Source organism: Streptomyces sp. NPDC054783, assembly GCF_053611725.1.
In genome coordinates, this window is record NZ_JBSHAY010000008.1 from 1 (window position 1) to 113343 (window position 113343).

Genomic DNA, 113343 nt, shown 5'->3' on the forward strand with positions numbered 1-113343 from the left:
CGCCCGGTTACATTCCGAACCCGGAAGCTAAGCCTCACAGCGCCGATGGTACTGCAGGGGGGACCCTGTGGGAGAGTAGGACACCGCCGAACAATCTTTGGGGAGGACCCCTGGTCACCAGCGTTCAGCTGGGACCAGGGGTCCTTTCGTTTTTACAATGCTTGCGGTACCGAAGACAGGAGTCACCATGTCCACCAACTCTCCCGACGAGCGACCGGAGCGCGACCAGCGGCGACGGGACAGTGGTGACCGTGGTGACCGCGGTGGCTACCGGGGCGACCGTGGCGGCTTCCGCCGCGACAACGACCGTGGCGGTTACGGCCGGCGGGACGACCACCGGGGTGACCGTGGTGACCGTGGTGACCGCGGCGGCTTCCGCCGCGACGACCGGCGCGACGACCACCGGCGCGACGACCGGGGTGGCGACCACCGGCGCGACGACCGGGGTGGCGACCGCCGCGACGATCGCCGTGATGACCGGGGCGAGCGCGGTGGGTTCCGTGGTCGGGACGACCGTGGCGGTTATGGCCGTAGGGACGATCGGCGTGAGGGTGACCGGGGTTCGCGTCCGGCGTTCCAGCGGGACGACCGGGACCGTGGGCCGCGTCGGGACGACCGCCGTGACGACCGTCGTGATGACCGCCGTGACGACCGTGGGTTCCGCCGTGACGACCGGGGCGGCGACCGTCCGTCCTTCCGCCGCGACGACGACCGTGGCGGCTACGGCCGCCGCGACGACCACCGTGGTGACCGCGGCGACCGCGGCGGCTTCCGCCGCGACGACCACCGGCGCGACGACCGGGGTGGCGACCGCCGCGACGACCGCCGTGACGACCGGGGCGAGCGCGGTGGGTTCCGTGACCGGGACGACCGTGGCGGCCGTGGGCCCCGTCGGGATGACCGCGGTGGCCGCCCCGGTGGTTTCCGGGGCCGTGACGACCGGCGTGACGACCGACGGGACGACCGCCGGGGCGGTGGCCGCTTCCGTGACGAGCGTGACCGCGACCGCGAGCCGATCAAGCGGCTGCCGATCCCCGAGGACGTCACCGGTGACGAGATCGACACGGACGTCCGGCAGGAGCTCCAGAGCCTGCCCAAGACGCTCGCGGAGGACGTCGCCAAGAACCTGGTGATGGTGGCCCGGCTCATCGACGAGGACCCCGAGGGCGCCTACGCCTACTCGAAGGTGGCGCTGCGTCTGGCGTCCCGCGTGGCCGCCGTACGCGAGGCGGGCGGGTTCGCGGCGTACGCCAACCAGAAGTACGGCGAGGCCCTCGCCGAGTTCCGGGCCGCGCGGCGGATGACCGGGAACGTGGACCTGTGGCCGGTGATGGCCGACTGCGAGCGTGGGCTCGGGCGGCCGGAGAAGGCGCTGGACATGGCCGGTGCCCCGGAGGTGCACAAGCTGGACAAGGCCGGTCAGGTCGAGATGCGGCTCGTCGCGGCCGGTGCGCGGCGTGACATGGGTCAGCTGGACGCGGCCATCGTGACCCTGCAGAGCCCGGAGCTGGCGTCCAATTCGCTCCAGCCGTGGACGGCGCGCCTGCGCTACGCGTACGCCGACGCCCTGCTGGCGGCCGGTCGCGAGGGCGAGGCGCGCGAGTGGTTCGCGAAGGCCGTGGAGGCCGACCGGGACGGCAGCACGGACGCCTCCGACCGGCTCGCCGAGCTGGACGGCGTGGAGTTCGTCGACGCTCTGGACGAGAGCGAGGGTGAGCCGGAGAAGCCGTCGCAGGAGGACGGCGACCAGGGCTGACGGCAGTCGCTGAAAGGCAGCCGCCGAAGGACAGTCACTGAAAAGGGGGCAGGTTCCCGTGGAACCTGCCCCCTTTCGCGTTCCGGGTACTCAGATCTCCAGCGCCCGCAGCACCAGCCCTGACGCCGGCTTCGGGCCGAACGACGTCGACTTGCGGGGCATCGTCACACCCTGGCGGGCCAGGTCGCGTACGACCTCCTCGCGGACGGGGTGCATCAGGACGGCCGTACCGCCGTCGCGTTCCGCCTTGGCGACCGTCGCGGCCGTGTCGTGGATGTACGCGATGTGGGCCGGGGAATCCTCGGGGATGTGCCAGACGTGGTCGAGGAGAGTGGCGTGCAGGACCGTGGCGTCCAGCGAGCGCCAGGCCGCCGGGCGGTCGGTCGGGATCGTCCGGGCCAGCAGGTCCGGGTCCGGGCGGTCCAGTAGGTGGAAGGCGCCGTCGCCGGCCAGCAGGAAGGCGTTGCCCGCGCAGGACGCGTCCGCCAGGGTCTCCAGCGCCTCGTCGAGCGGCGTGTCGAGGCGCCGTACCCGGAACAGGCCCTCCACGGCCGCGAGTGCGTCCGCGACCGGCAGGCGGTGCAGCAGGCGGTGGATGGCGCGGACGCGCAACGGGTAGCGGGCGGTGTCGACGAGGAGGACCAGGCCGTGGTCCCAGGGGCTGGGGGAGGGGTGCTCGGCGCGCAGTCGCAGGTAGGTGGCCCAGCGGTGGTGGCCGTCGGCGATCAGGGCCTGCTGGTGTGCGAGGTCGGACTGGATGCGGGCCAGGTCGGCGGGGTCGGTGACGGACCAGAGGCGGTGGTGGAAGCCGTCCTCGGTGGTCGTGTCCAGCAGCGGGGGTTTCTCCGCCGTGCGCTCGACGACCTCGGCCGCCGCCGTGCCGTCGCCGCGGTAGGTCAGCAGCAACGGCTCCAGGTTCGCGCGTGTGGCGCGCATCAGGGCCGCGCGGTCGGCGACCACGGGCGGCATGACGTCCTCGTGCGGCAGCACCACGCCCTCGGCCGGCTCCGAGACGCGCAGCGCGCCGATGACGCCGCGCTGGAGCATGCCGCTCTCGTCCCGCTGCTCGTAGACGTACAGGCCGGGCTCGGGGTCCGCGGTGAGGATGCCCTCGTCCAGCCAGCGGCGCAGGGTGTCGGCCGCCTGTTCGGTGCGGGCGGTCGGGGTGCCTGCCTCGGGCAGGATCAGCCGGACGATGTTGTGCGGGTCGGCGGACTGGAGGTGGTGCACCCCGTCGGGGCGTACGACGACGTCGTACGGCGGGGAGGTGACGGAGGCGAGGCTGCCGACCCGGTCGGGGTCGTAGCGAAGGCCGCGGAACGGGGTGAGTTCCAGGCCCCGGCGCGCCGTTGCTTCCGAGTGACCTGCAGTGTTCATCCCGGCATCGTACGTGTGTCAGCGGGTGCGGGATGATCGGGGAAAGACGGTCGAACGAGGAGCGATGTGGAATGAGCCAGGTGGTCAGGACGAGCCCCGCGGGCAGTGGGCAGCCCCTGAGCGAGGCGTACGACACGGCGCTGCTCGATCTGGACGGGGTGGTGTACGCGGGTGGGAACGCGATCGCGCACGCGGTCGACTCGCTGGCCGTGGCCCGTTCGGGTGGGATGCATCTGGCGTACGTCACCAACAACGCGCTGCGGACCCCGGACACGGTGGCCGAGCATCTGACGGAGCTGGGCATACCGACGGGCGCCGGTGATGTCATCACCTCAGCGCAGGCGGTCGCGCGGCTGATCAGCGAGCAGGTGCCGGCCGGGGCGCGGGTGCTGGTGATCGGCGGCGAGGGACTGCGGGTGGCGCTGCGCGAGCGCGGGCTGACTCCGGTGGAGTCGGCGGACGACGATCCGGCGGCGGTCGTGCAGGGGTACGGCGGGCCGGATCTGACCTGGGGGCGGTTCGCCGAGGCGTCGTACGCGGTGGCGCGCGGGGTGCCGTGGTTCGCGTCCAACACCGACCTGACGATTCCCAGCGGGCGGGGCATCGCGCCGGGCAACGGGGCGGCCGTGGAGGTCGTACGGATCGCGACGGGCAAGGAGCCGCAGGTGGCGGGCAAGCCGCTGCCGCCGATGCACCGGGAGACGATCATCCGGACCGGCGCCAAGCGGCCGCTGGTGGTCGGGGACCGGCTGGACACGGACATCGAGGGCGCGTTCAACGGCGGGGTCGACTCGCTGCTGGTGCTGACCGGTGTCACCGACGGCGCCCGGTTGCTCGCGGCGCCGCCGCAGCACCGGCCGACGTATGTGGACGCCGATCTGCGCGGGCTGCTCACCGGGCAGCCGGTGGTCACCGCGCTCGCGGACGGGTTCCGGTGCGGCGGGTTCACGGCGACGGCCAAGGCGGACCGGCTGGAGCTGGAGGGCGACGGGGAGCCGCTGGACGGGCTGCGGGCGCTGTGTGCGGCGGCCTGGACGGCGGCGGGCGACGGCTCCTGCGAGCTGGACGGGGGGAAGGCGCTGGCGCGTCTCGGACTGTGACGCATCCGCACCCCGGGGATCGAGGTCGGTGGCGAGGGTAGGCTAACCTAACCTCGTGTTGGTCGACAGTCCTCCGGAACAGCGCGCGGAGACCGCCCCCGCGCCCCCAACCCGCCGGGCGGCAAGGGCCCTTGGGCTCCTGCTCTCCGTCCTGATCCTGGTGCTCGTCGCTCTGGCGAGCATTGCGATCGGCGCGAGAGCACTGTCTCCGGACCAGGTCTGGCACGGCCTGTTCCACGACACGGGGACCTACGGCGACGTCGTCGTGCACGAGCGGATCGCGCGCACGCTCCTGGGCCTGCTGGCCGGTGCCGGGCTCGGCCTGGCGGGCGCGGTCCTCCAGGCACTCACCCGCAACCCGCTGGCCGACCCCGGGCTGCTCGGCATCAACGCGGGCGCCTCGGCCGCCGTCGTCACGGCCATCACCTGTTTCGGCGTCACCAGCCTCACCGGCTACGTGTGGTTCGCCTTCCTCGGGGCGGCGGCGGTCGGTGCGCTGGTGTGGTTCCTCGGCGGCAGCCGGGGCGCCACCCCGGTGCGGCTGGCCCTCGCCGGTACGGCGGTCAGCGCCGCCCTGTACGGCTATCTCCAGGCCGCGATGATCCTGGACGACGCGGCGCTGGGCAGGATGCGCTTCTGGACGGTGGGTTCGCTGGCCTCGGCCACCGACTCGACCATCCTGGAGGTGCTGCCGTTCCTCGCGGCCGGCATGGTCCTCGCGCTCGCGCTGGCCCGGCCGCTGAACGCGGTCGCGCTGGGCGACGACACCGCCCGCGCCCTCGGCGCCGACCTGGGCCGCACCCGCGCCCTGGCCATGCTGGCCGCCACCGTCCTGTGCGGTGCCGCGACCGCCGCCTGTGGCCCGATCGTGTTCGTCGGCCTGATGGTGCCGCACGCCGTGCGCTCCTTCGCCGGCCCCGACCTGCGCTGGATCCTGCCGTACGTCACCGTCCTGTCGCCCGTGCTGCTGCTCGGCGCCGACGTCGTCGGCCGGGTCGTGGCCCGCCCCTCGGAACTCCAGGTCGGCATCGTCACCGCGATCATCGGCGGCCCGGTCTTCATCATTCTCGTACGACGGCGGAGGACGGCCCAGCTGTGAAGACCCGATCCACGAACCGGGCCGTACGCACCCCCGGCGGGCTCTCCCTGCGCCTGGACCTGCGGGCCCTGCTCGTCGTCGTCCTGCTGCTGGCCGCCGCCTGTGCCGCGGGCGTCGCGCTGATCGGCACCGGCGACGCGAAGATCCCGGCGGCCGACGTGCTCAGGACCCTCGCCGGGAACGGCAACGCCTACCAGGACTTCATCGTGGGCGAGCTGCGGCTGCCCCGTGTCCTGGTCGGCCTGCTGGTCGGCGGCTCGCTGGGGCTCGGCGGCGCGCTGTTCCAGTCCGTCTCGCGCAACCCGCTCGGCAGCCCGGACGTGCTGGGCCTCTCCCAGGGCTCGACGGCCGGCGCGCTGGTCGTCATCGTGCTGCTGTCCGGCACGACCACGCAGGTCACCGCCGGCGCGCTGATCGGCGGCCTGGTGACCGGACTCGCCATCCATCTGCTCGCCTGGAAGCAGGGCGTGCACGGATACCGGCTCGTCCTGGTCGGCATCGGCGTCTCCGCGATCGCCACCGCGGTCAACGGTTATCTGCTCACCAAGGCCGACCTGGTCGACGCGGCCCGCGCGGTCGTGTGGATGACCGGCTCCCTGGGCGGCCGGGACTGGGACCAGGTCTGGCCGCTGCTCGCCCTGTGCGCCGTGCTCGTCCCGCTGGTCCTCGTCCATGCGCGCGGCCTGCGGATGCTGGAGATGGGCGACGACGTCGCGAACGCCCTCGGAGTGCGCGTGCAGCGCGTCCGGCTGGTACTGATGGTCTCCGCGGTTCTGCTCACCGCCGCCGCCACGGCCGCCGCCGGACCCGTCAGCTTCGTCGCCCTCACCGCGCCCCAGCTGGCCCGGCGCCTGACCCGCTCGCCGGGCCCGAACCTCGTCCCCTCCCTCTGCATGGGCGCCGCCCTGCTGGTCGCCGCCGACTGGGCCTCACAGCGCGCCTTCGGCGCCGACCAGCTGCCCGTCGGCGTCGTCACCGGCGTCCTCGGCGGCGCCTATCTGCTGTGGCTGCTGGTCACCGAGCGCAGGGCGGGCCGGATATGAGCGCCACCCCCGAGTCAGACAGCAAGAGGAGCACCGTGAACCGCCTGTCCGCCGAGAACGTCACCCTCGCCTACGACCAGCGCGTCATCGCCGAACAGCTGTCGGTGAAGATCCCGGACAACTCCTTCACGGTGATCGTCGGCCCGAACGCGTGCGGCAAGTCGACGCTCCTGCGGGCCCTGTCACGGATGCTCAGGCCGAGCGGGGGCCGGGTGCTGCTCGACGGGCAGGTCATCCAGTCGATGCCCGCGAAGACGGTCGCCCGGACGCTCGGTCTGCTGCCGCAGTCGTCCATCGCGCCCGACGGCATCACCGTCGCCGACCTCGTCGGCCGGGGCCGCTACCCCCACCAGGGTCTGCTGCGCCAGTGGTCGGCGCAGGACGAGCGGGTCGTCCAGGAGTCGATGTGGCGGACGGGGGTCGCCGAGCTGGCCGAGAGGTACGTCGACGAGCTGTCCGGCGGGCAGCGGCAGCGGGTGTGGATCGCCATGGCGCTCGCCCAGCAGACCCCGCTGCTGCTCCTGGACGAGCCGACCACCTACCTGGACATCCAGCACCAGATCGACGTCCTCGACCTGTGCGCCGAGCTGCACGAGACCCAGGGCCGGACCCTGGTCGCCGTCCTGCACGACCTCAACCACGCCGCCCGATACGCCACCCACCTCATCGCACTGCGCGACGGCCGGGTGATCGCCGAGGGCGCCCCGAAGGACATCGTCACCGCCGAGCTGGTGGAGCAGGTGTTCGGGCTGCGCTGTCAGGTCATCGACGACCCGGAGACCGGGACGCCCCTGGTGGTACCGGCAGCCCGGAAGGCACGTGCCGAGCGGATCACAGCAGCTTCCTGAGCCGGAACAGATCCAGCAGGCTCGCCTCCAGCCGCACCCGGCCCTTGCCCCAGGCGGTCGCGAAGTTCAGCTCACCGGCCACCAGAGCCACCAGGTCGTCCCCGGCCATGGCGAGCCTGATCTGTGCCTTCTCGCGTGGCGGGCCGGGGTGCGTCTCGTCCACCTCGATCCGCCCGCCGGTCATCCGGCCGGCGAAGGTGACGTCCAGGTCGGTGATGTGACAGCTCACCGAGCGGTCCAGGGCGGCGGCCGCGCGCACGTCGCCCTCGGCGCCCTGCATGTTGTCCGAAAGCTTGCCCAGTGCGGCGCGGCACTCCTCGATCGTGGCCATCGCCCACGACGGTACCCCAGCGGTTCGCGGTAGCGTCGGGGCATGAGCGACTCGGTTCCGGAGACGGAGATCCCGCAGGATTCGGTGCAGGAGGCGGCGGAGGCACTTCAGGCTTACGACCCCGCCGCGCCCGCCCCCCTGAACGTCCCGCGCACCCCCACCGGCAACGCCGAGGTCGACGCCCAACTGGAACGGCTGGCCGACGCCGAGCACCTCGCCACCGACGGCCACATCGAGGTGTACGAGGATGTACACCGAGGGCTGCGCGACGCGCTCACCGCGCTCGACGCCCGCCCGGGACCTCCGGCGCCCTCACCGCCGTACCCGAAGGCGCCTTCACCGGCGTACCGACACAGGAGCTGAACCGAACGTGGCAGGAGTCGCACGCCGCCGTCTGGACGCGGAGCTGGTCCGCCGTAAGCTCGCGCGCTCGCGCGAGCACGCCGGCCAGCTGATCGCCGCCGGGCGGGTCACCGTCGGCAAGACCGTGGCGACCAAGCCGGCCACCCAGGTCGAGACCGCGGCCGCGATCGTCGTCCAGGCCGACGCCGGCGACCCGGACTACGTCTCCCGCGGCGGGCACAAGCTCGCCGGCGCGCTCGAGGTCTTCGTTCCGCAGGGGCTCGTGGCCGAGGGCCGGCGCGCGCTGGACGCCGGCGCGTCCACCGGTGGCTTCACCGACGTCCTGCTGCGCGCGGGCGCCGCGCACGTCGTCGCGGTGGACGTCGGATACGGACAGCTCGCCTGGTCTCTCCAGAACGATGAACGCGTCACCGTCAAGGACCGTACGAACGTACGCGAGTTGACGCTCGAGGCGATCGATGGAGAACCTGTGGATCTTGTCGTGGGCGATCTTTCCTTCATTCCGCTCGGGCTGGTGCTGCCGGCCCTGAAGCGGTGCGTGAAGCCGGACGCCGATCTGGTGATGATGGTCAAGCCGCAGTTCGAGGTCGGCAAGGAGCGGCTCGGCAGCGGGGGTGTCGTACGGAGTCCGCTCTTGCGGGCGGAGGCCGTGCGGGGAGTGGCCGAGAAGGCCTGGGAGCTGGGGCTCGGGGTGCAGGGAGTCACCGCCAGTCCGCTGCCCGGCCCCTCGGGGAACGTCGAGTACTTTCTCTGGCTGCGGGCGGGCGCACCCCAGGTGGACCCGGCCGACGTAGACCGTGCAGTGGCGGAGGGGCCGCGTTGACACAGAACCTGGCGCGTACTGTTTTCCTGCTCGCCCACACCGGGCGGCCCGCGGCGATCCGCAGTGCGGAACTCGTCGTCAAGGGCCTGCTGCGGCATGGCATCGGGGTGCGGGTGCTGGAGGAGGAGGCGTGCGACCTGCCGCTCCCGGGCGAGGTGCAGCTGGTCAAGGAGGCGACTCCGCAGTGCCTCGACGGGTGCGAGCTGCTGATCGTCCTCGGCGGCGACGGCACGCTGCTGCGCGGGGCGGAGTTCGCCCGGGCGTCCGGGGTGCCGATGCTCGGCGTCAACCTGGGGCGTGTCGGATTCCTCGCGGAGGCCGAACGCGACGACCTCGACCGGGTGGTCGACCGGGTGGTGGCGCGGTCGTACGAGGTCGAGGAACGGATGACCGTCGACGTCGTCGTGCACCGCAACGGGGACATCGTGCACACCGACTGGGCGCTGAACGAGGCGGCCGTGCAGAAGGCCGGCGCCGAGAAGCTGCTGGAAGTCGTGCTGGAGATCGACGGGCGCCCGGTGACGGGGTTCGGGTGCGACGGGGTGGTCCTGTCGACGCCCACCGGATCCACCGCGTACGCGTTCTCCGCGGGCGGGCCCGTGGTGTGGCCCGAGGTGGAGGCGCTGCTGATGGTGCCGATCAGCGCGCACGCGCTGTTCGCCAAGCCACTGGTCACGTCTCCGGATTCGGTGCTCGCGGTGGAGGTGCTGCCGCACATTCCGCCGGGCGTGCTGTGGTGCGACGGGCGGCGGACGGTCGAGCTGCCGCCGGGGGCGCGCGTGGAGGTACGGCGGGGGGCGGTGCCGGTGCGGCTTGCTCGCCTCCATCACTCTTCGTTCACGGATCGGCTGGTTGCGAAGTTTGCACTGCCGACGACCGGATGGCGAGGTGCGCCGCACCACTCGGCGGAGTGACAAAGGCGGGCCGTGTGCACTCCGCACCCCAGACCTCGTATGGTCTGTTCCGTGTTGGAGGAGATGCGGATACGGTCGCTCGGGGTCATCGACGATGCCGTCGTCGAGCTGTCACCGGGGTTCACCGCCGTCACCGGTGAGACGGGTGCGGGCAAGACCATGGTGGTCACCAGCCTGGGGCTGCTGCTCGGTGGGCGGGCGGACCCGGCACTCGTGCGGATCGGCGCCGAGAAGGCGGTCGTGGAGGGGCGGCTCACCGTGCCCGCGGACGCCGCCGCCGTCGTACGCGCCGAGGAGGCCGGGGCCGAGCTGGACGACGGGGCCCTGCTGATCAGCCGTACCGTTTCCGCCGAGGGGCGTTCCCGGGCCCATCTGGGCGGGCGCTCGGTGCCGGTCGGGCTGCTCGCCGAGCTGGCCGACGACCTGGTGGCCGTGCACGGGCAGACCGACCAGCAGGGGTTGCTGAAACTGTCCCGGCAGCGGCAGGCGCTGGACCGGTACGCCGGGGGCGCGGTCGCCGTACCGCTCGCCAAGTACACCGAGGCCTACCGGCGGCTGCGGGCCGTCTCCGCCGAGCTGGAGGAGATCACCACGCGCGCGCGTGAGCGGGCGCAGGAAGCCGACATGCTGCGGTACGGCCTGGAGGAGATCGCCGCCGTCGAGCCGCGCGCCGGAGAGGACGCCGAGCTGGCCGAGGAGGCGGAGCGGCTGGGGCACGCCGAGGCGCTGTCGTCCGCCGCGACGGCCGCGCACGCCGCTCTGGCGGGCAATCCCGAGGACCCCGAGGGGATCGACGCCTCCACCTTCGTCGCGGGCGCCCACCGGGCGCTGGAGGCCGTGCGCTCGCACGACCCGGCGCTGGCCTCCCTCGCCGACCGGATCGGGGAGATCGGGATCCTGCTCGGCGATGTCGCCGGGGAACTGGCGGGGTACGCCGACGACCTGGACGCCGACCCGCTGCGGCTGGCGGCCGTGGAGGAGCGGCGGGCCGCGCTGACCGCGCTGACGCGCAAGTACGGCGAGGACGTGAACGCCGTCCTCACCTGGGCCGAGCAGAGCGCCGCCCGGCTCACCGAGCTGGACGGCGACGACGAACGGACCGACGAGCTGACCGCCGAGCGGGACGCGCTGCGTGCCGAACTGGGCGGCCTGGCACAGGCGTTGACGGACGCGCGGACGGAGGCCGCCGAGCGGTTCGCCGCCGCCGTGACGGCCGAGCTGGCCTCGCTGGCGATGCCCCACGCGCGCGTGTCCTTCGCCATCCGGCAGACCGAGGACCCGGAGGGCGTCGAGGTCGGCGGGCGAACGGTCGCGTACGGGCCGTCGGGCGTGGACGAGGTCGAACTGCTGCTCGCCCCGCACCCGGGCGCCCCGCCGCGGCCCATCGCCAAGGGGGCCTCGGGCGGTGAGCTGTCCCGCGTGATGCTCGCCGTGGAGGTCGTGTTCGCGGGCACCGACCCCGTGCCGACGTACCTCTTCGACGAGGTCGACGCCGGTGTCGGCGGCAAGGCCGCGGTCGAGATCGGCCGCCGCCTGGCCAAGCTCGCCAGGACGGCCCAGGTCGTGGTCGTCACCCACCTGCCCCAGGTGGCCGCCTTCGCCGACCGGCAACTGCTGGTGGAGAAGACCAACGACGGCTCGGTCACCCGCTCCGGCGTCAAGGTCCTGGAGGGCGAGGAGCGCATCCGCGAACTCTCCCGCATGCTGGCCGGCCAGGAGGACTCCGAGACGGCCCGCGCCCACGCCGAGGAACTGCTGGCGACGGCCCGGGCGGACCTGTAGACGGGTTCTAGGGTGGCGGGATGATCGCCGAACGAGAGTCCCGCTCCTTCCTGCTGTCCGCCGCGCTCACCCGGGCCGGCCAGGCCCTGCTCCGTACCGGTCCACCCGGCGGGCGGGAGCGCTGGGAACGGAAGAACCACGCAGGGCGCACGGTCGGGCTGTACGCCGGTCCCGCCGCCGCGGCCGGGGTGGCGCTGGCCGCGGGGCGGGTGCGTCCGGCTGCCGGGGCCGCCGTGCTCGCCGCCGGGATCTGCGGGGCGTACGACGATGTCGCCGGGGACGCGCGGCGGGGGTTCCGGGCGCATCTGCGGGCGTTGCGGGACGGCGAAGTCACCAGCGGGGCCGTGAAGTTGTTCGGTATCTCGGCCGCGGGGCTGGTCGCGGGGGCGGTGATGAAGGAGCGGGTGCTGGACAAGGTGCTCGCCGGGGTGGTGATCGCCGGTGCCGCGCACTTCGTGAACCTCGTCGACGTACGGCCGGGGCGGGCCGCCGGTGCGGTGCTCGCGCTCGGGGCGCCGGGGCTGTTGCGGAAGGGGCCGGGGGCCGGGCTGGCGGCCGCCGCGATGGGTGCCGCCGCGGCCGTTCTGCCCGACGACCTCGGGGAGCGCGTGATGATCGGGGACACGGGGGCGCATGCGCTCGGTGCCGCGCTGGGGGCGGCCGTCGTGGCGGGCAACCGGCGCGCGGGAGTGCTCGCGCACGCCGTCGCGGTCGTGGCCGCCGCCGTCCACGGGGACCGGGTGAGCGCGTGGGCGCGGGCGCTGTGAGCGTCTGACCTCTCCGGACGCGGACACACGGCGTTCGGCCGTGCCGCGATTCCCCTCACCCGTGTGGGTGACGTGCTCCGGCGCATTGCCCCGGCCCGCCGCACAGTGCGCCCTCCGGATTTCCCGTAACGGCCGTTCACCCTGGCATGCTTGAGGGCACACGGTCCGCGCGGGAGGCGCGCGGGGTACGTCCTTCCGCCCCTGTGAGCCCGCTACCTTCTGTACGTTTCCTCGTGACCGCCCACGCCGAACTTGGAGCCCCGGCCCCGTGAGCCCCCTGAGCAGCAACGCACCGCACGGCCAGTCGCCGCTGCGCACCGTGCAGGTGCTGGGCGGAGGCAACGCCGGCAGCAGCGCGCATGTGCGCTCGCTGGCCGAGGGGCTCGTGGCGAGGGGCGTACGGGTCACGGTGTGCGCCCCCGTCGAGGCCGACCGCGCCTACGACTTCACCGGCGCCGGTGCCGAGCACGTGCACGTGCCGCGCTGCAGCGACCCGGTCTCGGTGGCCGCGCTGCGGACCGCCTGCGCCAACGCCGACCTGGTGCACGCGCACGGGCTGCACGCCTCCTTCCGGGCCGTCCTCGCGCTCAGCGGCAGGCCCACCCCGCTGGTCGTCACCTGGCACAACCGGGCACAGGCCGAGGGCCCCCGGGCGCATCTGCTGCGGCTGCTGGAGCGGCGTGTGGTGCGGACGGCGGCCGTCGTCCTCGGCACCAGCTCCGACCTGGTGGACCGGGCCCGGCGCACCGGCGCGCGGGACGCCCGGCTGGCCGCCGTGGGCCTGCCGGGGCAGCGGCGGCCCGTCGTCCTCGACGACCCCGACCGGCTGCGCCCCAAGGTACGGGCCGAACTCGGCGCCACCGGCCGCCCGTTGCTCATCGCGGTCGGCTCCCTCGACCGGCACCGCGGCTACGACCTCCTGCTCGACGCGGCCCGCGCCTGGCGGGACGTCGACCCCCTGCCGCTGGTCGTCATCGCCGGGGAGGGACCGCTGCGGGCGGCGCTGCAGCGGCGGATCGAGGACGAGGAACTGCCGGTGCGGCTCATCGGGAGCCGGGAGGACGTGCCCGAGCTGCTCGCCGCCGCCGATCTGGCGCTGCTGACGAGCAGTTGGGAGTCGAGGTCCGTCCTCGCCCAGGAGGCCCTCCACGCGCGCGTACCGCTCGTCGCGACCCGGGTCGGCGGCATCCCCGACCTCGTCGGCGACGCGGCCGAACTCGTCCCGTACGGCGCCCCGGAGACGCTCGCCTCCACCGTCGTACGGCTCCTCGCGGACCCGGAGCGCCGGGAGGAGCTGCGCGAGCGCGGGGTGCGGCAGGCCGCGAGCTGGCCGACCGAGGACGAGACGGTCGCCCAAGTGCTCAGCGTCTACGACGAGTTGACGCAGCCCCGGCCGCTGGCCTAGGGCACGTGTCTGCGGGCCCGCAGGGCCAGGCTCAACGCCAGTACCGTCTGCGGGTCGTCGAGGTCGGTGCCCAGCAACTCCCCGATGCGGGCGAGCCGGTTGTAGAGGGTCTGCCGGTTGAGGTGCAGCTCGCGCGCCGTCTCCGCCTTGCGGCCGGCGTGCGCCAGATAGGTCTGCAGGGTCGGCAGCAGCGGCGGCTTGGACCGGTTGTCGTGGTCGCGCAGCGGACCGATCGCCCGGTCCACGAACGCGGCGAGGTCGGGGTGGTCGCGCAGCCGCCACAGCAGCAGGTCGATGTCGAGGCGGCGGGCGTCGTACCAGGGCCGGTCGGTCAGGCCCTGGGCCGCGGTCGCGGTCTCCGCCGCGTGCCTGAGCCCCGCCGAGGCGGCCGCCCAGCCGCCCGCCACGCCGACCACCACGACCGGCGGCGGCGAGCCCGGCCGGCGCATCCCGGCCCGCTCCACGCCCGCCCTGAGCGCCGCCGCCACCCGGTCGGCGACCGCCGAGCGCTCCGACTCCGAGCGCAGCCCGAGCAGCACCAGCACCCGGCCCTCCACCGGCCGTACGCCCAGCAGCACCGGCACGCCCACGGCGGCCAGCTCCTCGGAGACCGCCCGCGCCAGCACCGCCCAGCCACCGCCGGGGGAGAGGCTGTCCCCGATCCGCATCACCACGGGCAGCAGGGGGCTGTCGCCGGGCTTGAAGCCGAGGACCCGGGCCTGGGCCGGGGCGTCCTCCGCGGTGATGCGGCCCTCGGCGAGATCGGTGAGGAAGTCACCGCGCCCACGGGCCGCCAGTTCCTCCTCCTGCCGGGCCTGCATCAGCACCACGGCCAGGATCCCCGCGGCCCGTTCTGCGGCGATCCGGTGCACCGGGGCCAGCGGTGCGCGGACCGGCAGCAGGACCAGGCGGGCGCGCACCGAGCCCGCCGTACCGGGGCCGCCGCCGGGCACGTCCACCAGCACCGAACCGGCGGGCGGCGGCGCGTCCTTGTGCGGCCCGCGCAGCCCCTCCCACACCTGCAGCGGGTCCGCGCCCTCCGGCCCCTCCCCGGCGGCGTACAGCAGGCGGCCGTCGGCCGTCTCCAGGAACACCGGGTTGCCGCTGAAGTCCGCCAGGATGCCCAGCACCTGCGGCACCCCGCCGCCGCCCAGCAGCGCCTCGGTGCAGCGCCGGTGCACCTCCTCGGCGCGCTGCAGCAGGGCGTAGTGGCCGTTGACGATCTCGGTGTGGATCTCCTCGGTCACCGTCACGAACGGCACCTCGCGGTGCAGCTGGACCAGCGGCAGACCGGCGGCGCGGGCGGTGTCCACCAGGGCCGCGGGCAGCCGGCTGAACCGCGGGCCCAGTTCCACCACCAGGGCGGCGATCCCGCGCTCGGCGAGGGTGCGCACGAACGCCCGCTGCTCGGCCGGGCGGGTGCCGAGGCCGTAGCCGGTGGTGAGCAGCAGTTCGCCGCCCTTGAGCAGCGAGGCGATGTTGGGCACCTCGCCCGCGTGCACCCAGCGCACCGTGCGGCCCAGCCGGTCGGCACCCGCCAGGATCTCCGGCAGCCCGCTGCGCAGCCCCGGCAGTTCCAGCGCCCGCTGAACGGTGATCCCGGCGCCCTGGGTGTCGAATCGGTTGTCCGTACGGCTGTCCATGCACGGGACGCTACCTGCGTAAACGCCCTCGGGACAGCTCCCCGTCAGACGGGCTTGATGTTGTGGTTGAAGCGGAAGACGTTGTCCGGGTCGTAGCGGCGCTTGACCTTCTCCAGCCGCAGCAGGTTCCCGGCGCCGAGGCCCGCCCGTACCCGCTCGGGGCCCTCGTCGCCGACGAGGCCCAGGCAGACGGCACCGGCGCTCCACGGCCGCACGTCGGCGCACGCGTCCCGCACCCAGGCCGTCGCCCGCTCGTCGTCGGCCGGGTCCGCCCAGCAGGCGAAGGGGTGCACCAGCCAGGACGCGTCCCGGTACGGCACCGGGTACTCACGGGGTCCGGCGGCGATCGCGCCGCCCAGCGGGAAGACCACGTGCCGGCTGCCGTTCGATCCGGGCATGCGGTCCGCGCGGGCGTGGAAGAGGTCCACCAGCTCGTCGGGCAGATCCGTCAGGCACTCGGCCGACCAGTCGCCCCGCAGGCCTGACGGGGGGTCCAGCATGCACTGCACGTCCGCGTAGGGCAGCGCGCCGACGATCTCCGTCTCGTGCGGCAGCGCCAGCAGCGGCTCGGCGAGCTTGCGCAGGCCGGCCTCGCCGCCCACGTACGTCAGCAGGGCACCGCACAGGAGCGGGAACTCCCCGGGCGGATCGGCCAGGTACAGCACGGTGCCGCCCAGCTCGTCCGGACCGGTGCGGATGATCTCGCGGAAGGCACGGACCACGTCCGGTCCGGACTCCGGCAGGCCCAGCAGCAGCGCCACCGAGAACTCCGGCAGCTCGTGCAGCTCCAGGGTGAGCGCGGTGGCGATGCCGAAGTTGCCGTCTCCGCCGTGCAGCGCCCAGAACAGCTCGGGGTTCTCGTCGGCGTTGGCGTGCACCCGCTCGGCGTCGGCGGTCACCAGCTCCACGCCGAGGAGGTTGTCCGCGGCCAGCCCGAAGGCGCGGTCCAGCCAGCCGGTGCCGCCGCCCAGGACGTACCCGGCGACCCCGGTGGCCGAGGCCCGGGCGCCGGTGGTCGCGAGGCCGTACGGCTGGGTGGCACGGTCCAGGTCGCTCGTCGTGGTCCCGCCCTCGACCCGGACCGCCTCGCCCGCCGGGTCGACGGTCACCTCGTGCATCCGGCGCAGATCCACGGCCAGCGCGCCGTCGACCCGGGCCCCCGCCAGGCCGTACCCGCCGCCGCGGACGGCGATGTGCAGGTCCAGGTCCCGCGCGAAGCGCACGGCCCGGACGACATCGGTCGCGTCCGAGCACTGGGCGATCACCGCCGGGCGTCGGTCGATCATCGCGTTGAAGACCGTACGGGCGTCGTCGTAGCCCGTGTCCCCCGGGGCGAACACCTCCCCGGCCAGATCCTCCCGCAGCGCGGCGAGAGCCGTGCGCGCCTTCGAAGGGGGAGCCATGGCCGCCCCCTTTCCGGAAAGGGGTTTCGTCCGGTTACAGCTTAGGCGTGCCGGCGAGGCCCCCCGGCCGGAGGTCACCGACCTGCTGAAGGACGTCGACCGCAGCACCGGCTACGCCCAGGTCACCTGTGCGCCCGGCAGCAGACCGCCGACCTCCCGGACATGCGTGGAACGACCCTGCGCGGGGCCCAACTGGCCGCACGTGACGCGGGGTTACGTCAGCTCGCCGCCGAGCATGCCCGAGACGGTGACCGGACGGGCTCAGCCGCCGTACGCCCCCGAAGCCGTCAGCCGCAGCGCCGTGTCGATCAACGGCACGTGGCTGAACGCCTGCGGGAAGTTGCCCACCTGGCGCTGCAGACGCGGGTCCCACTCCTCGGCGAGCAGGCCGAGGTCGTTGCGCAGCGCGAGGAGCCTCTCGAACAGCTTGCGCGCCTCGTCGACGCGGCCGATCATCGCCAGGTCGTCCGCCATCCAGAACGAGCACGCCAGGAAGGCGCCCTCGTCGCCGGGCAGGCCGTCGACGCCCGCGTGGGCGCCCTCCGTCGGGTAGCGCAGGATGAACCCGTCCGGGGTGGACAGCTCGCGCTGGATCGCCTCGATCGTGCCGATCACCCGCTTGTCGTCCGGCGGCAGGAAGCCCATCTGCGGGATCAGCAGCAGCGAGGCGTCCAGCTCCTGGGAGCCGTAGGACTGCGTGAAGGTGTTGCGCTCCTTGTCGTAGCCCTTCTCGCAGACGTCCCGGTGGATGTCGTCGCGCAGTTCCTTCCAGCGCTCCAGCGGGCCGTCCGCGTCACCGGACTCGATCAGCTTGATGGTGCGGTCCACCGCGACCCAGGCCATCACCTTGGAGTGCACGAAGTGCCGGCGCGGGCCGCGCACCTCCCAGATGCCCTCGTCCGGCTCCTGCCAGTGGTCCTCCAGGTAGCGGATCAGCTTGAGCTGGAGCAGGGCCGCGTAGTCGTTGCGGGCCAGGCCCGTCATGTGCGCCAGGTGCAGGGCCTCGGTGACCTCGCCGTACACGTCCAGCTGGAGCTGGTGCGCGGCGCCGTTGCCCACCCGGACCGGGGCCGAGTTCTCGTAGCCCGGCAGCCAGTCCAGCTCGGCCTCGCCCAGCTCGCGCTCACCGGCGATGCCGTACATGATCTGCAGGTTGTCCGGGTCGCCGGCGACCGCGCGCAGCAGCCACTCGCGCCAGGCGCGGGCCTCCTCGCGGTAGCCGGTGCGCAGCAGGGAGGACAGGGTGATCGCGGCGTCGCGCAGCCAGGTGTAGCGGTAGTCCCAGTTGCGGACCCCGCCGATGTCCTCCGGGAGAGAGGTCGTCGGGGCCGCGACGATGCCGCCGGTGGGGGCGTACGTCAGGGCCTTCAGGGTGATCAGGGAGCGGACCACCGCCTCGCGGTACGGCCCGTGGTACGTGCAGTGCTCGACCCACTCGTGCCAGAACTCCTCCGTCGCCTCCAGCGAGGCCTCCGGCTCCGGCAGCGCCGGGGGCTCCTTGTGCGAGGGCTGCCACGAGATGGTGAACGCGATCCGGTCACCCGGGGCGACCGTGAAGTCGGCGTACGTCGTCAGCGACTTCCCGTAGGTCTCGGCCTCGGTGTCGAACCACACCGAGTCCGGCCCGGCGACCGCCACCGTACGGCCCTCGTGCTTGTGCACCCAGGGCACGACACGGCCGTAGGAGAACCGCATCCGCAGTGCCGAGCGCATAGGCACCCGGCCGGTGACGCCCTCCACGATCCGGATCAGCTGGGGCGCGCCCTCACGCGGGGGCATGAAATCGGTCACGCGGACCGTGCCGCGCGGGGTGTCCCACTCCGACTCCAGGATCAGCGAGTCGCCCCGGTAGCTCCGCCGGGCGGCCGTGGGCGGCGGGCAGTCGGCCGCGTGGGCCGGACCGAGCCGCCAGAAGCCGTGCTCCTCGGTGCCCAGCAGGCCGGCGAAGATGGCATGCGAGTCGAAGCGGGGCAGGCACAGCCAGTCCACCGTGCCATCCCGGCAGACCAGGGCTGCGGTCTGCATGTCTCCGATGAGTGCGTAGTCTTCGATGCGCCCGGCCACGTGCAACTCCAGTCGAACGGCCACGTCGCCCCCGCGCAGGGGGGCTGTCGCTAGTGCGGTCAAGGGGTCGTTGTTATGCGTCGTTGAGCGGTGAAGCAAAGCAGCCCGCCGAGCCCTGAGGCAACACGACAGTCTTTGCTCAACGAACTGCCGCGCTCACGTTGTTCCGGGTGATGGTGGCGGGGGTGTGCCGTCGTTCCGGCCGGGCTCGGCAGCGAGTGTCCGAGCAGGATACGACGCACGTAGATGATCTGCGCGCCCCTCGGGGCAACCCGTGTGGGCCGAACGGGTGAGCAGCGGGTGACAACCCTGTGACCTGTGTGTGCCTGTGGTGACAGGTGTGGCGACCTGCGCTGTCCTGGGCCGGGGGAGCCGCCCTGTTCCGGCGTGACGGAGCCGCCCCGTACCCGGGCGAGCGCGGAGCGTGGCCGGAAGCCATCTGCTCCGGGCGCTGATACCCTGGTAGCCCGTGGACCGGTGGGCCTGAAACCCCCGAACCGCAGCGACGGCACCCCCGGAGGCATCCGGGACGGCAGCCGCACCGCATCACAGACAGCGACCACGGGAGCCCCCTCTTGGCCATGCCGCCGAAATCTACGACGACCAAGCACATCTTCGTCACCGGGGGTGTCGCCTCCTCGCTCGGCAAGGGCCTCACCGCCTCCAGCCTGGGCATGCTGCTCAAGGCCCGCGGCCTGCGCGTCGTGATGCAGAAGCTCGACCCGTACCTGAACGTCGACCCGGGCACGATGAACCCCTTCCAGCACGGTGAGGTGTTCGTCACGAACGACGGCGCCGAGACGGACCTGGACATCGGACACTACGAGCGCTTCCTCGACCGTGACCTGGACGGCACCGCCAATGTCACTACAGGCCAGGTGTACTCGACGGTGATCGCCAAGGAGCGGCGCGGCGAGTACCTGGGCGACACGGTGCAGGTCATCCCGCACATCACCAACGAGATCAAGCACCGGATCCGGCGCATGGCCACCGACGAGGTGGACGTCGTCATCACCGAGGTCGGCGGCACCGTCGGTGACATCGAGTCGCTGCCGTTCCTGGAGACCGTCCGCCAGGTCCGCCACGAGGTCGGCCGGGACAACGTCTTCGTGGTTCATATTTCTCTCCTGCCCTACATCGGGCCCTCCGGCGAGCTGAAGACCAAGCCCACCCAGCACTCCGTCGCCGCGCTGCGCAACATCGGTATCCAGCCCGACGCGATCGTGCTGCGCTGCGACCGCGAGGTCCCGACCGCGATCAAGCGCAAGATCTCGCTGATGTGCGACGTCGACGAGGCCGCCGTGGTCGCCTGCCCCGACGCCCGCTCGATCTACGACATCCCCAAGGTCGTGCACGCCGAGGGCCTGGACGCCTACGTCGTGCGCAAGCTCGACCTGCCGTTCCGCGACGTCGACTGGACGACCTGGGACGACCTGCTGGACCGCGTCCACAACCCCGACCACGAGATCACCCTCGCACTGGTCGGCAAGTACATCGACCTGCCCGACGCCTATCTGTCGGTCACCGAGGCGCTGCGCGCCGGCGGCTTCGCCAACCGCGCCCGCGTGAAGATCAAGTGGGTGACCTCGGACGACTGCAAGACCCCGGCCGGCGCCAAGGCCCAGCTGTCCGACGTGGACGGCATCTGCATCCCGGGCGGCTTCGGCGACCGCGGTGTGCAGGGCAAGGTCGGCGCGATCCGCTACGCCCGCGAGAACCGGATCCCGCTGCTGGGCCTCTGCCTGGGCCTGCAGTGCATCGTGATCGAGGCCGCGCGCAACCTGGCCGACATCCCGGACGCCAACTCCACCGAGTTCGACCCGGCCACCGGTCACCCGGTCATCTCCACCATGGCCGAGCAGCTGGACATCGTCGCCGGCGAGGGCGACATGGGCGGCACCATGCGTCTCGGCATGTACCCGGCGAAGCTCGCCGATGGCTCGATCGTGCGCGAGGTGTACGACGGCAAGGAGTACGTCGAGGAGCGGCACCGTCACCGCTACGAGGTCAACAACGCCTACCGCGCGGAGCTGGAGAAGAAGGCCGGCATCCTCTTCCCGGGCACCTCGCCGGACGGCAAGCTCGTGGAGTACGTGGAGTACCCGCGTGACGTCCACCCCTACCTCGTCGCCACGCAGGCCCACCCCGAGCTGCGCTCGCGGCCGACGCGTCCGCACCCGCTGTTCGCCGGCCTGGTGAAGGCGGCCGTGGAGCGTCAGCAGGCGGCCGACGCTCAGAAGATCTCGAAGTAACACAAGGGTTGTACGGTGGCCGGGGCGCGCGCATTCAGAACGATCGCGTCCCGGCCGCTCGGCGCTGTGGGGAAGGACAGGGCATGACGATCAAGGACACCCCCGAGGAGTGGGAGATCCGGGCGACGGAGACCCCCTTCACGGGCAACAAGACCTCTGTCCGCACGGACGACGTGGTCATGCCCGACGGTTCGGTGGCCCGCCGCGACTACCAGGTCCACCCCGGTTCGGTCGCCGTCCTCGCCCTGGACGAGGAGGACCGGGTGCTGCTGATCAACCAGTACCGCCACCCGGTGCGGCACAAGCTGTGGGAGATCCCGGCCGGCCTGCTCGACGTGCCCGGCGAGAACCCGCTGCACGCCGCCCAGCGCGAGCTGTACGAGGAGGCGCACGTCAAGGCCGAGGACTGGCGGGTGCTGACCGACGTCTACACCACGCCCGGCGGCTGCGACGAGGCCGTACGGATCTTCCTCGCCCGCGATCTGTCCGAGGCCGAGGGCGAGCGCTTCGAGGCGGAGCACGAGGAGACCGACATGGAGCACGCGCGCGTGTCGGTCGAGGAGCTGGTGCGCCGCGTCCTGGCCGGCGATGTGCACAACAACTGCCTGGTCGTCGGCGTCCTCTCCCTGGTGGCCGCGCGCGGCGGGGACGGCCTCGACGCACTCCGCCCGGCCGACGCACCCTGGCCGGCCCGGCCCTTCCAGTCCTGAGCCGCACGCGCCGCCCCGAACCGGACCCGTTCGTCGTACTGGTGTGACGATCGCCTGATCCGATCAGGGGATCTGTCCGTCGCGCTCCGCACGGCGCCTCGCAGAGCGTGAACTAGGCTCTTGCACGCCCGCAGCGGAAGATCCGGCGGGCTTGCGCGTGCGGTGGGACGGGAGTGTGGCCCGTGACGGATCAGGTGGTGCACCCAGGCGGCGTGCGACTGTCGGCGCACGAGGGCACACAAGACCATTTCCTGGGCCGTACAAGGGAGTTGAAGGAGCTGCGCGCCGACATCGAGCGCGCCGGCCTGGACACCCTCTCCGGCCGCAAGGCGCCACGCGCGCGCGTGCTGCTGATCGCGGGCCGCCCCGGCTCCGGCCGGACCGCGCTGGCCGAGGAACTCGTACGACAGGTCGAAGGCCGTTACCCGGACGGGGTGCTGCGGGCCCGGCTCAGCGAGCCCGACGGCACCCCCGTCCCCATCGGGCACGCCGCCCGCGAACTGCTCGCCGCGCTGGAGCTGCCCGCCCCGGCAGGCGCCGCCGAGGACGACCTCACCCAGGCGCTGCGCACCGCCCTCGCCGACCGGCGCGCCCTGCTGCTCCTGGACGACGCGGCCGGCGCCGAGCAGGTCGACGCGCTGCTCCCGGAGGCCCCGGACTGCCTGGTGGTGGCCGTCTCCTCGGGCCCGCTCACCGGCATCGCGGACGTCCGCCCCTGCACGCTCGGCGGCCTGGACACCAAGTCGGCGGTGGAACTCCTCACCCGCTACACCGGCACCGTCCGCATCACGGTCGACCCGCGCTCCGCCGAGAGCCTGGTGGAGGCCTGCCAGGGCTATCCCGCCGCGCTCGTCCTGGCGGGCGGCTGGCTCGCCGCCCGCCCCAAGGCCGCCGTCTCCGACCTCGCCAAACGGCTGCACACGGCCGCCGAGGACGGCCCGGACGGCACCTCGCTGGCCCGCGTCTTCCGGCACGTCCACAGCGAGCTGCCCGGCCCGGCCGCCCGGATGCTGCCGCTGTTCTCCCTCGCCCCGGCCGGCCTGATCGACCCCCACACCGCCTCATCCCTCGCCGGCTGCTCGGTGAGCGCCGCCCGCGCCATCCTGGACGACCTCGTCGCCCTCAGCCTGCTGCGCGCGGTGGACTCCCCGCTGCCCCAGTACGACGTCCCCGGCTGCCTGCACCCGCTGCTGCGCGCCTACGCCCACACCCAGGAGCGCCCCGCGGAGCTGCAACTGGCCCGGGCCCGGATGCTGGAGCGGACCGTACGGCTGCTGCAGGCCTGCCGGGCGATCACCGAGACGGACAGTCCGCAGGCCCGGGAGAAGCTGAACGCGATGCCCCACGAGGTGCGCTTCCCCACCCCGCGGGCGGCCGCCGACTGGCTGCGCATCCGGCGCCCCGCCCTGCTGGCGTCCGCACGTCTGGCAGTGGCCGACGGCGAGCTGGACACCCTCGCCCGGCGGCTGATGTCCCAGCTGGTCAGGGCCATGGTGGCGCACGTCGGCACGCAGTCCGCCGCCCACGACCTGTACGAGGTGCACAGCCTGGTCCTCGACGTCGCCGAGCGGCGCGGGCTGCCCCGTGAGCAGGCCGCGGCCCTGCTGAACCTCGGCGACGTGGACGCGCAGACCGGCCGTACGCAGGATGCGCTGGCACGATATCGGTCGGCCTTGGACGCCGGACGCAGAGCAAATGACCCGTACGCCATCGGTCGCGCAATGGAATCCGTAGGTGGCGCCTACCAGGAGCTCGCGGATCACGACCGGGCCGCGGACTGGTTCGGCCGGGCCCTCGCCGAGCGGCTGGCCCGCGGCGAGCGCGATCAGGCCGCCCGGCTGTACGGCCGGATCGCCACCGCCCACACCTACGCGGGCCGCTACGGCGAGGCCCTCAGGAACTGGCGGGCCGCCGTCGCCGGCTACCGCAGGAGCGGCGATGTCGCCGCCCATGCGCGGGCGTTGAGCGAGCTGGCCCGGGTCCAGGAGTACGCGGGAAGGTTCGAGGAGTCCCTGCGTACCTGCCACGAGGCGGTGGAGTGGGCGCGGCGCGCCGACGACGTCCGGTTGCAGGCCGCGCTGCAGCTCCGGCTCGCCGACACGCTGGAGCACCTGGGTGACCCGACCGCGGCCCGTCTGCACCGCGCGGCGGCCGGGCGCATGCTGGACCAGGAGGCCCCGAACGACGAGACAAGCCCCAAACAGGACGTTGAGGCCTGCGAAATCCGTAGTGCATCCAGTGAAGATTGATGCAATGAAAGGCTAGACACGCGGAACACCTTCATTAAACTGGCTCTGCCGCACGTTCTCCTGCGGTGTCTCCCGGTATGCCCCCGCATGTCTGGGTACGTCTTTAAAGCACCCCCATACCCTCTGAGCCAAGGACCGTGATCTACGTGAAGGTCGGCATCCCCCGCGAGGTCAAGAACAACGAGTTCCGGGTGGCCATCACCCCCGCCGGTGTGCACGAGCTGGTGCGCAACGGGCACCAGGTCGTCATCGAGCGGGGCGCCGGCCTCGGCTCCTCGATCACGGACGAGGAGTACGTCTCCGCCGGTGCCGCGATCCTCGACACCGCCGACGAGGTGTGGGCCACCGCCGACCTGCTGCTGAAGGTCAAGGAGCCCATCGCGGAGGAGTACCACCGTCTCCGCAAGGACCAGATCCTCTTCACCTACCTGCACCTGGCCGCCTCCAAGGAGTGCACGGACGCGCTCATCGAGTCCGGCACCACGGCCATCGCCTACGAGACCGTCGAGCTGCCGAACCGCGCGCTGCCGCTGCTCGCCCCGATGTCCGAGGTCGCGGGCCGTCTCGCCCCGCAGGTCGGCGCCTACCACCTGATGCGCGCGGCCGGCGGCCGTGGCGTGCTGCCGGGCGGCGTCCCGGGCGTGACCCCGGCCAAGTGCGTCGTCATCGGCGGCGGCGTCTCCGGCTGGAACGCCACCCAGGTCGCCGTGGGCATGGGCTTCGACGTGACCCTGCTCGACCGCGACATCAACAAGCTGCGCGAGGCCGACAAGATCTTCGGTACGAAGGTCAAGGCGATCATGTCCAACTCCTTCGAGCTGGAGAAGGCCGTTCTCGACGCCGACCTCGTCATCGGCGCGGTCCTCATCCCGGGCGCCAAGGCCCCGAAGCTGGTCACCAACGAGCTGGTGGCCCGCATGAAGCCCGGAAGTGTCCTTGTCGACATCGCGATCGACCAGGGCGGCTGCTTCGAGGACTCCCACCCGACCACGCACGCCGAGCCGACCTTCCAGGTGCACAACTCGGTCTTCTACTGCGTCGCCAACATGCCCGGCGCGGTGCCCAACACCTCCACCAACGCCCTCACCAACGCGACGCTTCCCTACATCGTCTCCCTCGCCAACAACGGCTGGGCCGAGGCGCTGCGCCGCGACGCCGCGCTCGCCAAGGGTCTCAACACCCATGAGGGCAAGGTCGTTTACAAGGAGGTCGCCGAGGCCCACGGCCTGGAGCACGTGGAGCTGGAGACCCTGCTCGGCTGATGTAAAAGGCGATTCGTCAACACGACTCGTCAACAGCACGCACCCGGCCGGACCTTGCCCGACAAGGTCCGGCCGGATGTGTGTATGGTCACTTGGCGACTCTTGGTCAACTCGCCTCGAACGCAACCCTTCGACCGATTCGTACACCGGTGAAACCTGCTGTGCGACGGCCGTACGCCCTTGACAGCGAGATGTTTCATTGCCGACACATCCTGCCGGGTCCGGCGGATTGTGTTGCTGCGGACCGCCGACACGCCATAGAGTCGCCAACCGTCGGCATGGTGCCACGCTGACCTTGTCTAGAAGTTTCCTGGTCACCAAGGAGGTAAGACGACTTGTGAATGAGTCGACATTTTCTCCCGGGGGTGGTCAACCAGGAATGCCGATCCGGGGCCAGGGCCCCGCGGGATTCGAGGCTGTCGGCTCCGTAGCTGTGCGCACCTTCGCAGCCCACCAGAGTTCCGGTCCGCAGGTGGCCGGGACAGCACACCAGAGCATGGATGGCCATCACGTGAACGCCATGGCCGGCGACGGAAGTGGCGCGCCCCACAACCACTTCGCCGACTACGACGAACTGCCCGAGGGGCACTTCTACGACCCCGACGCCGAGTACGAGCCCGATCCGGAGTACGCGGCCACGCTCGCGCCCGACGCGGCCCGCCAGCGCCGCGAGCGCGTCGGCCCGACCGGACGCCCGCTGCCGTACTTCCCGATCCCGGGCCCGCTGACCGACCACGGCCCCGCGAAGATCATCGCGATGTGCAACCAGAAGGGCGGCGTGGGCAAGACGACGTCGACCATCAACCTGGGTGCCGCGCTCGCGGAGTACGGCCGGCGGGTGCTGCTCGTGGACTTCGACCCGCAGGGCGCGCTGTCGGTGGGACTCGGCGTCAACCCCATGGAACTCGACCTGACGGTCTACAACCTGCTCATGGAGCGGGGCATGTCCGCGGACGAGGTCCTGCTGAAGACGGCGGTCCCCAACATGGACCTGCTGCCCTCCAACATCGACCTGTCGGCCGCCGAGGTCCAGCTGGTCTCCGAGGTCGCCCGCGAGTCGACGCTGCAGCGGGCCCTGAAGCCGCTGCTGTCCGACTACGACTACATCGTGATCGACTGCCAGCCCTCGCTCGGCCTGCTCACCGTCAACGCCCTGACGGCCGCTCACAAGGTGATCGTGCCGCTGGAGTGCGAGTTCTTCGCCCTGCGCGGTGTGGCCCTGCTGACCGAGACCATCGAGAAGGTCCAGGAGCGGCTCAACCCCGAGCTCGAACTGGACGGCATCCTCGCCACGATGTACGACTCGCGCACGGTCCACAGCCGTGAGGTCCTGGCCCGTGTGGTCGAGGCGTTCGACGACCACGTCTACCACACGGTCATCGGCCGCACGGTCCGCTTCCCGGAGACCACGGTCGCCGGTGAGCCGATCACCACTTACGCCTCCAACTCCGTCGGTGCCGCCGCCTATCGCCAGCTCGCCAGGGAGGTGCTCGCCCGGTGTCACGCCGAGTGAGTCTGCCCGGGGCCGACGAACTCTTCCGTACGACAGGGGGGATGGCGCTTCAGCCGTCGACTCCTCGGCGCGCGGCGGGTGGTGAGGCCCGGGTGCCGGCTCCCGCGGGGGAGAGCGACGACGTGGCCGCCGCCGAGGACGCACCGCAGTCGGTGCCGGTCCAGGGCGGCGACGGCGAGGGCGCAGAGCATGTCGCGGCGGAGGCCGAGCAGGACGGGGCCGGCGAGTCCCGCACCCGCCCGGCGCGTCGGCAGGCGGCGCAGGAAGGTTCTGGCGCACCCTCCGCCGCGGCGCCGCGGAAGCGGGGACGGTCTGCGTCGCGGCGGCCCAGCGGCCGCGAGCGGCACGACGAGAAGATCACGGTGTATGTGTCGGCCGAGGAGCTGATGGACCTCGAACACGCCCGTCTGGTGCTCCGCGGCGAGCACGGACTGGCGGTCGACCGCGGGCGCATCGTCCGCGAGGCGGTGGCCGTGGTCCTGGCCGACCTGGAGTCCCGCGGGGACGCGAGCATCCTCGTACGCCGGCTGCGGGGGCGGTAGGGGTAGCCTGCGGGGGCTATGACCTCGAACGACGTTCCCCTCCCCGGCACCGGCGCCGGCCGTCGGCGTGCGCTGGGGCGGGGTCCAGGGGTTCCGACGGCGGCGCCGGAGACCGAGCCGGCGCGGGCCGATGGGCACGGCGGCCTGCCGGCAGAGGCACCCGGAGCCTCCCCACCCGAGGAACCGGCGTCCGCGCCGCCCGAAGAACCGACAACCGCCGAACCGGAAGCGCCGGCCGTCGCCGAGCGCGAAGCTCCCGCAGTCGCCGAGCCCGAAGCTCCTGTAGCTGCCGACTCCGAAGGGTCCGCGCCCGCTGGGCCGGAGGCGTTGGTGGCCGCCGGGCGTGAAGCCCTAGTAGCCGCCGGGCCGGAAGCTTTCGCAGTCGCCGAGCCAGAGGCTCCCGCAGTGGGCGAGCCGGGAGGGCCCGTGGCTGCCGACTCCGAAGGGTCCGCACCAGCCGGGCCGGAGGCGCTGGTGGCCGCCGGGCGTGAAGCCTTCGCAGTCGCCGGGCCGGAAGCGTCCGTGTTCGCCGGTGCCGGGGTGGCCGCAGTTGGTGAAGCCGGGGAGAGCGCGGAGCCCCAGGGGGCCGCCGACGGGGTCTTCAAGGTGCGGCTCGCCAACTTCGAGGGGCCCTTCGATCTGCTCCTCCAGCTGATCTCCCGGCACAAGCTGGACGTCACCGAGGTCGCCCTCTCCAAGGTCACCGACGAGTTCATGGCGCACATCCGGGCCATGGGACCCGACTGGGACCTGGATCAGACCACGGAGTTCCTCGTCGTCGCGGCCACGCTGCTCGACCTGAAGGCGGCCCGGCTGCTGCCCGCCGCCGAGGTCGAGGACGAGGCCGACCTGGCGCTGCTGGAGGCGCGGGACCTGCTGTTCGCGCGGCTGCTGCAGTACCGCGCCTACAAACAGATCGCGGACATCTTCAACCAGCGGCTCGATGACGAGGCCCGCCGCTGGCCCCGTACCGTCGGCCTGGAACCGCACCACGCCGAGCTGCTGCCCGAGGTCGTCATCAGCATCGGCCCCGAGGGTTTCGCCAGGCTCGCGGTCAAGGCGATGCAGCCCAGGCCCAAGCCGCAGGTCTACGTCGACCACATCCACGCCCCGCTGGTCAGCGTGCAGGAACAGGCCGGAATCGTGGTCGCACGGCTGAAGGAGCTGGGCGAGGCCAGCTTCCGCGCGCTGGTGGAGGACACCGACGACACCCTCACCGTCGTGGCCCGGTTCCTCGCCCTGCTGGAGCTGTACCGCGAGAAGGCCGTCGCCCTGGAGCAGGAGACCGCGCTCGGCGAGCTGCTCGTGCGCTGGACCGGCGGGGACACCGACACCGCACCGATGGTCACCGACGAGTTCGACCGGCCGCCCGAGCAGCCCAAGGAGGAGAAGAAGGCATGAGCGAGACCACAGAGCTCCCCCCGGGGCTGCGCGGCGCCGCCGACCTCGACCTCAAGCCCGCCCTGGAGGCGATGCTCATGGTCGTGGACGAGCCCGCGACCGAGGAGCACCTGGCCAAGCTGCTGGAACGGCCGAAACGGCGGGTCGCGGACGCGCTGCGGGAGCTGGCCGACGAGTACACCGTGCAGGGCCGCGGCTTCGAGCTGCGGTACGTCGCGGGCGGCTGGCGTTTCTACACCCGGGCCGAGTACGCGCCCGCCGTCGAGCGGCTGGTCCTGGACGGCCAGACCGCCCGGCTCACCCAGGCCGCGCTGGAGACCCTCGCGGTCGTCGCCTACCGCCAGCCGGTCAGCCGCAGCCGCGTCTCCGCCGTACGCGGAGTCAACTGCGACGGTGTGATGCGTACCCTCCTGCAACGGGGTCTGGTCGAGGAGGCGGGCACGGAACCCGAAACAGGTGCGATCCTGTACAGGACGACGAACTACTTCCTGGAGCGGATGGGCCTGCGCGGCCTGGACGAGCTTCCGGAGCTCGCGCCCTTCCTCCCGGAGGCGGAGGCGATCGAGGCCGAGACCCAGGAAGGGGTGCCGTCGTTCGACCCGGACGCGCCCGACGCGCCCGGTGCTCAGGACGCAGACGACTAAGACGGAAACCTTGATGCGAAGCAGCGGCAGCGGCAGGAACAGCGGCGGGCGCGGTAACTACCGCGGCGCCGGCAACAACCGGGACGAGCGGCAGGGGCAGGGCCGTCCCCGCAAGCCCCGCCCCGAGGAGCGCCGCTACGACGTGGGCCCCGGCGCCTCCCAGGAGGGCCCCAAGTCCGGGCGCGGCGGCACCGCGCGCGGCGGCGCCAAGGGCGGCCCGAAGAAGCCCCAGCAGTCCGGCCGTACGGCCCCCGCGCGCTCGCGTGAGTACGAGACGCGCGTCGAGGAGCGCAACCGGGAGCGCTACGCCGGCAAGAAGGACGTCAAGCTCCCCAAGACCTTCCCGGGTGCCGAGCAGGAGGGCGAGCGGCTGCAGAAGGTCCTCGCGCGCGCCGGCTACGGCTCGCGCCGGGCCTGCGAGGAGCTGATCGAGCAGGCGCGGGTGGAGGTCAACGGCGAGATCGTCCTGGAGCAGGGCCGCCGGGTCGACCCGGAGAAGGACGAGGTCAAGGTCGACGGCCTGACCGTCGCGACGCAGTCGTACCAGTTCTTCTCGCTGAACAAGCCGGCGGGCGTGGTGTCCACCATGGAGGACCCGGAGGGGCGGCAGTGCCTCGGGGACTACGTCACCAACCGCGAGACCCGGCTGTTCCACGTGGGCCGGCTGGACACCGAGACCGAGGGCGTCATCCTGCTCACCAACCACGGTGAGCTGGCGCACCGCCTGACCCACCCCAAGTACGGCGTGAAGAAGACCTACCTCGCGGCGATCGTCGGCCCGATCCCGCGCGACCTGGGCAAGCGCCTGAAGGACGGCATCCAGCTGGAGGACGGCTACGCGCGCGCGGACCACTTCCGGGTCGTGGAGCAGACCGGCAAGAACTACCTGGTCGAGGTGACCCTGCACGAGGGCCGCAAGCACATCGTGCGGCGCATGCTCGCGGAGGCCGGCTTCCCGGTCGAGAAGCTGGTCCGTACCGCCTTCGGGCCGATCACCCTCGGCGACCAGAAGTCGGGCTGGCTGCGGCGCCTGTCGAACACGGAGGTCGGGATGCTGATGAAGGAAGTCGACCTCTAAAACGCCTTGCCGCGATCACCATCCGCCTTTATTGTCAGAGTGACGATAAAGGGGGATGGTGATCCTATGTCCAAGCGCGCCGCCACCGGGGCACTCCTGGGCCTCGCCCTCGGGGACGCCCTCGGCTTCCCGACCGAGTTCAACGACGTACCGTCGATCCTCGCCAAGTGCGGGCCCTGGCGGGAGATGGAGCTGCCGCGGCGCGCCTTCGTCTCCGACGACACCCAGATGACCCTCGCCGTCGGACGCGGGCTCAGGACGGCCATGGACCGCGGGTACCTCGCGCCGAAGCGGCTGGAGCGGCCGCTGCGCGAGGAGTTCGTGGACTGGTACCACTCCCCGGACAACAACCGCGCCCCCGGCCGCACCTGCCTGACCGCGTGCGCCCTGCTGAAGGAGGAGGGCCGGGCCTGGCAGGACGCCAGCCAGGTCGGTTCCAAGGGCTGCGGTGCCAACATGCGGGTCGCCCCCGTCGGCCTCGCCCCAGGCCTCGGCGACGAACAGCGCGCCGGCGCCGCCCAGTTGCAGTCCGCGCTCACCCACGGCCATCCGACCGCACTCGCCGCCTCGGACCTGACCGCCCGCGCGGTCCACCTGCTCGCCCGGGGCACCGACCCGACGGGCCTGGTCGGCCAACTGCGCTCGTACGCCCTCGACCACCGCACGCACTACGACCACACCTGGCTCGGCGACCTGTGGACCCGCTCGCAGGACCCCAGCCCCGAGCACTTCATCGCGCGTGGCTGGGACGAGTGCCTCGCCGTCCTCGACCGGCTCCAGCAGGCCGTGCGGACCGTCTCCCCGGAGACCGACCCGTGTCTGGCCACCGGCGCGGGCTGGATCGCCGAGGAGGCCCTCGCCACCGGGCTGCTGTGCTTCCTGCTCTTCCCCGACGAGCCCGTCACCGCCCTGCGCCGGGCCGCCTGCTCCTCCGGCGACTCCGACTCCATCGCCTGCCTCACCGGCGCGTTCGCGGGTGCCTGGCTGGGCGAACAGGCCTGGCCGGCCGACTGGGCGGAGCGGATCGAGTACCGGGGCGATCTGTCGGCCCTGGGAGCACTCTGGGACGCTTAGGCCCATGATCGACGACCTCGACATCGACCTGAAGCCCGTGGTCGCGGAACAGCCCGACCCCCTGCTGTTCGCGACCGTCTCCGGAGCCCATCTGTACGGTTTCCCCTCGCAGGACTCGGACGTGGACCTGCGGGGCGTCCATCTGCTCCCGGCGGCCGACCTCGTCGGGCTGCGCGAGCCGGAGGAGACCCGCTCCCGGGCCTGGGTGCGCTACGGCGTCGAACTGGACCTCGTCACCCACGATCTGCGCAAGTTCGTACGGCTGATGCTGCGCCGCAACGGCTATGTGCTCGAGCAGCTGCTCTCGCCGCTGGTCGTGCACACCGGGGACGCGCACCGGGAGCTCGCCGCGCTCGCCCCCGGCGTCCTCACCAGCCACCACGCCCACCACTACCGGGGGTTCGCAGTGACCCAGTGGCGGCTGTTCGAGAAGACGGGCGAACTCAAGCCGCTGCTCTACACGTTCCGGGTGCTGCTCACCGGCATCCACCTCATGCGCAGCGGGGAGGTCCGGGCGCACCTGCCCACGCTCCTGGAGCAGCTCGACGCCCCCGGCTATCTGCCCGAGCTGATAGCCGCCAAGGCGGAGCGGGAGCACGGCAGCGCCACCGTCCCGCACGCGCGTGTGGAGGCCGACGTGGAACGGCTGCACGCCGAGCTCGACGAGGCCCGGTCCACCTCGTCCCTCCCGGACACGCCGACCGTGTACGACGCCCTGCACGACTTCGTGGTCCGGGTCCGCCTGGCGGGCTGAGCGGGGCGAGTCAGGAGCGTGGCCCTGTGGCCGACAGGTCCGCGGGGCCGCTGTGACGAGGGAGTGCGTGCGGGCGAATGGGGCGTGAGCAGACACGCCCGCCGGACCGGCAGCGGTCAGGAGACGCCACCCACCGGAACGGGACGGCGGCGCCGCACCTCGCACGCCCGGGCCCAGCGGGCCCGCCGGAACCGCACGCGAGCGACACCTTCGGCCCGCTCGCGCCGCATGCAGGAATCAACCACCAGCCGCCGCGACCAGGCACAGGCGGCATCGCGAGTCAGCCCGGACCGCGCCGGACGTGGTGGCCGGGGGCTGCGGTTACCGCAGGTCCGGTGCCGTGGCGGCGAGTGCGTCGTACGCCGAGGCCCGGCGGGTTCGGTGGAGGAAGTCGGCCACCCGTGCCTCGTCCGGGTCGGGCGGGAGCGGGGTGTGGTGCAGGGCCTGTTCCGTCTCCGTCCCCAGCCGGGCCATCCACCTCTCGACCTCGGCCCAGGGGACCTCGCCCCGCTTCACCGCGAGCAGCGGATCCCGCTGGTCGCCGACGTCGATCCGCAGTTCGCCGGTGCGCAGCAGGTCACGGGCGCTCGTCAGCAGGCGCAGCAGGTGCATGGCGTGCTTCCACCGCGGGACGCCGCGGGTGCGGACGTCGGCGTCGAGCTTCCTGCGCTGGCCGAGGGCGTAGCGGGTGAAGGTGTCGTAGGCCCGGCGGGAGAGGAAGGCCCCGCGCAGGGACAGCAGCTCCCGGCCGGTGTCGTCCACCTGCTCCACCAGCGGGGAGTGCAGGCACTCCAGGATGTTCGGGTTGCCGCGCAGCGCCAGCTCGCAGAACCGCTCCAGCTCCCAGGAGAACTGCTCCTCGCCCGGCCCCTCCACGTGCATCGGCGGTTTCTCGAACCGCCAGAACAAGGGGGTGGGGGCGAGGAACACACCCCGCCGGTCGGTGTCGCTCGTGTCCGTCGCCAGACCGAAGGCCCGCGAACCCATGACACAGGCGTAGACGGTGTGGTCGCGTACCAGGGTCTCGGGCTGCATGCCCGGAGCGTACGCCGACCCCTCACGTCAGTTTGATCGAATTTCCCTGCACCTTGATCGACTTCGCCGGAAGCGGCCTTTTCGCAGGCCCGTGCGCCACCGAGCCGTCGGCGATGTGGAACTTGCTGCCGTGACAGGGGCAGTCGATCGTGCCGTTCGCGACCTTGCTCACCGTGCAGCCCAGGTGCGTGCAGATCGCCGAGAAGGCCTTGAAGTCGCCCTTCTTCGGCTGGGTGACGACGACCTTCTTGTCCTTGAAGATCTTGCCGCCGCCCTCCGGGATGTCCTTGGTGCTGCCCAGATCTCCGCCACTGGCTCCGTCGGCGTTGCCGCCACATGCCGCGACCGGTGCGACGACCGCCGCCGCGCCCGTCGCCAGAACCGTGCGCCGCGTCGCGCCCTCGGTCATGCCAGCCTCCGTACAGAAGTCGAAATCGGTAGGTACCTGATGATTCGCATCGTCTCAGCGATCGGGCGCCGTGCGCTCCCTCCGCGCTGGCTGACTACGCTGGACGGACCAAGAACAGATCCGCATGTCAGCAGGGAGCAGCGCCGTGGCGGTACGAGCGGTCCGGGGGGCCGTCCAACTGGAGCGGGACGAGGCCGGGCACATGGACGAGCAGGTCGGAGCCCTGCTCACCGCGGTCCTGGAGCGGAACGGACTGACCGCCGACGACCTGATCAGCATCTGGTTCACGGCCACCCCCGACCTGCACAGCGACTTCCCGGCCGCCGCCGCCCGCAAGATCGGCATCGTCGACGTGCCGCTGATCTGCGCCCAGGAACTGGACATCGAGGGCGCGATGCCCCGGGTCGTACGGCTGCTCGCGCACATCGAGTCGGACAGGCACCGCTCCGAGATCAACCACGTCTACCTCGGCGCCGCGGCCGCCCTGCGCAAGGACATCGCCCAGTGAGAACCGCACTCGTCATCGGCACCGGCCTCATCGGCACCTCCGCCGCCCTGGCCCTCGTCCAGCGCGGCGTCACCGTCCACCTCGCCGACCACGACCCCGAGCAGGCCCGTACGGCCGCCGCGCTGGGCGCCGGCACCGACGAGGCCCCCGGGGGCCCGGTCGACCTGGTGATCGTGGCGGCCCCGCCCGCCCATGTGGCCGGCGTCCTCGCCGACGCCATGCGCCGGGGTGTGGCCCGCGGCTATGTCGACGTGGCCAGCGTCAAGGGCGGACCGCGCCGTGAGCTTCAGGCGCTCGGCCTGGACCTGTCGGCGTACATCGGCACGCACCCCATGTCCGGCCGGGAGAAGTCCGGCCCGCTGGCCGCGACGGCCGACCTCTTCGAGGGCCGCCCCTGGGTGCTCACCCCGACCCGGGACACCGACACCGAGGTGCTCAACCTCGCCCTGGAGCTGGTCTCGCACTGCCGGGCCGTACCGGTCGTCATGGACGCCGACGCCCACGACCGCGCCGTCGCCCTCGTCTCCCACATGCCCCACCTGGTGTCCAGCATGGTCGCCGCGCGCCTGGAGAACGCCGAGGAGGCCGCCGTACGGCTGTGTGGGCAGGGCATCCGGGACGTGACCCGGATCGCCGCCTCCGACCCGCGGATGTGGATCGACATCCTCTCCGCGAACCCGGGACCGGTCGCCGACCTGCTCTCCGACGTCGCCGCCGACCTGGGCGAGACCGTCGAGGCGCTGCGCGCCCTGCAGTCCTCCGACGAGGCCAAGCGGCGCGAGGGCACCGCCGGCATCGAGGACGTGCTGCGCCGCGGGAACGCCGGTCAGGTGCGGGTGCCCGGCAAGCACGGGTCCGCCCCACGGGTCTACGAGACCGTCGTCGTCCTCATCGACGACCAGCCCGGCCAGCTCGCCCGGATCTTCGCCGATGCGGGCCGGGCGGGGGTCAACATCGAGGACGTCCGCATCGAGCACGCGACGGGGCAGCAGGCCGGCCTGGTCCAGCTGAGCGTGGAGCCCAGGACGGCGCCGGTGCTGACGGAGGCGCTGCGGGAGCGGGGCTGGGCGCTGCGGCAGTAAAGGCGGCCGCACGCGTCCGGACGAGTGACCCGCACCCAGTAACCTTGTGCAGGGCGCTCTTGCCCCCGCACCCGCCCACACCGCACCAGGAAGGTGTCCCTCCGTGGAAAACGGCGCCGCCCCGACCGCCAAGCCCGTGATCGTCGCGATCGACGGCCCCTCCGGCACGGGCAAGTCGAGCACGTCGAAGGCCGTCGCCGCGCAGCTCGGCCTGAGCTACCTGGACACCGGCGCCCAGTACCGGGCGATCACCTGGTGGATGGTGAACAACGGCATCGACCTTGAGGACCCGACCGCCATCGCGGCTGTCACGGGCAAGCCGGAGATCGTCTCCGGCACCGACCCGGCCGCCCCGGCCATCACGGTCGACGGCGTCGACGTGGCCGGCCCGATCCGCACCCAGGAGGTCACCTCCAAGGTCAGCGCGGTCAGCGCGGTGCCCGAGGTGCGCTCCCGGATCACCGAGCTGCAGCGCTCGATCGCCGCCGGCGCCGAGAACGGCATCGTGGTCGAGGGCCGCGACATCGGTACGACCGTCCTCCCGGACGCCGACCTGAAGATCTTCCTCACCGCCTCCTCGGAGGCCCGCGCGGCCCGCCGCAGCGGCGAGCTGAAGGGCGCCGACATCCACGCCACCCGCGAGGCCCTGATCAAGCGGGACGCGGCCGACTCCTCCCGGAAGGCCTCGCCGCTCGCCAAGGCCGGCGACGCGGTCGAGGTGGACACCACCGAGCTGACCCTCGCCCAGGTCATCGAGTGCGTCGTCACCCTGGTCGAGGAGAAGCGGGCCGGGAAGTGAGCCTTCCCGCAGCTCCTTCGGAGAAGCTGCCCTCGCGGCGGGGCGCCGAGGTCGGGCGGCGCATCGGCGTGGGCCTGATGCACGGGCTGTTCAGGCCGCGCGTGCTCGGCGCCTGGAAGGTGCCCGCGAGCGGCCCGGTGATCTTCGCCGTGAACCACTCGCACAACGTCGACGGCCCGATGGTCATGGGCGTGGCACCCCGGCCGACGCACTTCCTGATCAAGAAGGAGGCGTTCGTCGGCCCGCTGGACCCCTTCCTGACCGGCATCGGCCAGGTGAAGGTGGACCGCGCCGCCGCCGACCGCACCGCGATCACCCGGGCCCTCGGGGTCCTGGAGGCCGGCGGAGTGCTGGGCATCTTCCCGGAGGGCACCCGGGGCGAGGGCGACTTCGCGTCGCTGCGCGCCGGGCTCGCCTACTTCGCCGTACGCAGCGGGGCGCCGATCGTCCCCATCGCCGTACTGGGAAGCTCCGAGAAACGGGGACGGTTGATAAAGGCGCTGCCCCCGTTGCGTTCCCGCATCGACGTCGTCTTCGGCGAGCCCTTCGACGCGGGCGACGGAAGCGGCCGGCGTACGCGCAGGGCGCTGGACGAGGCGACCGAGCGCATCCAGAAGCAGCTCACCAGCCACCTGGAAAACGCCAGGCGCCTCACCGGGCGCCAGGCGACACTTGAGTAGTGGATCAGCCCACCGGGGTGCATCCCGTCAGGGCCTGTTCCACCGATCACCACAATGAACGACGAGGTACGGACTACATGAACGACGACATCCAGCCCGGCGACTCGGCTGAGCACGAGTACGACCACGGGGCTCTCGGCGACGCCGAGTACGCGGAGTTCATGGAGCTCGCCGCGGAAGAGGGCTTCGACATCGAGGACGTCGAGGGCGCCATCGAGGCGGCGGGCCACGGTCCGCTGCCCGTGCTCGCCGTCGTCGGCCGCCCCAATGTCGGCAAGTCGACCCTGGTGAACCGGATCATCGGCCGCCGTGAGGCGGTCGTCGAGGACAAGCCGGGCGTCACCCGCGACCGCGTCACCTACGAGGCCGAATGGGCCGGCCGCCGCTTCAAGGTCGTCGACACCGGCGGCTGGGAGCAGGACGTCCTCGGCATCGACGCCTCCGTGGCCGCCCAGGCCGAGTACGCGATCGAGGCGGCCGACGCGGTCGTCTTCGTCGTGGACGCCAAGGTCGGCGCGACCGACACCGACGAGGCGGTCGTACGGCTGCTGCGCAAGGCCGGCAAGCCGGTCGTGCTGTGCGCCAACAAGGTCGACGGCCCGAGCGGCGAGGCCGACGCGGCCTATCTGTGGAGCCTCGGCCTCGGCGAACCGCACCCCGTCTCGGCGCTGCACGGCCGTGGCACCGGCGACATGCTGGACGCCGTGCTCGAGGTGCTGCCGGCCGCGCCGCGCCAGACCTTCGGCGGGGGCGGCATCGGCGGCCCGCGCCGGATCGCCCTCATCGGCCGGCCGAACGTCGGCAAGTCCTCCCTGCTGAACAAGGTGGCGGGCGAGGAGCGCGTCGTCGTCAACGAACTGGCGGGCACCACCCGCGACCCGGTCGACGAGCTGATCGAACTGGGCGGCGTGACCTGGAAGTTCGTCGACACGGCGGGCATCCGCAAGCGCGTCCACCTCCAGCAGGGCGCCGACTACTACGCCTCCCTGCGCACGGCGGCGGCCGTGGAGAAGGCGGAGGTCGCCGTCATCCTGATCGACGCCTCCGAGAACATCTCCGTGCAGGACCAGCGGATCGTCACCATGGCCGTCGAGGCGGGCCGCGCGGTCGTCATCGCCTACAACAAGTGGGACACCCTCGACGAGGAGCGCCGCTACTACCTGGAGCGGGAGATCGAGACCGAGCTGGGCCAGGTCGCCTGGGCCCCGCGCGTGAACGTCTCGGCGCGCACCGGCCGCCACATGGAGAAGCTGGTCCCGGCCATCGAGACCGCGCTGGCCGGCTGGGAGACCCGCGTCCCCACCGGGCGCCTGAACGCCTTCCTCGGCGAGCTGGTCTCCGCCCACCCGCACCCGATCCGGGGCGGCAAGCAGCCGCGCATCCTGTTCGGCACCCAGGCCGGCACCAAGCCCCCGCGCTTCGTCCTCTTCGCCTCCGGCTTCATCGAGGCGGGCTACCGGCGCTTCATCGAGCGCCGCCTGCGCGAGGAGTTCGGCTTCGAGGGCACCCCGATCCACATCTCCGTGCGGGTGCGCGAGAAGCGCGGGGCGAAGAAGAAGTAACGGCGGTACGACGTCAAGGGCGGCCCCTGGAGATCCAGGTGCCGCCCTTCACCGTGCGCGGGTCACACGCCCCGGCGCGGCCCTGGAGGCAGCGCCGCCGGAACATGCTGCATCCCGGTGTCCTGCTGCCGCCCGAGGCCGCCGACCCGCTGCCACTGCGACTGCTGCCGCGCGCTGTAGGCCCCGGCGCTGTAGGCGCTGTACGAGCTGCTGAACGACCCCGGCCGGTGGCCGCCGTACGGGCCGGTGGCATAGGTGCCCGTACGGTCCTGCAGGAGACCGAAGGGACTGAACCTCAGCCCCTCCTCCCCGCTGCGGTCACCGGGCAACGTGCGGAAGGTCTTGACCCACTCCGCGTAGAGCATGTCGTAGATCGGCGTCGCCGAGGCGCTCCCGACCCCGTCCTGCGTCGTCCGAGCGGACGGAACGGAGCCGAAGGCGGACCGGCGTGGGGGAGGAATGTCGTATGCGTGCACGTGTGTCCAAACGACCGGGGCGTCAAAGAGATGCGGTTGTGCAACCCCCTGGGGGGTGCCGGGGCGCCGGCGACGCGCAACCCTCGTCCCTCGGGCGGGATGATCAGGTACCCGCGAGCGGAAGCGCCGCCGCGACCAGCTTCCCGCTGGCCGCGGCCTTGTCGAGGGACTCCCGCAGCAGATCCTCCCGCGGCTGCCGCCCGATCGACCCCACCGGCGCCGCGAACAGCAGAACCTGCTGGTGCTTGTTCGCGGCGGCCCGCCAGCTGTCCGTGACCTGCAGCGGCTGATGCGCCTGCCACCAGGCGACCGGCTGCCCGCCGTGCGCCGAGGGCTGCAGCACCGCGTGCAGCCGGCCCACGGCCAGCAGGACCGACCAGCCGTGCAGCACCGGCGGCACGGACGCCAGCTCCGTCAGCGGCATGAACCCCTGTTCGATGAGGAGCGGGAGGAAGTCGTCGCCGGCGCCGGTGGAGCCCGGGCGCACGATCGGCGAGGTGGGCTCGACGACGAGCGCGGGGTGCAGTTCGCCCTCGATCAGGACGAGCCCGCTGGTCACGCCGAGCACCGCCTGCTCGGGCGCGGCCTGTCGCGGCTCGCCCGGGGCGGCGCCGACGCCGCCGATGGACCGGACGGCACCCTGCAGCTGCTCCTCGGTGACCTGTACGACCTGCGAGGGCAGGCAGCTGGCGTGGGCGAAGGCGAGGACGGCGGTCTCGTCGCCGACGAACAGAACGGTGCTGGTGCGCTCCTGCTCGGAGTCGCCCGGGGTGCGGCAGGACGTGCAGTCGTAACTGCCCGGGGCGTTCTCTCCGGCGAGCAGCCGGTCGGCTTCTTCGTCGCCGATCTCGGCGCGTACGGCGTCACTGACGTCGAGCATGCGCGGCACGATGGCTCCCTCGGGATGCGTGCTGGGGTCGGCCGGGTGGCTCCCGGCCGCTGAGTTCCGGGGTCCCGGGCTCATGAAGAAGACAACGGACGTCCTGTGGTGGGAGTCACGCCCCGGGTGCGACCGGTTCGAACCAACCAGCGCATACGGTCACCGCCGGTCCGGAATGTGCTACTCACGGTCAACTCGTGGCCGCCTCAAGGAACTTGACGGGGTGAAGTGAATCACAGATCGCTCCTGCCGTTGGTCGACAAATCCGGAAATCAGAGAATGTAGTGGGTGGCCGAAAATCGCCGATACCCGCGGTAACCGGCAACTGGCCTGGAATGACAAGGAGTTGGTTGATTCCGACCGCTCGTCCTCCCTACATTCCTCCGCCGTGTGCAACGAGCACCGCTCGGGTACGTCCGACACCCGGCACCGGCACAGCACCACCGCCGGCACCGGTCACGCGGACGGGGCGGGCACGAGCAACCGCGCTCCTGCGCGGCGAGCCGTGCTCCGCCCGGGGGAACCCGGGTTCGTGGAGAGGGAATTACATGTCCGAGTGTGCCGATACCACCCGCAACACCGCCCGTCCCGACGGCGCCCGCAAGGGCCGTACCACGGCCGCGCTGGCCGGGGCCGCGCTGCTGGCCCCGCTGGGACTGCTGGCCGCCACCGGCAACGCCGTCGCGGCGGACAACGGAGTGTGGGACCGCATCGCCCAGTGCGAGAGCGGCGGCAACTGGCACATCAACACCGGCAACGGCTACTACGGCGGGCTCCAGTTCTCCGCCGGCACCTGGCGCGCGTACGGCGGCACCGCCTACGCCCCGACGGCCGACCAGGCCTCCAGGGAAGCGCAGATCGCCGTCGCCACCAAGGTCCAGCAGGCCCAGGGCTGGGGCGCCTGGCCGGTCTGCTCGGGCCGCGCGGGAGCCTCCGGCGCCGCCCCGGCGTCCGCGACCACCGGTACGAGCGTCGACAAGGGCAGCGTGACGACGAAGTCCGCCCCGGCGAAGGCACCGCAACGTCCGGCCGGCCACACCAACCGCAGCGAGTCCCGCGGCACGGGTGACTACACCGTCCGCGAGGGCGACACCCTGAGCGCCATCGCCGAGCGGCACGGCACCACCTGGCAGCGGATCTACGCCGGCAACAAGAAGGTCATCGGCGACGACCCGAACCTGATCGTGCCCGGCCAGCGCCTCGCGCTCTGAGCACCGGGCACCCGCGCAGAACAGCCGCTGTCCGTCGAGGACAGCGGCTGTCCGCGGTCCCTGACAGACTCGGCCCCATGTTGGAGACCTCGGCACGTCTGCTGCGGCTGCTCTCGCTGCTCCAGGCCCACCGCGAGTGGTCCGGCGCCGAACTCGCCGACCGGCTCGGCGTCACGACGCGCACGGTCCGCCGGGACGTGGACCGGCTGCGCGAGCTCGGCTACCCGGTCAACGCCAGCCCCGGCACCGGCGGCGGCTACCAGCTGGGCGCGGGCGCCGCACTCCCGCCGCTGCTGCTGGACGACGACGAGGCCGTGGCCGTCGCCGTCGGCCTGCGCACCGCCGCCGGGCAGGGCATCGAGGGCATCGGCGAGACCTCCGTACGGGCCCTCGCCAAGCTGGAACAGGTGCTGCCGGGCCGGCTGCGCCGCCGGGTGAGCGCCCTGGGCGCCTTCACCGTGCCGATGCTGCGCGGCGGCCCGCCGGCCGCGGACGTCGACCCGGCGCTCCTCACCGAACTGGCCAACCTGTGCCGGGACGCCGAGCGGCTGCGCTTCGCGTACCGCACGCACGACGGCGCGGACAGCCGCCGTACCGTCGAGCCCCACCGGCTGGTGTGCACCGAGCGGCGCTGGTACCTGGTCGCCTGGGACGTCGACCGGGCGGACTGGCGCACCTTCCGCGTCGACCGCATCACCCCCACACCACCGCACGGGCCCCGCTTCACCCCGCGCGAGCCGCCCGCGGAGGACCTGGCCGCCTACGTCTCGAAGGGCGTCTCCACGCGCGCGTACGCCACGCATTCCGCGGTACGGCTGCTGGTGCCGCTGCACGAGGCCGCCGAGCGGATCTCGCCGTCGGCCGGGACGCTGGAGGCCGACGGGGAGGACGCCTGCGTCCTGCGCAGCGGGGCGCCGAACCTTGAGGTGATGGTCATTCACATCATGATGACCGGCTTCACGTTCGAGGTGATCGAGCCCGCCGGGCTGACCGAGGAGATCAGGAGGATCCGGGACCGGCTCGATGCGGCGCTGGCGCGGACCGCGGCACCTGCTCCTTCGCCGCGTACTCCGGGTGATGCAGGTCGAACGCCGGGGACTCCGAGCGGATCCGGGGCAGCGCGTTGAAGTTGTGCCGGGGCGGCGGGCAGGAGGTCGCCCACTCCAGGGAGCGGCCGTAGCCCCAGGGGTCGTCGGTCTCGACCTTCTGGCCGTACCTGGCGGTCTTCCAGACGTTGTAGAGGAACGGCAGCGTCGAAAGGCCCAGCAGGAACGCGCCGATCGACGAGATGGTGTTGAGCGCAGTGAAGCCGTCGGCCGCCAGATAGTCGGCGTACCGGCGCGGCATGCCCTCGGCGCCCAGCCAGTGCTGCACCAGGAACGTGGTGTGGAAGCCGACGAACAAGGTCCAGAACTGGATCTTCCCCAGCCGCTCGTCCAGCATCTTCCCGGTGAACTTCGGCCACCAGAAGTAGAAGCCGCCGAAGACCGCGAAGACGACCGTGCCGAACACGACGTAGTGGAAGTGCGCGACGACGAAGTACGAGTCCGTGACGTGGAAGTCCAGCGGCGGGGACGCCAGGATCACCCCGGTCAGGCCGCCGAACAGGAAGGTCACCAGGAAGCCCGTCGCCCACAGCATCGGCGTCTCGAAGGACAGCGAGCCGCCCAGCATCGTGCCGGTCCAGTTGAAGAACTTCACGCCCGTCGGCACCGCGATCAGGAACGACATGAAGGAGAAGAACGGCAGCAACACCGCACCCGTGGCGAACATGTGGTGAGCCCACACCACGACCGACAGCCCGGTGATCGCCGTCGTCGCGGCGACCAGCGTCAGATACCCGAAGATCGGCTTACGGCTGAACACCGGGATGATCTCCGTGATGATCCCGAAGAACGGCAGCGCGATGATGTACACCTCGGGATGCCCGAAGAACCAGAACAGGTGCTGCCACAGCAGCGCCCCGCCGTTCGCCGCCTCGAACACCTGCGAGCCGAACCGCCGGTCCGCCTCCAGCACCAGCAGCGCCGCCGCCAGCACCGGGAACGCCAGAAGGATCAGGATCGACGTGAACAGTGTGTTCCAGGTGAAGATCGGCATCCGGAACATCGTCATGCCCGGCGCGCGCATCCCGACGATCGTGGTGACGAAGTTGACCGCGCCCAGGATCGTCCCGAAGCCGGACAGCGCCAGCCCCATGATCCACAGATCCGGACCGACGCCGGGGGAGTGCAGTGAGCCGTTGAGCGGCGCGTAGGCGAACCAGCCGAAGGCCGCGGGCCCGTCCGGGGTGAACAGTGAGCCGAGCACGATCAGCCCGCCGAAGGCGAACAGCCAGTACGACAGCATGTTCAGCCGCGGGAACGCCACGTCCGGCGCGCCTATCTGCAACGGCATCAGCTCGTTGGCGAAGCCCGCGAAGCTCGGGGTCGCGAAGAGCAGCAGCATGATCGTGCCGTGCAGCGTGAACAGCTGGTTGTACTCCTCGTCGCTCATGATCTGCAGTCCCGGCCGGGCCAGTTCGGCACGCATCAGCAGCGCCATGACACCGCCGGCCAGGAAGAAGCCGAACGCAGTGATCAGGTACAGATGCCCGATCTTCTTGTGGTCGGTGGTGGTGAGCCAGTCGACCACCACCCGGCCGGCCCGGTCCCTGCCGCGCACCGGCCCTGCCGTCGCCCCCGCGGTCTCCGTCCCCATCGCTTCGCCGCCTCTTCGCATCGTCGCGCCCGGGCCCGCCGCGGCACGCCTACCCGCAGACCGGCGCCATGATGCTCGCGGGGTCATCCGCTCCGACAGGGGGCGTACGGCGTTGATGTGCTGAATCCGTGAATATTCCCATGCGGCGTCAGATGCCCTGGCATCACTGCCGGATTGCGCGGGTAATCACATACATGGACCCGTCCGGATCCCGGGAGTGGAACTCTCCGCCGGGTAATTCGACGGGCTGCTCAGAGGGCGCGTCAATTCTGTTCGATTATCCCGGCGGCTCTTCCCGAAACGCCCGTACGTGTGACCAGGTTCGAGGGAAACGCGGCCGTACAGCTGTGACAGAAGTGTGACGGTAGCCGGATACGGCTCTTACCTTGCACTGCGCGGTAGCGTGGCGGCATGCCACCGATTCCCACTCCGCCAGCGGAGCCCCAGGACAGTCCGGACGGGTACGTCGGCCTCGACGCCGAGCACGCCGAGCGGCTCGCTCGGGACCGGGGATGGCCGACGGTACGGTCGCTGCCGCCGGGTGCGATCATCACCATGGAGTACCGGGCGGGCCGGCTGAACTTCGAGGTGCGGGACGGCGTGGTGGCCCGTGCCTGGAAGGGCTGAGGGCCGCGCCTTTTGTGCACATGCAGGGCGAAGGCCCCGTTTCCCTCCTCCGGGAAGCGGGGCCTTCGTCGTGTGCGCGGGGCCGTTGTGCGTACCGGGCCCGGGCGTCAGCGGCGCGTCACGGCCGGGCCGGCTGGGTCGTGCCGCGCGGGAGGCGGTCGGCGTGCGGCGGGCGGCGGCTGCCCGCCGGGGTGACCGGAGTGCGTTCCGACCGGGTCGTGTGCGGTCCCGGGGCCAGATGCGCCGGACCTCTGGAGGCACGGGTCGAGGCGACCGGCTCGCGCGCCGGGGCCGGCTGCTCGGCCGGTGTGCCGAGCGGCCTGAGCACCACCGGCGTGACCGGCACGGCCGGTTCGGGCACGGGACGGCCGCGGCGGGCGCGCCAGCGGTCGCGCAGATCGAACAGCGCGGTCTCGGCCCTGGCGATCAGCGGCTCGAACCACGGCAGGGCGAGCAGGATCAGCAGACCGGCGGCCCAGCCCAGCAGCACGTCGCTCAGCCAGTGCGTACCGAGGTAGACGGTGGTGAGGCCGACGCCCAGCGACGTGATCGCGGACAGCGCCGACAGCCAGCGGCGCGCTCTCGGGGTGGAGGCCAGATAGGCCAGGATGCCCCAGGTCACCACCGCGTTGGCGGTGTGGCCGCTGGGGAATATATCGCCGCCCAGGCCCATCTCGTTCGAGCCGATCACGGTCGCGTAGTGCGGACCGAGGCGCCCCATGCCGAGCTTGGCGGCGCCGACCGTGATGTTCAGCAGCAGCAGCGAGGTGGCCAGGGTGAGCAGCGGGCGCAGCGTGTGCTGCCGCCAGGAGCGCCAGCCGAGCCAGGCCGCGACCATCACCGCGGTGGGGCCGCGCTGGCCGAGCACCACGTAGTAGTCGAGGAAGGCGTGGATCTGCGGCCACTGCTGGTACGGCCGGAAGAACATGACCTGCCAGTCGAGCCGGACCAGCCAGGACGTGATCACCACGGCCCACACGATCGCCAGGTAGAAAGCCAGGGTCGCGGTGAAGAGAACGACCCGGTGCCGGCTCATACTTGGCACATCGATGTGGGCCGGTCGTTCCGGCTCACGGTCGAGTCTGGCGAACACCCGGTCCAGACGCCGGGTGAGGTTTCGTTCGGTACGCACCCAATCGACGTTACAGCGGGTGAGCTGTGGTCCCGGTCGAAACAGCGGGTTTGTGATGACGATGTGATGTGGGAAACCTCTCAAGCGCGGCCCGAATTCCAGGCATTCCGCAATCCTGTGAGGCCGTTCTCTTCAATTCCTTTGATCATGCCGGGCGTTGTTTATATGGCGCTTATGAATGCGTTAACCCGGTCCTGGGGCGGAATTTTCCGGGGCGTCATCGGCCGGAGAAGTCGATCATGGAGGACCGGAGCCGTTCAGCCAGAACGCCCCGTAGACCGCCGTGGCGACCGCCAACCCCGCCGTGACCAGCACGGATCGGGACGTGCGCAGCCGGGCGAGGGAGCAGGCGAGCGGCAGCAGCACGGGGAAGGCGGGCATCAGCAGCCGCGGCTTGGAGCCGAAGTAGCTCGACGCGCACAGGGCGAGGGCGAGGACGACCCCCGTGTACACCAGTAGTTCGACCGGCTGACGCCTTCGGACGCCGGTCGCGTACAGCCACAGCAGCAGGGCCACCCCGATGATCAGGCCGGCCCCGGCGAACGCGGACGGAAACGACGTGAACTTGTCGGCCACGAAGCGTGCGAACGCATAGCCGCCGTCGAACCCGTTGCGCCATCCGGCCTGAACGTCCAGGTACCCGAGCACTCCTTTTCCGGTCCGCTGCCCGACCCAGAGCACGTACCCGGCGGCGCCGAGCGGAGCGATCACCATGCCGAGCACACGGCGCCACACGGGGGCGGGTGGGGCGCAGGGGACGTGGGTGTCTGCCGGTGCTTCAGGGACCTGTGGGTTGTAGGAAGCGGTGTGCGCGCCGGGTGCGCGAGCGGGGGCTTGCGTGCCGCCGGACGCGCCCAGCGCGGGCGCGGGGGCGCGTCCGTCATTGTGCGCGCCAGGCATGTGCATCGTGCTCCGGTCCCGCACGAACGAGAGCACGCCCGCCACCCACACCGCCGCGACCACCGCCGCCCCCACCGGCCGGGTCAGCCCCGCCAGCGCCGCCAGCGTGCCCGCGGTGATCCACCGGCCGGTCAGCAGCGCGTACAGCGACCAGGCCGCCAGCGCCGTGAACAGTGACTCGCTGTACGCCATCGACTGCACGATCCCGACCGGCAGCACCGCCCACAGCAGGACCGCGCACATCCCCACCCGCGGGCCGTACACCCGCTCGGCGACGGCGAAGATCCCGCAGGCCGCGGCGAGCGAGGCGAGCAGGCTGACGACGAAACCGGCGTCCGCGTACGACAGCGGGGTGACCGCGTGCAGCAGCCGTTCAAGCCATGGCAGCAGCGGAAAGAACGCGAGGTCGGAGTGCACGTCGCCGTTCGGCAGTCGCACCTCGTAGCCGTACCCCGGCCCGGCGACCCGGGTGTACCACAGCGAGTCCCAGCGCGCGGTCAGCAGGGTGTACGCGCTCTTGCCGCGCGCGGCGCTCCACAGCGCCAGCACGACCAGCCCCAGGGCGCGCACCGCCGCATAGCCCAGGACGGCCGGGGCCGCCCGGCGCAGAAGCGGGGCGTGGGGTGGGGCCACGCGCGTGTCAAGATCGGTCACGGACTCGATTATCGACGGGCGGCGGAACCGGACCGGCCCCCGGGGCGTGGTCAAGAGGGGCCGACGTGGCGTACGCCACACGGGTTCCGTCCTGCGTGTGAGAGGTCCGCCACGTGTCGTGCTGGTGAACTCGCGTACGCTGACGAGTCACCCGCGTGGGTTTGCGCAGGCCGGAGACCCCGCTCCTCTCCGGCCGTACGACAGGGAGTCCCCACCCCGTCGGTCCGCCCCGCGCGGCACATCTGGGAGGTACGTACATGTCCGGGACGACCACGGCTGCCGTACGGCCGCGCCGTCGGGCGGCCGGTGCCGGTGCCAACCGCTGGGTCGTCCTCGTCGTCCTCTGCGTCAGCCTGCTGCTCGTCGCCCTCGACGCGACCGTGCTGCACGTGGCGGTCCCCGCCGTCACCGAGGACCTCAAGCCCAGTGCCATAGAACTGCTCTGGATCGTCGACGTCTATCCGCTGGTCTGCGCCTCGCTGCTGATCCTCTTCGGCACCCTCGGCGACCGGGTCGGCCGCAGACGCGTCCTGCTGCTCGGCTACGGCCTGTTCGGCGTCGCCTCCGCCGTGGCCGCCCTGGCACAGACCGCCGAGATGCTGATCCTCGCCCGCGCGCTGCTCGGCGTCGGCGGCGCCATGATCATGCCGGCCACCCTGTCGATCCTGCGTCAGGTCTTCCCCGACCGGCGCGAGCGCGCGCTCGCGATCGGCATCTGGAGCGCGGTGGCCGCAGTCGGCGCGGCCGTCGGCCCGCTGCTGGGCGGTTTCCTGCTGGAGCACTTCTGGTGGGGCGCGGTCTTCCTCGTCAACATCCCGCTGATGCTGGTCAGCCTCCCGGTGGGCCGGATCCTGCTGCCCGAGTCGCGCGGGGAGCAGAGCGGCCCCTGGGACGTCGTCGGCGCCCTGATGGCGGCCGGCGGCCTCTTCGGTGTCGTCCTCGGTGTGAAGCGGCTGGGGGGCGGAGAGGCACCGGCGAGTCCCTTCACCCTGCTGCCGCTGCTGGCCGGCGCGGCCTTCCTCGTCCTCTTCGTACGGCGCCAGCGCAGGCTCGCGCATCCGCTGGTGGACCTGCGGATGTTCCGCCGGCCTGCGTTCAGCACCTCGGTGGGCTGCATCGTGCTGGCGATGCTCGCGCTGGTCGGCCTGGAGCTGATCGCCGCCCAGTACCTGCAACTGGTGCTCGGGCTCTCCCCGCTGGAGACCGGCCTGAGGCTGCTGCCCCTGACCGTCGCGGCGATGGCGGCGGGCCTGGCGGGCGCGCGGATGCTGCGCCGCTTCGGACCGCGCCGGATGGTCTGCTTCGGCTTCTGCCTCACCGCCGCCGCGGTCGTGACGCTCACCGCGATGGGCGGCACCGACGACGCACCGCTGCTGCTGTCCGGTTTCGTGCTGCTCGGCTTCGGTCTGGAGACCACGCTCTTCGGCGCGTACGAGTCGATGCTCAGCGAGTGCCATGCCGACCAGGCCGGCGGTGCGGCGGCGATCGGCGAGACCTCGTACCAACTCGGCGCCGGCATCGGCATCGCGCTGCTCGGCAGCGTGATGAACGCGGCCTACGCGCCGCATCTGCGCTCGGTGCCGGGCGTTCCCCAGCATGCCTCGGACGCGGCCGGCCACTCGCTCGGCGAGGCCTACGAGGTCGCCGGGCGGCTCGGCGGCCCGGTCGGGGCGGCACTGCGCCGGACCGCGCGGGACTCCTTCGTGCACGGGCTGCATGTGACGCTGCTGGTGAGCGCGGTGCTGTTGCTGCTGGGCGCGGTGATGGCGCTGCGGCTGCCGCGGGTCATGCAGTGCGCGGAGCCCGTGGCGACGGTGGAACTGCCCGCGCCGAGGGAAGAGGCGAAGGAAGCGGAGAGGGAAGCGGAGAGGGAAGCGGAGAGCGAACAGCAACGGGAAGCGGCGGTGGTGGAGTCCGGCGTCTCGGCCTGACGGACTGGACGTGCGGGACACCGCGCCGTAACGTCGGCGGCAAACAACTGACTAGCGGTGCTAGTTTTCTGTGTGCCGGAGGGTGTCCCATGTCCGCGTCCGCGAAGTTGCCCCCCTTCGATCCCGCCGACCCGCTCGGGATCGACGACCTGCTGGAACCGGAAGACCTGGCCGTGCGGGACACCGTGCGGGCCTGGGCGGCGGACCGTGTGCTGCCCTACGTCGCCGAGTGGTACGAGAAGGGGGAGCTGCCCGGCATCCGTGAGCTCGCGAAGGAGCTCGGCGGGATCGGGGCGCTCGGGATGTCGCTCAGCGGATACGGGTGCGCCGGGGCCAGTGCCGTGCAGTACGGCCTGGCCTGCCTGGAGCTGGAGGCCGCCGATTCCGGCATCCGTTCCCTCGTCTCCGTGCAGGGCTCCCTCGCCATGTACGCGATCCACCGGTTCGGCAGCGAGGAGCAGAAGCGGCAGTGGCTGCCCCGCATGGCGGCCGGCGAGGTGATCGGCTGCTTCGGGCTGACCGAGCCCGACCACGGCTCCGACCCCGCCTCCATGCGCACCCACGCCAAGCGCGACGGCGACGACTGGGTCCTCAGCGGCCGCAAGATGTGGATCACCAACGGGTCGGTCGCCGGGGTGGCCGTCGTCTGGGCGCAGACCGAGGACGGCATCCGCGGCTTCGTCGTCCCCACCGACACCCCCGGCTTCTCGGCGCCGGAGATCAAGCACAAGTGGTCTCTGCGCGCCTCGGTCACCAGCGAACTGGTGATGGACGACGTACGACTGCCCGCAGACGCCGTACTCCCGGAGGGCACCGGACTGCGCGGACCACTCAGCTGTCTGTCGCATGCCCGCTACGGCATCGTCTGGGGCGCGATGGGCGCGGCGCGCAGCAGCTTCGAGGCGGCGCTCGACTACGCGAAGACGCGGGAGCAGTTCGGGCGGCCCATCGGCGGCTTCCAGCTCACCCAGGCCAAGCTCGCCGACATGGCGGTCGAACTGCACAAGGGGATCCTGCTCGCCCACCATCTCGGGCGGCGGATGGACGCCGGCCGCCTGCGCCCCGAGCAGGTCAGCTTCGGCAAGCTCAACAACGTCCGCGAGGCCATCGAGATCTGCCGTACGGCGCGGACGATCCTCGGTGCCAACGGGATCTCCCTGGAATACCCGGTGATGCGGCACGCCACCAACCTCGAGTCGGTGCTCACCTACGAGGGCACCGTCGAGATGCACCAGCTCGTGCTGGGCAAGGCGCTCACCGGGCTCGACGCCTTCCGCTGATCCCCGTCAGCAGGCAGGGCCGGTGAGCGGCCCTGCCTCAGCTCTGGTTGAAGAAGCCGTCCTCGCGGTGCGTGGACGCCTCGCCGCTGATGATCTGTGTGTCGGCCGGCGTGAGCAGGAACACCCGGTTGGACACGCGGTCGATCGAGCCGCGCAGACCGAAGATGAGCCCCGCCGCGAAGTCCACGACCCGCTTGGCGTCGCCGGGCTCCATGTTGGTGAGGTTCATGATGACCGGGACCCCGTCCCGGAACAGCTCGCCGATGGCGCGGGCGTCCCGGAAGCTGTCCGGGTTGACCGTGCCGATCCGGCGGCCCTTCTCCTCGGCCGTGTCCGAGGCCACCTTCACCCGGGGGTCGGTGACCCAGGCGCCCTCGGATTCGGTGCCCTCGGAGTACTCGTCGTCGTAGTAACGCTCGTCATCGTTGTCGTCGACGAGGCCGAGCCACGCACTCGCCTTGCGTACCGATCCCATGGACGCCTCCTCTCACAGCGGTCTTTTTCTGCTTTCCGCGTCCCTATGGTCATCCATGATGCGGACGGCGCGCCAAGTGGATAGACGCCGCGCGGGGGGTTTGTGACGGTACTGGTGCACAGCCGATCCGTCGAGAGTCCTTGTGCCCCAAGGGTCGCGACACGTACGGCTGCTGACTGAGAGTGAAATATGATAGTCACCGGCGGATGGGTGATGATCGGTGCGTCCGGGTGAACGTCAACGTCGTACCACATCACGGGGGATCGTCGTGTTCGGAATCGTCAGACCGTGCTCTCATCGACTCGGTGAAGGCCTCAAGGCCGAGTGGATGGCGCACTTGTGCGGGCTCTGTCTCGCCCTGCGCCGCGATCACGGGCAGCTCGCGCGTATTGTGACGAACTATGACGGCCTTCTCATCTCGGTCCTGACGGAGGCTCAGGCTGGACGGACCGCCGACGGCCGCCGTACGGCCGGACCGTGCGCGCTGCGCGGGCTGCGCACCGCGTCCGTCGCCCAGGGCGAGGGCGCCCGGCTCGCCGCCGCCGTCTCGCTGGTGCTCGCCGCGGCGAAGGTGCGCGACCATGTCGCCGACCGGGACGGGCTGCTGGCCCGCCGCCCCATGGCCGCCGCCGCGCGCCGGGTCGCCGCGGGCTGGGGCAGGGCAGGCGCCCACAGCGGCGCCGCGGTCGGCTTCGACACCGGCGTCCTCGTCGAGGCCGTCGACCGGCAACTGGGCCTGGAGACCCTGGCCGGGTACGGCACCCCGATCCTGACGGTCACCGAGCCGACCGAGACGGCGACGGCGGCCGCCTTCGCGCACACGGCGGTGCTGGCCGGACGGCCGGGCAACGCGCAGCCCCTCGCGGAGGCGGGCCGGCTCTTCGGCCGGCTCGCGCATCTGCTGGACGCCGTGGAGGACCAGGAGGCCGACGCCGCGTCGGTCTCCTGGAACCCGCTCACCGCCACCGGCACCTCCCTCGCCGAGGCCCGCAGACTCGCCGACGACGCCCTGCACGGCATCCGACTCGCCCTGCGGGAGGCCGAGTTCGCCGACGGCAAGCTGGTCCATCTGCTGCTCGTGCACGAACTGGAGCGCTCCGTGGACCGCGCGTTCGGCACGCGCTCGTGCGGACACGCGCCCGAGGCCTCGTTCGGACCGCCGCCCGGTCACCACGCGCCGAACGCGCCGGGCCACCCGTACGGCAACCCCTTCGGCGGGCAGCCGCCGCACCCGGACAAGCGGGGCTTCTGGGCCGGCTGCGCGGCCGCCCTCGGCCTGTGCTGCACCTGCAAGGTGTGCTGCGCCGACGAGTTCGAGGGCCCCTGGTCGCGGAAGAAGCGCGAGGGCTGCTGCGCCGACTGCGACTGCGACTGTGATCTGTCGTGCTGCGAGGCCTGTCAGTGCTGCGAGTGCTGTGAGTGCTGCTCCTGCTGTGACTGCGGGCTGTGACCGTGCCGTTCAGTTCGTCAGTTCCGGCGGGCTGATCCGGGAGCGTCCGAAAAGGCGCGTACACGTCGGTGGGCGATCTCCTGAAGCGAAAAGGGTGCGAAGCGCGAGGGGAGGGGCGCGTGTGAAGGCGTGACGAAAGAAGCGGGAGAACGTGAGGAAGGCGCCCGCCGGACGGCAGGCGCGCGCAGGGGGTCAGCTCAACAGGAACAGGACCACACGCGACCGAAGTCGATGTGGGAGCGGGTGACCAGCCACTGCTGTGGATGCATGGGCCAAGTGGAACAGGCATCCGGTTCCGCGTCAACTGACCTGAGACGTACGGCTCACAGTCCGGACAGCCTTGACAGTGCACCGAAACGCCCGCGTACTCTCGGTGGACGGTCCTGCTGAGGGGCTCGGCCGTACCCGCGCCGCTCGGCGCGCCCGTGTGAAGGCACCACCCGTGTTCCGCTCACGTCACGGAGCCTTCGCATGTCTTCCGACACCCTCGCCGAAGTCACCACCGCGGCGAAGACACCCCAGCCCGCCAACGCCCCACGGATCGTCCCGCAGCGCCGGTACGGCCAGTGGACGGCAGCGTTCGGCCGGCACCACATCGAGAAGTACCACGCGCGCGGCACGGAGCACGCCCGATGAGGCCGCAGCTGGTGGTCGTGGGAGCCGGGCCGCGGGGGACCGGACTGCTGGAGCGCATCGCCGCCAACGCCCCCGAGCTGTACGCCGGTCGGGGCCTCGACATCCACCTGGTCGACCCGCACCCGCCGGGCGGCGGCCGCATCTGGCGCCAGGCGCAGTCACCACTGCTGTGGATGAACTCGCACGCCGAGGACGTCACCATGTTCACCGACGAGACGGTGCTCATGGCCGGCCCGGTGCGCGAGGGCCCCACCCTGCACGAGTGGGCGGGCCTCGACGGCAGCACCTTCGCCGACCGGCAGCTCCAGGGCCGCTATCTGCGCTGGGTGTACGAGCGCGCACGGGCCGAGCTGCCCGAGGGCATCACCGTTCGGCACCACCCCCGGCGCGCCGTCAGGATCGGCGGTCCGCGCGAGGGCCGCCAGCAGGTGTGGCTGGAGGGCGACCCGCGTCCTCTCCCAGCCGACCTGGTGATCCTCGCGATCGGCCACCTTGACGCCCAACTCGACGGTGAGCATGCAGAGTTGGCCGCGCACGCCCGCGAGCACGGCCTGGTGCACCTGCCGCCCGACTTCACCGCCGACAGCGAGCTGTCCCCGCTGAAGCCCGGCGAACCCGTGCTCGTGCGCGGCTTCGGTCTGGCCTTCGTCGACCTGATGGTGCTGCTCACCGAGGGGCGCGGCGGGCGGTACGAGGGCGACACCTACGTTCCCTCGGGCCGCGAGCCGGTGCTCTACGTCGGCTCCCGGCGCGGTGTGCCGTACCACGCGAAGATCGGCTACGACTGGACCGGCGACCGGCCCCCGCTGCCCCGCTTCCTCGGCCCGGCCCAGGTCGAGGACCTGCAGAACCGTCCCGGCGACCTCGACTTCAGGCGCGATGTGTGGCCGCTGGTGGAGAAGGAGCTGGGCTTCGCCCACTACCACCGCCTCTTCACCGCCCACGCCGAACGTACGGCGATGGCGTGGGCCGACTTCGAGGAGAAGTACGCAGCCGCGAGCGACTCCGCCGAGGTGCAGGCGCTGGTCGCGGCCGCCGTGCCGGATCCGGCCGACCGCCTCGACCTCACCGCGCTCGACCACCCGCTGGACGGGGTGCGGTACGCCTCCCACGAGGACTTCCAGGAGGGCCTGCGGGGGTATGCCGAGGCGGACCTGAGCCGCCGTCACGATGCCTCGTACAGCGCGGATCTCGGCGTCTTCCTCGGGCTGCTCTCCGTCTACGGGCAGCTCGTCCGCCTCGGGAACATCGGCCCCTGGTGGCACGGCTTCTTCAGCTACCTGGCGTCCGGGCCGCCCGGACCCCGGCTGCGGCAGATGCTCGCACTGTCCCGGGCCGGCCTGCTCAGGTTCGTCGGCGCCGACATGACCGTCACCGCCGAGGACGGGGTGTTCCGGGCCACGAGTCCCACCGTGCCGGGCTTCGCCGTCGAGGCCCGGGCGCTGGTCGAGGCCCGGCTGCCCGAGCCCACCGTCGGCCGGGCCCGCGATCGCCTGCTGCGCGAACTGCATGCCGACGGCGCCGCCGAGACCCGCGACGGACTGCTGCGGGTCGACCCCGGCGACGGCCGGATCCTCGACGGCGCCGGGCGGCCGCATCCGCGGCGCTTCGCGCTCGGCCCGTACACCGACGCCCGTACCCCCGGCGCCTTCACCCGGCCGCGCACCGGAGGGGCCGCGTTCCGGCAGAACGACGCCACCGCCCGGGCGGCGCTGGCCTTCCTGGGCATCTCACTCGAAAGGGAGAACGCGCGATGAGCGATCCGGAGAAGGAGTCGGTGGCGGGCGCGCGCCGGCTGCTGGAGAGGGCCGGGCTCGGGGTCAAGCCCGTTGCGCACCCCCGGCAGTTGTCCGGCGGGGGGCAACTGGCGGCACCGTCGGGGCCGTTCAGGCACTGGGGAAGGGTGGCCCCCGTGCGGGTCCCCGTGCTGGAGTCCGGGCTGCTGCTGTCCGACGAGCCGGCCTCGGTGCTCGTCGTCACGCACGAGACCCGGACGTTTCTGGCGAAGGTGCTGTGAGGCATGGGTGTCTCGTACGGCCGTGGGCCGCTGCATCTGGCCGCTGCCGTTGATCTGCCGGACTGTTCCGGTGCCGAACCGTACCTCGAGCTGGTCCGGCTGGCCGAGCGCGGCGGGCTGGACTTCGTGACGCTGGACGACTCCTTCGCCCGGCCCGGGCCCGACGCGCTCGCCGTGCTGTCCCGGGCGGCGCCCGCGACCCGGCGCATCGGTCTTGTCCCGACCGTCACCACCACCCACACCGAGCCGTTCCGGGTGCAGGCGGCCGTGGCGACGCTGGACTGGGTCAGCGGCGGGCGGGCCGGCTGGCGGATCGACGTGTCGGCCGGTGAGGGCGAGGTCCGGCTCTTCGGCCGCCGGCCTGCGGCGCCCGGCCGGGACCTGTGGGACGAGGCGGGCGAAGCCGCCGACGTGGCGGCGAGGTTGTGGGACAGCTGGGAGGACGGCGCCGAGATCCGGGAGGAGATCCGGGACCTGCCGTCCGGCCGTTTCCTGGACCGGGACAAGCTGCACCGCGTGGACTTCACCGGCGCCGCCTTCTCGGTCCGGGGCCCCTCGACCGTGCCCCGGCCGCCGCAGGGCCACCCCGTCCGCCTGGTCGACGCCACCGAGCGCCGGGCCCGCACCGTCGCCGCCCGGTACGCCGACGTGGCCCTGGTCCGCGCTGCGACCCCGGCGCAGGCCACCGCCGCACGTGACGAACTGCGTGCCCGCGCCGACGAGTTCGGGCGGAACCCGGACACCCTGCGGGTCCTGGTGAGCCTGCTGGTCGACCTCGGCGGCGGCGAGCACGCGGCCGAGCCCGGACACGGGGGCGGGGGCCCGCGGGCGACCGGGCGGGGGCCGTTGTACCGGGGCGGCCCGGTCGACCTGGCCGACCTGGTCGCCGGCTGGCACGCCGACGGGTTCACCGACGGCTTCCACCTGGTGCCCGTCGAGCCGCGCCGTGACCTGGAGCGGCTGGTCAACGGCACGGTGGCGCTGCTCCAGCACCGCGGCCTGTTCCGCACCTTCTACCCGGGCAGCACCCTGCGCGAGCACCTGGGCCTGACCCGGCCGCCAACCGGTACGCCGTGACCGGGAGGAACGTCATGACCGGGGGAACGTCATGACCGTACGCCCGCAGATGCACCTGGCGGTCCGGTTTCCGCCGCCCGGCAACACACTGGACGTGGCGATCGAGGCGGGGGAGCGCGCGGTGAGCTGACGCTGCGGGCCGCGGTGCGTGTGGGCCGAACCGGTGTCAGGGGCTCCTACCTAAAGGTGGTTTAAAGGCCAACGGCCGAAAGGCACTCTTGTGGCGACCGGTCGTTCGGCCGAATACTCCCCCTCAGCGCTTGTCAGGGGGCATGGATGTTCGGAACCCGGCGCCGCTCCCTGGCTGCGCCTCACGGGCACCGACCCCACATGGGCCCCCGACTTCCCCTGGGAGGGAACGAAAAGTGAGGATCAAGCGCAATACTCCCCACACCGCGAGACGGACCCGGCTGATCGCCGTGGCCACCGGCCTCCTCGCCGCGGCAGCGTTCGCCGCCCCCACAGCGAACGCCAGCGACGGCCACGCGTTCAGCGCCGCCCAGCTCAGCAAGGCCAACAACGCCGTCCTCAAGGCCGACGTACCCGGTACGGCCTGGGCGGTGGACAGCAAGACCGACCGCGTCCTCGTCACCGTCGACAGCACCGTGTCCAAGGCGGAGATCGCCAAGATCAAGCGGCAGGCCGGCGCCAACGCGGACGCGCTCACCATCAAGCACACCCCCGGCAGGTTCAGCAAGCTGATCAGCGGCGGCGACGCCATCTACGGCGGCCAGTACCGCTGCTCGCTCGGCTTCAACGTGCACAGCGGCAGTACGTACTACTTCCTCACCGCCGGTCACTGCGGCCAGGTGGCCTCGACCTGGTACAGCAACTCCAGTCACAGCACGGTGCTCGGCACCAACGTCGGCTACAGCTTCCCGGGCAACGACTTCGCTCTGGTGCGCTACACCAACTCCTCCATCTCGCACCCGAGTGCGGTGGGCAGCCAGTCCATCACGAGCGCGGCCACGCCGTCCGTGGGCAGGACCGTGTACCGGCGTGGTTCCACCACCGGTACGCACAGTGGCCGGGTCACCGCGTTGAACGCCACCGTCAACTACGGCAGCGGTGACATCGTCTACGGGCTGATCCAGACCACGGTGTGCGCAGAGGGCGGCGACAGCGGCGGTCCGCTGTACGCGGGGACCGTTGCCTACGGTCTGACCTCCGGCGGCAGCGGTGACTGCACCTCCGGCGGTACGACGTTCTTCCAGCCGGTGACCGAGGCGTTGAGCTACTACGGGGTCACGCTGCCCTGACACTCCGGCTCGGGTCTTCGGGAAGCCCCCGCACACCACGTGGTGTGCGGGGGCGTCTCGTTTCGGCCAGTTGGTGTCGTCACCGTCCGGTGAGGGTTACGTGCGTGTCGTGTTTGCTGTGCGAATTGCCCCTGGGCGACTGTGCACGGTCAAGCGGAAGGAGGGGTGCAAGCCCTGTCTGTGCGCGTCCTGAAGTCAACCTTGTGTGCTCCCTGTGCGGTTCGGAAGAGTGGACGCTCGTCAACCAGCCTTCCGGTCCGTGGAGTCCCCACAACTCGCGGACCATCCCCCACAGGAGGACGTGAGTTGAAGCACCGACGCACAACCGGGCGGCGGGTCGCCGTGGCCGGTGCGGGAGTCGCCGCACTGGTCGCCGCGGGTGTCACCTTGCAGAATGCGAACGCCAGCGAGCCCGCGAAGTCCGCTCCGGAGCCGAAGGTTCTGTCCGCCCCGGCGGCCGGAAATCTCGGCTCGACACTGCTGAAGAGTCTCGGCTCCGCTGCCGCCGGCAGCTACTACGACGCCCGGGCCAAGAGCCTCGTCGTCAACGTGCTCGACCGGGCCGCGGCGAACGCCGTCGAGGCGGCCGGGGCCAAGGCGAGACTCGTCACCAACTCGTTGGCCGCGCTCGACGGCGCGCGGACGACGCTGAAGAAGGACGCGACCATACCGGGGACGTCATGGGCGACCGACCCGGTCGGCAACAAGGTCGTCGTCACCGCCGACAAGACGGTCTCCGGCGCGCAGTGGGCCAAGCTGAGCAAGGTGGTCGACGGACTGGGCGGCAAGGCCGAACTGAAGCGGTCGAAGGGGGAGTTCAGGCCCTTCGTCGCCGGTGGCGACGCGATCAGCGGGTCCGGCGGGCGCTGCTCGCTCGGCTTCAACGTGGTCAAGGGCGGGCAGCCGTACTTCCTGACCGCCGGGCACTGCACCGCGGCCATCTCCACCTGGTCGGACTCCAGCGGCAAGGAGATCGGGCAGAACGCGGAGTCACACTTCCCGGGGACCGACTTCGGTCTGGTCAAGTACACGTCACAGGTGGACCACCCGAGTGAGGTCGACCTGTACGACGGGTCCACTCGGAAGATCACCGGTGCCGCCGAGGCGACGGTGGGGATGAAGGTGACGCGCAGCGGGTCGACGACCCACGTGCACGACGGGACGGTCACCGGCCTGAACGCCACGGTGAACTACCAGGAGGGCACCGTCAGCGGTCTCATCCAGACCGATGTGTGCGCCGAGCCCGGGGACAGCGGCGGGTCGCTGTTCTCGGGGAGCAACGCCATCGGGCTGACCTCCGGCGGCAGTGGTGACTGCACCTCCGGCGGGGAGACGTTCTTCCAGCCGGTCACCGCCGCGCTGTCCGCCACGGGGGCGCAGATCGGCTGACGTGTTCGGGCGTTGCGTTTCATGGAGCCCCGTCCCCGGGTGTGCGGGGGCGGGGCTCCGTGCTGGGCGCCGCGGGTGACCAGCGCCAGGGCGTTTGCGCAGGTGAGGGACCGTCTCGCGGATGTCGTACATACGTTCGAGAATGGGGGTATGGTGGGGGTGGAAGTAGGGAACTGATGTTCGAGAGCTGTTCGGGGCTCGCGAGTGCGGGAGGTGCGTGTGCCGGGCTTCGCGCATCTGCACACCGTCTCCGGGTTCTCCCTGAGGTACGGGGCATCCCATCCGGAGCGGCTGGCCGAGCGCGCCTCGGAGCGGGGGATGGACGCGCTCGCCCTCACCGATCGGGACACCGTCGCGGGGGCGGTGCGCTTCGCCAAGGCCTGCGCCGGGGTGGGGGTGCGGCCGGTCTTCGGGGTGGATCTGGCGGTGGGCGAGGCCGAGGCCGTACGGGTCGTGCGGGGGAGGCGGCGGGTACCGGTGCGTGGTGGTGCCTTCGTGGACGAGTCGGCTCCGCGTGTCACCTATCTCGCCCGGAATGCCCGAGGATGGGCAGACCTGTGCCGGATCATCACGGCGGCGCACAGGAGCGGGGACGCCCCCCTGCTGCCCTGGCCCGACAATCACGGCGACGGTCTGACCGTCCTGCTCGGGCCCGGGTCGGATGTGGGGCGGGCCCTTGTGGCGGGGCGTCCCGACCGGGCCGCACGGCTTCTCGGGGCGTGGCGCGAGGTCTACGGCGACGCCTTGCGGCTGGAGGCTGTGTGGCACGGGCGTGCGGGCACGGGGCCCGGGTCCCTGCGGCTCGCCGCCCGTACCGTCGGGTTCGCCGCCGAGCAGGGCGTACGGCCGGTGCTCAGCAACGCCGTGCGGTACGCCGATCCCGGGGCGGGGCCCGTTGCCGATGTGCTGGATGCCGCGCGGCGGCTGGTTCCGATCGACCCGCGCGGGGAGCTGGACTCCGGCGAGGCCTGGCTGAAGGACGCGCAGGCCATGCTGCAGGTCGCCGAGCGGGTCGTGGAGGCTGCCGGGTACCGGCGGGACACCGCCCACCGGCTGCTGGAGCAGACCCTGACCACGGCCGCCGAGTGCCGGGTCGACCCCGAGGAGGATCTCGGCATCGGGACCGTTCACTTTCCCGAGGCGCATCTGGTGGGTGCCGGGCGGCGCACCGCCCAGCGGGCCCTTGCCTCGCGGGCGGTGGCCGGGATGGTGCGGCTCGGGTACGGCGGGCGGCGCGAGTACTGGGAGCGGATGCACCACGAGCTGGACATCATCGCCCATCACGGCTTCGCCTCCTACTTCCTGACGGTGGCCCAAGTGGTCGATGACGTACGGGAGATGGGGATCCGGGTGGCTGCTCGCGGTTCCGGTGCGGGCTCCCTCGTCAATCACCTTCTGGGGATCGCGCACGCCGATCCGGTCGAGCACGGGTTGCTGATGGAGCGCTTCCTCTCCAGGGAGCGTGTGGTGCTGCCCGACATCGACATCGACGTGGAGTCCGCGCGCCGGCTGGAGGTCTACCGGGCGATCATCGGCCGGTTCGGCACCGAGCGGGTCGCGACCGTGTCCATGCCGGAGACCTACCGGGTGCGGCATGCCGTCCGGGACGTGGGCGCCGCCCTGTCCATGGATCCGGGTGAGATCGACCGGATGGCCAAGTCCTTTCCGCACATCCGGGCCCGGGACGCGCGCGCCGCGCTGGAGGAGCTGCCGGAGCTGAAGCAGCTCGCGAGAGAGCTTCAGAGGGGAGGGGAGAAGTACGGCAGGCTGTGGGAGCTCGTCGAGGCGCTCGATGCCCTGCCGCGCGGGGTCGCCATGCATCCGTGCGGGGTGCTGCTGTCCGACGCCTCGCTCCTCGCCCGTACGCCGGTGGTGCCGACCAGCGGTGAGGGGCTGCCCATGTCGCAGTTCGACAAGGAGGACGTGGAGGACCTCGGGCTGCTCAAGCTCGATGTGCTGGGCGTGCGGATGCAGTCGGCCATGGCGCACGCGGTCGCCGAGGTGGAGCGGGTGACGGGCGAGCGGATCGACCTGGACGCGGTGCCGCCGGGGGACCCGGAGACGTACCGGCTGATCCGTTCCACCGAGACGCTGGGCTGCTTCCAGATCGAGTCGCCCGGTCAGCGGGATCTGGTGGGGCGGCTGCAGCCGAGCACCTTCCACGACCTGGTCGTGGACATCTCGCTGTTCCGGCCCGGGCCCGTCGCCGCCGACATGGTGCGGCCGTTCATCGAGGCGCGGCACGGGCGGGCGCCGGTGCGCTGTCCGCACCCGGATCTGGAAGAGGCGCTGAAGGGGACGTACGGCGTCGTCGTCTTCCACGAGCAGGTCATCGACATCGTCGCCATCATGACCGGATGCGGCCGGGGCGAGGCCGACCGGGTGCGGCGGGGGTTGTCCGACCCGGAGTCGCAGGGGCGGATCAAGGTGTGGTTCGCGCAGCAGGCCGCGGCCAGGGGTTATGGGGCGGAAACGATTCAGCGGACCTGGGAGATCGTGGAGGCCTTCGGGTCCTACGGGTTCTGCAAGGCGCACGCCGTCGCCTTCGCCGTACCGACCTACCAGTCGGCCTGGCTGAAGGCCCATCATCCGGCCGCCTTCTACGCCGGGCTGCTCACGCACGACCCCGGGATGTACCCGAAGCGGCTGCTGCTGGCGGACGCGCGGCGGCGCGGGGTGCCGATCCTGCCGTTGGACGTGAACGTGTCCGGGGTCGCACACAGGATCGAACTGGTGTCTGAATCCCCTGGGGTGTGGGGACTTCGGCTCGCCCTCTCCGATGTGCACGGCATCAGCGAGGCCGAGGCGAAAAGGATCGCGGACGGGCAGCCGTACGCCTCCCTGGTGGACTTCTGGGAGCGGGCGCGGCCGAGCCGGCCGCTGGCGCAAAGGCTCGCCCAGGTCGGGGCCTTGGACGCCTTCGGTGCCAACCGGCGCGATCTGCAGCTGCACCTGACCGAGCTGCACCGGGGCGCCCGGGGCGGTGGAGGGGGACAACTCCCGCTGGCGGGCGGGCGGAAGACCGCCTCGGCGGGGCTGCCGGACCTGACGTCGGCGGAACGGCTCAGCGCCGAGCTGGGTGTGCTGTCCATGGACGCCTCGCGCAATCTGATGGACGACCACCGGGAGTTCCTCAGGGAGCTGGGCGTGGTCTCCGCGCGCAGGCTGCGCGAGGCGCGGCACGGTGAGACCGTGCTGGTCGCGGGCGCCAAGGCGGCCACCCAGACCCCGCCGATCCGCTCCGGCAAGCGGGTCATCTTCTCCACACTGGACGACGGCACGGGGCTGGTCGACCTGGCGTTCTTCGACGACTCGCACGACGCCTGCGCCCACACCGTCTTCCACTCCTGGCTGCTGCTGGTGCGCGGAGTGGTGCAGCGGCGCGGCCCGCGCAGCCTGAGCGTGGTGGGTTCCGCCGCCTGGAACCTCGCCGAGCTGGTCGAGCTGCGCGCCGAGGGCGGGCTCGACGAGGTGGCGGCGCGGCTCGCGGAGCCGGTGGCCGAGGGCGCGGGTGGCGATCCGACCGGTGGGCGGCGGATCCAGCTGCCGACCGGATACCAGATGCATCCGTGGGCCGACCTGCGGCCCGCGGGGCAGGAGGCCGCACAAGGGCCTGCTGCCGTACGGAAGTTGTGGCACCAGAGTCCGGGGAGTGCGGGATGACCATTCTCTGCGTACGTTTCCAGCTGCCGCCGAAGCACGAGGCGGCCCTGCCGGGACTGCTCGGGTTGCTGGAGGACTTCACCCCGGTCGTGGAGGCGCTGCCGCCGGACGGGGCGCTGGCCGATCTGCGCGGTGCCGAGCGGTACTTCGGGCGCAGCGCGGTGGAGCTGGCCTCGGTGATCCGGGTGCGGGCCCTCGCGCGGCACGGCGTCGACTGTGTGATCGGCGCCGGTCCCGGCCCGATGCTGGCCCGCATGGCGCTGCGCGACGCCCGGCCCGGGGTGACGTGTGTCGTGCCCGAGGACCCGGACGGCATCGCGGAGTTCCTCGCCGAGCGGCCCGTGTCCGCGCTGCCCGGAGTCGGCACGGCGACCGCCCGCACCCTGAGCGAGTACGGCCTGGACACCCTGGGCCTGGTCGCCGCCGCGCCGCTGTCCACGCTCCAGCGGCTCATCGGCGCGAAGGCCGGCCGCGAGCTGCGCGAGAAGGCGAGCGGCATCGACCGGGGCCGGGTCGTGCCGAACGCCGTCTCGCGGTCGCTGGCCACGGAACGCGCCTTCGACCTCGACGAGCTGGACCCCGACCGGCACCGCAGGGCGCTGCTGTCCGCCGCCGAGGAGCTCGGCGCCCGGCTGCGCGCGGTGCAGAAGGTCTGCCGCACCCTGACCCTCACCGTGCGCTACGCCGACCGGTCCTCGACCACCCGCAGCCGCACCCTGAAGGAGCCGACCGCGCACTCGGCGGCCCTGACCAGGGCGGCCTACGGCATGTACGAGGCGCTCGGCCTGCAGCGCGCCCGGGTCCGCGCGCTCGTCCTGCGCGCCGAGGGTCTGGCCCCCGCCGACCAGGCCTCCTATCAGCTCACCTTCGACCCCGTGGACGAGAAGGCCCGCCGTATCGAGGAGGTCGCGGACCGCGCGCGGGCGAAGTTCGGGCCCAGGGCGGTGATGCCGGGGGCGCTGGGGCGTGGTGGCGGCTCCACGTCGGTCAGTTGGCCCAGGGCGGCGTGATGCGGGTGCCGTCGGCCAGCTCCGCCTCCAGGCCGACGGAGGTGGTGACCCAGGAGAGCGCGGTGTGATCGGTCGGGTTCTCCAGGGCGAGGGTCGTACCGGGGTTGACGATCACCGTGTCACCGGCGGAGATCCGCTCGGTTCGACTGTCGAGCGTGATCAGCAGTTCCCCGACGAGCAGATGGAAGATCTCCTCACGGTTGACGGTGTGCGCGGGCGCCTTGGTGCCGGCCGGAATCTCCCCGCGCCAGGCGCAGAGCTCCTTGCTCCCGGTGAGCGGGGTGGCGTACGAGACGAAGCGGGCGCCGTGGATCTCATGGGTGGTGGCCTCGGACGAGCGGACGACGGGCATGGCGGTGATCTCCGTTCAAGTAGTCAAGCTGCTTGACTATATGGTCAAGTCGCTTGACCAAATTGTCAAGGGTGTTTCAATGCCTCCGTGTACAACTCCGAAGCCATGGCCCTGTCCGCCGCCCTGCTCGCCGTCGCCGGCGACCTCACGCAACGCATCCATGACGGGGTGATGGCGCGCGGGTTCGCCGATCTGCGGCCGGCCCACGGCTTCGCCTTCGCGCGGCTCGCCCCGGACGGGGCCACCGTCACCGACCTCGCGGCGCACCTCGGGGTGACCAAGCAGGCCGCGAGCCAGCTGGTGGACGAGATCGTGCGGAAGGGATACGCGGAGCGGCGGCCGCATCCGCAGGACGCGCGGGCCCGGCTGGTCGTGCTGACCGGGCGCGGCTGGGCCTGCACCCGGGCGGCGGAGGAGGCGGCGGCCGAGGTCGTGAGCGGATGGGCTGAGCTGCTGGGCGAGGGGGAAGTGCGCGCGCTGGGGGAGCGCTTGGCGCGGATCGCTCCCTATGGTCCGATCAGGCCCGCCTGGTGACGGTCCGTCAGTATTCGGCGGCGCTCTGGTTATCACTGGAAGTTTTTACTGACGCGTAACTTCACACATGTGCTACTCGCCCGTAACTTGACGAATGAACAGCATCCTCGTGATCCGGATCACAGGGTAAGGCCCCCACCTCCCTTGAGCCGCAAGGAGATCACACGATGCTGCCTTGGAAACGAGCGCTCAGACCGCTCGCCGCGCTGCTCCTCACCGCCGCCGTCGCCACCGTTCCCGCCGCCACCGCCGCTGCCGCCGACACCGCCCCCTCCAGCGGCTGGAACGACTTCTCCTGCCAGCCCTCCGCCGCCCACCCCCGCCCGGTCGTCCTGGTGCACGGCACCCTGGGCAACTCGGTCGACAACTGGCTCTCCCTCGCCCCGTACCTGAAGGACCGCGGGTACTGCGTCTACTCCCTGGACTACGGCCAGCTGACCGGCGTCCCCCTCTTCTACGGCCTCGGTCCCATCGACAAGTCCGCCGAGCAGCTGTCGGCCTTCGTGGACAAGGTGCTCGCCGCGACCGGCGCCGCCAAGGCCGACCTGGTCGGGCACTCCCAGGGCGGCATGATGCCCCGCTACTACCTGAGGTTCCTCGGCGGAGCCGCCAAGGTGAACGCCCTCGTCGGCCTGGCCCCGGACAACCACGGCGCCACGCTGAGCGGCCTCACCAACCTGCTGCCGTACTTCCCCGGCGCCTCGGACCTGATCAAGGCCACCACCCCCGGCCTCGCCGACCAGATCCCCGGCTCCGACTTCCTCGCCAAGCTCAACGCGGGCGGCGACACCGTCCCCGGAGTGCACTACACGGTCGTCGCCACCAAGTACGACGAGGTGGCCACCCCCTGGCAGAGCCAGTACCTGAGCGGTTCGGACGTCCACAACGTCCTGCTCCAGGACCTGTGCCCGCTCGACCTCTCCGAGCACGTCGCCATCGGCCTGTTCGACCGCATCGCCTTCCACGAGGTGGCCAACGCGCTCGACCCGCCCCACGCCACCGCCACCACCTGCGCGTCCGCGTTCAGCTGACGTGCCGCCGGGGCCTGTCCGGCCTGAGCCGCCGGACAGGCCCCGGAACCTCAGCGGCGGTGGGCGCCACCCGCCGCGCGCCGCCGCACCGACAGGAAGAGCGCCGCCGAACCGAGCGCCAGCGCCGCCGCGCCGCCGATCGCCACGTAGGCGGTGCCGGCGGAGGCGCCGGTCTCCGCGAGGTCGCGCGAAGTACCGGCCGCCTTCGGCGCGTTGGGCGCGCTGGAGGGCTGCTGCGCGGGGGCCGTCGTCTCGTCACCGCCCTGACCGTGGTGCCGCATCGTCGACTTGCCGGCACCGTCCGCGATCTGCCGGTCGGAGGGCGCGGAGGCGACCGGAGCGGGCCCGGTACCGGCGTTTCCCCGGTTGTCGCCGCCGAAGTCCACGTCCGAACAGGAGTAGAACGCCTCCGGGCTGTCCGAGCGCTGCCAGATCGCGTACAGCAGTTGCCGGCCGGACCGTTCGGGAAGCGTGCCGGAAAACGTGTAGAAGCCGCCCGAGGCGACCGGGTCGGTGACCGCAGCCACCGGATGCCCCAGATCCAGCTCGGACCAGGCCAGCGGCTTGGCGGGGTCGTAACCGGGCTTGGTGAGATAGACCTTGAAGGTCCCCTTGTGCGGCGCCGTCACCCGGTACTTGAAGGTGTACGACCCGCCGTGCACGCCGGTCGCCGGCCAGTCGGCGCGGGCCAGGTCCAGGCCCTTGAACTCCTCGTTGTTCGCGCTGCACAGCCTGCCGTCCGGGATCAGCTTCCGATGCTGTCCGGCGGCGTCGCCGATCCGGATGCCGTTCCAGTCGTACAGCGCCTGCGTGCCGCCGGCTGCCACGGCCGCCTTGCACGCGGCCGACTTCGGATTCTCCGGCCCTTCCGCATAGCACTGCGAGACACGGCTGACCGGGTCGCCCATCGAACCGTGCGCGGAGGCCGGAGCAGCGGCGAGCACGGTCAGGGCGAGGGGCGGCAGACCGAGCGCGGCGACGACGGCGGCCGTGCGGCGGGCACGAGCGGGCATACGGAACTCCTCGGAAAGACGGTCCTTCGGCGGGGCGGGAACCCGTGGGGGTGATCCGAAGCTAGCCCCAGAAAACCGCGAAATCGCCTGCTGGAGGCGGCTGGAGGAGATCCTTATGGTGCCGTTAAGGCCGGACTAACGGAGGGCTCAGGAAGAGGAGGGGGAACGCGGTGGCCCACCTGCGCCCGAGCAACGCGACTGTCCGCCCCGGTTCGGGTTCGTTCGCTGTCGGACGCCTCGATTGGCTCCCCGATTGGCTCCCGGCGGTGCGTGCACGTGTTGCCTCGCCAGACCTGCAGACATAGCTCCAGAGGGCCCCTCATCTTGCTGTTGCCGATGACATGCGCCAGAAGCGCCCACTATGCGCCCCCGCGCTGAGCCTCACTGCGGGTCACCGTCAGTACTCGCAGTTACCTCTGACGGTGCCACGAGTACGAGGGGGACCAGGATGGTGGAGCGCAGCGCGTCATGGTCGCAGTGCGTCTTCGGTGAGTTGGCTGAGCCACTGTCAAAGCTGATCCCGGAGCGGCGCTGATCGCCGCCCGCCTGATCCAGGGGAGCGCGGCGGCGATCATGCTGCCCTCCTCGCTGGCCCTCGTCCGGCAGGCCTTCCCGGACGCGGCCGAACGGGCACGGGCCATCGCGCTGTGGACCGCCTGCGGAGCCGTCGCGGTCGCCGCCGGCCCGGTGGCCGGCGGAGTGCTGTCCAGGACTCTGAGCTGGCGGGCGATCTTCGTTGTCAACCTGCCCGTCGGCATCGCCACCCTCGCGGTGTTGACCCGCGTGGAGCGCTCGCCGCGCGGTGCCACGCCGCTCGATCCGTACGGCCAGCTCACGGCGATCGTCGCGCTCGCGGCGCTCACCTTCGCGGTGATCGACGGAGGGGAGAACGGCTTCGGCGAGCCCGTGGTGCTGGGCTGCCTGGGGCTCGCCGCAGTGGCGACGGCCGCGTTCATCATGATCGAGGCACGTACCGCCGCGCCGTTGGTCCCGCTCGACCTCTTCCGTTCGCGCACGGTGACGGTTTCGGTCGCGATCGGCTTCGTCGTCAATGCCGCGTTCTACGGGCTGGTGTTCGTGCTGAGCCTGTTCTTTCAGGACGTTCTGAACCTGTCCGTCATGGCCGCGGGGCTGATGTTCCTACCGATGATGGCCGTGATCGCCGGAGCCAACCTGGCCTCGGCCAGGGCTGCGGCACGCTTTGGGCCGCGGATGCCGATCGCCATGGGACAAGCGATCTTCGCGCTGGCGATGTTCGGCCTGCTCTGGATCGACGAGGGCACCAGCAGACCAGTGATCGCGGCGATGCTCATCCCGGTCGGCCTCGGCCTAGGTTTCTTCGTACCTTCCCTGACCGCCATCCTGCTGAACGACATCGCCGCAGATCGGGCCGGAATGGCCGCCGGGATCCTGAACTCCTTCCGGCAGACGGGCGGCGCGCTCGCCGTGGCCGTCTTCGGAGCCTTGGTCGCGGACCGGGGTGAGTTCATTGTGGGTCTGCGGGTCGCCTTGTGCCTCGCGGCTGTGATGCTGATGGCCACCACGGCCGCGGCCCTCATGCTGCCGCGCGGCCGTAGCTGACGGGACGGTGACGGGGATGTCTGGCGCGGGGTCCGGTAATGAACTCCACCTGAGGGAGCCGGGCGGCGCACGGCGTGAGGGTGCTCCTCACCTCGCCTCGGCCGCGTGGCGATCACCGGCCGCGATGCCGATCGGCTGGCCGCGTTCGCCACGTCCACCGGAGCGGGCGAGCGGGTGCTGACCATCAGCGGTGACGCCGGTGACGAGAGCCATGTCGCCGCTGCCGTGGGTCAAGTCGCGGGCTTGTGGGGCCGATTGGACACAGTGATCGCGAACGCCGGGTTCTCCCTGCCCGGCACGCTGGAGGACCACGACCCTCCGGCCATGCGTGCCATGGTTCTCACCAACATCCTCGGCCCGGCCCCGCTGGTACGCGAGGCACTGCCACACCTGAGGAAGTCCAAGGGCCGGATCGTGATCGTCGGTTCGGTCGCGGGCACGTAGCTGGAGGCACCTCAAGGCCCACTGGGGAGTGCGGGGCCCGCCTATGTGAGACGGGGCGTGCGTCACAACAGACGTCGCCTAGCGGGACTGAAGAAGCCCACGGTTCTGAGCTGCTCAGATGGCGTGGCTTCTGTCATTGTCGGTTGGCGTGGTGTGACCTTGGGCGGCCCATGGACGGCCCAACCGTCGCCGCACACCACCCTCGGCGGTGGTGACATCGTCAGTGCTTGAAAGAGCCCTTAGCCCCCTCTTTCGCGCCCCGCATCTTGCCCCGCGCCTCGAGGGCGGCACCCTTGGCTGCGAGATCATCCTTGTGTACCGCGTGAGCCAGCGTTCGCACGGTTTTTCCTACAACCTGTTCGGCCTTTGCTTTGGCCTTCTCTCCGGTACCCATCTCAGTACCTCCGCGCTCACTGGCCGAGTGCCCTTGAGGGAAGGGTGAAACCCCCTGAAGCAGGTGATGTCGCACTGTCCCACTGCGCCTGCCTGAGGTGGCCAGAGCCGGCAGCGGCACTCTCGTGCACATGCTCGTACCTGCGGTGCTGTCCCAGGGCCTCTGCAGTCGCCCAGGCCGGGGGCGCCGCACGGGCGCATCGGCCCCTGCTGCGGCACAGTACTCGACGGCTTTGGCAACCAACACGGCTCCGGAGAGCATGCTCATGACGTGCTTGATTACGGCTCTGACCTGCAAGGGAGCTGCGCAGGGTGCGTGATTTCGTCTCGCGCACACGCCCCTCACACGCGCACAGGGGAAGGACGGGAGGTCACCTCCGGTTGTTGAGGCCCGACAGGGAGGCGACGACGTGAGGGGCTGCAACACCGGGGTGTTGCAGCCCGGTACCCAGGCCGGACGGGTGGGACACTGGCGAATCTCGCTGTCCCACCCATTTGTGCAGGCCAGAGCTCTGATCGGACAGCCGGACACGTAGGACACAAGCCGCGCCGGCTGGGCCGTGGGGACGGACAGCTGATCGCCTGGCGAAGCTCTCAGCTTGGGAAGCCTCGGTCTTTCAGAGGTGGTTGCGGCGCTGACCTGCGGCGAGGCGGTTGTGTGCCTGACGGGTCCGCCATTTCCCGTGTGTCCCCGCACGACCTGGCACGGTTCTGGCACGACCTCCTCGTCCCGAACTGTGGGCTGGGCGGTCGCCGAGGTCTTCTGGGCTGGTATGGCGGATGGCTAGGGGCACCGACGGTTGATACAGGTCGGTGGGTTGCTGTACTTCGCGGCTGTACTGCGACGATCCAGGGGCGCCGGCTCAGCAGCCCAGGGGAGACCTTGGGCCGCAGCTCGGCTGGCCGAAGTGCTGCTCGCCGGCAAGATCGTGTCGCTTTGACCAGATCGCGAACCGCACCCGGCGGCCGGAGCCAAGCGACATGCCCCGAACACCGTCGGTCATGGACCGGCTGTCGTATCGACCTCGACGACGCGCAACGTGCCCTTGGCCAGGATCAGTACCGTGCTCGGGCCATGGTCACACAGGGCGTTGATCCTGCGGCCGATGAACTTGCTGTAGCAGGGCGCCTCCAGGTCTGGATCGACTAGGCCCAGCAGTCCGTGGCGTGCCGCGATGACGAACCCGGAGTCCACCTGGACGGGGTGACCGACGAACGGCTGCACCGCGCCGAATGCGCGCATCGGCCTGGCACAGTGCGTATCGATGGCCAGGGTCCCACCGCGAGCGTTGGGCACCCAGAGCGTCGAGCCGGTCCAGCCAACAGCCTGCGACGCAAGATCCTCGTCAGATCGGTAGAAGTCCGCGACGGCTCCCGTGGAGAGCGAGATCTCGACTACCCTGCGTGGCCCGGAACGGGCGAGGACCCGATCGCCATCCAGCGGGGTGAGGACCGGTCGCGCATCGCCAGAGGCCAGCGGCTCGGGCAGTGACCACCGCGACCTGGTCCGTCCATCACGCGGGTCGATCAAGCGGATCTCGCTGCCGTGCGGCTCACCGACCAACACACCGGTTCCCACCACGGCTGGAACCACGAGTTCGGCACTCTTGGCACTCCGCCAGAGCAACGTCCCGGTCCGCAGGTCGAAGGCCGTGAGCGGGGTGTAGCCGCGCCACCCACCGACCATCACCGTGTCCCGTGTCGCAACGAGATGCCCGGTGAACTCAGCGAGGAGCGCACTCCACAGCAATTCCCCGGTGCGTACGTCCAGGCAGAGCAGTCGGGGGACACTCTGCGGGATCACCAAACAGTGTTCGCCGGCGATCACGATCCCCCGGGGCCAGGTGCCGACCGGGACATCCCAGCGCTGAGTGCCGTCGCGGGGATCGAGACCGACCATGCGAGTCCAGCGCTCGTGGATGACGATGTGCTCGCCGGTCACCGCCAGTCCGGCCGCATAACCTGCCTGGTGAAGATTTCGTTCCCACACCGTCCGCCCGAACATGTGATCAGTTGAGCAGCTGGGCACCGGCGCGGCAACTGGGTCAGTAGCTCGCACCCGGGGCCGGCGCATCGGACATGACGATCCGTCAGTCAGGCCGGCCGCAGACGCCCGCTTCAGGAGTTCGATCCGAACACGCCCCGGCGACGGCAGTGGGCGGGTGGATCGATCGTGCTGGGTCGTGCATGGGTGCCCGCGTCCGGCTCTGTTGATGTCACCTATGGATGTCAGCCGGAGCAAGCGCTTCTTGCGGATCTTGCGCTCTTTCTCCTTGTGCTGGGCCACGCCGTACGGGAACCACGGTCCCTGATGCATCGGGCACCGGGACGTGCCGGTCACCACTGGCCGTTGACATTGGCCTCCTGCTTTGGTCGGCGCGCCACACTTCGCCACGCTGCTTCCCCCTCAAGACGCGCAGCCTCGTGCAGTCGTCTATGGCGGTGAACTGGTGGTACTTGTTGCGGCCGTCGCGGCGCCCCTGCGGTGCTGAGGCAAGGGGCTCGATGAACTTCACGTCGATCTGTACCCGGTGGCCGGGCAGCTGCTTCTCGTACCGCTTCCATCTGCGGTCATGGCGCTTGTAGCGCCGCACGTGGACGTGTGGCGTTCGGTACGGAGGCACGGCGACGCGAAGACCCGCAGGAGTCGACGCTCGCCGGCCATGCCGCAGCAAACCGTCGCCGTCATGAAGGCTCACAAGCGTCGTGAGCAGGCGGCATCCTCCTCAGTCGGCATGGAATGGACCGATGAGCGACTGGTCTTCCCGACGGAGACGGGTGAAGTCCCGACCACAAGCCTGCCCCTGAGCTGCGGAAACCTTGTTCAGGGAAGGCCTTTGGGCTCTTACGGTGCCGTTGAGGACGCGCTCAGGCTGCGCTCAGACAGATAGCGTGCGCCCATGACCGAAGAGAATCCGGAGCGTGTCCGGCCCGCCGTCGCCGACGATGTGCCGGCCGTCAAGGCCGTGACGGAGGCGGCCTACCGGCACTACATCGAGCGCATCGGGGTGGTGCCGCAGCCCATGGAGGCGGACCACGCCGCGAACGTGGCCGCCGGCAAGGTGTTCGTCACGGGAGAGCACGTCGACGGGCTGGCCGTGATCGAGGCGTTCGCCAGCCATCTCTTCCTGGACAGCATCGCCGTCCGCCCCGACGCCCACGGCACGGGCGTCGGACGGCGGCTGCTGCGTTTCGTCGAGGCACGCGCGCGTGAGCTGGGCCTCGGCGAGATCAGGCTCTACACGAACGCATTGATGTGGGAGAACCAGAGGATCTATCCGAAGTACGGATACGAGGTCGTGGAACGCCGCGTCGACGGGCCCTACGACCGGATCCACTACCGCAAGCGGCTGGACTGACGGCCCCGGCGGTTCAACCGTCGGGCCACCAGGTGCGTGCGACGTCCTTGCGCACTTCGGGGCGCCCGCAGGGGCGCTCCTCCGCCTCTTCGCGGATCCGGCGGCCGTCCGTCCTCTTCAGGGGCTTCTGCACGGTTACGCGGCGCATGACTGCCTCCTTCAGTGCCTACCGAGTTTCCGTGTTGTCACGGTGGTAGACGCTTTTGGCGAGAGTTCCTCATCGGAGCCGGGTTGTCAGTGGCGGCTGTCACTCTTCGGGTATGACGAACATGAACGACGACACGGTTGCGGCGGGTGCCCCGGAAGTCGACTGGGACGCCGAGGCCGGCGCCTTCGACGACGAGCCCGACCACGGTCTGCGCGACCCCGGGATCCGTGCGGCCTGGGCGGACCGCCTCCGCTCCTGGCTGCCCGAGCGCCCCGCCGACGTCCTCGACCTGGGCTGCGGCACCGGCAGCCTGTCGCTCCTCGCGGCCGAACAGGGACACCGGGTGACCGGCGTGGACTCGTCCCCGGCCATGGTCGAGCGGGCCCGCGCCAAGCTCGCCGGGCGCCACGCGGTGGTCCTGCACGGGGAGGCCGCCGCCCCGCCGGTCGGGGAGCAGCGCTTCGACGTGGTCCTCGTACGGCATGTGCTCTGGACCCTGCCGGAGCCCGGCCGGACCCTGCGGCACTGGCGGGACCTGCTGCGCCCCGGAGGGCGCTTCGTCCTGGTGGAGGGCGTCTGGGGCACCCTGCACCCCGTGGGCATATCCGCCGGCCGCCTCACCGCGCTGCTCGCACCGCTGAGCCCGGACGTGCGCGTGGAGCGACTGTCCGACGACCCGGTGCTGTGGGGCAAGGCCGTGGCGGACGAGCGGTACGCGGTGGTGGCGAGGGTGTGAGAGCGGGGGCCTGGAGCCGTCGCCGACCGTGCGGCGGCCCGCGCCGGGCGTGAGTCGGCCCGCGCCGGGCGGGCGGTGGCCGAGGGTGTCAGCACAGCAACTCCTCGAAGCCGCCGGCGCGGGCCAGCGCCTCCAACTCGTCCAGGGCGGCCAGCGCGGCGGACGCGGCCTCCGGGTCCCTCTGCGTCAGCCCGCTGTCCGCGAACTCGTCCTCGTCCAGCCGCCGTACGTCCCTGCCGTCGGCGGAGCGCCACAGGTCCAGGTCGAGGTCCTCCACGACCAGTTCACCGCCGGTGCGGACCGCCGGGCGGGTGACGTCGCAGTACCAGCCCTTCACGGCGCCGTCGGCGGCGCGCACCTCCTTCACCGAGAACCAGCGGTTGCGCCAGTAGTACTCGGTGAAGACGTCGCCCGTCTCGAAGCGGACGAAGCCGAAGTCGCGGACGCCGGAGCCCGCCCAGGGCGCGCGTACGGTGATGCGGGTGCCGTCGTCGCCGAGCAGCTCGGCCGGGTAACGGATCTTCGTCCGGCCCGCCTTGACCAGGACGATGTCCAGCGGGGCCGCCGGTTCAGCCGAGTTCGCGGACATAGCGCACCTCCGCCGCACAGACCTCGTACCCGAGCCACTTGTTGACCGCGAGCATCGGGCCGTTCCCGGAGTCGTTGCCCGTGAAGGCCTCCCGGAACCCGGCGGCACGAGCCCGGTGCAGGGAGTGGGCCTTGACGAGCTTGGCCAGGCCGCGGCCCCGGTGGGCGCGCACGGTGCCGGTCATCGCGGTGGAGTAGCGGGTACCCCCGTCGGTGTAGGCCACGCTGAAGGCGACCGGACGGCCGTCGACACAGGCCGCCACCGTCAGCTCGCGGTCCAGCAGCGGATGCTTCCAGTACTGCTCGATCCAGGCGTCGTAGTCCGTGTACTCGAAGTCGACGTCGCCCGGTTCGTCCAGCATGGTCTCCGCGTCCAGCTCGAACAGCGGCCGCGGGTCGTGCGCGAAGTCCGCGGCCGTGCGCAGCTCGACGCCCGGCGGGGTCGCGGGGACAGCGGGGAGGCCGGCGTCCGCCAGGTCGAGGCGGAGGAAGTGGGCGGACCGGCTGCCGTGATAGCCGTGCCGTTCCGCGAAGGCGCGGTTGGCCGGCTCGTCGAGGACCCAGCTGAGCAGCCTGGTCGCGCCCTGGGCGGCGAGGTACTCCTCGGCCGCCCGCAGCAGCAGCCCGCCGGCGCCGCGACCGGTCCGGTCCGGCCGTACGTAGATGTTCAGCAGGCCCTGGCCCGGCTCGGTGCTGTCGTGGGCCAGATGGACCTGGGCGGTGCCGATCACCTCGCCGTCCTCCTCCGCGACCAGCGGGCGGTAGCGGGCGTCGGGGGGCATGTGGGCGGCGTTGTGACGGACCGAGTCCGAGGTGAACAGGACGTAGGGCAGGGCGAGATGGCGGACCTGGGCGAAGCCCTCGGTGTCGGCCGGCACATCGGGTCGCAGGTCGCGCACGATCACTGTCATGGGTAGGCACCGTAGGCGCAGGCGTGCCGGGGATGCCTCCGATTTTCCGGCGGGTGCGGGACAATCGGCCCGTGAGCCTGAAGATCCGCATCGATGACAGCGCGCCCCCGTACGAGCAGGTGCGAGCGCAGATTTCCGAGCAGGCGCGGTCCGGGGCACTGCCGGTGGGGTACCGGCTGCCGACCGTGCGGGGGCTGGCCGAGTCCCTGGGCCTCGCGGTGAACACGGTGGCCAAGGCGTACCGGGCGCTGGAGAGCGACGGGGTGATCGAGACGCGGGGGCGCAACGGAACGTTCGTGGCTGCCGCCGGCTCGGCCGCGGAACGCGAGGCCTCCCTGGCCGCTCAGGCGTACGCGGAGCGTGTGCGGCGGTTGGGCCTGGGGGAGCCGGAGGCGCTGGCCGCCGTACGGGATGCCCTGCGGGCGGCCTACGGGGCCTGAGGGGTCAGCGGAGTTTCGCCGGCTCCGGGGTCCGTGTCACCGGCAGCCCCGCCCGTCCCGCCGCCCTCCCGAACGTCACCGCGTCCCGCACCGCCGCACCCCCCGGATCGTTGTTGAAGTACGCGTACACGTCCTGCCCCCGCTCCCAGGTCGTCGCGATGCGGTCGACCCACGTCTCCAGGGACCGCTTGCCGTAGTGGGGCCAGGGGCGGGCGCGGCCCTGGTGGAAGCGGACGTAGCCCCAGTCGGTGGTGCGCCACAGCGGGGTGACCGGGCGGGCCAGGACGTCCGCCCAGCACAGGGCCGCGCCCCGGGCCGACAGGACGTCCCGCACCTCTGCTGTCCACCAGGAGTCGTGGCGCGGCTCGACCGCGACCCGCGTACCGGAGGGGAAGCAGGCCAGGCAGGCGTCCAGGAGCGCGGGGTCGGCGCGCAGGGTCGGGGGGAGCTGGAGGAGGACCGGGCCCAGGCGGTCGCCGAGGCCGGCCGCGTGGCTCATCAGGCGGTGAACCGGTTCCTCGGGCTCCTTCAGGCGCTTGATGTGGGTCAGATAGCGGCTGGCCTTGACCGCGACCACGAAGTCCTCCGGGACCCGGTCCCGCCACGCCTCGAAGTTCTCGCGGGAGGGGAGGCGGTAGAACGCGTTGTTGATCTCCACCGTCGCGAAGAGGCGCGTGTACTCCTCCAGCCACAGCCGAGCCGGGACCCCGGCCGGATAGACGAGGTCCCGCCAGTCCTTGTACTGCCACCCGGAGGTGCCGACCAACAAGGTCACAGCACCATCAAAGCACTACAGGTACAGGCCCGCGTCCGCGCCGTCCCGCGCCCCGGGCACCGAGGTCGGTGACGTGCCCCGGCGCAGTGCGAACAGCTCGGCCAGCGTCGCCCCGTCCCGGCCGATGGCCTCCTCCCGGCCGTCGGCCTCGCTGCCGAGCCAGCTCACCGCCTCCCGCTGGGTCAGCCTGCCCACCTCGATGCGGGCCAGACAGCGGCCGGGGCGGACCACGGCCGGGTGCAGACGCTCCAGGTCCTCGTTGGTGGTGACGCCGACCAGGACGTTGCGGCCCTGGCCGAGCAGGCCGTCGGTGAGGTTCAGCAGCCGGGACAGGGCCTGGCCCGCCGTGTGCTTGGCCTCGCCGCGGATCAGTTCGTCGCAGTCCTCCAGTAGCAGAAGACGCCAGCGGCCCTTGCCCGCCGAGTCCTCCTCGCCGATCGCGATGTCCATCAGATAACCGACGTCGGAGAAGAGGCGTTCGGGGTCCAGGACGCAGTCCACCTGACACCAGTCGCGCCAGGAACGGGCCAGGGTGCGCAGGGCGGAGGTCTTGCCGGTGCCCGGAGGGCCGTGGAGGAGGAGCAGCCGGCCCGCGATGTCCTCCGGGGTCGTCTTCATCAGGCGGTCCATCGCCTCCGCCACCGGTGCCGTGTAGTTGGGCCGGACCTCCTCCCAGGTGCCCGCGGAGATCTGCCGGGTGGTGCGGTGCGGGCCGCGCCTGGGGGAGACGTACCAGAAGCCCATCGTGACGTTCTCGGGCTGCGGCTCGGGCTCGTCGGCGGCGCCGTCCGTGGCCTGGTCGAGGACCTTCTTGGCCAGTTCGGCGCTGGTCGCGGTCACCGTGACGTCCGCGCCGCGGTTCCAGCGGGAGACGAGCAGGGTCCAGCCGTCACCCTCGGCGAGGGTGGCGCTGCGGTCCTCGTCGCGGGCGACCCGGAGCACGCGCGCGCCGTCGGGCAGCAGGGTCGCGCCGGTGCGGACGCGGTCGATGTTCGCCGCGTGCGAGTACGGCTGCTCGCCCGTCGCGAAGCGGCCGAGGAACAGCGCGTCGACGACGTCGGACGGCGAGTCGGAGTCGTCGACGTGGAGCCGGATCGGCAGAGCGTCGTGTGGGTTAGCAGACATGCGGCCATGATCCGCCACCGGTGCCCTCCGCGCACGGCATTTCCTCCCCTTGTTCCGGGTGTTCCAAGACTGTTCCGGGTGTTCCCAAGACCTGCCCGAGGCGCCGCTTCCGCCGCTACCGTTGTCCTTGATGGGACGTCATGGGTGGGATTCGGATACTCGGCGGTGGCGGCTCACCGCCCTGCTCGGTGTGGGTGCGGCCGCGCTGGCCCTGGCCGTGACCCTGTTCAGCACGCTGTCCGGCGGACCGAGCACGGCCGGCACCATACGTGACGGCGACAAGGTGCACGGCACCCCCGCCGGTCCCGGCGCGAAACCGGAGCCGTACGTCGGCTGGGGCTTCACCCACACCCAGTACAGCGCCGACGAGGGCGCAGGCGAGGCGACCGCGCGCGTGCGGCGACTGCTCGGGCAGGATGGCGGGCTGGCGCAGAACCAGCAGATCATGGGCTGGGGCGCGGACAATCCCGAACCGGTCAAGGGGCGCTACGACTTCGGCGCCCTCGACCGCCGTGTCGACTTCATGCGCGCCTCCGGCGCCACCCCGGTGATCACGCTGTGCTGCTCCCCGGACTGGATGAAGGGCGGCAGGGCCGGCGTCGGCAACACGGACTGGAGCCGGGCCGCCCTGGAGACGGCGCCCACCCCCGGCCACTACCAGGACTTCGCCGACCTCGCCGCCACCGTGGCCCGCCGCTACCCGGACGTGAAGCACTTCGTCGTCTGGAACGAGTTCAAGGGCTTCTGGAACGACGCCAGGTCCCGCTGGGACTACGAGGGCTACACCAAGATGTACAACCTCGTGTACCAGGCACTGAAGAAGGTCGACAAGGACATCATGGTCGGCGGCCCCTACCTGGTGATGGACAGCGTCGACCCGCGTGACCAGAACGCCTCCACCGCACTGAAGGGGCCCTGGGGCGCCATGGACCAGCGGGTGCTCGACGCGTTCTCCTACTGGAACGCGCACAGGGCGGGCGCCGACTTCACGGTGGTCGACGGCGCCAGCTACACCCGCGACGACGACATGCTGCCGAACGAGTTCGCGGCCACCGGCAAACTGACGGCGGTCGGCGCATGGGTACGGCAGCAGACCCACGGCCTGCCGCTGTGGTGGGCCGAGTACTACGTGGAACCCGGTGACGGCCACGACGACCGCAAGGGCTGGTCCGAGCCGCACCGCGTCGCCGTACAGGCCACCGGGATGATCGCCATGGTCAAGGGCGGCGCGGAGTCCGGCTTCTACTGGAACCCGGAGGGCAGGACGGGCACCGACTGCCCCGGCTGCCTGTGGACGCCCACCGACAGCGCCGGCGGCGGCAAGGCCCTGCCCATGTACGACCTGGTGTCCCGGTTCGCCAGAGCGTTCCCGCCCGGCACCAGGTACGAGACGGTCCAGGTCGCGCCGGACGATGTGCCCAACGTCCGCGTCCTGGCCGACGCCAGGACCGTCCTCGTGGTCAACACGCAGAACCGGACCATCAGCGCCCGGATCGACGGCAGGCGGTTCGACATGCAGCCGTACGAGGTGAAGTGGCTCGACCGCTGAGCCACCCCACACCCGTCACCTCATGTGTCACCTCATGCATCACTCATACGTCACTTCATGGTCAGGAACCGCTGCACCAGCGAGGCCAGCACCACCGCCAGCAGCGGCAGCGAGAACCAGAACGTGCCCTGCAGCAGCCGCAGTTGGCGTACGCCCGGCCGGACGGCGACCCGTACGACCTCCCGCACGGCCAGCAGCAGGACCAGGACGACGGCGGCCAGCGCGCCGACCACCGACCACGGGGTCCAGGTCACCTGGGGCCCGATCGGCCCCGGGTGCGGCTTCGGCACCGGCGCCGCCGGCTGCCTGCGCAGCGCGAACACGGTGACGTCGTCGTTGACCAGGACCTTCGTCAGTTCCTGCCGGTCGTCCAGGTTCTCGATCAGCCGGGGCTCCCAGGTCGCGGAGTAGCCCGCGTCCAGCCGCAGATAGGTCACCTGACTCTTGTTGATCATCAGATACGAGTTCGGGCCGGCGTCCTTGAGCGCCTTGACCAGGCCCGACACCAGCACCGGGTCGGTCGGCGCGAGCGTCGGCACGTAGTTCACCCGCTCCATGTCCTTCGACCCCCACGGCATCGCCGGGGTCACGTCGTTGACCGTGTCCTGGGTCAGCCACAGCAGCCGCAGTGTCGGCTTGTCGTGGGCGTACACCCAGTTCATGGCCGCGACCTCGCCGGGCCGGGTGCGCTCGAACGGCTCGTTGCCCCAGCGGGCCACCAGGAAGCCGCCCATCAGCAGCAGCCCGGCAAGCAGCGCGGCCAGCGGGGCGAGGCTCACCCGGTCCTTCTCCCGTTCCTGCGCGGTGGCGCCGGTGCGCGGGAAGAGGGCGAGGGCGCCGAGCAGGGCCGCGCCGGGCACCGCGAACATGAAGACGCGCAGCGCCATCTCACCGCCGTACGACTGCATGCCGAAGCCCAGGAAGGGCACGAAGGTGAGCACCAGCAGCGAGCGTTCGCGGTAGCGGTGGAAGCGCCGGCGCCACCAGCCCCAGCAGGCGACGGTCATGACCGAGCCGGCCAGCAGCACCCGGGTGTACAGCACCAGCTTGTGGGTCGAACTGCCGCCCTGGATCCGGCCGGACACGGACGTGGAGACATTGCTGCCGACTCCGCCGACCCCGCCGAACAGGTCGTTGAAGTGCCCCGACCAGTACGGCTCGGCCATGAAGCCCACCCAGACCGCGACCAACACGGCGAACAGCAGCGGCAGCCCGCGCAGCTCGGACCGGCCCAGCAGGACGAGGGCGGCGAGCACGCCGAGCATGACGAACGGGGTGAGCTGGTGCGCGGGCACGCTCGCCGCGTACAGGCCGATCAGCACCAGCAGGAGGACCGCCCGCTGGCGGCGGCCGGCCGGTTCCACCTCGGCCTCGCCCGGCCGGAACTTCGTCCAGATCACCCGCGGCGGGCGGAACCAGACCAGCAGGATCGCCACGAACACCAGGTACAGGAGGTAGGTGAAGCCCTGGGGCGAGAAGTAGTCCTGGCCCACCCAGCCGCACAGCACGAACAGCCAGACGCCGGTCCACTTCGCCCGCCAGCTCGCCCGCAGGGACCGGGTGAGCAGGAACATCGGTGCCAGGTAGGCGAGTTGGACGGCCGTCGGCCACCAGCGGATGACCTCGGTGAAGTCGGTGACCCCGCAGGCCCGGCCGACGAACGCGGCCACCGCGAAGAAGCCCGGCCAGCTCCAGCGGGCGTCCAGATCCGGTACGGCGGACCCGGTGCGGTCGATGTAGTCGATGAACCCCAGGTGCTGCCAGGCCGTCGGGAACCGCGGCTCGGTCTCGATCACCGCGGGCAGCGCGTGCAGCGAGACGACGGTCGCCACCAGCGTGAGCAGCAGCAGCGCCCGGTGCTCGCGGCGCAGCCAGAGCAGCGCGGCGAAGACGATCACCAGCAGGGCCGCTCCGACCAGCGTCGGCAGCGGCAGCACCGAGACCAGCCCCAGCCCGCCCATCCGGTCCAGGTCGCCCTCGCCGAGCCGCAGCGCGGGCACCCAGTAGAGCAGCAGCGCGGCGATCAGCAGACAGCCGAGGACCACACCGGTGCGGGTGGGCAGCAGCCCCTGCCGCAGCGACACCGGCGCCGTCGGTTCGGCGGGCACGGACCCGTCCGGTACGGCCATTCCCGCCGGCTCCTGCGCTCGGGGCGCGTCGATCCCCGCCACGGAGTCGGTCCTCCCGACGGACGCGTCCAGTTCCTCCGCCGTGAACGGCGCGTCGACCTCCGCGGCCTCCGCCGCCCGCAGCAGTTCCGCCTCGGCCGGGCCGAGTGAGGCCTCGGTGCCGGGCGCCCTCTCCTCCACCGGGAGACCGACCGGAGGTGCCGGCGGCGGCACCGGCATACCGGCGGGCGGGGTGCCGGGGCCCGGGCGGACGTCCGGCCGGCGCTCCACGTGGTCGAAGTCGACGTGCACGCCGAGGGCGAGGGTGTCGGAGTCCAGCGCCCAGGCCGGGCTGTGCCGCCGCGCCGGAGAGGCCGGAATCCCGGGTGCTCCCAGGTCGGCGAGGTCCCCGTCCGGTGCCGCCGAGTCGGGCACGGCGTCGGTCGCGGCCCGGATCGTCCTCCAGAGCCTCGGCGCGGCGATCGCGGCGATCACCGCGAGGCCGGCGGCCTCGGCGAGGCCCGCGCCGGTCAGCCCCATCCGAGGCAGGAGCAGCAGGGTCAGGCCCAGCGTCAGGGCGCACAACAGGCCCTGGAGCCAGGCGAGTCCGGCGGTGCGGCTGCGGGCGCGCAGCACCGCGAAGTACGTCTCGATCACGACCCGCAGCACCGAGCCGACCGCAAGCCAGCGCAGCAGCGGGGTCGCCGCGTGCGCGTAGCCCGCGCCGAACACGCCGAGGATCCAGGGCGCGCCGACGATCCACAGGGCTGCGATGGGCAGCATGATCCGGGCCATCCGCTTCAGCGCGGCGCGGGTGTAGGCGGCCAGCCGTGCCGGGTCGTGCGAGCCCTCGACCGTGAGGGAGGCGCCCATGTTGATGGCGAGCAGGTCGGTCGTGCCGCCGATGGTGGTGGCGATGTAGAAGTACGCGTTCTCCGCCGAGCTGACCTGCGAGGCGACGATCACCGGAACCAGGTAGATCACCGCGAGGGAGAACAGCGAGCCGGTGTAGTCCCCGGCCAGGAACCTGCCGACCTGTTTCAGTGTCGGCGGCTCGGTGCGCCCCTCGGTCGCCTTGACGTGCCGGGGTGCCAGCCGCCGGAACACCAGCCAGCCCAGCGGCACCACCGAGGTGGCGATCGCGGCCACCCAGGAGACGAAGACGCCGGTGGTCGGGATGGCCGCGGCGAAAGCGACGAGCAGGGCCAGCTTCACCGCCGAGAACACGGTGTTGCCCACCGGCACCCAGGTGGCGCTGCGCAGCCCGGTCAGCACCCCGTCCTGCAGGGTGAGCACGTTCCAGGCGACGACGGCCGCGACGAAGCCGAGCCCGTTGACCGTCCCGTGCAGGAAGCGGTACGACGGCCCCCAGGTGTCCAGGGTCAGCAGGAAGACGCCCGCCGCGACCGCCACCAGCAGGGAACTGCCCGCGTAGGTACGGAAGACGAGCCGTCCGGTGCGTCTGCCGGCCACCGGGATGAACCGGGCCAGTGCGCCGGTCAGGGTCACCGCGGTCAGCCCGGCGAGGAACTTCATCGCGGCGATGGCGGCCGAGCCCTGCCCGACCGCCGACTCGGAGTAGTAGCGTGCCGCGGCCAGCCAGAAGCCCAGTCCGAGGACGGCGGAGATGCCGGTGTTGAGCATCAGCGCGTAGGCGTTGCGGAACAGCGGGCTGCCGCCGGAGGACCGGCCGGTGCCGGGCAGCCTGAGGCGGCGCCCTGACTTCTGGGGCGGCTCGGCGCCGGTCGTCGTGGACTCGGTCGTGGTCGTCGTGTCAGACACGGGAACGGATGGCCTTCCGGCGGACCTGACGGGCTCTGCGGACGAGGGCGTAGCCCTTGGTGAGGGCGCGGTCCCTGGCGAAGGTGCGGGCGACGGCCCGGCCGTGGAGCAGCTGCTCGAACTCCTCCACACCGGTGGCGCGCCGCACCGTGACCCGCTGCAGCGCGTACGGCCCCTGGCGGCGGCGGGCGAGGCCGTTGCCGACGGCGAGGGCCTGGGCGTACCCGTCCTCGCGCACGGCCCGGCGGACCCTGCGGTCGGAGTAGCCGTAGGGGTAGGCGAACGACACCGGTCGGGTGCCGAGTTCGTCCCTGACGATCTCCGTGCAGCGGGTCAGTTCCGTGTGCAGCGCGTCGTCGCCCAGCTGGTCGAGCTGTGGGTGGGTGTGGCTGTGCCCGCCGATCTCGACGCCTGCGGCGGCCAGTTCGCGCACCTGCGGCCAGTCGAGCATGGCGTCCAGGCCGCCCCCGGTGTCGTACGTGCCACTGATCCAGCCGGTGGAGACGAACAGGGTGGCCGGGAAGCCGTGCTTGGCGAGGACGGGCAGGGCGTGCCGGTGCACGCCCTCGTAGCCGTCGTCGAAGGTGATCAGCACCGGCCGGGCGGGCAGCGGGCGGCCGGAGCGCCAGCGGGTTGCGAGGTCGGCGGTGGTGACCGGGGTCAGGCCCAGGTCGCCGATGAGCGCCATCTGCTCGGCGAAGGCCTCCGGCGCGACCGACAGGGCACGCGTGGCGTCGTTGGGCGATGTGGCGACGGAGTGGTACATGAGGATCGGTACGGGAGTGTCACTCACCGGTTCCCCCTTCGATCGGCGCCACCGAGAACGTCGCCCCTCCCCGCCGCGCCCGCAGGCTGCCCAGCGCGTAGCCGCCGGCGGCGCTGAGCACCCCGGCGACGATCGCGCCCGCGCGTCCCGCGCCGCCCGGCCGGGCCAGGAAGGCGTCCCGCAGGCCACGAACGACCCCGGCGGGCAGCACCCTGGTGGTGTAGCGGCGTTCGGACTCCAGGCCCTTGTCCGCGCCGACGCTCCGGGCGACCAGCGCCTTGGACAGGCCCTCGGCGTAGGTGCGGGTGCGGAAGTAGGCGAAGTGCTCGCGGGGCTCGGGCACCCGGTGGTGGATCACCGCGCGGTCGTCGATGAGCAGGACGGCGTCGGGGCGGGCCCGGGTGAGGCGGATGCACAGCTCCGTCTCCTCACAGCCCAGCGGGCGGCGGTCGCCGGCGCGGCCGATACCGGTCGCGAAGCCGCCCGCCGCCTCGAACGCCGTACGCCGGAAGGAAGCGTTTCCGCCGAGCACGTTGCGCACCCGGACCCGGCCCGGCGGCAGCCCCTTGTAGGTGCAGCCCACCACCCAGTCGAACTCCTCCGGGAACCAGGCCGGCCGCCGGCCCGACGCCCAGACGGGCACCGTACGGCCGCCGACCGCCATGACGCGCGGGTCGGCGTAGCCCTCGGCGAAGCGGCGCAGCCAGTCGCGTTCGGCGACGGCGTCGTCGTCCAGGAAGGCGATGACCTCGCCGTGGGAGGCGGCGATGCCGGTGTTGCGGCCGGCGGACAGGCCGCGCGGGCCCGCGTTGGCCAGCACCCGGGCGCCCGCGCTCTCCTTGTACTCGCGCTCCAGCCGGTCCTTCAGGACCGGGTTGTGGTCCACGACCAGGAGCGTCTCCAGCGCCGGGTACGACTGCGCGCGCACCGAGGAGACCGCCGCGAGGATGTCCTCCCAGCGGTCCTCGGTGTACACGCAGATCACGACGGAGATGCCGGGATCTCTCAAGACACCTCTCCCCGGACCGCGTCGAGCATCGGCGAGTGGTGTTCCTGGCGGCGCAGTTCGCGCCGGTTGGAGCGCTCCCTGAGGATGACCTTGAGCACCCGGATCCCGTCGCGTACGGCCCGCAGGTTGCTGGTGCCGTGGATGCGGAGGTACTCGTGGCTGGGTATCTCCTGGACCTTCAGGCCGGCCTTGACCACTCTGATGTTCATCAGCGTCTCGACCTCGAAGCCGGTGCAGTCCAGGTCGATCTTGTCCAGGCAGTGCCGCCAGAACGCGTTGTAGCCGTAGCACAGGTCGGTGTAGCGGGCGCCGAACTTGCGGTTGACGACCGTGCACAGCGCCCAGTTGCCGAGCTTGCGGATGAAGGTCATGTCGTCGGTGCCGCCGCCGTTGGCGAAGCGCGAGCCCTTGGCGAAGTCGGCGCCGGAGACCAGGGCGGAGACGTACGACACGATCTCGTTGCCGTCGGCGGAGCCGTCCGCGTCGACCATCACGATGATGTCGCCGCTGCAGGCCTCGAACCCGGTGATCAGGGCATCCCCTTTGCCCTTGCCCCGCTGTTCGACGACCTTGACGTCCGGCCACAGCGAACGGGCCACTTCGACGGTGTCGTCCGTGGAATTGCCGTCCACCAGGACGACTTCGTGTATCCAGTCCGGAAGGGTCTTGAAGACGTAGGGCAGATTCTCAGCCTCGTTCATGGCGGGAATCACCACGCTCACCGGCGGCGTGATCGCCAGGTGGGAGGAGATCGGCCGGTAGTGCGCGGCGATTAAAGGATCTTGGCCCGAACTCGGCGGGCGCAGGACGGAACTCATGTGTCTTTTCCCTCTCGTCCGGTGGACCGCCCACCCCCGGGCGGTCCGGCTCTGTCTCCGGTTCGAAAGGGGGGTTCTCGTCATCTTCGGCACGGGGGACCGATCGGCGAATCGATCTGTGAATCGACTGCGAACCGATCTCCGTGCACGTCGATGAGCTGGCAAAGCTGGCCGTCTGCCGGAGAAGAACGGCAGCCGGTCGCGCGGCACGACTCGGTCACAGTTGCGGTCACCGAGCACGGCACCCCCCTACCGCGCCCCGCGCCGGTGGACGCCGCGGCCCTGAGCCCTCCCCTGGAGCCGTGTGCCGACGTGCCGGTGCGGGTGAGATGTACGACGTTATTGACGATTGAACCCGAAAGGCAACCCCTGGGGGACTGCCTCACGGTTTTGTTGGTTTGGCCGTTACACAACCTTGGCCGGTGCTGCTCGGGTTTGTGTGCGTTTTCCGGAAATTCGTTCCCGGATCAGGACCAGGAGCAGAAGCAGCAGACTCAGCAGGGTCACCGCGACCACCCCGCCGCGGACCGACCAACGGTGGACCGCGAGCATGCCTTGGGCAACCAGCATGTTGACGACGGCCGAGCCCGCAAGTGCGCAGAGCGCTCGGCCGAAGGGATCCAGCCCGCGCAGCGCCGCGGCGAGCGCCACGGCCGGCGCCGCGATCAGGAAGAACAGGGTGCACGGGCCGCGCAGCGGAGAAGCGGAGTCGATGAGAGCGAGCAGCGCGCCGAACCCCGCGACAGCGGTCGCGGCCCCCGCGAGCAGCGGCAATGAAGATGTCTTGATGCGTATGGTCTGCATGACCGACTTTGCCCCCCGACGCGCCGGATGCCGGGCTTCAATGTGGCGCAGTCCATATGGGGTCGTCAAGACGGCGGTTGTCGAACCGTCAACCGAACTGGCATGTCCATGCAATAGGTGAGCAGTGAACGTTTCGCGTTGATCCTGTTGAGACCACAAAAGTCTTGGCATGAACACTTCCCGTCAACACGCGTAGTTGCTACGACAGTTGTGGCAGAGATCCTGCTAAAGGGAGGTTCCATGAGACGTTCCCGACTTACCGGATTCGTTACCTCGCTCCTCCTCGCCGCCGGCCTCGGTCTCACCGGGGCCGGCCATGCGACCGCCGCCACCGGTGGCTATGTGGCCCTCGGCGACTCCTACTCCTCCGGAGTCGGCGCGGGCAGCTACATCAGCTCCAGCGGCTCCTGCGACCGCAGCACCAAGGCGTACCCGTACCTGTGGAACGCCGCCCACAGCCCGTCCTCGTTCGCGTTCAACGCCTGTTCGGGCGCCACGACGGACGACGTCATGGCGGGCCAGCTCGGCTCGCTCAGCTCCTCGACCTCACTGGTGTCCATCACCATCGGCGGCAACGACGCAGGCTTCTCCGACGTCATGACGACCTGTGTGATCCAGTCCGACAGCGCCTGCATCGACCGGATCAACACCGCGAAGGCGTACGTCGACTCCACGCTCCCCGGCAAGCTGGACACCGTCTACAACGCGATCAGCGCCAAGGCTCCCAACGCCCGGGTGGTCGTGCTCAGCTACCCCCGCTTCTACCTGCTGGGCCAGACCTGCCTCGGCCTCTCCGACACCAAGCGGTCCGCGATCAACGGCGCGGCCGACTACATCGACGCCGCCATCCAGAAGCGCGCCCAGGCCCACGGCTTCGTCTTCGGCGACGTCCGCACCGCCTTCTCCACCCACGAGATCTGCTCCGGCGACTCGTGGCTGCACAGCGTCAACTGGCTCGACATCGGCGAGTCCTACCACCCCACCGCGGCCGGTCACTCCGGCGGCTATCTGCCGGTGTTCACGAACAACGCGTGACCCGAACGGGCTCGCCCCTCAGGGTGAACTCCCCGGCGAGCCCGATGCCGAAGCGGAGGCCCCGCCCGACGGGGTCTCCGTCGCCGTGGCCGTCGTACAGCTCACCGAGAACGGGACCGAGTTCGACGTGGTCTGCACGGGAGCGCGCACCTTCACACCGATCTGGTCCTCGGTCGTCCCGCTGCCGCGGTACACCGTCAGGGTCACCCGCACCTGCCGGCTCTTCCCGCCGCCGTCCGGGAACGACAGCGTGTGCCACCCCGGGTCGGACACCGATCCACGGGTCGTCACCCATCGGTACTCCACCTGCGCGGGCAGCCGCCCCACCGTGAACGTCGCCGTGAAAGAGGGCGTCTGCCCGGCCGGCGGCGGACAGCTCCCGGAGTACGTCGTGTGCGCGCCGGCCACGGTGACGTCCACCGACTGCGCCGGCTGTGCGCTCGAAGACGTGCTGCCGCTCGGCGACGGCGGCGGGGTCGTGCCCGAGCCGGTGCTGCCGTGCGCGGTCGGTGTCTGTGCGCCGCCGCTCACCCGGGTGCCGCCGCCCGCGTTCCCCTGACCGCCGCCGTTGCCGCGGTTCAGCAGCGCGTACGTCAGCCCCGCCAGCGCGAGCGCGAGGACGAGCAGGCCCGCCACCAGCACCGCGCCCGCCCGCCGGCTGCGCCGGGGCGCGTCGGAGCCCGTGGACGTCGTTGACACCGTGGGCGTCGTGGCGCCGGACACGGGCAGCGGCGGAGTGGGGTGGGGCCGCTGGTACGGCGCGGCGGCCGTCGGCGCGGTGTACGGCGGCACCGGCAGCGTGGCCGCCCGGGGCGCACCTCCCCCAGAGGGGGCACCTCCGGCTGCGACGATCCGCAGCTCGTGTTCCGCCCGCCCGGCGTCCAGCCGCTCGGCGGGATCCTTGCGCAGCAGCCCCTCGATGACCGGAGCCAGCGGACCTGCCCGGCGCGGCGGCGGCAACTCCTCGTCCACCACGGCACGCAGGGTGCTGATCGGGGTGTCGTACCGGAACGGCGAGACGCCCTCCACCGCCGCGTACAGCAGCACGCCCAGCGACCACAGGTCCGACTCCGGCCCCGGCGTCCGCCCCAACGCCCGCTCCGGGGCGAGGAATTCGGGCGAGCCGATCACCTCACCGGTCATGGTCAGCGCGGAGCTGCCCTCGACCGAGGCGATTCCGAAGTCGGTCAGCACCACCCGGCCGTCGTTGGCGAGCAGCACGTTGGCCGGCTTCACGTCCCGGTGCAGCACCCCGGCGGCGTGCGCGGCGCGCAGCGCGGACAGCACCTCGGCACCGATGTGCGCCGCCCGCTGCGGCGACAGCGGGCCCTCCGCCTCCAACTGGTCGGCGAGCGAGAGCCCGCGCACCAGCTCCATCACGATCCACGGCCTGCCGCCCTCCAGGGCCACGTCGTACACCGTGACGACGTTGCGGTTGGCGACCCGGGCCGCCGCCCACGCCTCCCGCTCCAGGCGCGCGTACATCCGCTCCACGTCGGAGGCCGGCAGCCCGGCCGGGGCCCGCACCTCCTTGACGGCCACCTCGCGGTGCAGCACCTCGTCCCGGGCGCGCCACACGGTGCCCATGCCGCCCTCGCCGAGCGGGGACAGCAGACGGTAGCGGCCCGCGATCACACGTTCGCGGCCCGGCTCTTCGGACACGGGCGCCCCCAAGGCAAGTCGTGTGATTTCTCCCCGTCGCGTGATTCACCCCAAGTTAGCTCAGCCAAGCGCGGATGCGGCCCCTTTGAGCACCAAACCGGCGCCCAGAGCCATGACGACCAGCGCGGACGCGAGCGGTACGGAGCGGCGCACCAGCCCGGCCACCGGGTGGGCGGTCCAGCGCGGACGCCGCTCCAGCACCCGGCTCACCCCCGACCCCAGCCGCACCACGGCGAACCCGGCCGCGGTGAGCGTCAGCGCGAGCCCGGCACCGTAGGCCACGACGAGCAGCAGCCCGAACCAGGCCTTCCCGAGCGCGGTGGCACCGACGAGAACCACCACGGCGGACGGGCTGGGGACAAGGCCCCCGGCGAAGCCGAGCAGGAGGGTGCCGCGGAGGGTGGGGGCAGTGGGGTGGGTGTGGGTGTGGCCGCCGTGGGTATGGGTGTGGCCGCCGTGGCTGTGGGTGTGCGCCTCGTGGGTGTGGGTGTGCCCCTCGTGGGTGTGGGCATGACCGGAGTCGCCGTGGCTGTGGGCGTGTCCACCATGGGTGTGCTCCCCATGGTGACGGGGGTGAGGGTGGCGGGTTGACCAGACCCTCCGTACGAGGCCCGCGCCGGCCGCCAGGACCAGGGCCCCGCCGGCGATGCCCAGCCAGGCGATCACCGACGGCGTGGCGGCGGAACCGGCGGTGACGAGCAGGCCCAGGGCGACCACGCCCAGAGTGTGGGTCACGGTGACCGAGGCGGCCAGCGGCAGTACGTCCCGAAGTCTTGCCCGGCCCCCGCGGGCCGCCGCTGCCGCGGCCATCAGGGTCTTGCCGTGGCCGGGCGCGAGCGCGTGCATCGCGCCGAGGACGACCGCGACGAGCAGCGCGAGCGCGGCGAAGCCGACGGTGAGGTCGTGACGGGCCACCAGGTCGTCCAGCGCGCGGGTCCAGCGGTCGGCGCCCCGCGGCAGGATCGCGGCGCCCGGTTCCGCCTGCCGCTCCTCGGCCAGGGCCGGGCCGCCGGGACGCAGGCGCACGGAGGCCGCGGTGGTGTCGGCGGGCGAGGACAGCAAGTCCTTCGGATACGTGGTCAGTTCGTGCGAGACCGACGTCTTCGGCACGTCCGTCGCGGTCAGTGTCATACGGTCGCCGCGCGCGGTGATCTCCCGCCAGCCGGGTCCGCCGGTGGCGCCCGCGCTGTGGAAGCCGAGGGTCACGGTGGCGCCGCGGGGGAGCGGGGCCGTCAGCCGGCACTCCACCCGGAGGGTGTGCAGCCCGGCCTGACCGGGACGCAGCCGCGCCGTGGCGCCGACGGCGGTCAGCGCCGCCGTACGGCCGTCGACGGTGAGCCTGCTGCCCTCGGCCGCCCGCGCACACCGCTGCCGGGCCCACTCCGCCGTGCCCAGCCGCTTCAGGTCGGGCCCGGCCTGGGTCGCGGGGATCTCGGCGAGGTCCTCCGCATGGTCGATGCGGAGCTGCCCGGGAGCGGCGACCAGGCCGTCGTAGCGGTTGACCGTGAAGTTCCCGAGCGGATGCGCGCTCGCCGGGCCGGCCGGCAGCAGCGCGAGCGCGCTCATCGCGAGGAGCAGGAAGGGGAGGCGGAACTTCACTTCGTCGCCTCCAGGGCTGTGCGGGCCACGGCCGCGCCGAGCGGGGAGAAACCGGGGTTCAGGCGCAGGGCCGCGGTGAGGGAGGCGTGACCGGCCGTGCGCCGGCCCGCGGCCAGCTCGATCATGCCCCGGTGGTACAGGAAGGCGGCGTTGCGGTAACCGGTGGCGGTGGCCCGGCGGGCGTACGGCAGCGCCTCGGCGTCCCGGCCGTTCACATGCAGCGCCCAGGCCAGCGCGTCCGCGGTGTGCACGGTGTGCCGGCGGGCCCATTCGGCGCGGGCAGCGCGCAGGGCGGCCGCCTTGTCGCCGTGGTCGGCGGCGGCCAGCGCGGTGTCGAGGTCGGCGTTGACCCCGTTGGCCTTGGCCAGTGCGATCCAGGCGTCCACGAGGGCGTACTGCCGGCGCGCCCTGGCCCGGTCGCCGGCCGCGCCCCGCGCCTCGTAGAGCTCGCCCAGTTCGACCAGCGGGCCGGGCAGCGGATACCGGGACACCACGGTCTCCATCCCCCTGATCGCCGCCGCGCGGTCCCCGCTCGCCGCCTGCGCACGCGCCCGGCCCTCCAGCGCGGGCAGGTAGGTGTCGTCGGCGGCGAGTGCACGGGCGTAGTACGCGAGGGCGGTCCGGTAATCGCCCTGGTTCCAGGCGAGTTGGCCGAGCTGCGCGGCCACGTAGGCGATGTCGCCGGGTGACGTGGCTCCCGCCAGGGCCTGCTTGAGTACCCGGCGTGCGGTCGCCACGTCACCTCGCAGCTCATGTACATACGCGTACCGCGTGAAGACCGGCACCCCCGGCTTGCGTGTGTCGGCGGTCCCGGCGGCTGTCAACGCCTCCGAATACCGGCCGAGTTCGACCAGGCCGTCGATACGGGAGGACAGCGCGCGCTCGCTGTACGGGTTCTGCCGCAGTGCCCGGTCCGCGTAGGCCAGCGCGTCCTTGAAGTCGTGCCGGGCCGCGGCGAGGGCGGCGCGGCCGGCCAGCGCCTGGTCGTTGTCCGGGGCCAGCGCGAGGGACCGGTTCAGCGCCCGTTCCGCCTGCGGGTAGCGGGCGGGGTCGCCCTTGGTCCGCGCCTGCTCGACATAGGCCAGGCCCAGCGTGGCCCAGCTTCCGGAGTCCTTGGGCTGGGTCCGCAGATGCGCCTGGAGCGCGGCGATGCTCGCGTCCAGGTCACCGCCGCCGAGCACCCCGGGGTCCACGGCAGCGGAGGCCGCCGGCACGGTGACGGGCGCCCGACCGGCCCCCAGGGCGATGGCCCCGCCGGTCAACGCGACCGCCAACAGAGCAGCACATCCGACGAGTTGGGCGCCCCGCCAGCGCCCCCCGGCAGCGGCGAGCCGCCGGACGGCGGCCACACGCTGATCGGGACCGGAGCCGACGGAGGCCGACTTCGAGGGTTCTGCGGGCGCGGGTTGGCGGGAGCCGATGGATGAGGGTTCGCCGGGGCCGCCGTGGGCGATGTGCCGGGTGGGGTGGGGGTCGGCGCGGTTGGCTGGGGGCTCTTCGGGGGCGGTGGCGGCGGTGGCCGCTTCCGAGGGCTCTTCGGCCGCGCATTGGTCGTCGGGGCTGGTGGGTGAGGTTTTTCCGGGGCGGTGCGCGATGTCCTCGGTGGGGAGGGGGTCGGAGCGGTGGGCTGATGGCTCTTCGGGGGCGGTGGCGGCGGTGGCGGTGCCCGTGCCCTTCTGCCCGTTCATGTCGTCGTCGTCCTGTCTGCGCGGGCCCATGCCGTCTCCTGCGTGCTCGGTCGTGTCGGATGGCGCGGCCCGCCGTGGGGGAAGGGAAGGTGCGGGCCGCGCCGGTCTGGGTGGGGGCGGGGTCAGTACGGACGGCGTATGCGCCGGCGCCACCAGCCGACAGCCGTGCCGAGGAGCAGGATTCCGGCCGCGCCCGAGGCCGCCGACGCGGCGATCAGCACCGTGTTGCCGGAACCGGAGCTGCCGGAGGACCCGGCCGGTTGCAGGGCGTCGCCGAGCTGGCTGCGGACGTCCGTGCCCGCCGTCGTGCCCTTGGCGAGCGGGCCGCGCGAACCCGAGGTGGGCTCGGCGACGTACGGGAAGTACTTCTCGAAGCCCTTGTCGTTCTTGTCCACCGCGTCGCCCAAGTCGTTCTTGGAGCCGACCAGTTCGCCCTCGACGACCTGCAGCGCCTCGTCGATCACGTCGTCGGTGAGCCGGCGCCCGTTCGGGAAGCCCGCGTTGTCGCCGTCGAGAACACCGAGTCGCTTGGGATGCATGGCCGGCTTGATCGAGGTGTTCAGGCGCAGTTCCTCCGAAGGGCGCACGTTCGGGGGCTGGTTGAGGCCCTTGACGCCCTTCAGGAACACGTCGACCAGGTCGTTGCGCGGTTCGCTCGGCGCCTTGATCTTGTAGATCGACTCGATGAGCTTGGGCAGTTCGGGGTTGGTGACGTTCTTCAGGAACTGGGCGTCGTACGCGGGCTGCGAGGCGTTGAACCTGTCCTTGTCCTTCTGCGGGTTCACCACCTCGTTGACCAGCGGGTTGCCCAGGCGCGAGACCTGCGTGTAGTAGCCCTGCGCGTTGCGGCGCTGGGTGGTGGACCAGATGCCGACGACCGGCTGCCCGGCCGACTCCCGGATCAGGTCGGTCGGCACCTGCAGGGCGATGGTGTTGACGTTGTAGCCCTTCAGGGTGTCCCGCCCGACCTCGCTGAGGTTCCCGCCGTACAGCAGGTCGAAGACGCGCAGGTCCGCGAAGAACGGGTCGTCCGCCTGCCCGGCGAAGGTCGCGGCGCCGCCCGCCGTCTTGTAGACGGCCTGGGCGCGCAGCTTGCCGTAGTCCGGCATGGACGCCTTGCCGACGTCCGACGGCGCCGCCGGCACGTCGTCCGCGAGCTTGGTCCGCGACACCGCGTGCCCGTGCTTGAGCCGGAGCAGATCGATGTCGTACGTCTGCGTGATGTTGAGGTCGGGGTCGGCCAGGTTGCTGACCGGACCCGTGTTGTACAGGAACGTGTTCTTGTTCTTCGTGTGGGTCGTGAAGGTGTAGCGGAACACCATGTCGTCCTGCGCGTCACCGTTGCTGTCGACGTGGATGTCGTACTGGGCGTCGTCGGCGAACGTGTAGAAGTTCGGCCCGCCCGCCGGCTCCTCGAACGGGATCCAGTTCGCCACGATCGTCGTCGTGTCGGGCTTGTCCGGGCTGACGAACGCGTACAGGTCGGTGTTGTCGTACTGCGGGGTCCCCGAGATCAGCGGGGCCTCCCGGTGGGAGGAGGCGGAGGCCGTCCCGGGTTCCAGCGTGGCGACGCCGGCGGCCGCGAGCCCCCCGGCCGCCAGCGCACCGCACAGGAGCGTGGCCAGGCCCGTACGTCCCCTGTCGCTTCTGGAGAGGAGACTCCTGGAGAAGAGAGGTGTCATGCGTCCGTCCTCAGTGCCGACTTGCCTTTGACGGTCGGGTCTTCGGAGCGGGCCCGCGGATCGGATTGGTCGGACGGAGAAAATCCGCGGAAAAACTTTGGGCCCGCCCCGACCCGCGTTTTCGGCCCGCCGATCCGTATCTCCCGCGGGAGGTGTGCCTACGTGCGGATGCGTGGAGTGCGCGGAAGGGCCGGCTGCGGCCACGGAGAGGGGGCCCGGGTGCGGGCGGACGAGCTGCTGGTGCTCGTCGCGGGCGGCGACCAGCGGGCGTTCGAGGACCTGTACGCACTGGTGTCCGGACCGGTGTACGGGCTCGTACGACGGGTGGTGCGCGACCCGGCACAGTCCGAGGAGGTCGCCCAGGAGGTGCTGTTGGAGACCTGGCGCTCGGCCGCCCGGTACGACCCCGGCCGGGGCAGCGCGCTGTCCTGGATCCTCACCCTCGCCCACCGCCGCGCCGTCGACCGGGTGCGCAGCGCCCGCGCGGCCGGCGAACGCGAGCAGCGGGAGGCCGTGCGGGCCGGGGAGCCCGCGTTCGACCAGGTCGCCGAGGAGGTCGAGGCCGGCATGGAGCGCGAGTGGGTACGCCGCTGTCTGCGCCGGCTCACGGACCTGCAACGCCAGTCCGTGACTCTCGCCTACTACGACGGCTACACCTACCGTGAGGTGGCCGAGCGGCTCTCGCTGCCGCTCGGCACCGTGAAGACGCGGATGCGCGACGGGCTCACCCGGCTCCGCGAGTGCCTGGGAGGCGCCGCATGAGCATCCTCGGCAAGCTGCTGCGCCGCGAGGACCTGCACTCCCTCGCCGCGCCCTACGCCCTCGACGCCCTGGAACCCGGCGAGCGGCGCCGGTTCGAGAAACACCTGCAGGGCTGCGACCGGTGCGCCGCCGAGGTGCGGGAGCTGGCCGAGGACGCGGTGCGCCTGGCCTGGTCCACGGCCGCCCACGCGCCCCCCGACCTGCGCCGCCGGGTGCTGGCCGCCGTACGCACCATCCCGCAGGAGCAGGCCCGGGCCCAAACCCAAACCCAGGCCCAAACCCAAACCCAGGCCCAGGCCCAGGCCCAGGCACCGGCCCGGGAGCGCACGCCGCAACTGCCGCCGCACGTCTGGGGTACCCAGCCCCCGCCGGGACGCACCCGTACGCCCCGCACGCGCCCCCTGTTCGTGCCGTTCGCCACGGCCACCGCGGCCGCGGCCCTCGTCGTCGCCTCGCTCTTCGCCGTGCAGGCGCAGCGCACCGAGGACCGGCTCGCGGCGGAGAAGGCCCGGGGACGTGAGATCGCCCACGTTCTGGCCGCGGCCGACGCCCGAGCCACCACCGGCAAGGACGCACGGGGCCGCGCGATCGGAGTGATCGCTTCCGCCTCGCAGGGAGAAGCCGTCGTCACCCTCAGCGGATACGGCAGCCCGCCCGCCGGCCGCGTCCGCCAGCTCTGGCTCATGCGACCCCGGGCGCAACCGCGCTCCCTCGGGCTCCTCGCGGGCGACACGCCCTTGGTCGCGAAAGGCCTCGACACTTCCTCGACGTCACTCGCCGTAACCGTCGAGCCTGACGGTGGCTCAGCGCAGCCCACCGGCCAGCCCATAGTCCAACTCACCCTGAAATCGGTCGGATTCGGAGAGTAGTCAACGTGGGATGGTCAACCGCCTTGCAGGGAAGGTGAATCCTGTGGACGCGATACACGCGTGCCGCCCTGGGGCGATAGGGTTACTCTGCCCGGGCCGGGTGGACTCGTACGGGTGGGGAGTGACATGGAGCAGATAACAGTGCGCAGCAGGGCCAGGGTCCCTGCGATCACCTGCGGCAGCAGCGCGACCAGTTCGCGCCTCGACCGCCATCTGTCGGTGCTGGCGGGTCCCGCCATACCGCAGCGGGAGACGGTCGAGGCGACTTCGCTGATGCGTGAGCTGACGGCGCGTGACACCGCACAGCAGCGCAGTGACCGGGGCAGGCGGGTCAGCCGCGTCTCCCTCTTCGCACCGCTGCGTCGGCTGCGTCGCTCGCTGTTCGGCGGTCACTGAGCGGCAGCTGACCGACCGCTGAGCAGAAGCTGAGCGGCCGTCGAGCCACCACCGAGCCGCCGCCGACCCGGCCACACGCGGCCCCTGGACCCCTTCCGGGTCGCCGGCGCTCAGGCCGTCACACCGTCCCGGCGCATCGCTGCGATCTCGTCGTCCGTCATCCCCACGGCACGCAGCAGCGCCTCGGTGTGCTGCCCGAGCGCGGGCACATCACCCATCCGTGCCTCGTCCCCGCCCGGCAGTGTGATGGGAGGCAGCAGCGCTTTCAGTGGCCCGACCGGCGAACCCACCTCACGCCACCGCTCCCGGGCGGCCAGCTGCGGGTGCCCGGCCAGTTCGTGCAGATCACGCAGCCGGGCACAGGCGATGCCCGCCTTCTCCAGTCGGGCCAGCGCCTCTTCGGCGTCCAGCACGCCGAGCGCACGCGCCACCAGCTCGTCCGTCTTCTCCCGGTTCGCGACCCGTGACGCGTTCGTGGCGTACGCCGGGTCCGTCCCCAGCGCCGGTCGGCCCATGACCTGTTCGGCCAGCCGCCGCCACTCCCGGTCGTTCTGCACGGACAGCAGCACCCGTCCGCCGTCCGCCGTCGGATAGGCGTCGTAGGGCGCGATGACGGCGTGCGCGAGGCCGGTGCGCGCCGGGGGCTCACCTCCATGCATCGCATGGTGCAGCGGATGCCCCAGCCACTCGGCGAGCGCCTCCAGCATCGACACCTCCACCGGCCCGCCCCGCCCGGTCGTCCCCCGCCGCACGAGGGCCGCCAGCACGCCGGAGAACGCGTACATGGCCGCCGCGATGTCCGCCGCCGGGACGCCCGCCTTCACCGGCTGCTCCGGCGTCCCGGTCACCGACACGAGCCCCGCCTCGCACTGCACGAGCATGTCGTACGCCCGCTTGTCCGCGTACGGCCCCGAGGAGCCGTACCCGGAGATGTCCACGGCGATCAGCCGCGGAAGCGCCGCGCACAGCGTGGCCGCGTCGAGACCGAGCCGGGCCGCCGCCCCGTGGGCGAGGTTCTGCACGAACACGTCCGCGTCCGCGATCAGCCGCCGTACGACGTCCAGGCCCCGCGGATCCTTCAGATCCACGGCGATGGACTCCTTGCCGCGGTTGCACCACACGAAGTGCGAGGCGAGACCGCGGGCCGCCGTGTCGTAGCCGCGCGCGAAGTCGCCGCCGTCGACCCGCTCCACCTTGATGACCCGGGCTCCCAGGTCGGCGAGCTGCCGGGTCGCGAAGGGCGCGGACACGGCCTGTTCGACGGCCACGACGGTGATGCCCGCAAGGGGCAGGGGCTGGGTGTCCGTGCGCTGTTCCATGACCGGATCATGGCCCGCGGCCGCCGGGTTTGTCAGCAGCCCGGCGTCAGTCGGTCAGCGCTCCCCGCGCGCGTACCGGCGCACGGCGAGCGGCAGGAACAGCGCGGTCAGTGCCAGGCACCAGGCGAGCGCCCCGGCGACCGGGTGCGCCACCGGCCAGGCGGAGTCCGGCGGGACCGTCGCGTTGCCGAAGAGGCCCCGCAGAGCGGTCGTCACGGCGCTGATCGGGTTCCACTCGGCGAGGGTGCGCAGCCAGCCCGGCAGATGGTCCGTCGGGATGTAGGCGTTGGACAGCAGGGGCAGCACGAAGGAGGAGGCCCCGAGCTGCCCGGCCGCGTCCTCGCTGCGGGTGAGCAGTCCGAGGAAGATCCCGGCACAGGTGCTGGCGAACCGGAAGAACAGCAGCAGCCCGACCGCACCGGCCGCGTCGACCGCGGACCCCTCGATCCGCCAGCCCACCGCGAGCCCGACCAGAAGCAGCGGCACGGTTCCCACGGTCGTGACGACGAGGTCGGCGACCGCCTGTCCGAGGGGTACGGCGGCCCGGCTCACCGGCATCGTGCGGAACCGGTCCATCACACCCCGGTGGGTGTCCGCGGCGGCCTGGAACATACCGGTCATCAGCCCGCCGGCCGCGGTCGCGACCAGCAGCCCCGGCACCAGGAAGGACCGGTACTCGCGGCCGGGCATGGCCAGCGCGCTGCCGAACACATAGCCGAAGAACAGCAGCATGTTGACCGGCATCATCTGGGTGAGGATCGCCAGGCCCGGACTGTTGCGGACCCGGCGCAGCTGCCGTCCGGTCATGGCCAGCCCGTCGTACGTCACCGTCAACGCGCTCATGCGGCAAGCTCCTTGCGGTCGGTGGTCCCGTCGGTGGTCCCGTCGGTGGACCCGTCGGTGGCTGCGGCGGCGTGCTCTCCGGTGAGGCGCAGGAAGACGTCGTCGAGGGTGGGCGGGCGCAGGCTCGCGTCCAGCAGCGGCACGTCCGCCGCGTCGAGTTCGCGCACCAGGCGCGGCAGGGTCAGGGTCGGGTCGGTGGTGACGGCGCCGACGGCGTTGCGCTCGTGGTCGAATGCCGGTTCGCTGCCTGTGAGTTGATCGAGTACGGCAGCCGCCCGCTCCAGCGCCTCCCCGTCCGCGACCACGGCCTCCGCGTACGACCCGATGAGCGCCTTGAGTTCGGCGGGCGAGCCGGTGTGCGCGACCTGGCCCCCGTCCACCAGGGCGATGTCGTCCGCCAGCTGGTCGGCCTCCTCCAGGTACTGGGTGGTCAGCAGCACGGTCGTACCGTCCGCCTTCAGGTCGCGCACCGCCTGCCAGATGTCGGCGCGGCTGGCCGGGTCGAGTCCCGTGGTCGGCTCGTCGAGGAACAGCACGTCGGGCCGTCGGATGAGGCTTGCCGCCAGGTCCAGGCGGCGCCGCATGCCGCCCGAGTAGGTCGAGGCCCTGCGGCCGGCGGCCTCGGCCAGCCCGAAGCGCTCCAGCAGTTCCTCCGCTCGTGCGGCCGGTCCGCGCACCCGGTGCAGCCGGGCGAACAGCAGCAGGTTCTCGCGTCCGGTGAGGTCGCCGTCGACCGAGGCGTACTGCCCCGTGACCCCGATCCGGCTCCGCACCGCGGCGGCGTCCCGGACGAGATCGTGCCCGGCGATCCGCGCCGAACCGGCATCCGGCCGCAGCAGTGTGGTCAGCAGCCGTACGGCGGTGGTCTTCCCCGCCCCGTTGGGTCCGAGCAGTCCGCAGACGGTGCCCTCGGCGACGGCCAGATCCAGCCCGCGCAGGGCGTGCACGGGGCCGAAGTGCTTCTCCAGCCCCTCACTAAGTACAGCGTACGTAGTATTCATGCGGCAACCATAGCCCACTACGTACGCCGTACGGAACTAGGATGGTGATCGAGGTGATGATCGATGGCAGTCCGAGGGGCCGTCCCCGAAGTGATCTGGGCGCGTCCGGAGCGCACCGGCCGGGGTCCGAAGCCGGCGTACACCCGCGACGACATCGCCGCCGCCGCCGTCCGGATCGCCGACGAGCGGGGGCTCGACGCGGTGTCGATGCGGCATGTCGCGGCCGAGCTGGGCTGCGGCACGATGTCGCTGTACAACTACGTCCCCCGCAAGGAGGACCTGTACGAGCTGATGATGGACATGGTCAGCGCGGAACACGTCCCGTGGGAGCCGAGCGGGGACTGGCGGCCGGACATGCTCCGGGTGGCCCGGCAAACGCGTGAGCTCATGCGCCGGCACCCGTGGATGCCGAGGCTGATGTCACCGGTGTACGGCTTCAGCCCTCACGCCCTGCGCTATCTGGAGCACTGCCTGGCCTGCCTGGACCCGCTGGAGGTGTCCTACGGCACGAAGCTGGAGTTGATCGCGATGCTGAACGGTGTCGTGACGACGTATGTCCGCAACGAGATCGACACGGCCGAGAGGGTGCGGGCGCTGCCCTGGTCGGAGGACGAGGAGAACGCGGTGCGGATCGCGTATCTCGGGGGGCAGGTCGCGTCCGGTGCGTATCCGAGGACGGCGGCGGCGTTCGCGGAGGACGCCGGGCCGATCGATCTGGAGGCGGTTTTCGAGCGGGCGTTGGAACGGCTCCTGGACGCGGTCGCGCCGGGCTAGCGGGGTGCGCTGGCGCCGCTAGATCAGTGCGAACTGCCCTTCAGGACCCTCCTCGTGGTGGTCCAGGACCGAGGCGGGACGGCGGGAAGCCCCCGGTGCCGGGAGCATGCCCGCCTCGCGCAGCTCGGTCGCTGTGATCGTTGAGGTCGCCTTCAACTCGGCCCGCTGTGGCCGTAGTTCCGCGAGCAGGGCCAGGATCGTGATCAGTTCCAGCAGCTCCGAGGTCCAGGTCTGCGGCCAGGTCGTCGGGCCGATCGCCGCGAGGGTGCCGGGGGTGACCGGGGGCGTGCGGCTCGCGAACCAGGACTCCAGGACCCGGACTCCGGCCACCTCGTAGTCCCAGGCCTCCGGTGGGACGGGGGAGACGCGGCCCTCGTCGAGGTGGAGGGTCTCCTCGTCCTCGTCGTAGTGCAGGGTGAGGGGCCGGGCCGGCAGGGGTGCGCGGACGTAGGGGCGGCGGCCGCCGGGCAGCTTGGGGCGTTCGCCGTCGCGGCGCATCAGCCACAGCATGCGGCGGCCCAGTTCGACTCCCGCCGACCACAGGCGGGGGTCGTCGGTGAGCGGGACGGTGAGGCCGGGGGCGGTGGTCGCCAGGATCCAGCACAGGACGTCCGCCGGGGTGGGAGCACTGCCCAGACGGTCGGACAGGTGGGCCGTCAGCCCCGGGGCCAGGTTCGGTTCCCTGCCGCCGGGGCGGCGGTACAGGGGGCGGATGCGGCCGGTGCGGAGGGTCGGCAGCAGGGAGGTGGCCAGGAGCGGGTCCTCCTCGTCTCCCGTCTCCACCGCGAAGACCTGGTGCGCGTCCGCCACCCGCCACAGCTCCGGGCGCGCGGTGTCGATCAGCCGGTGGTCCGGGATCAGCCACTGCTCGTCGAAGGGCGCCGACAGGACGCGGACCGGCTCGGCGCAGGGGCCCTCGGCGCGGGCCAGCCGCTCGGTACCGGTGGACTGGCCCGGGAGCTGGCCCACCGCGGAGTGCGGGGTGCGGGCCCGGGTCGGCTCGAAGAGGGCCTCCCGGTCCGGACCCTCGGCCTTGAGCAGGGCCTCCCACCGGGCCTTGAGGGAACCGGGATCGGGTGCCGTCGGCCAGGCGCGGCCAGGCCGCAGCGGTGCGACGGACCACGGCATGAGGTCCGCCAGCAGCGGAGCGTCGTCGTGCGTCACGCAGGGCATGGTACGGCCTGTCCCCGACCCGGTATCAGGTCGCATCCAAGGTGACCGTGAACGAGAACCGGTCCCCCCGGTACTGGATCACCGCCACATCCAGCACCCGCCCACCGCTGTCATAGGTCACCCCCGTGTAGTGCAGGATCGGACTGAGCAGCGGCACCTGCAGCAGCCGCGCGGTCTCCGGGTCCGCGAGCCGTGCCTCCACCGTGTCCGTGATACGGCTGATGTCCGCCCCGACCACGTCCCGCAGCACCTTCGTCATCGGCCAGCGGACCAGGTCCTCCAGGTCGATGCGCGCGGCGAGTTCGGGGCGGACGTGGTTGACGGCGTGGTTGGTCGGCTCTCCGGTCTTCTCGTCGCTGCGGAGGCGGTGGTACGTCATCACCTCCGCCAGGTCCGGGAAGTACTCGGCGGCACCGGCCGGCACCGGTGTCAGGCCGTGGTCCAGCAGTTCCGTCGTCATCCCGGACTGCTGGGCCACGATCGCGTCCACCGAGCCCAGCAGCCGGACGGGCGCGCCCCGCCGGACACCGGGCTCGATGAACGTGCCGCGCCGCCGGTGGCGGCTGATCAGCCCCTCGTCCTCCAGTTCCTTCAGCGCCTGCCGCATGGTCAGCACGCTCACGCCGTAGTGCTCCGCCAACTGCTCCTCCGTGGGCAGCCGCAGCGGGTCCTCGGGGGAGCGGCCGAGTATCGAGGCACGCAGCGACTGCGACACCTGGTACCACAGCGGCAGCTTGCGGTTCAGGACGATCGAATCCGGAGCGAAGGAGGTCACTCGGCTATCCGTACCTGTCGATGAACGTCAGGCGCAACAGAGGCGTCATGCGCGGAAATGGCGCTGGAGCCCCTGCCACACGTCGTCGTAGCGGTGCTGGAGGTGGTCCGCGCCGGCCGCGTGCGGGGTGAGGGTCACCGGCCAGCGGGTCTCGAACATGAACGCCAGCCCGTCGTCGATCTTCTGCGGCCTGAGCTCGGCCGCGCTGGCCCTGTCGAAGGTCTCCCGGTCCGGGCCGTGCGCCGACATCATGTTGTGCAGCGAGCCGCCGCCCGGCACGAAACCCTCCGCCTTGGCGTCGTACGCGCCCTCGACCAGGCCCATGTACTCGCTCATCACGTTCCGGTGGAAGTACGGCGGCCGGAAGGTGTCCTCGCCCACCAGCCAGCGAGGGGCGAAGACGACGAAGTCGACGCCGGCCAGGCCCGGGGTGTCCGACGGAGAGGTCAGGACCGTGAAGATCGAGGGGTCCGGGTGGTCGTAGGAGATGGTGCCGATCACATTGAAACGGCGCAGGTCATAGACGTACGGCACATGGTTGCCGTGCCAGGCGACCACGTCGAGCGGGGAGTGGTCGTAGGTGGCCGTCCAGAGGTTGCCGCAGAACTTGTTCACCACCTCCACCGGGCCCGCCACGTCCTCGTACGCGGCGACCGGTGCCTGGAAGTCCCGGGCGTTGGCGAGGCCGTTGGCGCCGATCGGGCCGAGGTCGGGCAGCTGGAAGGGTGCGCCGTAGTTCTCGCACACATAGCCCCGGGCCGACTCGTCCAGCAACTCCACACGGAAGCGGACTCCACGCGGAATCAGCGCCACATGTGCCGGCTCCACAGCGAGTCGGCCGAACTCGGTGTGCAGCAGCAGTCCGCCGCGTTCCGGGACGATGAGCAACTCCCCGTCGGCGTCACTGAACACACGCTCCATGGAGGCGTTGGCGTGGTACAGGTGCACGGCCATGCCCGTCCGCTGTGTCGCGTCGCCGTTGCCGCCGAGCGTCCACAGGCCGGCGAGGAAGTCGGTGCCGGCCGTCGGCTCGGGCAGCGGGTTCCAGCGCAGCCGGTTGGGGTCGGGCACGGTCTCGGTGAAGGGGGCCGTGCGGATCGCGCCGTTGCCGGTGCGGGTGAACGCCGGGTGCGCGGCCGAAGGGCGGATGCGGTAGAGCCACGAGCGGCGGTTGTGTGCCCGCGGCTCGGTGAAGGCCGTACCGCTCAGCTGCTCCGCGTACAGCCCGAGCGGTGCGCGCTGCGGCGAGTTGCGGCCCTCGGGCAGCGCGCCCGGCACGGCCTCCGAGGCGTGTTCGTTGCCGAATCCGGTCAGATACGACAGTCCCGCGGCGGTCTTCCGCGCGTCCCCGCTCATGATCGCTCCCTTGCGCTCCCTGATTCCTATGTATCACCGTAGGAATAGGCGGAGGCGGGCGCAAGAGGTCCGCGCATACTCCGCCAGGGGGACCCCGCGGGGTGGACGGAACCAGACTTCAGACGGATTCGGGTGACCGGAGGGTTGTTCTACTCTCCAGATCATGCCGAGGACGTCGTGGACCCGCAGGACGCTCGCCGCGCTCGCGGCGGGCGTCCTGCTGCCGCTCGGCGCGGCGGCCTGCGCGTCCGGGCACACCCGCGACGGCACGGTCTCGCCCTCGCCGGTCGGCAAGGTCCTGGACGACACCGACTCGACCGGCCGGCATCTGCGCGAGGTCGACAAGAGGGACGCACCGCAGGTCGGTGTCGAGGTGACCCCGCACTCCGGCGGGGGCTGGGACGTCCGGCTGACGTTCCGCCACTTCCGCTGCTCCGCGCCCGGTGCCGGGTCCGCGGCGGTCACCGGGCGCGGGCTCGTGTACCTCTTCGTCGACAGCCGCCGGATCACCGGGCTGCGTGCCGGCGAGTACCACCTGCCCGACGGTCTCGTCCCGCACGGCACCCACCACGTCACCGCCCGTCTGTACGCCGACGACGGCACCGTGTGGGCCGTGCACGGCAAGCCGGTGCAGAGCAGCGCCGACATAACGGTGTCGGACGAGGACCCGGAGGCGGCGTGGGGCGGGCCCCCGGCCGGCGCGGCGGCCCGGGTCGCAGGGAAATGAGTGCACCGGCCACTCTTCGCCGTACTGGAGGGCGAGGTTCACCCGATCCCGGCGGAGAGGCATCATGAAGTCCGTGCCCCACGCGACATCGCTCCGCCGTGCGCCCGTCCAGCGGCGCAGCGCCGAACGGCTGACCAGGATCCTCGACGCCTGCGCCGAACTCCTCGACGAGGTCGGCTACGACGCCCTGAGCACCCGCGCGGTCGCCCTGCGCGCCGGTGTGCCCATCGGCTCCGTCTACCGCTTCTTCGGCAACAAGCGGCAGATGGCCGACGCCCTTGCCCAGCGCAACCTGGAGCGGTACACCGAGCGGGTCACCGAGCGGCTGAAGAAGGCGAGCACGGGGGACTGGCGGGCCGCGATGGACGCCGTCCTGGACGAGTACCTGGCCATGAAGCGCACCGCACCCGGGTTCTCTCTCGTCGACTTCGGCAACCAGATACCGGTCGGCGTCCGCCAGGCCGAGCCCAACACCCGCGTTGCCGACCTGCTCACCGGCCTGCTCTCCGGCTACCTCGGCCGCACCCCCGACGACGACCTGCGCCGGGTCTTCCTGGTCGCCGTGGAGAGCGCGGACACCCTCGTCCAGCTGGCCTTCCGGACCGACCCGGACGGCGACGAGGCGATCATCGCCGAGACCCGGGAGCTGCTGCGGGCGTATCTGGCCCGCGTCCTCGACTGACCTGAGACGGCCATCGTTCACATGAAGAGACCTCCCCACCATGCATACCGGTCGGTATGCTCACCCCGAGCCGCTCCGCGCTCGCCCGGTACCGCCGCCGACCTCCGGGAGGAACCGTGTCCCGCACCGCCCTGCGAATCTGCCCCCTGTGCGAGGCCACCTGCGGGCTGACCCTGACCATCGAGGGCACCCGTGTCACCGGCGCCCGCGGTGACCGCGAGGACGTCTTCAGCAAGGGCTTCATCTGCCCCAAGGGCGCCTCCTTCGGCGCCGTCGACGCCGACCCCGACCGGCTGCGCACCCCGCTCGTGCGCCGGGACGGCGAACTGCGCGAGGCCACCTGGGAGGAGGCCTTCGACGCGGTCGCCGCAGGGCTCCGCCCGGTCGTGGAGGGCCCCGGCGCGGACTCCGTCGGCGTGGTCCTCGGCAACCCCAACGTGCACACCGTGGCCGGTGCCCTCTACCCGCCGGTCCTCCTCGCCGGCCTGCGCACCCGCAGCCTGTTCACCGCCTCCACGGTCGACCAGATGCCCAAGCACGTCTCCAGCGGGCTGCTCTTCGGCGACGCGAACGCCATCCCCGTACCGGATCTGGACCACACCGACCACCTGCTCCTCATCGGCGCCAACCCGCTGGAGTCCAACGGCAGTCTGTGCACCGCCCCCGACTTCCCCGGCAGGCTCAAGGCGCTCAAGGCCCGCGGCGGCCGGCTGACCGTGGTGGACCCGCGCCGCACCCGCACCGCCAAGCTCGCCGACCGGCACCTCGCGATCCGCCCCGGCACCGACGCCCTGCTGCTCGCGGCGATGGCGCACACCCTCTTCGCGGAGGACCTGGCCGACCTCGCCCACCTCGCCCCGCACGTCCAGGGACTCGACGAACTCCGGGACGCGATAGGGGACTTCACCCCGGAAGCCGTGGCCGGCGCCTGCGACATCGACGCGCCGACCATCCGTACCCTCGCCCGCGAACTCGCCGCCGCCCCCACCGCCGCCGTCTACGCCCGCATCGGCAGCTGCACCGTCCCGCACGGCACCCTGGCCAGCTGGCTGGTGGACGTCCTCAACATCCTCACCGGCAACCTGGACCGGCCCGGCGGCGCCCTCTTCCCGCAGGCCGCCACCGACAGGACGCCCCGCCCGGCAGGCCCGGGCCGCGGCTTCGGGCTCGGCCGCTGGCACTCCCGGGTACGGCACCTGCCCGAGGCCAAGGGCGAGTTGCCGCTCTCCGCGCTCGCCGAGGAGATCGACACCGCCACGGACCAGGGCGAGCCGGTCCGCGCGCTGATCGTCGTGGCCGCCAACCCGGTGCTGTCCGCGCCCGACGGCGACCGCCTCGACAAGGCGCTGGACTCCCTCGACTTCATGGTCAGCGTCGACCCGTACCTGAACGAGACCGCCCGCCACGCCGACGTCGTCCTGCCCCCGCCCCCGCCCTCGCAGAGCCCGCACCACGACTTCGCCTTCAACACCCTCGCCGTACGCAACCAGGTCCGCTACACCCGCCCCGCGGTCCCGCTGGAGCCCGGCCGCATGGCCGAGAGCGAGATCCTCGCCCGGCTGATCCTCGCCGCCACCGGCATGCACGGGGCCGACCCCGCCGCCGTGGACGCCATGGTCATCGACCAGACCCTCGGCAAGGCCGTCCAGGAGACGCACTCGCCGGCGTACGGCCGTGATCCGAAGGAACTCGCCGGGCAGCTCACCGGCGAGAGCGGCCCCGAGCGGCGGCTGGACATGATGCTGCGCCTCGGCCCGTACGGCGACGGCTTCGGCGTACGACCCGACGGGCTGACCCTGGCCAGGCTGCTCGCCCACCCGCACGGCATCGACCTCGGCCCCCTGCGTCCGCGCCTGCCGCAGCCGCTGAAGACGCGCAGCGGCAAGGTCGAGCTGCTGCCCGAGCCGATCGCCGCCGACCTGCCCCGGCTGCGCCAGGCCCTGCGCGAGCGGCCCGCCGGGCTCGTCCTCGTCGGTCGGCGCCATCTGCGGTCCAACAACAGCTGGATGCACAACGTGCCCGCGCTCACCGGCGGCTCCAATCGCTGCACCCTGCACATCCACCCGGAGGACGCGGCCCGGCTCGGTGTCCGGGACGGGGCGGACGTACGGGTGAAGGGCGCCGGGGGAGAGGTGGTGGCGCCGGCCGAGGTCACCGACGCCGTACGGCCCGGGGTGGTGAGCCTCCCGCACGGCTGGGGCCACGACCGCCCCGGCACCCGCCTCGGCCACGCCGCGACCGCACCCGGCGTCAACGTCAACCAGCTCCTCGACGGCAGCCTGCTCGACCCGCTCTCGGGCAACGCGGTCCTCAACGGCGTACCCGTCCAGCTCGCCGCAAGCCTGTGACCTGGACTTTCGCGCTTATTGCTCACGCGTCAACATCTTGTTGACGCCAGTCGACGGGACCTAACGTCATCGCACCGCCGACCCCCAGGTGGGATGTTCAAGGGCGAACGTTAGGTATCCGTTCATATGCTGACCATCCTCGGCTTCGCCATGATCGCGACCTTCCTGGTCCTGATCATGCTGAAGAAGATGTCGCCGATCGCGGCGCTCGTGCTCATACCCGCGCTGTTCTGCGTGTTCGTGGGCAAGGGTGCTGAGCTCGGCGACTACGTCATCGACGGCGTCACCGGCCTCGCCCCCGCCGCGGCGATGCTCATGTTCGCGATCGTCTACTTCGGTGTGATGATCGACGTCGGCCTCTTCGACCCGATCGTGCGAGGCATCCTCAGGTTCTGCAGGGCCGACCCGCTGCGTCTCCGGCGGCTGCGCGCTGAGCGGACTGGCCGGGTCCCTGTGGGCGATGGCCCTGTGGAGCGGGGTGATGGGCCTCGGCCACCTCTGCTTCGTCATCGGCGCCCAGTCTCTGGTCGCCCGCCAGTCCGCGCCGCACGAACAGGACCGCAACTTCGGGCACTTCACCATCGGCGCCTCCCTCGGCCAGCTCATCGGCCCGCTCGCCGCCGGCGCCCTGATCGGCGGCCCCGGCATGGCCCGCAGCAGCGCGCTCGCGCTCGTGGTGGCGGGCGCCGGCGCGGCGGTCGCCTTCACCTCGCTGTGGCGCATCGAGGACCGTACGGCCGTCAACTCCCGCCCGGCGCAAGGGGAGCGGGTGCCGGTCGGCCGTATCCTGCGCGCCCGTGGCGTGCCGGCGGGCATGCTCGTCAGCCTGTCCGTCCTGTCCGCGACCGACATCCTCACCGCCTACCTCCCGGTGGTCGGCGAGCACCGGGGCATCGCCCCCTCGGTGGTCGGCGTCCTGCTCAGCCTCCGTGCCGGTGCCACCATCGCCTGCCGCCTGGTCCTCACCCCGTTGCTCCGGCTGCTCGGCCGCCCCGCACTGCTGACCCTGACCTGTCTCCTGGCGGCGCTCCTGTGCGCGGGAGTCGCCCTGCCGGTGCCGGTGTGGGCACTGGCCGTGATGCTCACGCTCCTGGGCTTCTGCCTGGGAGTCGGCCAGCCCTGGTCGATGACGACGGTGGTGCAGGCGGCGCCCGAGGCGGCCCGCTCCACGGCGCTCGCGCTGCGCCTGACCGGCAACCGGCTGGGCCAGGTCGTGGCCCCGGCCGCCGCCGGCCTGGTCGCGGGCCTGGCCGGGGTGGCGGCGCCGTTCGTGATGCTGGGGGCGTTGCTGCTGCTGTCGTCGGCGGTGGCGCGGCGGTCGCCGGAGCGGCCCGAGGGGCGGGCGGACACCCCGCGGCGGGGGCGGGCGGGCTCCGGACTGCGCCACACGAGCGAACTATGACGGCGCACCGGGTGTCGGTTCGTCAGTAGAGGTGGACATCGAGCACAGTCCAGTCGAAAGAACGATTTGTATGAAAATCGTCTGACTCGGAGGAATGTGTATGCCCACCACAACCTCACCACGTGCCTTCCGCTCCCGTGCGGGCGCCACTGTCGTCCTCACCGCCCTCGCCGCGGCGGGTGCGTCGTGGGTGGTGGCGCCGACCGCTGCGGCCCAAGGGGAAAACGGCGACATCAGGGTGCACAGCGTGGGCGTTCCCTACGGTGTGTCGAAGGACGAGCCGACCGTCTGCAGGTTCTACCTCGATGCCGTCAACTTCGACATCCTGCCCAACATCCCCTACATCATCCAGGCGCAGCCCCCACTGCCCAGCGCCGCCACCGTCACCGGTGTCATCCAGCTCGCCGGCGGCGCCGGACACACCGACGCGATCGGGCTGACCGACGGCCAGTACAAGCTCACCTGGGTCGCGGCGGGTGCCGTCAAGGAGAAGCTCTTCCGTGTCAACTGCCATGACCGGCACGACGAGGGGCACGACGAGGGGCACGGTCCGAACGGGCAGATCGAGGACCACCACGACCACGATCACAGGGACCAGGACGGCCCGGGCTGGGGCAGGAGGGACGACAACGATCCGCCGAGGGGCGGTGTGCACGCGGGCGGTGGCGGACTCATCGACACGGCCGCCGCGTACTCGCCCGTTGCCGCCGCGGGTGCCGTGGGCCTGATCGCGGTCGGCGGCGGGGTGTACGTCCGCCGGAACCGCCGCCGGCCTCATGGCGCCGCGTAGACGCAAGAGGAGGCCCTGGTACCGGACCCGCGCCTACCGCCTGACCAGGACGGCCCTGCTGGTGACCGTCCTGGTGACGGTGGGCGGCCGGTGCGGGGGAGGGCACGCCGGGACCGGCCGGTCGGGCGACCCGGACGCGGTGGCGGCCGCCGGCGGACCGGGCGGCAGCGGGGAGCGACCCTGCGGGCCCCCCGCCGGACCCCCGCCCGGCCCGCTTTCCCGGTCCCGGCCGACGTCCTTCCGCGTTCCCTCCCTGGGTATCGACGCACCGATCACGGCCATCGGGCTCGACAGGGAACGACAGCTGGAGACGCCGCCCGTGGACAAGCCCAAGCTGGTCGGCTGGTACGAGGGCGGCCCCACGCCGGGCGAGTCCGGCACCGCGATCGCCGTCGGCCACCGGGACACCACGACCGGCCCCGCCGTCTTCTCCGCGCTCGCCCAGGTCAAACCCTGCAGGCTCATCGAGGTGCGGCGCGCCGACGGCCGTACCGCCGTCTATGCCGTCGACAGGATGCAGGTCTACGACAAGGCGGGCTTCCCGGACAAGGAGGTCTACGCCCCGACCGGCCGACCGGAGCTCCGCGTGCTGACCTGCGGCGGCTTCTACACCCGGCGTTCGGGCTACACGAGCAACGCGGTGGTCTTCGCACATCTGATCGCGACCAAGTGACGGGACGCGCCGTGCGATGTCTTCCCCCGGCCCGCCACATTCCGTTAACTTCCGTGACTCACAGGCCCCGTTCGACCCGCGGGGTCTTCGGACCACGGAGCAGCGGCGCTCCGGACAGCCCCCGAGGGCGGCACGCATGACACGCGCCATCGCACTGCACGACGTGAGCAAGTCCTACGCACGCGGCCCGCGTGTGGTCGACGGCCTCTCGCTGGACATCGCGCCCGGCGAGTTCCTGGTCCTGCTCGGCCCGTCCGGCTGCGGCAAGTCCACCGTGCTGCGGATGATCGCCGGCCTGGAGGACATCGACGCGGGCGAGCTGCTGCTCGACGGGGAGTTCGCCAACCACTGGCAGCCCTCCGAGCGGGGCATGGCCATGGTCTTCCAGAACTTCGCCCTCTATCCGAACATGACCGGACGCGACAACATCGGCTTCCCGCTGCGCATCGAGGACCCCGGCGCCGACCCCGCCCCCCGAGTCTTTGCCACCGCCCGCATGCTGGGCATCGAGGACCTGCTCGACCGCTTCCCCAGCCAGCTCTCCGGCGGCGAGCGGCAGCGCGTCGCCATGGGCCGGGCCATCGCCCGCCACCCCTCCGCCTTCCTGATGGACGAGCCGCTGTCCAACCTCGACGCCAAGCTGCGCAACCACCTGCGCGCCGAAATATCCCAGCTCACCCGCGAGTTAGGGGTGACCACGGTGTACGTCACCCACGACCAGGCCGAGGCGATGTCCCTCGGCGACCGGGTCGCCGTGCTGCGCGGGGGAGTGCTCCAGCAGGTCGGCACCCCGCGCCAGGTCTACGCCCTGCCCCGTAACGTCTTCACCGCCGCCTTCATCGGCACCCCGCGCATCAACCTGCTGCGCGGCCTGGTACGCGCCCCGCTGGACGGCGCCATGACCATCAGCCTGGGCAAGCAGGCCCTCCGGCTGCCCGAACCGCTCTCCCTGGACCACCAGTTGCTGCGCGTGCAGCAGGGCCGCGAGGTCATCGTGGGACTGCGCTCGGAGGCGGTGCGCATCGCCAGGCACAGCTCCGCCCGGCCGGGGGAGGTGGCGATCACCGGACTGGTGGAGCACGTGGAGTTCCAGGGCCACGAGATCCTCGTCCACTTCAACACCGGCTCCCGCCCCGCCGTCGTACCCGAACTGGAGGCCCCGCGCCCCGCCGCCCGGCCGGCGCGACGGCGGCGCAGGGAAGGCGCGACCGTGCTGGACCGGCTGCGGGAGCGGGCGGGGTCGCGGCGCGCCGGGCCGGTGGTGGTGCTCGCACACCCCGGGGACACCGGGCCGGAGCCCGCGCCGCCGGAGGGCCGGCTCCCCGGCGACCTGGTGGTGCGCACCACCCCGGACCTCCGGCTGCAGCACGGCCTGCAGGTCCCGCTCCTCGTCGACCTCGCCCATCTCTTCGTCTTCGACCAGCAGGGCGACCGCATCTGCCCGTCCCCCGACCGGCTGCCCGACCTGGACGAGTGAGCTGGACCACCTGCACGAGTGGGCACCGGCCGCCCCGGCGATGATGTCCTGGTACGTCTGGCGCCAAAAAACTAACATCGCTAGTTTGTGTGCCGGACGACGCAGACCCGCCGGGAGGAAGCAGCATGAAGGCACACGACGGCCTCTACATCGACGGCGCCTGGCGCCCCGCCGAGAACACGGATGTCATCGAGGTCGTGAACCCGGCCGACGAGCAGGTCATCGCCAGGGTTCCGGCGGGCGGTGCCCTGGACGTCGACAGCGCCGTGCGCGCGGCCCGCGCCGCCCTGCCGGCCTGGGCCGCAACGCCGCCGGCCGAGCGCGCAGCCCGCCTCACCGCCCTCCGCGACGTCCTCGTGGCCCGCAAGGACGAGATCGCCGAGACGGTCACCGCCGAGCTGGGCGCCCCGCTGCAGTTCTCGCAGGCCGTGCACGCGGCCGTGCCGATCGCCGTCGCCGGCTCCTACGCCGAGCTGGCCGCGACCCGCTCCTTCGAGGAGAAGGTCGGCAACTCCACCGTGCTGCACGAGCCCGTCGGGGTGGTCGGTGCGATCACCCCCTGGAACTATCCGCTGCACCAGATCGTCGCCAAGGTCGCCCCGGCACTCGCCGCGGGCTGCACGATCGTCCTCAAGCCCGCCGAGGACACTCCGCTCACCGCCCAGCTGTTCGCCGAGGCCGTGCACGAGGCCGGCGTGCCGGCCGGTGTGTTCAACCTGGTCACCGGCCTCGGCCCGGTCGCCGGTCAGGCGCTCGCCGAGCACCCGGGCGTGGACCTGGTCTCCTTCACCGGCTCCACCGCGGTCGGCAGGCAGATCGGCGCGGTGGCGGGCGCGGCTGTCAAGAGGGTGGCCCTCGAACTCGGCGGCAAGTCCGCCAACGTCATCCTGCCGAGCGCCGACCTCGCCAAGGCGGTGAGCGTCGGTGTGGCGAACGTGATGTCCAACTCCGGCCAGACCTGCAGCGCCTGGACCCGCATGCTGGTCCACCGCGACCAGTACGACGAGGCGGTCGAGCTGGCCGCCGCGGCTGCCGCCAAGTACGGCGAGCGCATCGGCCCGGTCGTCAACGCCAAGCAGCAGGCGCGGGTGCGCGGTTACATCGAGAAGGGCATCGCCGAGGGCGCCCGCCTGGTCTCCGGCGGCCCCGAATCCCCGTACGGGAAGGGCTATTTCGTCAGCCCCACCGTCTTCGCGGACGTGACCCCGGAGATGACCGTCGCCCAGGAGGAGATCTTCGGCCCGGTCCTGTCGATTCTGAGGTACGACGACGAGGAGGACGCCCTGCGCATCGCCAACGGCACGGTCTACGGCCTCGCGGGCGCCGTCTGGGCGGGCGACGAGGCCGAGGCGGTGGCCTTCGCCCGGCGCATGGACACCGGCCAGGTGGACATCAACGGCGGCCGGTTCAACCCCCTCGCCCCCTTCGGCGGCTACAAGCAGTCCGGAGTCGGCCGGGAGCTCGGCGCGCACGGACTCACCGAGTACCTCCAGACCAAGTCCCTCCAGTTCTAAGGAAGTACCCGAGACATGGCCGTACGAGCCGCCGTCCTGCCCGCCATCGGCGCACCCCTGGAGATCACCGGCATCGAGCTGCCCGACCCGGGCCCCGGACAGGTCCGGGTCCGCCTCGCCGCCGCCGGCGTCTGCCACTCCGACCTGTCCCTGTCCAACGGCACCATGCGCGTCCCGGTCCCGGCCGTCCTCGGCCACGAGGGCGCCGGCACGGTGGTGGCCGTGGGCGAGGGCGTCACCCGTGTCGCCGCGGGTGACGCCGTCGTCCTCAACTGGGCCCCGTCCTGCGGGAGTTGCCACGCCTGCACGCTCGGCGAGGTCTGGCTGTGCGCCAACGCCCTGAACGGCGCCGCCGGCGTCCACGCCCGCACCACCGACGGCACCGACCTGCACCCCGGCCTGAACGTGGCCGCGTTCGCCGAGGAGACGGTCGTCGCCGCGTCCTGTGTGCTGCCCCTGCCGGAGGGCGTGCCGCTGGTGGACGCCGCCCTCCTCGGCTGCGCCGTCCTCACCGGCTACGGCGCCGTCCACCACTCGGCGAAGGTCCGCCCGGGCGAGACGGTGGCCGTCTTCGGCGCGGGCGGAGTCGGCCTCGCCACCCTCCAGTCGGCCCGCATCGCGGGCGCGTCCAGGATCATCGCGGTCGACGTCTCCCCGGCGAAGGAGGAGCTGGCCCGCGCGGCCGGCGCCACCGACTTCGTCGTCGCCTCCGAGAACACCCCCCGTGAGATCCGCGCCCTCACCGGCAAGCAGGGCGTCGACGTCTCGGTCGAGTGCGTGGGCCGCGCGGTGTCGATCCGCGCCGCCTGGGACTCCACCCGCCGGGGCGGGCGTACGACGGTCGTCGGCATCGGTGGCAAGGACCAGGAGGTCACCTTCAACGCGCTGGAGATCTTCCACTGGGGCCGCACCCTGTCGGGCTGTGTCTACGGCAACACCGACCCCGACCGCGACATCCCGGTGCTCGCCGGCCACGTGCGGGAGGGCCGCCTGGACCTCTCCGCGCTGGTGACGGAACGGATCGCCCTGGAGGGCATCCCGGCCGCCTTCGAGAACATGCTCGCGGGCAAGGGCGGCCGGGCGCTGGTGGTGTTCTGAGGTCAGGTGACCTTCTCGGGTCGCGGCTCCTCACCGGCCGCGACCCGGACCGTCCGGCCGCCACGGGCCCGGGACCGCGACACCGCCACGCCCGCGAGACACAGCACACCGCCGCCCAGCGTGAGCGCGCCCGGCACCTCGCCGAGCGCCAGCCACGACATCAGCACCACCAGCGCGGGCACCGCGTACGTCGTCGCACCCATCCGGCTGGCGGTCGTACGGGCCAGGGCGTAGGCCCAGGTCGTGAAGGCGAGGGCGGTCGGGAAGACGCCCAGGTAGACCATGTTCAGGGTCGCCGACGCGGGCGCGTGGGCCACCTCGTGCGCCAGCTGGCCGGCGAACGGCAGACACGCCACGGCCCCGACCAGACACCCGAACGTCGTCACCTGCAGG

98 protein-coding genes, 1 rRNA gene and 5 pseudogenes (1 of these 104 only partly in view) are annotated in these 113343 nt (G+C 71.9%); 65 read left to right on the plus strand and 39 right to left on the minus strand.

Translation table 11 applies throughout. The features are described from left to right. Together rrf and ACWGJ5_RS16230 are read left to right on the plus strand one after the other, a co-directional pair. Positions 1-92, plus strand: a 5S ribosomal RNA gene (gene rrf / locus ACWGJ5_RS16225); the annotation flags it as partial. Between the two features lie 932 nt (positions 93-1024). Then, the gene (locus ACWGJ5_RS16230) at positions 1025-1756 is read left to right on the plus strand and encodes a hypothetical protein (RefSeq protein ID WP_453310600.1); all 732 of its coding nucleotides are present in this window, start codon (positions 1025-1027) and stop codon (positions 1754-1756) included. A 90-nt stretch (positions 1757-1846) separates the two neighbouring features. On the opposite strand, the gene ACWGJ5_RS16235 is transcribed toward ACWGJ5_RS16230, so the two are convergent. Then, positions 1847-3133 (minus strand): DUF1015 domain-containing protein, encoded by a 1287-nt coding sequence (locus tag ACWGJ5_RS16235; RefSeq protein ID WP_453310374.1) that lies wholly within the window; start codon positions 3131-3133, stop codon positions 1847-1849. A gap of 71 nt (positions 3134-3204) precedes the next feature. Between ACWGJ5_RS16235 and ACWGJ5_RS16240 the strand changes: the two genes are divergently transcribed. The 4 genes from ACWGJ5_RS16240 to ACWGJ5_RS16255 are packed head-to-tail and all read left to right on the plus strand — an operon-like array spanning position 3205 to position 7223. Further along, positions 3205-4233 carry an HAD-IIA family hydrolase gene (locus ACWGJ5_RS16240; RefSeq protein ID WP_453310375.1) on the plus strand — a complete coding sequence of 343 codons (1029 nt, stop codon included), beginning with the start codon at positions 3205-3207 and terminating at the stop codon, positions 4231-4233. 55 nt (positions 4234-4288) lie between these two features. Beyond that, positions 4289-5332, plus strand: a complete 1044-nt coding sequence (locus ACWGJ5_RS16245; protein WP_453310376.1) for a FecCD family ABC transporter permease — start codon at positions 4289-4291, stop codon at positions 5330-5332. Beyond that, complete coding sequence (locus tag ACWGJ5_RS16250) at positions 5329-6375, plus strand: FecCD family ABC transporter permease (RefSeq protein WP_453310377.1); 1047 nt, start codon at positions 5329-5331, stop codon at positions 6373-6375. Before ACWGJ5_RS16245 ends, ACWGJ5_RS16250 begins: the two co-directional genes overlap by 4 nt. After that, on the plus strand, positions 6372-7223 hold the full coding sequence (locus ACWGJ5_RS16255; protein ID WP_453310378.1) for an ABC transporter ATP-binding protein: 852 nt from the start codon (positions 6372-6374) through the stop codon (positions 7221-7223). Before ACWGJ5_RS16250 ends, ACWGJ5_RS16255 begins: the two co-directional genes overlap by 4 nt. Here ACWGJ5_RS16255 and ACWGJ5_RS16260 read toward each other — a convergent pair. Continuing rightward, positions 7207-7554, minus strand: coding sequence for a sterol-binding protein (locus ACWGJ5_RS16260; RefSeq protein ID WP_453310379.1), 348 nt, complete (start codon positions 7552-7554; stop codon positions 7207-7209). The genes ACWGJ5_RS16255 and ACWGJ5_RS16260 overlap by 17 nt on opposite strands. Positions 7555-7596: 42 nt before the next feature. On the opposite strand from ACWGJ5_RS16260, the gene ACWGJ5_RS16265 reads away from it, so the two are divergent. The 6 genes from ACWGJ5_RS16265 to ACWGJ5_RS16290 all read left to right on the plus strand — a co-directional run bounded on the left by ACWGJ5_RS16265 (position 7597) and on the right by ACWGJ5_RS16290 (position 13608). Next, on the plus strand, positions 7597-7917 hold the full coding sequence (locus ACWGJ5_RS16265; RefSeq protein WP_453310380.1) for a hypothetical protein: 321 nt from the start codon (positions 7597-7599) through the stop codon (positions 7915-7917). Positions 7918-7924: 7 nt separating this feature from the next. Then, positions 7925-8740: a TlyA family RNA methyltransferase gene (locus ACWGJ5_RS16270; protein WP_453310381.1), complete on the plus strand. Its 816-nt coding sequence runs from the start codon at positions 7925-7927 to the stop codon at positions 8738-8740. Further along, positions 8737-9654 carry an NAD kinase gene (locus ACWGJ5_RS16275; protein ID WP_228618403.1) on the plus strand — a complete coding sequence of 306 codons (918 nt, stop codon included), beginning with the start codon at positions 8737-8739 and terminating at the stop codon, positions 9652-9654. The genes ACWGJ5_RS16270 and ACWGJ5_RS16275 overlap by 4 nt, the downstream gene beginning before the upstream one ends. A gap of 39 nt (positions 9655-9693) precedes the next feature. After that, positions 9694-11436: a DNA repair protein RecN gene (recN, locus tag ACWGJ5_RS16280; RefSeq protein ID WP_453310382.1), complete on the plus strand. Its 1743-nt coding sequence runs from the start codon at positions 9694-9696 to the stop codon at positions 11434-11436. A gap of 20 nt (positions 11437-11456) precedes the next feature. Further along, positions 11457-12203 carry a hypothetical protein gene (locus ACWGJ5_RS16285; protein ID WP_453310383.1) on the plus strand — a complete coding sequence of 249 codons (747 nt, stop codon included), beginning with the start codon at positions 11457-11459 and terminating at the stop codon, positions 12201-12203. A gap of 268 nt (positions 12204-12471) precedes the next feature. After that, entirely contained in the window at positions 12472-13608 is a 1137-nt protein-coding gene (locus ACWGJ5_RS16290) for a glycosyltransferase family 4 protein (RefSeq protein WP_453310384.1), read from the plus strand. On the opposite strand, the gene ACWGJ5_RS16295 is transcribed toward ACWGJ5_RS16290, so the two are convergent. From ACWGJ5_RS16295 to ACWGJ5_RS16305, 3 genes are all read right to left on the minus strand, one after another. Then, on the minus strand, positions 13605-15251 hold the full coding sequence (locus tag ACWGJ5_RS16295; RefSeq protein ID WP_453310385.1) for a PucR family transcriptional regulator: 1647 nt from the start codon (positions 15249-15251) through the stop codon (positions 13605-13607). The two genes, ACWGJ5_RS16290 and ACWGJ5_RS16295, sit on opposite strands and share 4 nt — an antisense overlap. Before the next feature lie 44 nt (positions 15252-15295). Beyond that, positions 15296-16654 (minus strand): FAD-binding oxidoreductase, encoded by a 1359-nt coding sequence (locus tag ACWGJ5_RS16300; protein WP_453310386.1) that lies wholly within the window; start codon positions 16652-16654, stop codon positions 15296-15298. A gap of 261 nt (positions 16655-16915) precedes the next feature. After that, the gene (locus ACWGJ5_RS16305; RefSeq protein WP_453310601.1) at positions 16916-18718 is read right to left on the minus strand and encodes a glycoside hydrolase family 15 protein; all 1803 of its coding nucleotides are present in this window, start codon (positions 18716-18718) and stop codon (positions 16916-16918) included. A gap of 581 nt (positions 18719-19299) precedes the next feature. Here ACWGJ5_RS16305 and ACWGJ5_RS16310 point away from each other — a divergent pair. From ACWGJ5_RS16310 to ACWGJ5_RS16360, 11 genes are all read left to right on the plus strand, one after another. After that, on the plus strand, positions 19300-20970 hold the full coding sequence (locus ACWGJ5_RS16310) for a CTP synthase (RefSeq protein WP_453310387.1): 1671 nt from the start codon (positions 19300-19302) through the stop codon (positions 20968-20970). Positions 20971-21053: 83 nt separating this feature from the next. Next, complete coding sequence (locus ACWGJ5_RS16315) at positions 21054-21680, plus strand: NUDIX domain-containing protein (protein ID WP_453310388.1); 627 nt, start codon at positions 21054-21056, stop codon at positions 21678-21680. Between the two features lie 182 nt (positions 21681-21862). Next, complete coding sequence (locus tag ACWGJ5_RS16320) at positions 21863-23929, plus strand: tetratricopeptide repeat protein (protein WP_453310389.1); 2067 nt, start codon at positions 21863-21865, stop codon at positions 23927-23929. Positions 23930-24075: 146 nt separating this feature from the next. Beyond that, positions 24076-25191, plus strand: coding sequence for an alanine dehydrogenase (ald, locus tag ACWGJ5_RS16325; protein WP_453310602.1), 1116 nt, complete (start codon positions 24076-24078; stop codon positions 25189-25191). Between the two features lie 379 nt (positions 25192-25570). Next, positions 25571-26704 carry a ParA family protein gene (locus ACWGJ5_RS16330; protein ID WP_453310390.1) on the plus strand — a complete coding sequence of 378 codons (1134 nt, stop codon included), beginning with the start codon at positions 25571-25573 and terminating at the stop codon, positions 26702-26704. Continuing rightward, positions 26689-27246: a hypothetical protein gene (locus ACWGJ5_RS16335; protein WP_453310391.1), complete on the plus strand. Its 558-nt coding sequence runs from the start codon at positions 26689-26691 to the stop codon at positions 27244-27246. The genes ACWGJ5_RS16330 and ACWGJ5_RS16335 overlap by 16 nt, the downstream gene beginning before the upstream one ends. 426 nt (positions 27247-27672) lie before the next feature. Next, entirely contained in the window at positions 27673-28647 is a 975-nt protein-coding gene (locus ACWGJ5_RS16340) for a segregation and condensation protein A (RefSeq protein WP_453310392.1), read from the plus strand. Further along, positions 28644-29291 (plus strand): SMC-Scp complex subunit ScpB, encoded by a 648-nt coding sequence (gene scpB / locus ACWGJ5_RS16345; RefSeq protein ID WP_453310393.1) that lies wholly within the window; start codon positions 28644-28646, stop codon positions 29289-29291. The genes ACWGJ5_RS16340 and scpB overlap by 4 nt, the downstream gene beginning before the upstream one ends. A gap of 13 nt (positions 29292-29304) precedes the next feature. Next, positions 29305-30369: a pseudouridine synthase gene (locus ACWGJ5_RS16350; RefSeq protein ID WP_453310394.1), complete on the plus strand. Its 1065-nt coding sequence runs from the start codon at positions 29305-29307 to the stop codon at positions 30367-30369. 66 nt (positions 30370-30435) lie between these two features. After that, entirely contained in the window at positions 30436-31443 is a 1008-nt protein-coding gene (locus ACWGJ5_RS16355; protein WP_453310395.1) for an ADP-ribosylglycohydrolase family protein, read from the plus strand. A 4-nt stretch (positions 31444-31447) separates the two neighbouring features. Beyond that, complete coding sequence (locus ACWGJ5_RS16360; protein ID WP_453310396.1) at positions 31448-32197, plus strand: nucleotidyltransferase domain-containing protein; 750 nt, start codon at positions 31448-31450, stop codon at positions 32195-32197. A 321-nt stretch (positions 32198-32518) separates the two neighbouring features. Here the strand turns inward: ACWGJ5_RS16360 and ACWGJ5_RS16365 are convergent, their stop codons facing one another. Then, positions 32519-33232: a nucleotidyltransferase domain-containing protein gene (locus ACWGJ5_RS16365; RefSeq protein ID WP_453310397.1), complete on the minus strand. Its 714-nt coding sequence runs from the start codon at positions 33230-33232 to the stop codon at positions 32519-32521. 22 nt (positions 33233-33254) lie between these two features. Further along, positions 33255-33641 carry a Rieske (2Fe-2S) protein gene (locus ACWGJ5_RS16370; protein ID WP_453310398.1) on the minus strand — a complete coding sequence of 129 codons (387 nt, stop codon included), beginning with the start codon at positions 33639-33641 and terminating at the stop codon, positions 33255-33257. Positions 33642-33786: 145 nt separating this feature from the next. Between ACWGJ5_RS16370 and aroH the strand changes: the two genes are divergently transcribed. The 5 genes from aroH to der all read left to right on the plus strand — a co-directional run bounded on the left by aroH (position 33787) and on the right by der (position 38272). Continuing rightward, positions 33787-34149 carry a chorismate mutase gene (aroH, locus tag ACWGJ5_RS16375; protein WP_228618434.1) on the plus strand — a complete coding sequence of 121 codons (363 nt, stop codon included), beginning with the start codon at positions 33787-33789 and terminating at the stop codon, positions 34147-34149. Next, positions 34146-35231 (plus strand): prephenate dehydrogenase, encoded by a 1086-nt coding sequence (locus tag ACWGJ5_RS16380; protein ID WP_453310399.1) that lies wholly within the window; start codon positions 34146-34148, stop codon positions 35229-35231. The genes aroH and ACWGJ5_RS16380 overlap by 4 nt, the downstream gene beginning before the upstream one ends. A 103-nt stretch (positions 35232-35334) precedes the next feature. Beyond that, the gene (gene cmk, locus ACWGJ5_RS16385) at positions 35335-36030 is read left to right on the plus strand and encodes a (d)CMP kinase (protein WP_453310400.1); all 696 of its coding nucleotides are present in this window, start codon (positions 35335-35337) and stop codon (positions 36028-36030) included. Continuing rightward, on the plus strand, positions 35988-36710 hold the full coding sequence (locus ACWGJ5_RS16390) for a lysophospholipid acyltransferase family protein (RefSeq protein ID WP_453310401.1): 723 nt from the start codon (positions 35988-35990) through the stop codon (positions 36708-36710). The genes cmk and ACWGJ5_RS16390 overlap by 43 nt, the downstream gene beginning before the upstream one ends. A gap of 77 nt (positions 36711-36787) precedes the next feature. Beyond that, a complete protein-coding gene (der, locus tag ACWGJ5_RS16395) occupies positions 36788-38272 on the plus strand; it encodes a ribosome biogenesis GTPase Der (protein WP_453310402.1) in 1485 nt (494 codons plus the stop codon). 62 nt (positions 38273-38334) lie between these two features. On the opposite strand, the gene ACWGJ5_RS16400 is transcribed toward der, so the two are convergent. Further along, positions 38335-38748, minus strand: coding sequence for a hypothetical protein (locus ACWGJ5_RS16400; RefSeq protein ID WP_453310403.1), 414 nt, complete (start codon positions 38746-38748; stop codon positions 38335-38337). Between the two features lie 103 nt (positions 38749-38851). Further along, entirely contained in the window at positions 38852-39637 is a 786-nt protein-coding gene (locus ACWGJ5_RS16405; RefSeq protein WP_453310404.1) for a hypothetical protein, read from the minus strand. 539 nt (positions 39638-40176) lie between these two features. Between ACWGJ5_RS16405 and ACWGJ5_RS16410 the strand changes: the two genes are divergently transcribed. Continuing rightward, complete coding sequence (locus tag ACWGJ5_RS16410; protein ID WP_453310405.1) at positions 40177-40839, plus strand: transglycosylase family protein; 663 nt, start codon at positions 40177-40179, stop codon at positions 40837-40839. 77 nt (positions 40840-40916) lie between these two features. Continuing rightward, complete coding sequence (locus ACWGJ5_RS16415; protein WP_453310406.1) at positions 40917-41966, plus strand: helix-turn-helix transcriptional regulator; 1050 nt, start codon at positions 40917-40919, stop codon at positions 41964-41966. On the opposite strand, the pseudogene ctaD reads toward ACWGJ5_RS16415, so the two are convergent. Next, positions 41854-43539 (minus strand): annotated as a pseudogene (ctaD, locus tag ACWGJ5_RS16420) (aa3-type cytochrome oxidase subunit I); the annotation flags it as partial. The gene ACWGJ5_RS16415 and the pseudogene ctaD sit on opposite strands and share 113 nt — an antisense overlap. A 411-nt stretch (positions 43540-43950) precedes the next feature. Here ctaD and ACWGJ5_RS16425 point away from each other — a divergent pair. Beyond that, the gene (locus tag ACWGJ5_RS16425; protein ID WP_453310407.1) at positions 43951-44166 is read left to right on the plus strand and encodes an I78 family peptidase inhibitor; all 216 of its coding nucleotides are present in this window, start codon (positions 43951-43953) and stop codon (positions 44164-44166) included. Positions 44167-44284: 118 nt separating this feature from the next. Here the strand turns inward: ACWGJ5_RS16425 and ACWGJ5_RS16430 are convergent, their stop codons facing one another. Then, positions 44285-45298 carry a phosphatase PAP2 family protein gene (locus ACWGJ5_RS16430; protein WP_453310408.1) on the minus strand — a complete coding sequence of 338 codons (1014 nt, stop codon included), beginning with the start codon at positions 45296-45298 and terminating at the stop codon, positions 44285-44287. Positions 45299-45535: 237 nt separating this feature from the next. Beyond that, on the minus strand, positions 45536-46852 hold the full coding sequence (locus ACWGJ5_RS16435) for a glycosyltransferase family 39 protein (RefSeq protein WP_453310409.1): 1317 nt from the start codon (positions 46850-46852) through the stop codon (positions 45536-45538). Positions 46853-47109: 257 nt separating this feature from the next. Between ACWGJ5_RS16435 and ACWGJ5_RS16440 the strand changes: the two genes are divergently transcribed. Together ACWGJ5_RS16440 and ACWGJ5_RS16445 are read left to right on the plus strand one after the other, a co-directional pair. Continuing rightward, complete coding sequence (locus ACWGJ5_RS16440; RefSeq protein ID WP_453310410.1) at positions 47110-48783, plus strand: MFS transporter; 1674 nt, start codon at positions 47110-47112, stop codon at positions 48781-48783. A gap of 89 nt (positions 48784-48872) precedes the next feature. After that, on the plus strand, positions 48873-50063 hold the full coding sequence (locus tag ACWGJ5_RS16445) for an acyl-CoA dehydrogenase family protein (RefSeq protein ID WP_453310411.1): 1191 nt from the start codon (positions 48873-48875) through the stop codon (positions 50061-50063). A gap of 37 nt (positions 50064-50100) precedes the next feature. Here ACWGJ5_RS16445 and ACWGJ5_RS16450 read toward each other — a convergent pair whose 3' ends face one another. Further along, entirely contained in the window at positions 50101-50538 is a 438-nt protein-coding gene (locus ACWGJ5_RS16450; RefSeq protein WP_228618457.1) for a cell division protein SepF, read from the minus strand. 268 nt (positions 50539-50806) lie between these two features. Here ACWGJ5_RS16450 and ACWGJ5_RS16455 point away from each other — a divergent pair, with 268 nt between their 5' ends. From ACWGJ5_RS16455 to ACWGJ5_RS16495, 9 genes and pseudogenes are all read left to right on the plus strand, one after another. Then, positions 50807-51988: a DUF5685 family protein gene (locus tag ACWGJ5_RS16455; RefSeq protein WP_453310412.1), complete on the plus strand. Its 1182-nt coding sequence runs from the start codon at positions 50807-50809 to the stop codon at positions 51986-51988. 471 nt (positions 51989-52459) lie between these two features. Beyond that, positions 52460-52624, plus strand: coding sequence for a hypothetical protein (locus ACWGJ5_RS16460; RefSeq protein WP_453310413.1), 165 nt, complete (start codon positions 52460-52462; stop codon positions 52622-52624). Next, the gene (locus ACWGJ5_RS16465) at positions 52621-54381 is read left to right on the plus strand and encodes an FAD/NAD(P)-binding protein (protein ID WP_453310414.1); all 1761 of its coding nucleotides are present in this window, start codon (positions 52621-52623) and stop codon (positions 54379-54381) included. Before ACWGJ5_RS16460 ends, ACWGJ5_RS16465 begins: the two co-directional genes overlap by 4 nt. Further along, positions 54378-54641: a hypothetical protein gene (locus tag ACWGJ5_RS16470; RefSeq protein WP_453310415.1), complete on the plus strand. Its 264-nt coding sequence runs from the start codon at positions 54378-54380 to the stop codon at positions 54639-54641. Before ACWGJ5_RS16465 ends, ACWGJ5_RS16470 begins: the two co-directional genes overlap by 4 nt. A 3-nt stretch (positions 54642-54644) precedes the next feature. Then, positions 54645-55753, plus strand: a pseudogene (locus tag ACWGJ5_RS16475) (LLM class flavin-dependent oxidoreductase). 330 nt (positions 55754-56083) lie between these two features. Next, positions 56084-56977: a S1 family peptidase gene (locus ACWGJ5_RS16480; RefSeq protein ID WP_453310416.1), complete on the plus strand. Its 894-nt coding sequence runs from the start codon at positions 56084-56086 to the stop codon at positions 56975-56977. 306 nt (positions 56978-57283) lie between these two features. Next, the gene (locus tag ACWGJ5_RS16485; protein ID WP_453310417.1) at positions 57284-58366 is read left to right on the plus strand and encodes a S1 family peptidase; all 1083 of its coding nucleotides are present in this window, start codon (positions 57284-57286) and stop codon (positions 58364-58366) included. A gap of 219 nt (positions 58367-58585) precedes the next feature. After that, entirely contained in the window at positions 58586-62029 is a 3444-nt protein-coding gene (locus tag ACWGJ5_RS16490; protein WP_453310418.1) for a DNA polymerase III subunit alpha, read from the plus strand. Next, on the plus strand, positions 62026-63039 hold the full coding sequence (locus ACWGJ5_RS16495; protein WP_453310419.1) for a DNA polymerase Y family protein: 1014 nt from the start codon (positions 62026-62028) through the stop codon (positions 63037-63039). The genes ACWGJ5_RS16490 and ACWGJ5_RS16495 overlap by 4 nt, the downstream gene beginning before the upstream one ends. Here the strand turns inward: ACWGJ5_RS16495 and ACWGJ5_RS16500 are convergent. After that, positions 63017-63391 (minus strand): cupin domain-containing protein, encoded by a 375-nt coding sequence (locus ACWGJ5_RS16500; RefSeq protein ID WP_453310420.1) that lies wholly within the window; start codon positions 63389-63391, stop codon positions 63017-63019. The genes ACWGJ5_RS16495 and ACWGJ5_RS16500 overlap by 23 nt on opposite strands. 87 nt (positions 63392-63478) lie before the next feature. Here ACWGJ5_RS16500 and ACWGJ5_RS16505 point away from each other — a divergent pair, with 87 nt between their 5' ends. Beyond that, on the plus strand, positions 63479-63925 hold the full coding sequence (locus tag ACWGJ5_RS16505; RefSeq protein WP_453310421.1) for a MarR family winged helix-turn-helix transcriptional regulator: 447 nt from the start codon (positions 63479-63481) through the stop codon (positions 63923-63925). A gap of 167 nt (positions 63926-64092) precedes the next feature. Further along, entirely contained in the window at positions 64093-64956 is an 864-nt protein-coding gene (locus ACWGJ5_RS16510) for an esterase/lipase family protein (protein WP_453310422.1), read from the plus strand. 50 nt (positions 64957-65006) lie between these two features. Here the strand turns inward: ACWGJ5_RS16510 and ACWGJ5_RS16515 are convergent, their stop codons facing one another. Next, positions 65007-65969, minus strand: a complete 963-nt coding sequence (locus ACWGJ5_RS16515) for a lytic polysaccharide monooxygenase auxiliary activity family 9 protein (protein WP_453310423.1) — start codon at positions 65967-65969, stop codon at positions 65007-65009. Between the two features lie 534 nt (positions 65970-66503). Here ACWGJ5_RS16515 and ACWGJ5_RS16520 point away from each other — a divergent pair. Both ACWGJ5_RS16520 and ACWGJ5_RS16525 read left to right on the plus strand, forming a co-directional pair. Beyond that, the gene (locus ACWGJ5_RS16520) at positions 66504-67550 is read left to right on the plus strand and encodes an MFS transporter (protein ID WP_453310603.1); all 1047 of its coding nucleotides are present in this window, start codon (positions 66504-66506) and stop codon (positions 67548-67550) included. A gap of 105 nt (positions 67551-67655) precedes the next feature. Continuing rightward, entirely contained in the window at positions 67656-67994 is a 339-nt protein-coding gene (locus tag ACWGJ5_RS16525; RefSeq protein ID WP_453310424.1) for an SDR family oxidoreductase, read from the plus strand. Between the two features lie 220 nt (positions 67995-68214). Here the strand turns inward: ACWGJ5_RS16525 and ACWGJ5_RS16530 are convergent, their stop codons facing one another. The 3 genes and pseudogenes from ACWGJ5_RS16530 to ACWGJ5_RS16540 all read right to left on the minus strand — a co-directional run. Beyond that, positions 68215-68388 (minus strand): hypothetical protein, encoded by a 174-nt coding sequence (locus ACWGJ5_RS16530; protein WP_453310425.1) that lies wholly within the window; start codon positions 68386-68388, stop codon positions 68215-68217. 999 nt (positions 68389-69387) lie between these two features. Continuing rightward, positions 69388-70392 carry a PQQ-binding-like beta-propeller repeat protein gene (locus tag ACWGJ5_RS16535; protein ID WP_453310426.1) on the minus strand — a complete coding sequence of 335 codons (1005 nt, stop codon included), beginning with the start codon at positions 70390-70392 and terminating at the stop codon, positions 69388-69390. A 400-nt stretch (positions 70393-70792) separates the two neighbouring features. After that, positions 70793-70978: pseudogene (locus ACWGJ5_RS16540) on the minus strand (IS481 family transposase); the annotation flags it as partial. A 309-nt stretch (positions 70979-71287) separates the two neighbouring features. On the opposite strand from ACWGJ5_RS16540, the gene ACWGJ5_RS16545 reads away from it, so the two are divergent. Continuing rightward, a complete protein-coding gene (locus ACWGJ5_RS16545) occupies positions 71288-71746 on the plus strand; it encodes a GNAT family N-acetyltransferase (protein ID WP_453310427.1) in 459 nt (152 codons plus the stop codon). A gap of 13 nt (positions 71747-71759) precedes the next feature. On the opposite strand, the gene ACWGJ5_RS16550 is transcribed toward ACWGJ5_RS16545, so the two are convergent. Beyond that, entirely contained in the window at positions 71760-71894 is a 135-nt protein-coding gene (locus ACWGJ5_RS16550) for a hypothetical protein (protein WP_453310428.1), read from the minus strand. Positions 71895-72006: 112 nt separating this feature from the next. Here ACWGJ5_RS16550 and ACWGJ5_RS16555 point away from each other — a divergent pair, with 112 nt between their 5' ends. Further along, positions 72007-72630, plus strand: a complete 624-nt coding sequence (locus tag ACWGJ5_RS16555; RefSeq protein WP_453310429.1) for a class I SAM-dependent methyltransferase — start codon at positions 72007-72009, stop codon at positions 72628-72630. Between the two features lie 88 nt (positions 72631-72718). On the opposite strand, the gene ACWGJ5_RS16560 is transcribed toward ACWGJ5_RS16555, so the two are convergent. Together ACWGJ5_RS16560 and ACWGJ5_RS16565 are read right to left on the minus strand one after the other, a co-directional pair. After that, positions 72719-73219, minus strand: coding sequence for a DUF402 domain-containing protein (locus ACWGJ5_RS16560; protein ID WP_453310430.1), 501 nt, complete (start codon positions 73217-73219; stop codon positions 72719-72721). Further along, positions 73200-74129 carry an N-acetyltransferase family protein gene (locus ACWGJ5_RS16565; RefSeq protein WP_453310431.1) on the minus strand — a complete coding sequence of 310 codons (930 nt, stop codon included), beginning with the start codon at positions 74127-74129 and terminating at the stop codon, positions 73200-73202. Before ACWGJ5_RS16565 ends, ACWGJ5_RS16560 begins: the two co-directional genes overlap by 20 nt. Before the next feature lie 71 nt (positions 74130-74200). Between ACWGJ5_RS16565 and ACWGJ5_RS16570 the strand changes: the two genes are divergently transcribed. After that, positions 74201-74569, plus strand: a complete 369-nt coding sequence (locus ACWGJ5_RS16570) for a GntR family transcriptional regulator (RefSeq protein ID WP_453310432.1) — start codon at positions 74201-74203, stop codon at positions 74567-74569. Positions 74570-74573: 4 nt separating this feature from the next. Here the strand turns inward: ACWGJ5_RS16570 and ACWGJ5_RS16575 are convergent, their stop codons facing one another. After that, positions 74574-75344 (minus strand): DUF72 domain-containing protein, encoded by a 771-nt coding sequence (locus ACWGJ5_RS16575; RefSeq protein ID WP_453310433.1) that lies wholly within the window; start codon positions 75342-75344, stop codon positions 74574-74576. A 15-nt stretch (positions 75345-75359) separates the two neighbouring features. Beyond that, a complete protein-coding gene (locus ACWGJ5_RS16580) occupies positions 75360-76469 on the minus strand; it encodes a DUF5925 domain-containing protein (protein WP_453310434.1) in 1110 nt (369 codons plus the stop codon). 130 nt (positions 76470-76599) lie between these two features. Between ACWGJ5_RS16580 and ACWGJ5_RS16585 the strand changes: the two genes are divergently transcribed. Beyond that, positions 76600-78018 (plus strand): GH39 family glycosyl hydrolase, encoded by a 1419-nt coding sequence (locus ACWGJ5_RS16585; RefSeq protein ID WP_453310435.1) that lies wholly within the window; start codon positions 76600-76602, stop codon positions 78016-78018. 50 nt (positions 78019-78068) lie between these two features. Here the strand turns inward: ACWGJ5_RS16585 and ACWGJ5_RS16590 are convergent, their stop codons facing one another. The 5 genes from ACWGJ5_RS16590 to ACWGJ5_RS16610 all read right to left on the minus strand — a co-directional run bounded on the left by ACWGJ5_RS16590 (position 78069) and on the right by ACWGJ5_RS16610 (position 85305). Then, positions 78069-81908, minus strand: coding sequence for a lipopolysaccharide biosynthesis protein (locus tag ACWGJ5_RS16590; protein WP_453310436.1), 3840 nt, complete (start codon positions 81906-81908; stop codon positions 78069-78071). Further along, positions 81901-82701, minus strand: coding sequence for a polysaccharide deacetylase family protein (locus tag ACWGJ5_RS16595; RefSeq protein WP_453310437.1), 801 nt, complete (start codon positions 82699-82701; stop codon positions 81901-81903). Before ACWGJ5_RS16595 ends, ACWGJ5_RS16590 begins: the two co-directional genes overlap by 8 nt. Then, a complete protein-coding gene (locus ACWGJ5_RS16600; protein WP_453310438.1) occupies positions 82694-83683 on the minus strand; it encodes a glycosyltransferase in 990 nt (329 codons plus the stop codon). The genes ACWGJ5_RS16595 and ACWGJ5_RS16600 overlap by 8 nt, the downstream gene beginning before the upstream one ends. Next, on the minus strand, positions 83680-84501 hold the full coding sequence (locus tag ACWGJ5_RS16605) for a glycosyltransferase family 2 protein (protein WP_453310439.1): 822 nt from the start codon (positions 84499-84501) through the stop codon (positions 83680-83682). The genes ACWGJ5_RS16600 and ACWGJ5_RS16605 overlap by 4 nt, the downstream gene beginning before the upstream one ends. Before the next feature lie 405 nt (positions 84502-84906). Beyond that, positions 84907-85305 (minus strand): hypothetical protein, encoded by a 399-nt coding sequence (locus tag ACWGJ5_RS16610; protein WP_453310440.1) that lies wholly within the window; start codon positions 85303-85305, stop codon positions 84907-84909. 240 nt (positions 85306-85545) lie between these two features. Between ACWGJ5_RS16610 and ACWGJ5_RS16615 the strand changes: the two genes are divergently transcribed. Then, on the plus strand, positions 85546-86340 hold the full coding sequence (locus ACWGJ5_RS16615) for an SGNH/GDSL hydrolase family protein (protein ID WP_228618511.1): 795 nt from the start codon (positions 85546-85548) through the stop codon (positions 86338-86340). A gap of 18 nt (positions 86341-86358) precedes the next feature. Here ACWGJ5_RS16615 and ACWGJ5_RS16620 read toward each other — a convergent pair whose 3' ends face one another. The 4 genes from ACWGJ5_RS16620 to ACWGJ5_RS16635 all read right to left on the minus strand — a co-directional run bounded on the left by ACWGJ5_RS16620 (position 86359) and on the right by ACWGJ5_RS16635 (position 92971). Next, positions 86359-88002 (minus strand): serine/threonine-protein kinase, encoded by a 1644-nt coding sequence (locus ACWGJ5_RS16620; protein WP_453310441.1) that lies wholly within the window; start codon positions 88000-88002, stop codon positions 86359-86361. Between the two features lie 60 nt (positions 88003-88062). Further along, positions 88063-89568 carry a HoxN/HupN/NixA family nickel/cobalt transporter gene (locus ACWGJ5_RS16625; RefSeq protein ID WP_453310604.1) on the minus strand — a complete coding sequence of 502 codons (1506 nt, stop codon included), beginning with the start codon at positions 89566-89568 and terminating at the stop codon, positions 88063-88065. 29 nt (positions 89569-89597) lie between these two features. Further along, the gene (locus ACWGJ5_RS16630; protein ID WP_453310442.1) at positions 89598-91319 is read right to left on the minus strand and encodes a tetratricopeptide repeat protein; all 1722 of its coding nucleotides are present in this window, start codon (positions 91317-91319) and stop codon (positions 89598-89600) included. 92 nt (positions 91320-91411) lie between these two features. Beyond that, positions 91412-92971 carry a DUF4331 domain-containing protein gene (locus ACWGJ5_RS16635; protein WP_453310443.1) on the minus strand — a complete coding sequence of 520 codons (1560 nt, stop codon included), beginning with the start codon at positions 92969-92971 and terminating at the stop codon, positions 91412-91414. A 219-nt stretch (positions 92972-93190) separates the two neighbouring features. On the opposite strand from ACWGJ5_RS16635, the gene ACWGJ5_RS16640 reads away from it, so the two are divergent. From ACWGJ5_RS16640 to ACWGJ5_RS16650, 3 genes are all read left to right on the plus strand, one after another. Continuing rightward, positions 93191-93733 (plus strand): sigma-70 family RNA polymerase sigma factor, encoded by a 543-nt coding sequence (locus ACWGJ5_RS16640; protein ID WP_228618518.1) that lies wholly within the window; start codon positions 93191-93193, stop codon positions 93731-93733. Next, positions 93730-94602, plus strand: a complete 873-nt coding sequence (locus ACWGJ5_RS16645) for an anti-sigma factor (protein WP_453310444.1) — start codon at positions 93730-93732, stop codon at positions 94600-94602. Before ACWGJ5_RS16640 ends, ACWGJ5_RS16645 begins: the two co-directional genes overlap by 4 nt. 126 nt (positions 94603-94728) lie before the next feature. Beyond that, the gene (locus ACWGJ5_RS16650) at positions 94729-94998 is read left to right on the plus strand and encodes a hypothetical protein (protein WP_228618522.1); all 270 of its coding nucleotides are present in this window, start codon (positions 94729-94731) and stop codon (positions 94996-94998) included. 110 nt (positions 94999-95108) lie between these two features. Here the strand turns inward: ACWGJ5_RS16650 and ACWGJ5_RS16655 are convergent, their stop codons facing one another. The 3 genes from ACWGJ5_RS16655 to ACWGJ5_RS16665 are packed head-to-tail and all read right to left on the minus strand — an operon-like array spanning position 95109 to position 98161. After that, the gene (locus tag ACWGJ5_RS16655) at positions 95109-96317 is read right to left on the minus strand and encodes a CaiB/BaiF CoA transferase family protein (protein ID WP_453310445.1); all 1209 of its coding nucleotides are present in this window, start codon (positions 96315-96317) and stop codon (positions 95109-95111) included. Between the two features lie 54 nt (positions 96318-96371). Further along, positions 96372-97160, minus strand: coding sequence for an ABC transporter permease (locus ACWGJ5_RS16660; RefSeq protein WP_453310446.1), 789 nt, complete (start codon positions 97158-97160; stop codon positions 96372-96374). Further along, positions 97157-98161, minus strand: a complete 1005-nt coding sequence (locus ACWGJ5_RS16665) for an ATP-binding cassette domain-containing protein (RefSeq protein ID WP_453310447.1) — start codon at positions 98159-98161, stop codon at positions 97157-97159. Before ACWGJ5_RS16665 ends, ACWGJ5_RS16660 begins: the two co-directional genes overlap by 4 nt. Positions 98162-98224: 63 nt before the next feature. Here ACWGJ5_RS16665 and ACWGJ5_RS16670 point away from each other — a divergent pair, with 63 nt between their 5' ends. After that, a complete protein-coding gene (locus ACWGJ5_RS16670; protein ID WP_453310448.1) occupies positions 98225-98935 on the plus strand; it encodes a TetR/AcrR family transcriptional regulator in 711 nt (236 codons plus the stop codon). Positions 98936-98953: 18 nt separating this feature from the next. Here ACWGJ5_RS16670 and ACWGJ5_RS16675 read toward each other — a convergent pair whose 3' ends face one another. Genes ACWGJ5_RS16675 through hmgA form a run of 3 tightly spaced genes read right to left on the minus strand, consistent with a single transcriptional unit; the run spans position 98954 to position 102239 of the window. Next, on the minus strand, positions 98954-100108 hold the full coding sequence (locus tag ACWGJ5_RS16675) for a type ISP restriction/modification enzyme (protein WP_453310449.1): 1155 nt from the start codon (positions 100106-100108) through the stop codon (positions 98954-98956). 25 nt (positions 100109-100133) lie between these two features. Beyond that, positions 100134-100883, minus strand: a complete 750-nt coding sequence (locus ACWGJ5_RS16680) for a GntR family transcriptional regulator (protein ID WP_453310450.1) — start codon at positions 100881-100883, stop codon at positions 100134-100136. A 45-nt stretch (positions 100884-100928) separates the two neighbouring features. After that, positions 100929-102239, minus strand: coding sequence for a homogentisate 1,2-dioxygenase (gene hmgA, locus ACWGJ5_RS16685; protein WP_453310451.1), 1311 nt, complete (start codon positions 102237-102239; stop codon positions 100929-100931). Positions 102240-102402: 163 nt separating this feature from the next. Here hmgA and ACWGJ5_RS16690 point away from each other — a divergent pair, with 163 nt between their 5' ends. From ACWGJ5_RS16690 to ACWGJ5_RS16735, 10 genes and pseudogenes are all read left to right on the plus strand, one after another. Next, positions 102403-102966 (plus strand): hypothetical protein, encoded by a 564-nt coding sequence (locus ACWGJ5_RS16690; protein WP_453310452.1) that lies wholly within the window; start codon positions 102403-102405, stop codon positions 102964-102966. Between the two features lie 64 nt (positions 102967-103030). Continuing rightward, positions 103031-103648, plus strand: coding sequence for a TetR family transcriptional regulator (locus tag ACWGJ5_RS16695; protein WP_453310453.1), 618 nt, complete (start codon positions 103031-103033; stop codon positions 103646-103648). Between the two features lie 116 nt (positions 103649-103764). Next, positions 103765-105996, plus strand: coding sequence for a molybdopterin oxidoreductase family protein (locus ACWGJ5_RS16700; protein WP_453310454.1), 2232 nt, complete (start codon positions 103765-103767; stop codon positions 105994-105996). A 177-nt stretch (positions 105997-106173) separates the two neighbouring features. Further along, positions 106174-106413 (plus strand): annotated as a pseudogene (locus tag ACWGJ5_RS16705) (citrate:proton symporter); the annotation flags it as partial. After that, positions 106409-107398, plus strand: a pseudogene (locus tag ACWGJ5_RS16710) (MFS transporter); the annotation flags it as partial. The pseudogenes ACWGJ5_RS16705 and ACWGJ5_RS16710, both read left to right, overlap by 5 nt. Before the next feature lie 100 nt (positions 107399-107498). Beyond that, on the plus strand, positions 107499-108188 hold the full coding sequence (locus tag ACWGJ5_RS16715) for a hypothetical protein (protein ID WP_453310455.1): 690 nt from the start codon (positions 107499-107501) through the stop codon (positions 108186-108188). Next, positions 108175-108861, plus strand: coding sequence for a class F sortase (locus tag ACWGJ5_RS16720; protein ID WP_453310456.1), 687 nt, complete (start codon positions 108175-108177; stop codon positions 108859-108861). Before ACWGJ5_RS16715 ends, ACWGJ5_RS16720 begins: the two co-directional genes overlap by 14 nt. A gap of 136 nt (positions 108862-108997) precedes the next feature. After that, positions 108998-110338, plus strand: a complete 1341-nt coding sequence (locus tag ACWGJ5_RS16725) for an ABC transporter ATP-binding protein (RefSeq protein ID WP_453310457.1) — start codon at positions 108998-109000, stop codon at positions 110336-110338. Between the two features lie 125 nt (positions 110339-110463). After that, positions 110464-111852, plus strand: coding sequence for an aldehyde dehydrogenase family protein (locus ACWGJ5_RS16730; RefSeq protein WP_453310458.1), 1389 nt, complete (start codon positions 110464-110466; stop codon positions 111850-111852). A 15-nt stretch (positions 111853-111867) separates the two neighbouring features. Continuing rightward, complete coding sequence (locus ACWGJ5_RS16735) at positions 111868-112950, plus strand: Zn-dependent alcohol dehydrogenase (protein WP_453310459.1); 1083 nt, start codon at positions 111868-111870, stop codon at positions 112948-112950. 2 nt (positions 112951-112952) lie between these two features. Here ACWGJ5_RS16735 and ACWGJ5_RS16740 read toward each other — a convergent pair whose 3' ends face one another. Next, positions 112953-113343, minus strand: the end of a protein-coding gene (locus ACWGJ5_RS16740) for a DMT family transporter (RefSeq protein WP_453310460.1). The gene runs 548 nt beyond the window's last position; only the last 391 of its 939 coding nucleotides appear in the window; its start codon lies off the right edge, out of view — the gene reads right to left on this strand; its stop codon occupies positions 112953-112955.

What these genes read in the sequence shown, in the direction of transcription:
- ACWGJ5_RS16235 (WP_453310374.1), bottom strand. Translation starts at nt 3,133, where the DNA reads ATGAACACTGCAGGTCACTCGGAAGCAACGGCGCGCCGGGGCCTGGAA.
- ACWGJ5_RS16240 (WP_453310375.1), top strand. Translation starts at nt 3,205, where the DNA reads ATGAGCCAGGTGGTCAGGACGAGCCCCGCGGGCAGTGGGCAGCCCCTG.
- ACWGJ5_RS16255 (WP_453310378.1), top strand. Translation starts at nt 6,372, where the DNA reads ATGAGCGCCACCCCCGAGTCAGACAGCAAGAGGAGCACCGTGAACCGC.
- ACWGJ5_RS16260 (WP_453310379.1), bottom strand. Translation starts at nt 7,554, where the DNA reads ATGGCCACGATCGAGGAGTGCCGCGCCGCACTGGGCAAGCTTTCGGAC.
- ACWGJ5_RS16265 (WP_453310380.1), top strand. Translation starts at nt 7,597, where the DNA reads ATGAGCGACTCGGTTCCGGAGACGGAGATCCCGCAGGATTCGGTGCAG.
- recN (WP_453310382.1), top strand. Translation starts at nt 9,694, where the DNA reads ATGGTCTGTTCCGTGTTGGAGGAGATGCGGATACGGTCGCTCGGGGTC.
- ACWGJ5_RS16285 (WP_453310383.1), top strand. Translation starts at nt 11,457, where the DNA reads ATGATCGCCGAACGAGAGTCCCGCTCCTTCCTGCTGTCCGCCGCGCTC.
- ACWGJ5_RS16295 (WP_453310385.1), bottom strand. Translation starts at nt 15,251, where the DNA reads ATGGACAGCCGTACGGACAACCGATTCGACACCCAGGGCGCCGGGATC.
- ACWGJ5_RS16300 (WP_453310386.1), bottom strand. Translation starts at nt 16,654, where the DNA reads ATGGCTCCCCCTTCGAAGGCGCGCACGGCTCTCGCCGCGCTGCGGGAG.
- ACWGJ5_RS16310 (WP_453310387.1), top strand. Translation starts at nt 19,300, where the DNA reads ATGCCGCCGAAATCTACGACGACCAAGCACATCTTCGTCACCGGGGGT.
- ACWGJ5_RS16315 (WP_453310388.1), top strand. Translation starts at nt 21,054, where the DNA reads ATGACGATCAAGGACACCCCCGAGGAGTGGGAGATCCGGGCGACGGAG.
- ACWGJ5_RS16330 (WP_453310390.1), top strand. Translation starts at nt 25,571, where the DNA reads ATGCCGATCCGGGGCCAGGGCCCCGCGGGATTCGAGGCTGTCGGCTCC.
- scpB (WP_453310393.1), top strand. Translation starts at nt 28,644, where the DNA reads ATGAGCGAGACCACAGAGCTCCCCCCGGGGCTGCGCGGCGCCGCCGAC.
- ACWGJ5_RS16350 (WP_453310394.1), top strand. Translation starts at nt 29,305, where the DNA reads ATGCGAAGCAGCGGCAGCGGCAGGAACAGCGGCGGGCGCGGTAACTAC.
- ACWGJ5_RS16355 (WP_453310395.1), top strand. Translation starts at nt 30,436, where the DNA reads ATGTCCAAGCGCGCCGCCACCGGGGCACTCCTGGGCCTCGCCCTCGGG.
- ACWGJ5_RS16360 (WP_453310396.1), top strand. Translation starts at nt 31,448, where the DNA reads ATGATCGACGACCTCGACATCGACCTGAAGCCCGTGGTCGCGGAACAG.
- ACWGJ5_RS16365 (WP_453310397.1), bottom strand. Translation starts at nt 33,232, where the DNA reads ATGCAGCCCGAGACCCTGGTACGCGACCACACCGTCTACGCCTGTGTC.
- ACWGJ5_RS16370 (WP_453310398.1), bottom strand. Translation starts at nt 33,641, where the DNA reads ATGACCGAGGGCGCGACGCGGCGCACGGTTCTGGCGACGGGCGCGGCG.
- der (WP_453310402.1), top strand. Translation starts at nt 36,788, where the DNA reads ATGAACGACGACATCCAGCCCGGCGACTCGGCTGAGCACGAGTACGAC.
- ACWGJ5_RS16410 (WP_453310405.1), top strand. Translation starts at nt 40,177, where the DNA reads ATGTCCGAGTGTGCCGATACCACCCGCAACACCGCCCGTCCCGACGGC.
- ACWGJ5_RS16415 (WP_453310406.1), top strand. Translation starts at nt 40,917, where the DNA reads ATGTTGGAGACCTCGGCACGTCTGCTGCGGCTGCTCTCGCTGCTCCAG.
- ACWGJ5_RS16425 (WP_453310407.1), top strand. Translation starts at nt 43,951, where the DNA reads ATGCCACCGATTCCCACTCCGCCAGCGGAGCCCCAGGACAGTCCGGAC.
- ACWGJ5_RS16440 (WP_453310410.1), top strand. Translation starts at nt 47,110, where the DNA reads ATGTCCGGGACGACCACGGCTGCCGTACGGCCGCGCCGTCGGGCGGCC.
- ACWGJ5_RS16445 (WP_453310411.1), top strand. Translation starts at nt 48,873, where the DNA reads ATGTCCGCGTCCGCGAAGTTGCCCCCCTTCGATCCCGCCGACCCGCTC.
- ACWGJ5_RS16450 (WP_228618457.1), bottom strand. Translation starts at nt 50,538, where the DNA reads ATGGGATCGGTACGCAAGGCGAGTGCGTGGCTCGGCCTCGTCGACGAC.
- ACWGJ5_RS16460 (WP_453310413.1), top strand. Translation starts at nt 52,460, where the DNA reads ATGTCTTCCGACACCCTCGCCGAAGTCACCACCGCGGCGAAGACACCC.
- ACWGJ5_RS16465 (WP_453310414.1), top strand. Translation starts at nt 52,621, where the DNA reads ATGAGGCCGCAGCTGGTGGTCGTGGGAGCCGGGCCGCGGGGGACCGGA.
- ACWGJ5_RS16470 (WP_453310415.1), top strand. Translation starts at nt 54,378, where the DNA reads ATGAGCGATCCGGAGAAGGAGTCGGTGGCGGGCGCGCGCCGGCTGCTG.
- ACWGJ5_RS16495 (WP_453310419.1), top strand. Translation starts at nt 62,026, where the DNA reads ATGACCATTCTCTGCGTACGTTTCCAGCTGCCGCCGAAGCACGAGGCG.
- ACWGJ5_RS16500 (WP_453310420.1), bottom strand. Translation starts at nt 63,391, where the DNA reads ATGCCCGTCGTCCGCTCGTCCGAGGCCACCACCCATGAGATCCACGGC.
- ACWGJ5_RS16510 (WP_453310422.1), top strand. Translation starts at nt 64,093, where the DNA reads ATGCTGCCTTGGAAACGAGCGCTCAGACCGCTCGCCGCGCTGCTCCTC.
- ACWGJ5_RS16515 (WP_453310423.1), bottom strand. Translation starts at nt 65,969, where the DNA reads ATGCCCGCTCGTGCCCGCCGCACGGCCGCCGTCGTCGCCGCGCTCGGT.
- ACWGJ5_RS16530 (WP_453310425.1), bottom strand. Translation starts at nt 68,388, where the DNA reads ATGGGTACCGGAGAGAAGGCCAAAGCAAAGGCCGAACAGGTTGTAGGA.
- ACWGJ5_RS16535 (WP_453310426.1), bottom strand. Translation starts at nt 70,392, where the DNA reads ATGTTCGGGCGGACGGTGTGGGAACGAAATCTTCACCAGGCAGGTTAT.
- ACWGJ5_RS16545 (WP_453310427.1), top strand. Translation starts at nt 71,288, where the DNA reads ATGACCGAAGAGAATCCGGAGCGTGTCCGGCCCGCCGTCGCCGACGAT.
- ACWGJ5_RS16550 (WP_453310428.1), bottom strand. Translation starts at nt 71,894, where the DNA reads ATGCGCCGCGTAACCGTGCAGAAGCCCCTGAAGAGGACGGACGGCCGC.
- ACWGJ5_RS16555 (WP_453310429.1), top strand. Translation starts at nt 72,007, where the DNA reads ATGACGAACATGAACGACGACACGGTTGCGGCGGGTGCCCCGGAAGTC.
- ACWGJ5_RS16560 (WP_453310430.1), bottom strand. Translation starts at nt 73,219, where the DNA reads ATGTCCGCGAACTCGGCTGAACCGGCGGCCCCGCTGGACATCGTCCTG.
- ACWGJ5_RS16565 (WP_453310431.1), bottom strand. Translation starts at nt 74,129, where the DNA reads ATGACAGTGATCGTGCGCGACCTGCGACCCGATGTGCCGGCCGACACC.
- ACWGJ5_RS16580 (WP_453310434.1), bottom strand. Translation starts at nt 76,469, where the DNA reads ATGTCTGCTAACCCACACGACGCTCTGCCGATCCGGCTCCACGTCGAC.
- ACWGJ5_RS16585 (WP_453310435.1), top strand. Translation starts at nt 76,600, where the DNA reads ATGGGACGTCATGGGTGGGATTCGGATACTCGGCGGTGGCGGCTCACC.
- ACWGJ5_RS16605 (WP_453310439.1), bottom strand. Translation starts at nt 84,501, where the DNA reads ATGAGTTCCGTCCTGCGCCCGCCGAGTTCGGGCCAAGATCCTTTAATC.
- ACWGJ5_RS16610 (WP_453310440.1), bottom strand. Translation starts at nt 85,305, where the DNA reads ATGCAGACCATACGCATCAAGACATCTTCATTGCCGCTGCTCGCGGGG.
- ACWGJ5_RS16615 (WP_228618511.1), top strand. Translation starts at nt 85,546, where the DNA reads ATGAGACGTTCCCGACTTACCGGATTCGTTACCTCGCTCCTCCTCGCC.
- ACWGJ5_RS16625 (WP_453310604.1), bottom strand. Translation starts at nt 89,568, where the DNA reads ATGAGCGCGCTCGCGCTGCTGCCGGCCGGCCCGGCGAGCGCGCATCCG.
- ACWGJ5_RS16630 (WP_453310442.1), bottom strand. Translation starts at nt 91,319, where the DNA reads ATGGGCCCGCGCAGACAGGACGACGACGACATGAACGGGCAGAAGGGC.
- ACWGJ5_RS16635 (WP_453310443.1), bottom strand. Translation starts at nt 92,971, where the DNA reads ATGACACCTCTCTTCTCCAGGAGTCTCCTCTCCAGAAGCGACAGGGGA.
- ACWGJ5_RS16645 (WP_453310444.1), top strand. Translation starts at nt 93,730, where the DNA reads ATGAGCATCCTCGGCAAGCTGCTGCGCCGCGAGGACCTGCACTCCCTC.
- ACWGJ5_RS16650 (WP_228618522.1), top strand. Translation starts at nt 94,729, where the DNA reads ATGGAGCAGATAACAGTGCGCAGCAGGGCCAGGGTCCCTGCGATCACC.
- ACWGJ5_RS16655 (WP_453310445.1), bottom strand. Translation starts at nt 96,317, where the DNA reads ATGGAACAGCGCACGGACACCCAGCCCCTGCCCCTTGCGGGCATCACC.
- ACWGJ5_RS16660 (WP_453310446.1), bottom strand. Translation starts at nt 97,160, where the DNA reads ATGAGCGCGTTGACGGTGACGTACGACGGGCTGGCCATGACCGGACGG.
- ACWGJ5_RS16665 (WP_453310447.1), bottom strand. Translation starts at nt 98,161, where the DNA reads ATGAATACTACGTACGCTGTACTTAGTGAGGGGCTGGAGAAGCACTTC.
- ACWGJ5_RS16670 (WP_453310448.1), top strand. Translation starts at nt 98,225, where the DNA reads ATGGCAGTCCGAGGGGCCGTCCCCGAAGTGATCTGGGCGCGTCCGGAG.
- ACWGJ5_RS16675 (WP_453310449.1), bottom strand. Translation starts at nt 100,108, where the DNA reads ATGCCCTGCGTGACGCACGACGACGCTCCGCTGCTGGCGGACCTCATG.
- hmgA (WP_453310451.1), bottom strand. Translation starts at nt 102,239, where the DNA reads ATGAGCGGGGACGCGCGGAAGACCGCCGCGGGACTGTCGTATCTGACC.
- ACWGJ5_RS16690 (WP_453310452.1), top strand. Translation starts at nt 102,403, where the DNA reads ATGCCGAGGACGTCGTGGACCCGCAGGACGCTCGCCGCGCTCGCGGCG.
- ACWGJ5_RS16695 (WP_453310453.1), top strand. Translation starts at nt 103,031, where the DNA reads ATGAAGTCCGTGCCCCACGCGACATCGCTCCGCCGTGCGCCCGTCCAG.
- ACWGJ5_RS16715 (WP_453310455.1), top strand. Translation starts at nt 107,499, where the DNA reads ATGCCCACCACAACCTCACCACGTGCCTTCCGCTCCCGTGCGGGCGCC.
- ACWGJ5_RS16720 (WP_453310456.1), top strand. Translation starts at nt 108,175, where the DNA reads ATGGCGCCGCGTAGACGCAAGAGGAGGCCCTGGTACCGGACCCGCGCC.
- ACWGJ5_RS16725 (WP_453310457.1), top strand. Translation starts at nt 108,998, where the DNA reads ATGACACGCGCCATCGCACTGCACGACGTGAGCAAGTCCTACGCACGC.
- ACWGJ5_RS16730 (WP_453310458.1), top strand. Translation starts at nt 110,464, where the DNA reads ATGAAGGCACACGACGGCCTCTACATCGACGGCGCCTGGCGCCCCGCC.
- ACWGJ5_RS16735 (WP_453310459.1), top strand. Translation starts at nt 111,868, where the DNA reads ATGGCCGTACGAGCCGCCGTCCTGCCCGCCATCGGCGCACCCCTGGAG.